The organism is Mycolicibacterium sp. P4_G11, from assembly GCF_056555145.1.
The window spans coordinates 57,672-169,320 of record NZ_JBFUJW010000015.1; the positions used below are offsets into that span (position 1 = coordinate 57,672).

Annotated in this window: 112 protein-coding genes and 1 riboswitch (2 of these 113 only partly in view); of the genes, 60 read left to right on the forward strand and 52 right to left on the reverse strand. The window is 66.8% G+C overall.

Annotated features, from left to right (window positions below):
* Positions 1 to 132 carry the beginning of an SRPBCC domain-containing protein gene (locus AC1U2B_RS26615; RefSeq protein WP_071286067.1) on the reverse strand. The gene continues 306 nt to the left of window position 1, outside the view, so only the first 132 of its 438 coding nucleotides appear in the window; its start codon is at positions 130 to 132; the stop codon falls past the left edge of the window.
* A gap of 83 nt (positions 133 to 215) precedes the next feature.
* On the opposite strand from AC1U2B_RS26615, the gene AC1U2B_RS26620 reads away from it, so the two are divergent.
* From AC1U2B_RS26620 to AC1U2B_RS26640, 5 genes are all read left to right on the forward strand, one after another.
* Positions 216 to 566: a hypothetical protein gene (locus AC1U2B_RS26620; RefSeq protein WP_480219143.1), complete on the forward strand. Its 351-nt coding sequence runs from the start codon at positions 216 to 218 to the stop codon at positions 564 to 566.
* 171 nt (positions 567 to 737) lie between these two features.
* Entirely contained in the window at positions 738 to 1,694 is a 957-nt protein-coding gene (locus tag AC1U2B_RS26625; protein WP_480219144.1) for a hypothetical protein, read from the forward strand.
* Between the two features lie 157 nt (positions 1,695 to 1,851).
* Positions 1,852 to 2,790, forward strand: a complete 939-nt coding sequence (locus AC1U2B_RS26630; protein ID WP_480219145.1) for an enoyl-CoA hydratase/isomerase family protein — start codon at positions 1,852 to 1,854, stop codon at positions 2,788 to 2,790.
* Complete coding sequence (locus tag AC1U2B_RS26635) at positions 2,774 to 3,970, forward strand: CoA transferase (RefSeq protein ID WP_480219146.1); 1,197 nt, start codon at positions 2,774 to 2,776, stop codon at positions 3,968 to 3,970. The genes AC1U2B_RS26630 and AC1U2B_RS26635 overlap by 17 nt, the downstream gene beginning before the upstream one ends.
* Positions 3,964 to 5,268, forward strand: a complete 1,305-nt coding sequence (locus AC1U2B_RS26640; RefSeq protein WP_480219147.1) for an amidohydrolase family protein — start codon at positions 3,964 to 3,966, stop codon at positions 5,266 to 5,268. The genes AC1U2B_RS26635 and AC1U2B_RS26640 overlap by 7 nt, the downstream gene beginning before the upstream one ends.
* A gap of 18 nt (positions 5,269 to 5,286) precedes the next feature.
* Here AC1U2B_RS26640 and AC1U2B_RS26645 read toward each other — a convergent pair whose 3' ends face one another.
* On the reverse strand, positions 5,287 to 6,285 hold the full coding sequence (locus AC1U2B_RS26645; RefSeq protein ID WP_480219148.1) for an NAD(P)H-dependent flavin oxidoreductase: 999 nt from the start codon (positions 6,283 to 6,285) through the stop codon (positions 5,287 to 5,289).
* Positions 6,286 to 6,581: 296 nt separating this feature from the next.
* On the opposite strand from AC1U2B_RS26645, the gene AC1U2B_RS26650 reads away from it, so the two are divergent.
* Positions 6,582 to 7,139 carry a PadR family transcriptional regulator gene (locus AC1U2B_RS26650; protein ID WP_071286073.1) on the forward strand — a complete coding sequence of 186 codons (558 nt, stop codon included), beginning with the start codon at positions 6,582 to 6,584 and terminating at the stop codon, positions 7,137 to 7,139.
* Positions 7,140 to 7,153: 14 nt separating this feature from the next.
* On the opposite strand, the gene AC1U2B_RS26655 is transcribed toward AC1U2B_RS26650, so the two are convergent.
* The 3 genes from AC1U2B_RS26655 to AC1U2B_RS26665 form a co-directional block, all read right to left on the reverse strand.
* The gene (locus AC1U2B_RS26655) at positions 7,154 to 8,032 is read right to left on the reverse strand and encodes an alpha/beta fold hydrolase (RefSeq protein WP_480219149.1); all 879 of its coding nucleotides are present in this window, start codon (positions 8,030 to 8,032) and stop codon (positions 7,154 to 7,156) included.
* Between the two features lie 118 nt (positions 8,033 to 8,150).
* Positions 8,151 to 8,783 (reverse strand): class I SAM-dependent methyltransferase, encoded by a 633-nt coding sequence (locus AC1U2B_RS26660; RefSeq protein WP_480219150.1) that lies wholly within the window; start codon positions 8,781 to 8,783, stop codon positions 8,151 to 8,153.
* A 26-nt stretch (positions 8,784 to 8,809) separates the two neighbouring features.
* Complete coding sequence (locus AC1U2B_RS26665) at positions 8,810 to 10,174, reverse strand: cytochrome P450 (RefSeq protein WP_480219151.1); 1,365 nt, start codon at positions 10,172 to 10,174, stop codon at positions 8,810 to 8,812.
* A gap of 82 nt (positions 10,175 to 10,256) precedes the next feature.
* Here AC1U2B_RS26665 and AC1U2B_RS26670 point away from each other — a divergent pair, with 82 nt between their 5' ends.
* Positions 10,257 to 10,553: a hypothetical protein gene (locus tag AC1U2B_RS26670; protein ID WP_260938422.1), complete on the forward strand. Its 297-nt coding sequence runs from the start codon at positions 10,257 to 10,259 to the stop codon at positions 10,551 to 10,553.
* A 24-nt stretch (positions 10,554 to 10,577) separates the two neighbouring features.
* Here AC1U2B_RS26670 and AC1U2B_RS26675 read toward each other — a convergent pair whose 3' ends face one another.
* Positions 10,578 to 11,774, reverse strand: a complete 1,197-nt coding sequence (locus AC1U2B_RS26675) for an acyl-CoA dehydrogenase family protein (protein ID WP_480219240.1) — start codon at positions 11,772 to 11,774, stop codon at positions 10,578 to 10,580.
* Positions 11,775 to 11,885: 111 nt separating this feature from the next.
* Between AC1U2B_RS26675 and AC1U2B_RS26680 the strand changes: the two genes are divergently transcribed.
* Positions 11,886 to 12,503: a TetR/AcrR family transcriptional regulator gene (locus AC1U2B_RS26680; protein ID WP_260938424.1), complete on the forward strand. Its 618-nt coding sequence runs from the start codon at positions 11,886 to 11,888 to the stop codon at positions 12,501 to 12,503.
* Positions 12,504 to 12,603: 100 nt separating this feature from the next.
* Positions 12,604 to 13,497: a universal stress protein gene (locus tag AC1U2B_RS26685; protein ID WP_480219152.1), complete on the forward strand. Its 894-nt coding sequence runs from the start codon at positions 12,604 to 12,606 to the stop codon at positions 13,495 to 13,497.
* Positions 13,498 to 13,543: 46 nt separating this feature from the next.
* On the opposite strand, the gene AC1U2B_RS26690 is transcribed toward AC1U2B_RS26685, so the two are convergent.
* Entirely contained in the window at positions 13,544 to 14,341 is a 798-nt protein-coding gene (locus AC1U2B_RS26690; protein ID WP_480219153.1) for a universal stress protein, read from the reverse strand.
* Between the two features lie 295 nt (positions 14,342 to 14,636).
* On the opposite strand from AC1U2B_RS26690, the gene AC1U2B_RS26695 reads away from it, so the two are divergent.
* The 3 genes from AC1U2B_RS26695 (at position 14,637) to AC1U2B_RS26705 (ending at position 18,451) form a co-directional block, all read left to right on the forward strand.
* The gene (locus AC1U2B_RS26695) at positions 14,637 to 15,542 is read left to right on the forward strand and encodes a universal stress protein (protein ID WP_480219154.1); all 906 of its coding nucleotides are present in this window, start codon (positions 14,637 to 14,639) and stop codon (positions 15,540 to 15,542) included.
* Positions 15,539 to 17,935 carry a phosphoketolase family protein gene (locus AC1U2B_RS26700; protein ID WP_480219155.1) on the forward strand — a complete coding sequence of 799 codons (2,397 nt, stop codon included), beginning with the start codon at positions 15,539 to 15,541 and terminating at the stop codon, positions 17,933 to 17,935. The genes AC1U2B_RS26695 and AC1U2B_RS26700 overlap by 4 nt, the downstream gene beginning before the upstream one ends.
* A gap of 87 nt (positions 17,936 to 18,022) precedes the next feature.
* Positions 18,023 to 18,451 (forward strand): hemophore-related protein, encoded by a 429-nt coding sequence (locus tag AC1U2B_RS26705; RefSeq protein WP_480219156.1) that lies wholly within the window; start codon positions 18,023 to 18,025, stop codon positions 18,449 to 18,451.
* Positions 18,452 to 18,490: 39 nt separating this feature from the next.
* On the opposite strand, the gene AC1U2B_RS26710 is transcribed toward AC1U2B_RS26705, so the two are convergent.
* The 4 genes from AC1U2B_RS26710 to AC1U2B_RS26725 all read right to left on the reverse strand — a co-directional run bounded on the left by AC1U2B_RS26710 (position 18,491) and on the right by AC1U2B_RS26725 (position 21,790).
* Positions 18,491 to 19,192 (reverse strand): DUF998 domain-containing protein, encoded by a 702-nt coding sequence (locus AC1U2B_RS26710; protein ID WP_480219241.1) that lies wholly within the window; start codon positions 19,190 to 19,192, stop codon positions 18,491 to 18,493.
* A gap of 74 nt (positions 19,193 to 19,266) precedes the next feature.
* A complete protein-coding gene (locus AC1U2B_RS26715) occupies positions 19,267 to 19,926 on the reverse strand; it encodes an SRPBCC family protein (protein ID WP_480219157.1) in 660 nt (219 codons plus the stop codon).
* Between the two features lie 32 nt (positions 19,927 to 19,958).
* On the reverse strand, positions 19,959 to 20,348 hold the full coding sequence (locus AC1U2B_RS26720) for a SpoIIAA family protein (protein ID WP_260938431.1): 390 nt from the start codon (positions 20,346 to 20,348) through the stop codon (positions 19,959 to 19,961).
* A 44-nt stretch (positions 20,349 to 20,392) separates the two neighbouring features.
* Entirely contained in the window at positions 20,393 to 21,790 is a 1,398-nt protein-coding gene (locus tag AC1U2B_RS26725; RefSeq protein WP_480219158.1) for a wax ester/triacylglycerol synthase family O-acyltransferase, read from the reverse strand.
* Between the two features lie 286 nt (positions 21,791 to 22,076).
* Here AC1U2B_RS26725 and AC1U2B_RS26730 point away from each other — a divergent pair, with 286 nt between their 5' ends.
* Entirely contained in the window at positions 22,077 to 22,718 is a 642-nt protein-coding gene (locus AC1U2B_RS26730; RefSeq protein ID WP_480219159.1) for a hypothetical protein, read from the forward strand.
* 34 nt (positions 22,719 to 22,752) lie between these two features.
* Here AC1U2B_RS26730 and AC1U2B_RS26735 read toward each other — a convergent pair whose 3' ends face one another.
* The 6 genes from AC1U2B_RS26735 to AC1U2B_RS26760 all read right to left on the reverse strand — a co-directional run bounded on the left by AC1U2B_RS26735 (position 22,753) and on the right by AC1U2B_RS26760 (position 29,204).
* Positions 22,753 to 23,202: a hypothetical protein gene (locus AC1U2B_RS26735; protein WP_480219160.1), complete on the reverse strand. Its 450-nt coding sequence runs from the start codon at positions 23,200 to 23,202 to the stop codon at positions 22,753 to 22,755.
* A gap of 64 nt (positions 23,203 to 23,266) precedes the next feature.
* Positions 23,267 to 24,262 (reverse strand): Acg family FMN-binding oxidoreductase, encoded by a 996-nt coding sequence (locus tag AC1U2B_RS26740; protein WP_260938435.1) that lies wholly within the window; start codon positions 24,260 to 24,262, stop codon positions 23,267 to 23,269.
* A 308-nt stretch (positions 24,263 to 24,570) separates the two neighbouring features.
* Positions 24,571 to 26,274: a GAF domain-containing sensor histidine kinase gene (locus AC1U2B_RS26745; protein WP_480219161.1), complete on the reverse strand. Its 1,704-nt coding sequence runs from the start codon at positions 26,272 to 26,274 to the stop codon at positions 24,571 to 24,573.
* 57 nt (positions 26,275 to 26,331) lie between these two features.
* Positions 26,332 to 26,979, reverse strand: a complete 648-nt coding sequence (gene dosR / locus AC1U2B_RS26750) for a hypoxia response regulator transcription factor DosR/DevR (protein ID WP_260938437.1) — start codon at positions 26,977 to 26,979, stop codon at positions 26,332 to 26,334.
* 75 nt (positions 26,980 to 27,054) lie between these two features.
* Positions 27,055 to 27,912 (reverse strand): universal stress protein, encoded by an 858-nt coding sequence (locus AC1U2B_RS26755; protein ID WP_260938438.1) that lies wholly within the window; start codon positions 27,910 to 27,912, stop codon positions 27,055 to 27,057.
* A 293-nt stretch (positions 27,913 to 28,205) separates the two neighbouring features.
* Positions 28,206 to 29,204 (reverse strand): Acg family FMN-binding oxidoreductase, encoded by a 999-nt coding sequence (locus AC1U2B_RS26760; RefSeq protein ID WP_480219162.1) that lies wholly within the window; start codon positions 29,202 to 29,204, stop codon positions 28,206 to 28,208.
* 241 nt (positions 29,205 to 29,445) lie between these two features.
* Here AC1U2B_RS26760 and AC1U2B_RS26765 point away from each other — a divergent pair, with 241 nt between their 5' ends.
* Both AC1U2B_RS26765 and AC1U2B_RS26770 read left to right on the forward strand, forming a co-directional pair.
* Positions 29,446 to 30,348 carry a universal stress protein gene (locus tag AC1U2B_RS26765; RefSeq protein WP_480219163.1) on the forward strand — a complete coding sequence of 301 codons (903 nt, stop codon included), beginning with the start codon at positions 29,446 to 29,448 and terminating at the stop codon, positions 30,346 to 30,348.
* Positions 30,349 to 30,467: 119 nt separating this feature from the next.
* Positions 30,468 to 30,650 (forward strand): three-helix bundle dimerization domain-containing protein, encoded by a 183-nt coding sequence (locus AC1U2B_RS26770; RefSeq protein ID WP_480219242.1) that lies wholly within the window; start codon positions 30,468 to 30,470, stop codon positions 30,648 to 30,650.
* On the opposite strand, the gene AC1U2B_RS26775 is transcribed toward AC1U2B_RS26770, so the two are convergent.
* The 3 genes from AC1U2B_RS26775 to AC1U2B_RS26785 are packed head-to-tail and all read right to left on the reverse strand — an operon-like array spanning position 30,601 to position 32,676.
* Entirely contained in the window at positions 30,601 to 31,215 is a 615-nt protein-coding gene (locus AC1U2B_RS26775) for a phosphatase PAP2 family protein (protein ID WP_480219164.1), read from the reverse strand. The genes AC1U2B_RS26770 and AC1U2B_RS26775 overlap by 50 nt on opposite strands.
* 19 nt (positions 31,216 to 31,234) lie before the next feature.
* A complete protein-coding gene (locus AC1U2B_RS26780) occupies positions 31,235 to 32,230 on the reverse strand; it encodes an NAD(P)H-quinone oxidoreductase (RefSeq protein ID WP_480219165.1) in 996 nt (331 codons plus the stop codon).
* Between the two features lie 56 nt (positions 32,231 to 32,286).
* Positions 32,287 to 32,676: a PPOX class F420-dependent oxidoreductase gene (locus AC1U2B_RS26785; protein ID WP_480219166.1), complete on the reverse strand. Its 390-nt coding sequence runs from the start codon at positions 32,674 to 32,676 to the stop codon at positions 32,287 to 32,289.
* A 45-nt stretch (positions 32,677 to 32,721) separates the two neighbouring features.
* Between AC1U2B_RS26785 and AC1U2B_RS26790 the strand changes: the two genes are divergently transcribed.
* The 3 genes from AC1U2B_RS26790 to AC1U2B_RS26800 all read left to right on the forward strand — a co-directional run bounded on the left by AC1U2B_RS26790 (position 32,722) and on the right by AC1U2B_RS26800 (position 35,258).
* Positions 32,722 to 33,693: an NAD(P)-dependent alcohol dehydrogenase gene (locus AC1U2B_RS26790; RefSeq protein ID WP_480219167.1), complete on the forward strand. Its 972-nt coding sequence runs from the start codon at positions 32,722 to 32,724 to the stop codon at positions 33,691 to 33,693.
* Between the two features lie 200 nt (positions 33,694 to 33,893).
* On the forward strand, positions 33,894 to 34,121 hold the full coding sequence (locus tag AC1U2B_RS26795; RefSeq protein WP_260938445.1) for an Rv1893 family protein: 228 nt from the start codon (positions 33,894 to 33,896) through the stop codon (positions 34,119 to 34,121).
* A gap of 123 nt (positions 34,122 to 34,244) precedes the next feature.
* Positions 34,245 to 35,258, forward strand: coding sequence for an NAD-dependent epimerase/dehydratase family protein (locus tag AC1U2B_RS26800; protein WP_480219168.1), 1,014 nt, complete (start codon positions 34,245 to 34,247; stop codon positions 35,256 to 35,258).
* A gap of 1 nt (position 35,259) precedes the next feature.
* Here the strand turns inward: AC1U2B_RS26800 and AC1U2B_RS26805 are convergent, their stop codons facing one another.
* From AC1U2B_RS26805 to AC1U2B_RS26815, 3 genes are read right to left on the reverse strand one after another with little or no spacing between them, the layout of a single operon-like run.
* Positions 35,260 to 36,546 (reverse strand): H(+)/Cl(-) exchange transporter ClcA, encoded by a 1,287-nt coding sequence (locus tag AC1U2B_RS26805; RefSeq protein ID WP_260972377.1) that lies wholly within the window; start codon positions 36,544 to 36,546, stop codon positions 35,260 to 35,262.
* A 9-nt stretch (positions 36,547 to 36,555) separates the two neighbouring features.
* The gene (locus AC1U2B_RS26810; RefSeq protein ID WP_480219169.1) at positions 36,556 to 37,710 is read right to left on the reverse strand and encodes an acyl-CoA dehydrogenase family protein; all 1,155 of its coding nucleotides are present in this window, start codon (positions 37,708 to 37,710) and stop codon (positions 36,556 to 36,558) included.
* A gap of 46 nt (positions 37,711 to 37,756) precedes the next feature.
* On the reverse strand, positions 37,757 to 38,191 hold the full coding sequence (locus AC1U2B_RS26815) for a three-helix bundle dimerization domain-containing protein (RefSeq protein ID WP_480219170.1): 435 nt from the start codon (positions 38,189 to 38,191) through the stop codon (positions 37,757 to 37,759).
* Positions 38,192 to 38,332: 141 nt separating this feature from the next.
* Here AC1U2B_RS26815 and AC1U2B_RS26820 point away from each other — a divergent pair, with 141 nt between their 5' ends.
* The gene (locus AC1U2B_RS26820) at positions 38,333 to 38,608 is read left to right on the forward strand and encodes a hypothetical protein (RefSeq protein ID WP_480219171.1); all 276 of its coding nucleotides are present in this window, start codon (positions 38,333 to 38,335) and stop codon (positions 38,606 to 38,608) included.
* On the opposite strand, the gene AC1U2B_RS26825 is transcribed toward AC1U2B_RS26820, so the two are convergent.
* A complete protein-coding gene (locus AC1U2B_RS26825) occupies positions 38,583 to 39,950 on the reverse strand; it encodes an FAD-binding oxidoreductase (RefSeq protein WP_480219172.1) in 1,368 nt (455 codons plus the stop codon). The two genes, AC1U2B_RS26820 and AC1U2B_RS26825, sit on opposite strands and share 26 nt — an antisense overlap.
* 105 nt (positions 39,951 to 40,055) lie before the next feature.
* On the opposite strand from AC1U2B_RS26825, the gene AC1U2B_RS26830 reads away from it, so the two are divergent.
* From AC1U2B_RS26830 to AC1U2B_RS26845, 4 genes are all read left to right on the forward strand, one after another.
* Positions 40,056 to 41,999 carry a serine/threonine-protein kinase gene (locus tag AC1U2B_RS26830; RefSeq protein WP_480219173.1) on the forward strand — a complete coding sequence of 648 codons (1,944 nt, stop codon included), beginning with the start codon at positions 40,056 to 40,058 and terminating at the stop codon, positions 41,997 to 41,999.
* Between the two features lie 109 nt (positions 42,000 to 42,108).
* Positions 42,109 to 42,261 carry a hypothetical protein gene (locus AC1U2B_RS26835; RefSeq protein WP_480219174.1) on the forward strand — a complete coding sequence of 51 codons (153 nt, stop codon included), beginning with the start codon at positions 42,109 to 42,111 and terminating at the stop codon, positions 42,259 to 42,261.
* Between the two features lie 3 nt (positions 42,262 to 42,264).
* On the forward strand, positions 42,265 to 43,509 hold the full coding sequence (locus tag AC1U2B_RS26840; protein ID WP_480219175.1) for an HNH endonuclease signature motif containing protein: 1,245 nt from the start codon (positions 42,265 to 42,267) through the stop codon (positions 43,507 to 43,509).
* 230 nt (positions 43,510 to 43,739) lie between these two features.
* Entirely contained in the window at positions 43,740 to 46,844 is a 3,105-nt protein-coding gene (locus AC1U2B_RS26845) for an FAD-dependent oxidoreductase (RefSeq protein WP_480219176.1), read from the forward strand.
* On the opposite strand, the gene AC1U2B_RS26850 is transcribed toward AC1U2B_RS26845, so the two are convergent.
* Entirely contained in the window at positions 46,838 to 47,671 is an 834-nt protein-coding gene (locus AC1U2B_RS26850) for an FHA domain-containing protein (protein ID WP_480219177.1), read from the reverse strand. The genes AC1U2B_RS26845 and AC1U2B_RS26850 overlap by 7 nt on opposite strands.
* A gap of 130 nt (positions 47,672 to 47,801) precedes the next feature.
* Between AC1U2B_RS26850 and AC1U2B_RS26855 the strand changes: the two genes are divergently transcribed.
* Together AC1U2B_RS26855 and AC1U2B_RS26860 are read left to right on the forward strand one after the other, a co-directional pair.
* A complete protein-coding gene (locus AC1U2B_RS26855) occupies positions 47,802 to 49,181 on the forward strand; it encodes a cytochrome P450 (protein WP_480219178.1) in 1,380 nt (459 codons plus the stop codon).
* Between the two features lie 136 nt (positions 49,182 to 49,317).
* Positions 49,318 to 49,461, forward strand: coding sequence for a hypothetical protein (locus AC1U2B_RS26860; protein ID WP_480219179.1), 144 nt, complete (start codon positions 49,318 to 49,320; stop codon positions 49,459 to 49,461).
* A 100-nt stretch (positions 49,462 to 49,561) separates the two neighbouring features.
* Here AC1U2B_RS26860 and AC1U2B_RS26865 read toward each other — a convergent pair whose 3' ends face one another.
* The 4 genes from AC1U2B_RS26865 to AC1U2B_RS26880 all read right to left on the reverse strand — a co-directional run bounded on the left by AC1U2B_RS26865 (position 49,562) and on the right by AC1U2B_RS26880 (position 52,100).
* Complete coding sequence (locus AC1U2B_RS26865; protein ID WP_052506392.1) at positions 49,562 to 49,933, reverse strand: LytR/AlgR family response regulator transcription factor; 372 nt, start codon at positions 49,931 to 49,933, stop codon at positions 49,562 to 49,564.
* A gap of 41 nt (positions 49,934 to 49,974) precedes the next feature.
* A complete protein-coding gene (locus tag AC1U2B_RS26870) occupies positions 49,975 to 51,525 on the reverse strand; it encodes a GAF domain-containing sensor histidine kinase (RefSeq protein ID WP_480219180.1) in 1,551 nt (516 codons plus the stop codon).
* 84 nt (positions 51,526 to 51,609) lie between these two features.
* Positions 51,610 to 51,801, reverse strand: a complete 192-nt coding sequence (locus AC1U2B_RS26875) for a hypothetical protein (protein WP_480219181.1) — start codon at positions 51,799 to 51,801, stop codon at positions 51,610 to 51,612.
* 65 nt (positions 51,802 to 51,866) lie between these two features.
* A complete protein-coding gene (locus AC1U2B_RS26880) occupies positions 51,867 to 52,100 on the reverse strand; it encodes a hypothetical protein (protein ID WP_480219182.1) in 234 nt (77 codons plus the stop codon).
* A gap of 273 nt (positions 52,101 to 52,373) precedes the next feature.
* Here AC1U2B_RS26880 and AC1U2B_RS26885 point away from each other — a divergent pair, with 273 nt between their 5' ends.
* Positions 52,374 to 53,045, forward strand: coding sequence for a response regulator (locus tag AC1U2B_RS26885; protein ID WP_480219183.1), 672 nt, complete (start codon positions 52,374 to 52,376; stop codon positions 53,043 to 53,045).
* Here AC1U2B_RS26885 and AC1U2B_RS26890 read toward each other — a convergent pair.
* Positions 53,023 to 53,676 carry a DUF1361 domain-containing protein gene (locus tag AC1U2B_RS26890; protein WP_043400716.1) on the reverse strand — a complete coding sequence of 218 codons (654 nt, stop codon included), beginning with the start codon at positions 53,674 to 53,676 and terminating at the stop codon, positions 53,023 to 53,025. The genes AC1U2B_RS26885 and AC1U2B_RS26890 overlap by 23 nt on opposite strands.
* A gap of 445 nt (positions 53,677 to 54,121) precedes the next feature.
* On the opposite strand from AC1U2B_RS26890, the gene AC1U2B_RS26895 reads away from it, so the two are divergent.
* The 4 genes from AC1U2B_RS26895 to AC1U2B_RS26910 all read left to right on the forward strand — a co-directional run bounded on the left by AC1U2B_RS26895 (position 54,122) and on the right by AC1U2B_RS26910 (position 59,345).
* Positions 54,122 to 55,924, forward strand: coding sequence for an N-acetylglutaminylglutamine amidotransferase (locus AC1U2B_RS26895; protein WP_480219184.1), 1,803 nt, complete (start codon positions 54,122 to 54,124; stop codon positions 55,922 to 55,924).
* A complete protein-coding gene (gene ngg, locus AC1U2B_RS26900) occupies positions 55,924 to 57,642 on the forward strand; it encodes an N-acetylglutaminylglutamine synthetase (RefSeq protein ID WP_480219243.1) in 1,719 nt (572 codons plus the stop codon). The genes AC1U2B_RS26895 and ngg overlap by 1 nt, the downstream gene beginning before the upstream one ends.
* Positions 57,642 to 58,889 (forward strand): osmoprotectant NAGGN system M42 family peptidase, encoded by a 1,248-nt coding sequence (locus AC1U2B_RS26905; RefSeq protein WP_480219185.1) that lies wholly within the window; start codon positions 57,642 to 57,644, stop codon positions 58,887 to 58,889. The genes ngg and AC1U2B_RS26905 overlap by 1 nt, the downstream gene beginning before the upstream one ends.
* A 72-nt stretch (positions 58,890 to 58,961) precedes the next feature.
* Positions 58,962 to 59,345, forward strand: a complete 384-nt coding sequence (locus AC1U2B_RS26910) for a hemerythrin domain-containing protein (protein ID WP_480219186.1) — start codon at positions 58,962 to 58,964, stop codon at positions 59,343 to 59,345.
* Here AC1U2B_RS26910 and AC1U2B_RS26915 read toward each other — a convergent pair whose 3' ends face one another.
* Complete coding sequence (locus AC1U2B_RS26915; protein WP_480219187.1) at positions 59,346 to 60,071, reverse strand: cutinase family protein; 726 nt, start codon at positions 60,069 to 60,071, stop codon at positions 59,346 to 59,348. It lies immediately after the preceding gene.
* A gap of 103 nt (positions 60,072 to 60,174) precedes the next feature.
* Positions 60,175 to 60,366 carry a hypothetical protein gene (locus tag AC1U2B_RS26920; protein ID WP_480219188.1) on the reverse strand — a complete coding sequence of 64 codons (192 nt, stop codon included), beginning with the start codon at positions 60,364 to 60,366 and terminating at the stop codon, positions 60,175 to 60,177.
* Positions 60,367 to 60,880: 514 nt separating this feature from the next.
* Here AC1U2B_RS26920 and AC1U2B_RS26925 point away from each other — a divergent pair.
* A complete protein-coding gene (locus AC1U2B_RS26925; RefSeq protein ID WP_480219189.1) occupies positions 60,881 to 61,687 on the forward strand; it encodes a SigB/SigF/SigG family RNA polymerase sigma factor in 807 nt (268 codons plus the stop codon).
* Between the two features lie 107 nt (positions 61,688 to 61,794).
* Positions 61,795 to 62,454, forward strand: coding sequence for a PAS and ANTAR domain-containing protein (locus AC1U2B_RS26930; RefSeq protein ID WP_480219190.1), 660 nt, complete (start codon positions 61,795 to 61,797; stop codon positions 62,452 to 62,454).
* Here AC1U2B_RS26930 and AC1U2B_RS26935 read toward each other — a convergent pair.
* A complete protein-coding gene (locus AC1U2B_RS26935) occupies positions 62,451 to 62,810 on the reverse strand; it encodes a PE-PGRS family protein (protein WP_260938467.1) in 360 nt (119 codons plus the stop codon). The two genes, AC1U2B_RS26930 and AC1U2B_RS26935, sit on opposite strands and share 4 nt — an antisense overlap.
* Positions 62,811 to 63,048: 238 nt before the next feature.
* Between AC1U2B_RS26935 and AC1U2B_RS26940 the strand changes: the two genes are divergently transcribed.
* Genes AC1U2B_RS26940 through AC1U2B_RS26950 form a run of 3 tightly spaced genes read left to right on the forward strand, consistent with a single transcriptional unit; the run spans position 63,049 to position 65,132 of the window.
* The gene (locus AC1U2B_RS26940) at positions 63,049 to 64,239 is read left to right on the forward strand and encodes a globin domain-containing protein (RefSeq protein WP_480219191.1); all 1,191 of its coding nucleotides are present in this window, start codon (positions 63,049 to 63,051) and stop codon (positions 64,237 to 64,239) included.
* An 11-nt stretch (positions 64,240 to 64,250) separates the two neighbouring features.
* Positions 64,251 to 64,670 (forward strand): hypothetical protein, encoded by a 420-nt coding sequence (locus AC1U2B_RS26945; RefSeq protein ID WP_480219192.1) that lies wholly within the window; start codon positions 64,251 to 64,253, stop codon positions 64,668 to 64,670.
* Positions 64,671 to 64,703: 33 nt separating this feature from the next.
* Positions 64,704 to 65,132, forward strand: coding sequence for a VOC family protein (locus AC1U2B_RS26950; protein WP_043985713.1), 429 nt, complete (start codon positions 64,704 to 64,706; stop codon positions 65,130 to 65,132).
* Between the two features lie 7 nt (positions 65,133 to 65,139).
* On the opposite strand, the gene AC1U2B_RS26955 is transcribed toward AC1U2B_RS26950, so the two are convergent.
* A complete protein-coding gene (locus AC1U2B_RS26955; protein WP_480219193.1) occupies positions 65,140 to 67,098 on the reverse strand; it encodes a YhgE/Pip family protein in 1,959 nt (652 codons plus the stop codon).
* A gap of 2 nt (positions 67,099 to 67,100) precedes the next feature.
* Positions 67,101 to 67,793, reverse strand: a complete 693-nt coding sequence (locus AC1U2B_RS26960) for a hypothetical protein (protein WP_480219194.1) — start codon at positions 67,791 to 67,793, stop codon at positions 67,101 to 67,103.
* A gap of 267 nt (positions 67,794 to 68,060) precedes the next feature.
* Here AC1U2B_RS26960 and AC1U2B_RS26965 point away from each other — a divergent pair, with 267 nt between their 5' ends.
* Positions 68,061 to 69,347: a lipase family protein gene (locus AC1U2B_RS26965; RefSeq protein ID WP_480219195.1), complete on the forward strand. Its 1,287-nt coding sequence runs from the start codon at positions 68,061 to 68,063 to the stop codon at positions 69,345 to 69,347.
* A 9-nt stretch (positions 69,348 to 69,356) separates the two neighbouring features.
* Here AC1U2B_RS26965 and AC1U2B_RS26970 read toward each other — a convergent pair whose 3' ends face one another.
* Complete coding sequence (locus AC1U2B_RS26970) at positions 69,357 to 70,526, reverse strand: GGDEF domain-containing protein (RefSeq protein WP_480219196.1); 1,170 nt, start codon at positions 70,524 to 70,526, stop codon at positions 69,357 to 69,359.
* A gap of 112 nt (positions 70,527 to 70,638) precedes the next feature.
* Between AC1U2B_RS26970 and AC1U2B_RS26975 the strand changes: the two genes are divergently transcribed.
* Positions 70,639 to 73,092 carry a Tex family protein gene (locus AC1U2B_RS26975; RefSeq protein WP_480219197.1) on the forward strand — a complete coding sequence of 818 codons (2,454 nt, stop codon included), beginning with the start codon at positions 70,639 to 70,641 and terminating at the stop codon, positions 73,090 to 73,092.
* 164 nt (positions 73,093 to 73,256) lie between these two features.
* The gene (locus tag AC1U2B_RS26980) at positions 73,257 to 75,632 is read left to right on the forward strand and encodes an ATP-binding cassette domain-containing protein (protein WP_480219198.1); all 2,376 of its coding nucleotides are present in this window, start codon (positions 73,257 to 73,259) and stop codon (positions 75,630 to 75,632) included.
* Here AC1U2B_RS26980 and AC1U2B_RS26985 read toward each other — a convergent pair.
* Positions 75,625 to 76,182, reverse strand: a complete 558-nt coding sequence (locus tag AC1U2B_RS26985) for a peptidoglycan endopeptidase (protein ID WP_480219199.1) — start codon at positions 76,180 to 76,182, stop codon at positions 75,625 to 75,627. The genes AC1U2B_RS26980 and AC1U2B_RS26985 overlap by 8 nt on opposite strands.
* A gap of 509 nt (positions 76,183 to 76,691) precedes the next feature.
* On the opposite strand from AC1U2B_RS26985, the gene AC1U2B_RS26990 reads away from it, so the two are divergent.
* The gene (locus tag AC1U2B_RS26990) at positions 76,692 to 77,153 is read left to right on the forward strand and encodes an SRPBCC family protein (RefSeq protein WP_480219200.1); all 462 of its coding nucleotides are present in this window, start codon (positions 76,692 to 76,694) and stop codon (positions 77,151 to 77,153) included.
* Between the two features lie 52 nt (positions 77,154 to 77,205).
* On the opposite strand, the gene AC1U2B_RS26995 is transcribed toward AC1U2B_RS26990, so the two are convergent.
* A complete protein-coding gene (locus AC1U2B_RS26995) occupies positions 77,206 to 77,628 on the reverse strand; it encodes a hypothetical protein (protein ID WP_043399808.1) in 423 nt (140 codons plus the stop codon).
* Between the two features lie 94 nt (positions 77,629 to 77,722).
* Positions 77,723 to 78,142 (reverse strand): Rv0313 family protein, encoded by a 420-nt coding sequence (locus tag AC1U2B_RS27000; RefSeq protein WP_480219201.1) that lies wholly within the window; start codon positions 78,140 to 78,142, stop codon positions 77,723 to 77,725.
* 83 nt (positions 78,143 to 78,225) lie between these two features.
* On the opposite strand from AC1U2B_RS27000, the gene AC1U2B_RS27005 reads away from it, so the two are divergent.
* The 3 genes from AC1U2B_RS27005 to AC1U2B_RS27015 all read left to right on the forward strand — a co-directional run bounded on the left by AC1U2B_RS27005 (position 78,226) and on the right by AC1U2B_RS27015 (position 80,079).
* Positions 78,226 to 79,038: a nuclear transport factor 2 family protein gene (locus AC1U2B_RS27005; protein ID WP_480219202.1), complete on the forward strand. Its 813-nt coding sequence runs from the start codon at positions 78,226 to 78,228 to the stop codon at positions 79,036 to 79,038.
* A gap of 78 nt (positions 79,039 to 79,116) precedes the next feature.
* Entirely contained in the window at positions 79,117 to 79,653 is a 537-nt protein-coding gene (locus AC1U2B_RS27010) for a hypothetical protein (protein ID WP_231575656.1), read from the forward strand.
* Positions 79,654 to 79,704: 51 nt separating this feature from the next.
* Positions 79,705 to 80,079 (forward strand): DUF732 domain-containing protein, encoded by a 375-nt coding sequence (locus AC1U2B_RS27015; RefSeq protein ID WP_260938479.1) that lies wholly within the window; start codon positions 79,705 to 79,707, stop codon positions 80,077 to 80,079.
* On the opposite strand, the gene AC1U2B_RS27020 is transcribed toward AC1U2B_RS27015, so the two are convergent.
* Together AC1U2B_RS27020 and AC1U2B_RS27025 are read right to left on the reverse strand one after the other, a co-directional pair.
* Complete coding sequence (locus tag AC1U2B_RS27020; RefSeq protein ID WP_480219203.1) at positions 80,062 to 80,859, reverse strand: SGNH/GDSL hydrolase family protein; 798 nt, start codon at positions 80,857 to 80,859, stop codon at positions 80,062 to 80,064. The genes AC1U2B_RS27015 and AC1U2B_RS27020 overlap by 18 nt on opposite strands.
* Before the next feature lie 46 nt (positions 80,860 to 80,905).
* Complete coding sequence (locus AC1U2B_RS27025; protein ID WP_480219204.1) at positions 80,906 to 81,700, reverse strand: LmeA family phospholipid-binding protein; 795 nt, start codon at positions 81,698 to 81,700, stop codon at positions 80,906 to 80,908.
* A 103-nt stretch (positions 81,701 to 81,803) separates the two neighbouring features.
* Between AC1U2B_RS27025 and AC1U2B_RS27030 the strand changes: the two genes are divergently transcribed.
* Positions 81,804 to 82,562: a class I SAM-dependent methyltransferase gene (locus tag AC1U2B_RS27030; protein ID WP_480219244.1), complete on the forward strand. Its 759-nt coding sequence runs from the start codon at positions 81,804 to 81,806 to the stop codon at positions 82,560 to 82,562.
* Here AC1U2B_RS27030 and AC1U2B_RS27035 read toward each other — a convergent pair.
* The 8 genes from AC1U2B_RS27035 to malQ all read right to left on the reverse strand — a co-directional run bounded on the left by AC1U2B_RS27035 (position 82,559) and on the right by malQ (position 90,467).
* A complete protein-coding gene (locus AC1U2B_RS27035; RefSeq protein ID WP_480219205.1) occupies positions 82,559 to 82,843 on the reverse strand; it encodes an NIPSNAP family protein in 285 nt (94 codons plus the stop codon). The two genes, AC1U2B_RS27030 and AC1U2B_RS27035, sit on opposite strands and share 4 nt — an antisense overlap.
* Positions 82,844 to 82,937: 94 nt before the next feature.
* A complete protein-coding gene (locus AC1U2B_RS27040; protein ID WP_480219206.1) occupies positions 82,938 to 83,405 on the reverse strand; it encodes a nuclear transport factor 2 family protein in 468 nt (155 codons plus the stop codon).
* Positions 83,396 to 84,283 carry an LLM class F420-dependent oxidoreductase gene (locus AC1U2B_RS27045; RefSeq protein WP_480219207.1) on the reverse strand — a complete coding sequence of 296 codons (888 nt, stop codon included), beginning with the start codon at positions 84,281 to 84,283 and terminating at the stop codon, positions 83,396 to 83,398. The genes AC1U2B_RS27040 and AC1U2B_RS27045 overlap by 10 nt, the downstream gene beginning before the upstream one ends.
* Positions 84,283 to 85,614: a serine/threonine-protein kinase gene (locus AC1U2B_RS27050; protein WP_480219208.1), complete on the reverse strand. Its 1,332-nt coding sequence runs from the start codon at positions 85,612 to 85,614 to the stop codon at positions 84,283 to 84,285. The genes AC1U2B_RS27045 and AC1U2B_RS27050 overlap by 1 nt, the downstream gene beginning before the upstream one ends.
* A 31-nt stretch (positions 85,615 to 85,645) precedes the next feature.
* Positions 85,646 to 86,707, reverse strand: coding sequence for a PDR/VanB family oxidoreductase (locus tag AC1U2B_RS27055; protein ID WP_480219245.1), 1,062 nt, complete (start codon positions 86,705 to 86,707; stop codon positions 85,646 to 85,648).
* A 41-nt stretch (positions 86,708 to 86,748) separates the two neighbouring features.
* The gene (locus tag AC1U2B_RS27060) at positions 86,749 to 87,648 is read right to left on the reverse strand and encodes a metal-dependent hydrolase (protein WP_071288355.1); all 900 of its coding nucleotides are present in this window, start codon (positions 87,646 to 87,648) and stop codon (positions 86,749 to 86,751) included.
* Between the two features lie 162 nt (positions 87,649 to 87,810).
* Entirely contained in the window at positions 87,811 to 88,263 is a 453-nt protein-coding gene (locus tag AC1U2B_RS27065) for a hypothetical protein (RefSeq protein ID WP_071288356.1), read from the reverse strand.
* 56 nt (positions 88,264 to 88,319) lie between these two features.
* Complete coding sequence (gene malQ / locus AC1U2B_RS27070; protein WP_480219209.1) at positions 88,320 to 90,467, reverse strand: 4-alpha-glucanotransferase; 2,148 nt, start codon at positions 90,465 to 90,467, stop codon at positions 88,320 to 88,322.
* Positions 90,468 to 90,591: 124 nt separating this feature from the next.
* Here malQ and AC1U2B_RS27075 point away from each other — a divergent pair, with 124 nt between their 5' ends.
* From AC1U2B_RS27075 to AC1U2B_RS27100, 6 genes are all read left to right on the forward strand, one after another.
* Positions 90,592 to 91,461, forward strand: coding sequence for a sterol desaturase family protein (locus AC1U2B_RS27075; protein WP_480219246.1), 870 nt, complete (start codon positions 90,592 to 90,594; stop codon positions 91,459 to 91,461).
* Positions 91,462 to 91,622: 161 nt separating this feature from the next.
* Positions 91,623 to 92,231 (forward strand): LysM peptidoglycan-binding domain-containing protein, encoded by a 609-nt coding sequence (locus AC1U2B_RS27080; RefSeq protein ID WP_480219210.1) that lies wholly within the window; start codon positions 91,623 to 91,625, stop codon positions 92,229 to 92,231.
* 77 nt (positions 92,232 to 92,308) lie between these two features.
* Positions 92,309 to 92,986 (forward strand): Rv1815 family serine proteinase, encoded by a 678-nt coding sequence (locus AC1U2B_RS27085; protein ID WP_480219211.1) that lies wholly within the window; start codon positions 92,309 to 92,311, stop codon positions 92,984 to 92,986.
* A 90-nt stretch (positions 92,987 to 93,076) separates the two neighbouring features.
* The gene (locus AC1U2B_RS27090; RefSeq protein ID WP_480219212.1) at positions 93,077 to 93,412 is read left to right on the forward strand and encodes an ArsR/SmtB family transcription factor; all 336 of its coding nucleotides are present in this window, start codon (positions 93,077 to 93,079) and stop codon (positions 93,410 to 93,412) included.
* Positions 93,412 to 94,053: an SRPBCC family protein gene (locus AC1U2B_RS27095; protein WP_480219213.1), complete on the forward strand. Its 642-nt coding sequence runs from the start codon at positions 93,412 to 93,414 to the stop codon at positions 94,051 to 94,053. The genes AC1U2B_RS27090 and AC1U2B_RS27095 overlap by 1 nt, the downstream gene beginning before the upstream one ends.
* A gap of 120 nt (positions 94,054 to 94,173) precedes the next feature.
* On the forward strand, positions 94,174 to 95,652 hold the full coding sequence (locus AC1U2B_RS27100) for an FAD-binding protein (protein ID WP_260972394.1): 1,479 nt from the start codon (positions 94,174 to 94,176) through the stop codon (positions 95,650 to 95,652).
* Between the two features lie 4 nt (positions 95,653 to 95,656).
* Here the strand turns inward: AC1U2B_RS27100 and AC1U2B_RS27105 are convergent, their stop codons facing one another.
* The gene (locus AC1U2B_RS27105; RefSeq protein WP_480219214.1) at positions 95,657 to 97,579 is read right to left on the reverse strand and encodes an ABC transporter ATP-binding protein/permease; all 1,923 of its coding nucleotides are present in this window, start codon (positions 97,577 to 97,579) and stop codon (positions 95,657 to 95,659) included.
* 112 nt (positions 97,580 to 97,691) lie between these two features.
* Here AC1U2B_RS27105 and secA2 point away from each other — a divergent pair, with 112 nt between their 5' ends.
* From secA2 to gcvP, 11 genes are all read left to right on the forward strand, one after another.
* Positions 97,692 to 100,037 carry an accessory Sec system translocase SecA2 gene (secA2, locus tag AC1U2B_RS27110; protein WP_480219215.1) on the forward strand — a complete coding sequence of 782 codons (2,346 nt, stop codon included), beginning with the start codon at positions 97,692 to 97,694 and terminating at the stop codon, positions 100,035 to 100,037.
* 9 nt (positions 100,038 to 100,046) lie between these two features.
* A complete protein-coding gene (locus tag AC1U2B_RS27115; protein ID WP_480219216.1) occupies positions 100,047 to 100,658 on the forward strand; it encodes a CDP-alcohol phosphatidyltransferase family protein in 612 nt (203 codons plus the stop codon).
* Entirely contained in the window at positions 100,655 to 101,596 is a 942-nt protein-coding gene (locus tag AC1U2B_RS27120) for a DUF881 domain-containing protein (protein ID WP_480219217.1), read from the forward strand. The genes AC1U2B_RS27115 and AC1U2B_RS27120 overlap by 4 nt, the downstream gene beginning before the upstream one ends.
* Positions 101,597 to 101,627: 31 nt before the next feature.
* A complete protein-coding gene (locus tag AC1U2B_RS27125; RefSeq protein WP_043399850.1) occupies positions 101,628 to 101,960 on the forward strand; it encodes a small basic family protein in 333 nt (110 codons plus the stop codon).
* Between the two features lie 39 nt (positions 101,961 to 101,999).
* The gene (locus AC1U2B_RS27130) at positions 102,000 to 102,803 is read left to right on the forward strand and encodes a DUF881 domain-containing protein (RefSeq protein WP_480219247.1); all 804 of its coding nucleotides are present in this window, start codon (positions 102,000 to 102,002) and stop codon (positions 102,801 to 102,803) included.
* Positions 102,804 to 102,863: 60 nt separating this feature from the next.
* On the forward strand, positions 102,864 to 103,259 hold the full coding sequence (gene gcvH / locus AC1U2B_RS27135) for a glycine cleavage system protein GcvH (protein ID WP_043399855.1): 396 nt from the start codon (positions 102,864 to 102,866) through the stop codon (positions 103,257 to 103,259).
* A gap of 199 nt (positions 103,260 to 103,458) precedes the next feature.
* Positions 103,459 to 103,935 (forward strand): glycogen accumulation regulator GarA, encoded by a 477-nt coding sequence (gene garA, locus AC1U2B_RS27140; RefSeq protein ID WP_480219218.1) that lies wholly within the window; start codon positions 103,459 to 103,461, stop codon positions 103,933 to 103,935.
* A 16-nt stretch (positions 103,936 to 103,951) separates the two neighbouring features.
* The gene (ftsR, locus tag AC1U2B_RS27145; protein WP_082067919.1) at positions 103,952 to 104,686 is read left to right on the forward strand and encodes a transcriptional regulator FtsR; all 735 of its coding nucleotides are present in this window, start codon (positions 103,952 to 103,954) and stop codon (positions 104,684 to 104,686) included.
* Between the two features lie 52 nt (positions 104,687 to 104,738).
* A complete protein-coding gene (locus AC1U2B_RS27150) occupies positions 104,739 to 105,233 on the forward strand; it encodes a bifunctional nuclease family protein (RefSeq protein WP_043399863.1) in 495 nt (164 codons plus the stop codon).
* A gap of 271 nt (positions 105,234 to 105,504) precedes the next feature.
* Positions 105,505 to 106,131 (forward strand): MerR family transcriptional regulator, encoded by a 627-nt coding sequence (locus tag AC1U2B_RS27155; RefSeq protein ID WP_043985690.1) that lies wholly within the window; start codon positions 105,505 to 105,507, stop codon positions 106,129 to 106,131.
* A 124-nt stretch (positions 106,132 to 106,255) separates the two neighbouring features.
* A riboswitch (glycine riboswitch) is annotated at positions 106,256 to 106,353 on the forward strand.
* Between the two features lie 160 nt (positions 106,354 to 106,513).
* Entirely contained in the window at positions 106,514 to 109,384 is a 2,871-nt protein-coding gene (gene gcvP / locus AC1U2B_RS27160) for an aminomethyl-transferring glycine dehydrogenase (RefSeq protein WP_480219219.1), read from the forward strand.
* A 55-nt stretch (positions 109,385 to 109,439) separates the two neighbouring features.
* Here gcvP and AC1U2B_RS27165 read toward each other — a convergent pair whose 3' ends face one another.
* Both AC1U2B_RS27165 and AC1U2B_RS27170 read right to left on the reverse strand, forming a co-directional pair.
* Positions 109,440 to 111,536, reverse strand: coding sequence for a VWA domain-containing protein (locus AC1U2B_RS27165; protein ID WP_480219220.1), 2,097 nt, complete (start codon positions 111,534 to 111,536; stop codon positions 109,440 to 109,442).
* A 98-nt stretch (positions 111,537 to 111,634) separates the two neighbouring features.
* Positions 111,635 to 111,649 carry the 3' end of a malate synthase G gene (locus AC1U2B_RS27170; RefSeq protein WP_480219221.1) on the reverse strand. 2,199 nt of this gene lie beyond the right edge of the window, so the window shows 15 of its 2,214 coding nt (coding positions 2,200-2,214); its start codon lies off the right edge, out of view — the gene reads right to left on this strand; the stop codon is at positions 111,635 to 111,637.

The following is a 111,649-nucleotide window of genomic DNA, read 5'->3' on the forward strand; positions in this document are numbered from 1 at the left end:
GGGCTCGAACGTCGACGAGCACTCGGTGACGAACGGATTCCACTCGCCGTAGCTGGCGCCGTCGGTGAGCACCTGCCAGACCACGTCGGCGGGCGCGTCGATCTCTACTGACCTGTCAATCGTGAAACTCACAGACACACCGTACGGGAGAGGGTGTACAGCTGCCGACAAATGTCCACTGATCGGCCAACGCCACCCGGGCTAGCCTGGCGAGCATGTCCAACAGCATCTTCGACAACCCGGTCGCCCACGCCCTCAACAAGGCGGCGGTGGGTCTGACCACTGTCCCCGTTCTCGGCGGAATCGTCAGCCGCAACCTGGTCGAAATCCGCTACACGGGTCGCAAATCGGGGCGCAGCTTCCAGACCCCGGTGAACTACCGGCTCTCTGGTGACGTTGTCGTCATCAGCGTGATGGCGCCGGATTCCAAGAGTTGGTGGCGCAACTACCTTGGCGACGGCGGACCGATCACGCTGCTCAACTTTCGTGGCGCCGACCGTGCCGGCCATGCCATCGCCACGCGCGACGACAAGGGCCGGGTCACGGTGCGGGTCGCCCTGGCTTAGATGCGAGTCAGTCCTCGCAGGGTAGAGCGGACCGCTCGGCTCAATGTCGAGTGCTGCATCGTCGACGAAGATTCTCGGCGTGCCGTAGGCGGTGATGTTCCGGTTTCGCCCGCGATAGGCAACACGCAGATAGTCTGAGCGCATTTGTCGCTCAACTGCTACGGGGGACGTATGGTTCACGCTAGTGCGGGCTTTTTGCCCAGCCTTGGTTTGATACCGGCGCTCGTCCTTGGCATGTGCGCATTGTGTGCCGGCGCTTTTATTATCGGTCGACAGTCATTGACTCTAGCGTACCAATCGGTAGGAGTTGGCGCGGCAACATTCGCTGCTAGTTTTGCCGTGCTAAATGTTGCACTGCAGTTGGACCAGATTGACCGGCAATTTTGGGCCGACGAAATTGCACACGGCAGGCTCGCGCTACGAGTGACCTCCGTCGTCTTCTTGGTTCCGTTTATTCAGATACTGCGAGACATGCTGAAAGACACGGCACTCCCGCCGCCAGATCATCCATACCCGACTGTTCGGAAATATGATTGGGAAGAGAGGCACAAGGGCTGGCCCCTGACAAGCGTTGCAGAACATGCCAACGTATTTGCAATCGCACTCGCGATGATCTGGTCATTTACGCTAAACGGCAAGACGACCCTCGTTATCGCGCTATTGAACTGGATATTCGCTTTTATAAGTGACGATTTCCTTATCGCCGCCAGCTACCGGAGAAAGCTTGGTGTCACACCGCCGTCCTTCGACGCTTGGCGGATTAATCTGGGTTCGCTAGGCTTGGTTGTGCTAATGGTCGTTGCGTCGACCATGGAGTACCCAAGGTGGGCTACCTGGGCAATGGTCTCTGTCATTCTTATATTTCGCATAATTGCGCCAAATTTTCATCGAATTCGAGAAACTGGGGCGGAGACGATGGAGCTATGGGGAGTTTACGTGGGGGACGAGCTCTACATTCTCAACAGCGAACTTCTCAGGCGTGCAGTTATTGATCGCGATAGCGAGATCGTGCGGCGAATTCGTGACGCGCACGAAGCTGGAGTCGAAGTTGACGAGCTGTCGGCGATTAGTGGCTACAGCGCCGATCGCGTGACCGAGATCGTTCAATCGGACAAAGAGGACTGTTAGCGCCGATCTGTGGCTGCCATCTACGACCGCGGAGACGCCCGGCTACCACCGTCACGCCGACTGGGCCACGGCAGAAATGGCATGATCCGGATGTCGATATCCGCAGGAGGCGCGAACATGCCGGTGGCCCACCGTGAGGCGAAGGACTGGGTGTCCGTTGCCTGACGAACTGAGGGTCGTCGACCTCGCCTCCGGCCCCGGCGCCGCCGGCTTGGTGATCGGGGTCGGGGATCCCGCGGGCGACGACGCCGAGTTCTGGTTGCGGGAAGCGACTTTCACGCTGGTCGACCGCCCGTGTGCGGACCCGAGGACCGTGCAGGTGCCCGACGTCGGCGAGGCGCTGGCGCAGATCACCGACCGCGTAGCAACCTGGCCCCAGACCGCCGCGGTGTGCGACGACGTACTCCGCGTTTTCGATCCCACGGCGCCGACGTTCGCCGGGGTGATCACCGAATCGCTGGCGTATTCGACGCTGCAGTCCGGCCGTGAGTTCGCCCGTTGGCTGGCTGAGCGCGGCCCGAAAACCGTTCCGCTGCTGCCAGACCCGGTGGTGTCGCACCGCGACGGCGACACCTTGCACGTGGCGTTCAACCGTCCGCAGCGCCACAACGCGTTCTCCACGGATGCCCGGGCGGCGCTGCTGGAGGCGCTGGAGGTGGCCCGCCTGGACACCTCTGTCACGGGTTTGGTGCTCACCGGGAACGGCCCGTCCTTCTGCAGCGGCGGCGATCTTGCCGAATTCGGGACCTTCGACGATCCGGCGTCGGCGCATCTGGCCCGCACGCGCTTCAGTCCGGCCCTGGTGCTCGACGAGATCACCGGAAGATTGGGCACAGCATGCCAGGCCGTCGTGCACGGTCAGGTGCTCGGCAGCGGGCTGGAGATGGCGGCGTTCTGCGGGCAGGTGACCTGCCATCCGGATGCGACGCTCGGCCTGCCGGAATTGTCGCTGGGGCTGATCCCCGGTGCGGGCGGCACGGTGAGCATCACCCGGCGGATCGGTCGTTGGCGCACCGCATATTTGGTGCTGTCCGGCGTGACGCTCGACGCGGCGACGGCACAGGACTGGGGCTTGGTCGATGCCGTCGGTGCGTGACTGGTCGGTCAGCGGGCTGGCCGCGCTGACCGGCACGTCCGACGGCCCGCCGGATGTCAGTCGCGCCGCGGTGTTGGGCCAGGCGCGCGGGGTCGCGTCCGAGTTGTCCGGTGCCTTCGGCGTCACGGTCGACGCCGCGGAACTCCTGGCGGGTCGCGCCGCGCTGTTGGGGCTGCGCCGGCAGGGCCGGATTAGCGCGGGCGGGGCCACGCGACTGCTCGGCGGCCGGGACGGGTGGTTCGCCCTGACTTTGGCGCGGCCCGATGACGTCGCTGCGGTGCCGGCGCTGCTCGAATCCGATGTGCCGGTGGACTACGCGTGGTCGGCGATCACCGAGTGGGCCGGTCGCCGCCAGGTCGCCGACGTCGCCGAGCGCGCCCGACTGCTCGGGCTGCCCGTCGGCGTACTGGGGGAGACCGCTGCCGCCGCGCCGGTGGTGCGGCGGCACGGCAACCGAAATCCGTTTCGGGACTACGCCCGCCTACTGGTGGTCGACCTGTCCTCGATGTGGGCCGGACCGTTGTGTGGGCAGCTACTGGCGCGGGCCGGCGCGACGGTGGTCAAGGTGGAAAGCCCATCTCGGCCCGACGGCACCCGACGGGGCGAGCGACGATTCTTCGACTGGACGAATGCCGGAAAGCTCTGTTATGCAACCGATTTCGGCCAGCCAGACGACCTGCGGCAGCTGTTGGCGGTGGCCGACGTGGTGATCGAATCGTCGCGTCCCGATGCGCTGGTGAACCGGGGTCTTGGGCCGACCGACGTCCCGGGACGCGATGGTCGGGTGTGGCTGCGGGTCACCGGTCACGGCACCGACGGCGAGCGCGCCCACTGGGTGGGGTTCGGTGACGACGCCGCGGTATCCGGTGGTCTGGTCGGCCACGATCCGGCGGGCACCGGGCCGGTGTTCTGCGGTGACGCGATCGCCGATCCGCTGACGGGCATGCACGCGGCGCTCGCGTTGGCAGAGTCGCAGCAACGCGGAGGTGGCGAGATTATCGAGATCGCTCTCGCGGCCGTGGCAGCCGAGTACGCCGCGCTGCCGCTCGCCAGCGGCGACAACGTCGATCCAGTCGGGGAACCGGCGGCGCCCGTGCTGTCGTCGCGCGCCGCAGAGTTGGGCGCCGACAACGCGCAGGTGCAGGCAATCATTCGAGAGAGGATCACGGCGCAATGCTGATTCGACGAGCCGTGCTGCTCGACGGCCGGACCGTAGATATCCGGCTGGGCCGGCGGCTCGAGGCCGTCGCCGAACGTCTCGAGCCCATCCACGGGGAAGATGTTCTCGACGCCGCCGGCGGGACCGTCGTCCCCGGGCTGCACGACCATCACGTCCACTTGCGTTCGGCGGCAGCGGCATTGACGTCGGTGCGCGTCGGCCCGGGGGAGGTGCGCAGCCGCGATGCGCTGCGAGCGGTCCTGGCGCAGGCTGCTGTCGGAGAAGACGGCTGGATTCGGGCTGTCGGCTACCACGAGGCGGTCGCCGGTCCACTGGATCGCACCGTGCTCGATGAGGTTTCACCGAATGTGCCGGTGCGGGTGCAGCACCGCAGTGGAGTGTTGTGGACGCTGAACTCCGCGGGGTTGACGGCCGTCGGCTTGCCCGCCCACCCCGACGGCAGGCTGCGCAGCGCCGACCCCAGCTGGACACATTCGTTGCAACGCAGCGACGCCGGGCTCGGCGAGGTCAGCAGGCGACTGTCGGCCTTCGGCGTCACCGGCGTCACCGACGCGACACCCAACCTGACCGTCGAGGACGTGATGGACTTCGCCGAGGCCCGTCGGCACGGCGAACTGCAGCAGCGCGTCGAAATCCTGGCCCCGGCCAAACGCATCCTCCACGACGACGATCTCAATCTTGACGCGCTGGCCGACTGGATCGCGGCACGGCACCGTCAGGGCGGAATCGTTGCGCTGCACTGTGTTACGGCCATGCAGCTCGTCGTCGCGATCGCGGCGCTGCGGCAGGCGGGGTCGTGCGCCGGGGACCGGATCGAGCATGGCGCCGTCATCCCTGACGACTGTCTGAGTGACCTGCGCGACCTCGGCGTGCTGGTGGTGACTCAGCCGAACTTCGTGGCCGAGCGCGGCGACCAATACTTCACCGACGTGCCCGCGGACGAACACTGCCAGCTGTGGCGCGTGGCGTCGCTGTGCGGCGCGCAGGTTCCCGTCGCGCTGTCCACCGACATGCCGTTCGGGGACGCCGATCCGTGGGCGGCGATGCGTGCGGCGGTACACCGCCGCACGCCCGCGGGCCAAGTGCTCGGCGCGGAGGAAAGCATCGACGCCGCAACGGCATTGGGCATGTTCCTGGGAACACCGCAAAATCCGGACACGCCCCGGGAACTGACGGTGGGGACGCCGGCGGATCTGTGCGTGTTATCGGTCCCGCCGCGCGACGCACTGGCGGCATTGGATGCCTCGCTGGTGGCCGCGACCGTCTACGACGGTGCGATGGTGTACGAAAAGCTTTGAGCGCCAGGCGGCGTAGCGCTAGTGCGCCGGCTCGAGAACGTCGTCGGCGAGTACTCGGCCCAGCAGGTCCTGGCTGGCCTCGACGTACTGCGTCTTCAAGGTTTGTACGAGCTGCGCGACGGTCAGGCGTTCCTTGATGCTGCCCACACCCTGACCGGCACCCCAGATGTCCTTCCACGCCTTCGCGTCCGTGTTCCCACCGGAACCGAAATTCATTGCGGAGGCGTCGGATTCGGGCAGGCTGTCCGGGTCGAGTCCCTGGGCGACGATGCTGCCGCGGAGATAGTTGCCGTGCACACCGGTGAACAGGTTGCTGTAGACGATCTCTGAGGCGCTGGAGTCGACGATCATCTGCTTGTACTCGGGAACCGCATTGGCCTCGTCGGTCGACAGGAAAGCCGAACCGACATAGGCGAAGTCGGCGCCGGCGGCCAGCGCGGCAAGCACAGACCGTCCGTGGGCGATGGCGCCGGACAGCAGCAGTGGACCGTCGAACCACTCTCGGATCTCGCGGACCAGTGCGAACGGGGACTGGGTCCCGGCATGGCCGCCGGCACCGGCCGCGACGGCGATGATGCCGTCGGCGCCCTTGTCGATGGCCTTGTGCGCGAACTCATTGTTGATGATGTCGTGCAGGACGATGCCGCCGTACGAGTGCACGGCATCGTTGATCTCGGGTCGTGCGCCGAGCGAGGTGATGACGATCGGGACCTTGTGTTCGACGATGACGTTCATGTCGTGTTCGAGGCGGTCGTTGGAGCGGTGCACGATCTGGTTGACGGCGAACGGCGCGACGATGGCGTCGGGGTTGGCGAGCGCGTAGGCGGCGTTCGACTCCTCGATCTCGTCCAGCCAATCGCTGAGCAGGCTGGAGGGACGGGCGTTGAGCGCGGGAAACGACCCGACGACACCTGCCTGGCACTCCGCCTTCACCAGTTCGGGTCCCGAGCAAAGGAACAACGGCGATGCGACGACCGGCAAGGACAGGCGCTGTGCGAGGACGGGAGGCAGACCCATTGTGGTGATAGCCCTTCGAATCGGGAACCGTGGTTGGACTGGACTTTAATCTCGCTTCGGCGATTATGCAACTAGTGGCATAATCGCGGTTGGCTTCAAGCTTGCACGTCGCGGGCGGTGCCCGAATGCGTTGGCAATTGACCGGGTTTGGGGACTGTTGGATGACGGGCCCGGCTGCCGTCGTGGCTTTATGCAACAGATTGGATAATTGTGGTGGCAGGACTCTTGAGCACGCAGAACCGCACAAACCGCCTGCGTTCCGCCGGGCGAAGCCCCACTGGACCTACGATCGCGCCATGTCGCTGCAATTCGCCATATTGACCGCGCTCACGGAGCGGGCATCGACCGGCATTGAACTCACCCGCCGGTTCGATCGGTCATTCGGCTACTTCTGGCCGGCGACCCACCAGCAGATCTATCGGGAGCTCGACCGGCTCAAGAACGCCGGACTGGCCGAGTCCTCGACTCCGGATCGCCCCGAGCGCGGCCAGCCCAAGCGGTTCAGCATCACGCCGGCCGGACACGTGGCACTGAGCGAATGGCTTTGTGGCATCGATGATCCCGCGCCGGAGCGGATGTCTATCGCTGTACGCGTGCGCGCTGCGGCAGCGCTGGGCGAAACCGGGGCCGTGCGTGCGGTGATCGCCCACCACCTCACTGTGCACGAAGCGATGTTGGCCAACTACCGCGAGATCGACGCGCGTGATTTCGCGGCTCCGGTCGCCGACGCCGATGTGCTACGCCACCTCGTGTTGAAGGCAGGGCTGCGTACCGAACAGGCCTGGGTTGACTGGTGTCGCGAGGCCCTGGACGTGCTGGACAGGCTCACTTCGTCGGGCAACCGCGAGCCTTGAGAGCCGGCCGACCATCAGGTCGGCGGTAGCAATCTCTGGAAGATGTCCCGGTAGTACAGGTGCGCCAGGAAGTGGCCGCCCGGTCCCATGTGCAGTGTTGCGCCTGGGATACGGCGAGCCAGTTCTCCCGGCCACGACGGATCGATGAGTTGATCGTCGGTGCCGCCCCAGATATCCACCGGCACTTGAATATCCTCGGGCCGGAAGCCCCACGGGCGGACCATGACGAGGTACTCCTCGACGACGCCCTGGGGTTGCCGGAGGGCCTCTCGCGACAGGTGCGCGAACGTTGCGAAACCCTCGGCCTTCAGCACCGCGGCGTCCGCTGGCCCGAGGTCGCGCGCGGCAAGCCGGCCGTAGAGATCGGGGGCACAGGTCGCGGCGAGCGTCATCGCGCGAAAGCCCAGCCGGGCCGCCCACGGTCTGCGTTGCGACAGCCGGATGTAGCTACGGTCGATCGGTGGCAGACCGTCGAACGCGCCTGGTTCGGTCAGGGGTATGGCGCCGGCGATGATGGCTGCCCGGGTCACGCGCGGCGGCAGCGCGTAGCCGACTGCGGCCGCGTACTGGCCGCCGAGTGACCAGCCCATGACGGCGAAGCTGTCGATCTCGAGTTGGTCGAGCAGTTCGGTGAGGTCGCGGGTCCAGTCGAGGATGGTGCGGTCCGGCTGCGGATCCGACCTGCCGACGCCAGGTCGGTCGGGGGAGATGAGCCGAACCCCGCACGACTCGGCGATCGACGCGGCGGCGGCGACATCGAGTCGGCAGGCCAGCCCACCGTGGTTGTTGAGTATCGGGAAACCGTCCGGGTCGCCGTATTGCGCGTAGCTCAACTGGCGCCCGTCCCGCAGTCGGATCATGTGGCAGGCCTCGGCGGGACGGTGCTCGGGCATGGCCGGCCTCCGCGACTGGTGAGCGGACTTGCTTACCGGGTCATCGTTGCACCGACAGCGGGGCCCAATGGCGGAATTGACGTTCTTGCCGATTTGTCGGGTCGGGACACTCTGTCGGCTACGCGGCCGGCTTCTGCCAGACCAGGAGGTATCGCCAGAAGACCAGGCGCCGCACGTGGGCGCCGGGAAGCAGGGCCGCGGCTTGCGCGGCGACTTCGCGAGTGGTCAATGGTGGGTCCAGGACCATCGGCATGGCGTCGTGATCCGGCGTCTTCGCGAACCCAGGACCAGCCCCCAGCGATCGTGCCGCGAGAAAGCGGAGGCCGAGCGCCCGATGCCCGACTCCGGCGGCGAGTTCATGAGCCCATTCGTGCCGCAGGTCGGTCCGAGGCAGCGCTATCGCCGCCAGGACACCGCCGGGCCGTAGGGCGTCGGCCAGCCGAGGGAGCGCCGCATCGAGCGGCATGTGGTGCAGTGCGCAGATGGACACGATCGCGTCATAGTCGGTTGCCGGTAGCGCGTCGGTCAGTACATCGCCCTCGATGCAGTTCACGTTGACCGGGGTTCGTCGCCTCGCTTCGGCGACCATCACGGCAGAGCGGTCGACGGCGTCGACGTGGTCGCTGCGTTGGGCGAGTTCGACCGCAAAACCACCGGCGCCGCAGCCGACGTCCAACACCCGTTGGCACCGCGGCGGCAAGTACCCGAGCAGCACACGGTGGTAGTAGGCGTTGTGGTCCCAGTCGAGCATGCTCCGAGCCGTGGCCAACGCCGACGTCACACCCGCGCGGCGACTCGAACCGGGATGGGCCCCTTCGCGACCGTCGTGTACGGGGACTCGAGCGGGAAGTCGGCGACCAGAGACTCGATGCGGTTCGACCGCACGATGGTGGCGAGCGCCAGCGTGGTCACCAGCATCGCGAAGTGCTCACCGATGCACGACCGCGGACCGGCGGCGAACGGGATGAACTGCCAGCGGTCGCGGTTCTTGGAGTTCTCGGGGCTGAACCGGTCGGGGTTGAACGCCAGCGGGTGGTCCCACAACGTCGGGTCCCGGTGCACGGCGCTGATCCCGATGGCCACGATGCTGCCGGCTTCCACGCGGTAGCCGTCGACCACGATGTCCTGCGTCGCCGTCCGGCCGACACCGGCCGCCGGCGGGCACAGCCGCAGCGACTCGTTGAGCACCTGGGCGGTGTACGGGAGGCGGGAAACGTCGTCGGGTGTCAGCTCCCGATCGCCGATCGCGGCGACTTCGGCGGCAACCCGGTCCTGCATGTCGGGGTTGTGTCCGAGCTGCCACAAGGCGTACGTCAGCGTCGTCGCTGTCGTGTCGTGGCCGGCCAGCATGAAGATGAGCAGGTCGTTGCAGATGTCGTCGTCGGACAACTTCTGGCCGGTCTCGGGATCGGCGGCCGCGAGCAGCGCCTTGACCAGGGGTGCATCGCGGTCCGGATTCGCGCGGCAGTCCTGCAGGACGTTCATGGTCATCTGGCGCATCCGGGCCACCGCGGCACGCGCGCGACGGCGTCCCGGCGTCGGCAGCCACTTGGGTGCCTTGATCGGTCGTAGGGCGCGATCGGCCGTGTAGCGCGAGGCCACATGCATGTTCTCGGCGATGGTGTTGCTGTGCTCGTTGATGTCGAGACCGAGAATCGAGTAGCCGAGCGACCGCATCGCGAGCCGCCGGCACTCGGTGTCCAGGTCGACGTCACGGGCGTCGCGCCAGCGATCAGCACTGGTCTGCGCCGCCTGGGTCATGTGCCCGCCGAAGCGGTCCACGTGTTGCTTGGTGAACACCGGCTGCAAGGCGCGTCGGCGCGGCGGCCAGGCGTTGTTGGGCAACACGAAGAGGTTGTCGCCGACCACGTTGCGCACTTCCTCATGGATCGTGGAGCGCTCGGCGAGGTTGTCGGTGCGGCCCAGCACATCGCGGATCCCGCTGGGGGAGGTGACCAGCACGACGGGCGGGGCGACGCGCTTGGGCGCGACGGCGATGCGGCTGACGGGTCCGCCGACTTCGCTCAGCAGCACCAGTCCGGTGTGCAATTGCCGCGTGGTAACCAACTGCCGCAAGGGCAGCGGGTTCTTCGGCGCGAGCGGCAGGGCGCGCACCCCAGGGGCGTCGATTGTTGTGGCCATCACAGAGAATTATGCCGCGCCCGGCCGAAGTGGTCGAGTGATTCGTCAAGCGCGCGTCAATTTCACGGGCTATTAATCAATCATGAGCATCCACGTGAACCTGACCCCGCAGGAAAACTCGCTGATCGCCGAGAGCCACCCCGACGCGCTGGCTCGCTTGGACGCGAAGGCGCTGAAGGAACTGCAGAGCAGGCTCAGGCAAGCGCGCGAGAAGAACTTCAGCCTGCTGCGACGCCAGGGTGCGGCCCGCGTGGAGGCCGAAGGCGGCCGCGGCGCCGCACAACCGGCCAACGAAAAGCGTGGTGAGAAGGTCGACGTGTTCGACGAGGCGCTGGCTCGGGTGGGCGAGCGCCTCGAAGAGGTTGGCGAAGGCGAGTAGCACCGCCTCGGCCGCCGCACCGCACTAGCCGGTGATGTCGCGGCCGATCAGCCGGCGCGCCACGATCCACTGCTGTAGTTCGTTGGCGCCCTCGAAGATCTCGAGGATCTTGGCGTCCCGGTACATCTCTTCGAGACGCACCGATTCGCCCGTTTCGCCGACCTGCCGAGCGAAACCCAGCGCACCGTGAATCTGGATGGCTTCGCGCACCAGGTCGTTCGCGAGGCGGGTGCCGTAGGCCTTCGCCATCGCTGCCTCGGGCTCGGCCGTGGCGTCACCGGTGTCGAGTAGCGTCGCGGCTTTCTGGTACAGGTTGCGGGCGCATTCGATTTCGGTTGCGCGCTGGGCCATCTGGAACTGCCAGTGCTGCATGGCGCCCAGTGGGCTGCCGAAGACGTGGCGGGTCTGTAACCGGTGTACCGCGAGGTCGAGCGCGGCCTGCGCCACGCCGACGCCGGCCGCACCGATGCCGATCCGGCCGCGCACCAATGCCGACAGCGCGACGGCCATGCCACGCCCGGGTTCGCCGAGCAGGTTGTCCCGCGGCACCCGTACGTCGTCGAGGATGATGTCGGCGGTGATCTGCCCGCGATGGCCCATCTTCAGATCGGGGCGGCCGATCCGAATTCCGGGGCTGTTCAGGTCGATGAGCAGCATGTGCGCGCGATTGCCGTCGCGCCCGGCCCGCACCAGCATGGAGACCCAGCCGGCCACGATGCTGTTGGTGATCCAGCGTTTGCGGCCGGTGACGACGAACTCGTCACCGTCCTCTTCGGCGTAGGTGCCGAGCCGTTCGGCGGTCAGGTCCGAGCTGGTGTCCGGTTCGGTGGTGGCGAAGGCGAAGGCCTGCTTGCCGGAGACGAGGTCGGGAATCAGTGCGTCGCGCAACCGAGGGCTCGCATGACGCAGCGTCGCCGGGACCAGAATGCACTGACCGTCGTAGACGCCTGCCATCGAGGACGATTCGTAGGCGATCTCCTCGGTGACGGTGCACGTGCCCAGCATCGGATGGGCCAGCCCGGCGCCGTGCGCCGATTCGAAGGGCACGCCGAACAACCCGTCGGCGGCGAGTCCGCGGAATGCCTCCCACGGAAAACTGTCGGCCGACTCCTCTCGGGAGCCGATGTCGCGGGCAACGGGTGCCAGGTGCTGGGCGACCGACGCACGCGCGCGGGTCCGGAGCTCGACGATCTCGGGCGGGAGAAAGACGTCATGCCACATGTGGTCCTGGGTACGGCGAACTGAGGCGGTCACGGGCGGAACTCCTAAGGAATCGAACGATCGTCCGAATTACTATAACCAAACGATCGTCCGATTCGATAGGGTGACGTGATGGAGGTTCTCGACAGCAAGGCTGCCCGGACCCGGCGCCGCATCCTGGATGTCTCTGCCGCCGAGTTCGCCGAGCACGGCTACGGCGGGGCCAGTCTGCGGCGGATCGCGGCCGCGGCCGGCCTGCAGGTCGGGAGCCTGTACTTCCATTTCCCGACCAAGGACGAACTGGTCGCGGCCACGCTGGTCGACGGCGTCGAATCTGCAAGGGCAGCACTGGAACACGCCATCGACTCGGTGCCGGAGGCAGCTTCCCCTCGTGACCGGCTAGGGGCGGCGATCAGTGGGCATCTCGAAGCCCTGCATGCCAGCGACGACCGGGCCGCTGCGGTCGTCCGGATGGTCGAGACGCTGCCGCCGCATCTGCGTGCCGCGCATGTGCCACACGAGCGTCGGTTCGCCCGGGTCTGGCAGGGCGTACTCGAATCTGGCCGGCGAGCCGGCGTGGTCCGCACCGACATCGACCCACGAATACTGCGGGACTTGGTCATTGGCGCGCTCAACAGCACCTCGACCAACAACCCTGCCGCGAAAAAGGACCTCGACGCAGTCACCGATGCTGTGTTGACGTTGATGCAGCCCCCGTTCGAAGGGGCCACGAAGTCTTCAAAAAAGTGACCCACATCAGCCATAGGTGACTTTTGGCCGTAGCGCCGGTCAGTCGGCGTCCGTACCGTTGGAGGTGTCGGATTTCGCACTTTCGTCTGGAGCGGGCACCATGACCGAATTATCTCCTCGTCCTTACATTTTGATTGGTATCGACGGGTCAAGATCGTCGTTGGAGGCCTTGCTGTGGGCCATTGGTGAGGCGCAGCTGCGTAACTTGCCGCTGCGGCTGGTTCACGCCGTCGACTACGGCAATTTCGTGATGGGATTCAATCCGGGTGCCTCGGAGAGTTTCTTCAAGCATGTGGAGACGGCGGGTCAGAACTTCCTCAACGAAGCCAAGGAGCGTGTGCAGGCGCTCGCGCCCGAGGTGGAGGTGTCGGTGCACAACCTCACGGGCCGTCCCGCACAGCTCCTGGAGGAGCAGTCGAAGGACGCCTATCTCACCGTCGTCGGCTCGAGCGGACTGCACGGATTTACCGGGCTGCTCGCGGGGTCGGTGGCGGTGTCGCTGACCGCGCACGGTCACAGTCCCGTGGTTGTGGTCCGCGCGCCCGGCGCACACGCCGGTGGACCGGTGGTCGTTGGCATCAGCGGTGCGCCCGACAGTGAGGAAGCGATCGGCTGGGCCTTCCAGGAAGCGTCGCTGCGCGGCGCGAAATTGCTCGCCGTCCTGGTATCCAGTTATGTACCCGCCTATTTCGACTACATCGAACCGACATGGGAAGAGCTGCCGGGTCCGGCGCGCGAGGACCAGCAGGCAATGCTGTTGTCAGAACGGTTGGCCGGCTGGCAGGAGAAGTTCCCCGAGGTCGCCGTCCGCCGCGTCATCGCCGCCGGCCACCCCGGGCACGTCCTGTTGGGCTATGCCCAGCGCGCGCAGCTGATCGTCACCGGGACCCGCGGACACGGAAACGTCGCCGGATGGTTCCTCGGTTCGACGAGCCACCGGCTGATTCAGCACGCGGAATGCCCGGTGCTGGTCGCTCGGCCGCAGGCTCGGTAGTCAGACCGCCGAGGTAAGGGGTAGCCGCATGGCGGCTACCCCTTACTCATGCCCGCGCAATCAAGACTGACGGATTGTCGCAGTTGCGGTCGGCATGCGACCCGATGATGCTCGAAAGGTCCGGCGCGTCATGGGCTCCGACCACGACGAGGCTGATCGGTTCGGTTGTGGTTGCGAGGTATCGGACGAAGCTGGTCGTGACGGCTGCCGGGGTGATGTAGACGTCGGGACAGAGGTCCTGCCACACCGCAATGCGGCGCAGTAACTCCTGACGTGCGCTCTTGCCCGTCTCGGCCGGACACTCGCCGACCGCAAGAACGGGCCGTCCACGCAGTTGCGCTTCGGCGACCGCCGCGGCGATCACGTCGTGATTCTCATCCCAGTCATTCACCTCGACAACGATCGAGCCGACGGGGGTCCGCCGGTGCGGAGAGTAACTGCGGATCACGGCGACCGGACACGACGCACGCTCAGCCACACCCACGGCTGTAGAGCCCAGCAATGCCTTTGCGAAGCGACCGATTCCGACCGACCCGACACACACCATGGCCGCCTGGCGGGATTCTTCGATCAATGCGGCGGTCGGGTCACCAACCACTACGGCGGTCTCGATCTTTACTTGAGCCGCAGTGTCGTCGATGGCTGCGTGAGCTGCCCGCAGACAGGTCGTGACGTATTCGATGGCCATCTGATCCGAGCACTGCGGGCGTTGGATGCAACTCACCAGCCGCAGTGGTACGTCGCGGGCAATTGCTTCGGCGACAGCCCAGTGAGCGGCGTACACGGCAGCTGTCGAACCGTCGATACCGACCACGACGGAATCGCCGGTGTGAGTTTCGATCATCTTGTCTCCCTGTGTGTTTCGCGACCTCCGCGGCAGTGCGCAGGCCGGACCGGTAACGCCGACCCGCTGCCATCGCGTACGAGAGCGCTGGATGTGTCATCGCATCGTCGCCCGGGTATGTATTTGGGTCGAGGGCACAAAGGCCTTGGGAGTTCCCCAGGAGTCACCGCGGGGCCGACGGTCTTCAACGGTGGCTACTGGTCACTCAACGAGTGACTTTCGGCCATAGCACCCCGAGGGGCCGCGCTCGTAGCGTCGTGGACACACCGGATCGGCAGAATCATCGGAGGACATTGTGACCGAATTATCGCCCCGCCCTTATATTTTGGTCGGAATCGACGGATCGAGCTCGTCGCTACTTGCCTTGACCTGGGCTGTCAACGAAGCGCAGTTGCGCAACCTGCCACTGCGACTGGTGCACGCCGTCGACTTCGAGAGTTTTGCGCTGGGATTCAACCCCGGTGCGTCGGAGAGCTTCTTCAAGTATCTGGAAACGACTGGCCAACGCTTTCTTGACGAAGCAATGGATCACGTCCAGGTGCTGGACCCTGATCTAGAGGTGGCTCTGACCAGAAAGGCCGGTCGCCCAGCCCGGGTGCTGATCGACCTGTCGAGGGACGCGTTCCTGACCGTCTTGGGTTCCAGCGGACTCAATGCGTTCACCGGACTGCTCGCCGGGTCGGTGGCGGTGGCGCTGACAGCGCACGGGCACAGCCCGGTGGTCGTGGTCCGTGCGCCCGGGGTGCCCGTTACGGGTTCTGTCGTGGTCGGGATCAGCGGCGGTGCAGACAGCGAAGATGCGATCGCCTGGGCGTTCGAGGAAGCTTCGATGCGTGGCGCGGAACTGAATGCGGTTCTGGTGTGGAGCTACGTGCCGGCCTACTTCTACTACTCCGAACCGCCTTGGAACGACCTGACCGGCCGGGCCCGCGAGGAACAGCAGGAGATGCTGTTGGCTGAGCGATTGGCGGGGTGGCAGGAGAAATACCCCGATGTCACCGTCCGTCGCATCACCGCAGTCGGCCATCCGGCGGAGGCCCTACTGGGCCATGCTCAGCACGCCCAGTTGATCGTCACCGGAAGCCATGGGCGCGGTGACGCAACCGGGCTGTTCCTCGGCTCTACCAGTCACAAGCTGATCCATCACGCGAATTGCCCCGTGTTCGTTGCTCGGCCCCATGCCCGAGAGTCCACCCGATGACCAGCGCAACACGTGAGTTGAGCGAGCCGTTGCCGGCGGCGCGACTGCGATCGGTTGATGCGTACTGGCGGGCCGCAAACTATCTCACCGCCGGCCAGATCTATCTGATGGACAACCCGCTGCTGCGAACGCCGTTGGAGCGTCAACACATCAAGCCGCGCCCGTTGGGACACTGGGGCACCTCCCCGGGACTGAACTTCATCTACGCGCACTTGAATCGCGCCATCATCGATCACGATCTCGATGCGATGTACGTCATCGGTCCCGGGCACGGCGGGCCGGCACTGTTTGCGAACGCCTGGCTCGAGGGCAACTACACCCGAACACGTCCAGATATCGCACGTGATGGCCACGGCATGGCTACGTTGTTTCGCGAATTTTCTTTTCCCGGTGGCGTTCCCAGTCACGTGGCACCGGAAGTTCCCGGCTCGATCCACGAGGGCGGCGAGCTCGGGTATTCGCTCGCACATGCCTACGGGGCTGCGCTGGACAACCCGAATCTGTTGGTAGCGTGCGTCATCGGCGACGGTGAAGCAGAGACCGGGCCACTGGCGGCCAGTTGGCATTCAAACAAGTTCATCAACGCGGCGACAGACGGCGCAGTGCTACCCATCCTGCACCTCAACGGGTACAAGATCGCCAATCCGGCTGTGCTGGCTCGGATCACTGACGGCGAACTGGACTGCCTGCTGCGCGGATACGGCCATCACCCGATCTACGTCGGCGGCGACGATCCACAACAGTTGCATCAGGACATGGCTGCGGCGTTGAACCGTGCCGTGGCGATGATCAGCGAAATCCAGAATGCTGCCCGCACTGCCTCCTCACCACTACCGCGCCCGCAGTGGCCGATGATCGTCCTACGGACACCGAAAGGCTGGACCGGACCTCGGCGGGTCGACGGTCTGCCTGTCGAGGGGACTTGGCGTGCGCATCAGGTCCCGATCGCCGACGTCCGCACCGACCCACAACATCGCAGGCAGTTCGTCGAATGGCTGTACTCCTATCGTCCCGATGAGCTTTTCGACGAGATGGGTTGCCCGACAACGCTGGTCACCGACAACATTCCGGCGCCCGAACGTCAGATGGGCGCGAACCCCAACGCTAACGGCGGCCTCTTGCTGACGCCGTTGCACCTGCCTGCCTTCAAGGAATTTGCGGTCTCCACCGTGAGGCCCGGCGACGCCACCGCAGAGCCGACCCGAACACTCGGTCAGTATCTGCGTGAGGTCACGGTCCGCAACGCCTGCTACCGCAACTTCAGGTTGTTCGGACCCGATGAGACCGCGTCGAACCGACTTGGCGATGTGTACGACGTCACCGGGAAGCAGTGGAACGCTGCGGTTCTGCCGACCGACGAGCATCTTGCCCATGACGGGCGCGTGCTGGAGGTCCTTTCCGAACATCTGTGTCAGGGGTGGCTCGAGGGCTACCTGCTGACCGGCCGACATGGCCTGCTGAACAGCTATGAGGCTTTCGCCCACGTCGTGGACTCGATGGTGAACCAGCATGCCAAGTGGCTCAAGGTAAGTCGGCAGCTGCCGTGGCGTGAACCGATCGCGTCGCTGAATTACTTGATCACCTCGCACGTGTGGCGCCAGGACCACAACGGCTTCTCGCACCAGGATCCCGGCTTCATCGACCATGTCGCCAACAAGCGTGCCGAAATTGCCCGCATCTACTTGCCGCCGGATGCCAACACCTTGCTGTCGGTGGCGGCGCACTGTCTTGCCAGCCGGGACTACATCAACGTGATCGTCGCGGGAAAGAACGACGCTCCGGTGTGGCTGACCGCGGAGCAAGCCGCGGTGCACTGCGCACGCGGCGCGGACATCTTCGAATGGGCCAGCACCGATGCGGGTTCAGTGCCCGATGTGGTACTCGCCTGTGCCGGCGACGTGCCAACGACTGAAGTGCTTGCCGCGGTGTCGATCCTGCGAAACCGTCTGCCGAAGCTGAAGATTCGTGTCGTCAATGTTGTCGACTTGTTCCGGCTGCAGTCCGACACCCAGCATTCGCACGGCATGACCGATGCGGAGTACGACACGTTGTTCACCACTGACCGGCCGGTGATCTTTGCCTATCATGGCTACCCGTCGTTGATTCACCGGCTGACCTACCGCCGACGCAACCATCAACACCTGCATGTGCGCGGATATCTGGAAGAGGGCGCGACGACGACGCCTTTCGACATGCTGGTGCTGAACAGGATGGATCGTTTCCAGCTGGTGATCGACACGATCGACCTGACGCCCGGACTGGAGGGGGCGGCTGCGAGCGCACTGCGCGCCGACATGATCGCGGCTCAGGATCGGCATCGTGACTGGATCCGGACGTACGGCGAGGATATGCCGGAGGTGACGGACTGGCGCTGGGATCCAAACACTGAATGACAGTGTGTCCGTCACGATGAATGTTGTTGTCAGGTAACGCTTCTACCGGATAGTGGCGAATTAGACAACCAGAAGGGACTTTTCGTCATGAGTAACTGTGTCAATGGTGGTAATGGTTACCGAGGCGTCCTTAAGGCTGTTGTCGCCGGGGCTGCCACCTGGGCGTTCGCGCTGACCGTGGCGGGTGCAGCCGGTGCCCAACCATGGGATCCGTGTTCGCCCTCGGAGATGATGCGTAGTCACGCCGCGGTGATGGATCAGATGGCCGACTACCTCGACGCGCACCCCGACGTGGAGCAGGTGTTCCGGCAGGCAATGCAGACGGGTAGTCCGCACGAGCGGCATATGGCGATGCAGGGTTACCTGGACGCGCATCCAGATGTCGCCGCCGACATCAAGAACATCCGTCAGCCGATGATGGATCGCCGGGCGAATTGTGGTCTGCCGCCGAATGAAATGCCCATGCAGGCCGGCATGATGCCGGGTATGGGCATGCCCGGCATGATGGGTCATTGATCGCGCGAGGCCGTCGTAGGGAACCTTGCGACTCGCCATTCAGTCCGGAGCGGAACTGAGCACGGATCGTCCATAGGTCGAGTTCGTTGTGCGTGCGACTACGAGAGTCAGCGCCAGGAGATACGCGCTGACGACGGCAACATGGATGCGCTCGAAGAGCCCTGTCCAATCTGTATCCGCGAGCGCAGTCGCGATTTCGATGCAACCGAGTGCCGCGCCGGTCGCCGCGACGATGAGCCCGACCCAACCCAGCTGGCGCGTGCGTGGCTGGCTGCCCAGTGCGGCGCCATAGGCCGCCATCGCGATGACGACCGCGGTGAAACCGACTACCCCGGAGATGGTGTGCAATTGAGACAGCTGGGTCGGTAAGGAAGCGTGGTCGGCAGCCCAGCATTGGGGGTCAACCGATGGGGCGCAGCGCATGGGCGAGAGGGCGTCGACGATCGAAGTGGCGGCACCGACCGCCAGCGCAGCGCTCCCAATCCGCATCAATGATGATGGGCGCCAGATCGCCAGGACGCCGGCGAGTACCGCGAGGCCCATGCCGGCGCCGAGATCGCCGATCCTGAAAATCAGATAATACGGTTGGCCGGCGACCGCCAGTTCACTGATGTAGGACCATGTCGGGCTGAGGGGAGAGCCGATCACCCACTGAAGTGGGAAGGCGCAGTAGCCGATAAGTCCGACGAGTACTGCGACTATCCAGGGTCGTAGTGCCAGGCGGAACCTGGTGTAGGTCACCAAAAGGGCCATACCCTGAGCCTGATCTCCAGAAACATCTGCTGCTAAGACATTTGGCCGCTGGACGCCTGTTGTCAAGCCGCGGGTTGCGGGGTGCGCGCCGTCATCACAGTCGCCTCCGTTCGCTCCTTGATCCCGAGCAGCATTCCGCGCACGGCGAGCGATACCACTGGACTGGCTGCTTCGGTGACGAAGACCTGGCCGGGGTGGCGGAGCCCGGCCCGGGTGCGCACCAGCAGGCGGCACTGGTCATCCCAATGGGGCTCGAGATGGAACGACCAGACTGCGTCCCAGGGAAATTCAGGAGGTGTCCCGCGAAGCACGATCGATTTCTTGTCGACGACATGCGCAACGCGGAGCAACACATCGCCGCGACCGCCGAGCCGGCCCGGCGGCACGAGGCGTATCGGGTCGCCCGGTCCGAGTCGCTGCCATTCCGGACGGATCGCCTGGTCGCCGTGGTAATCGCGACTGAGCAGGCTCTCGAGCGTTTGATAGGTGTAGAAACCGGCGCGGTCTTGGCCGAGCTGCACCAGCCAGGGCCAGACCGCGTCCACCGGTGCGTCGATCAAGATGCCCTCGGTCGACTGCAGCGCCGGCGAGCGCACGAGCCCGTCACCCGGCAACTGCCTTTCGCATTCCTGCTTCGTCGTACCCCAATTGCGGTAGTACCGTCGCGCCGCGTAGAGGAGTGCGGCACCCACCGCGGCTTCGACGATCTGTGTCCCAGTCATATGACGACTGTGCGCGCAGGCGGCCGCGGTGACTAGGGTCTTGGGTCCTCAGACTGCCCTGCACCCGTGATCCACTCCTTGGCGTGGTCAACCTGGCCGGTGGGAAACGGCCGGATCTCCGCCGCGATGAAATGCGACACCAGGTGCTGTGCGACACCCGCCATCGGCGAATCGGTCACGATAGCAATCTTTTTCACGTGCTTGTGATGATCGTGGACGAACCTCATGTGGGTAACCATCGCGCCGAAGCTATCCCACCCAGGAAAGTGTGGCGCATCGATGATCAGGCCGCCGAGGTCACTGCCTTGCTCGATCTTTGGGTCGACGGTTTGGGCGAGCGCGGCGAAATCGCTGGTACTCAAAGGTGATTCGGGACGAATGGTGAGGATCGAGTTGTCCGCGTCCCATTGCTGATCGATCATGGTTACTCCGTTCGTAGTCGATAGGCTGGCTCGTTGGCGGTGCGCTAGCCGCTGAGTAGCATCAGGTTGCCCAGTCGGCGAGTGTGTGTCGCGGCGGACGCCACGGCGACCAGGTGAGCGATCCCGTGCTCGATGCCGCGGGCGAGATCGTCCGCGGCGAGCTCGGCGTCGTAGTCTCCGATGACGCCGAAGGCCAGGCGGTCGGCGTAACTCATGATGGCGATGCCGGTGCGCATGCCCATCGCAATGGGCGGTACTGGCACAAGCTCGGCGATCCGACGGCCCATCAGGCGCAGCCGCTGTGTGGGGCCGGGGACGTTGGTCGTCACCGCAACCACGCCGTGTTGCGGAAGCCGGCCCAGCAGACGCACCGCCGATGCCATTATCGGAAACGGAATCAGGTTGGCTGCGGCCACCACCAAGGAGCCGGCTTGGCGCTGCCCACTGCCTTTTGCGGTCGTCAGCCTCTTGTGGACCAGTCGAAGCTGCTCAAGCGGATCCGGCCGATCGACGGGTAGGTCCGGCAGCAACACCGAAACGCGGTTGTCGGGCACATGGAGTAGTTCGGCCGGCCGGACGGAGACCGGCACCACGGTGCGGATCGGCCCAGCCGAAGGTTGCAGGTCGTGCTGCAGCATCGCTGACCGGAAACCGTCGGTGATGGCGGCCAGGGCTACGTCGTTGACGGTGACGCCGAACCGTTTGGCGACCAACTGGACGTCACCTAGCGAGACCTCGACAGCGCTGAATCGGCGCATGTCGCTGAGTTGACCGTTGAGGGGCTGTGTGGATGTGGTGAGCACGCCGGCGACGAGTTGAGCAGCCCCGAATGCCATGCGCACACCACTGCGCGCGGTCGATCTCATCATCCGCCATGCATCGGTGCCGAAGGTGATCGGATTGAAACCGCGGAGCGGAAGTCGGCCCGATCGTGAAGGGAGGCTGGGTATTTCATCGCGGGTTTCCCATTGGGTGTCGCAGATTCCAGCGAGCATCGCTGTCGCCGCAACGCCGTCGGCGATGCAGTGGTGCAGCTTCATCACGATCGCCCAACGACCATCAGCCAGACCATCCAGCATCCACGCTTCCCACAAGGGACGGGACCTGTCGAGCCTGCGCTCCATCAGATTCGCCACCGCGCGATGGACCGCGGTGCCATCACCTGGAGCTGTCACGGTGAGTCTGCGGACATGGTGGGAGATATCGAAATTGTGTGCGGGCACCCATTCTGGAGCGCTGAGGTCGAGCGGAAATGAATGCAGCACCTGGCGGCAGCGTGGCAGGGTTGCCGACCGCTCATCGAGTACAGCCTGCAGTTCCGCGAAGTCCGGCGCGGGACCTTCCATGATGGCCAGCACGGCGACAGCAAGATTGGCATGACTGTCGGAATCCTCGGCCTGCAGGAAACCGGCGTCGAGTGCGGTGAGCTGGTTATCGTTCATCGATGTCCTTTACGCGCCGGCCCGCCAATGGTGGGGTATTCGTGAATGATGTTGCGCTCATCTGCGGTTCAACGGCAGGGCTGATGGGCAGCGGTCATAGGGACCTTCGGCACCTACTGCGGTGAGGTCTGCGAGGCAGCGCGTTTGGAGGTTGCTCTCGACGTGAGGCGGTCTGGAGCCTTCCGGCTATGTGCCGGAGGACTTTTGGCCCGAGCCGTGGTCACCTGAATGGAGCACCATCGAGTGGCTGCCCGCTGAGGCCTTGATTAGTAGGGAGGATTCTCCGATGGTCGTTTCCGCCTGTGAAGACCGCGATGTGCGTCTTGTTGCCGATGGCGACGTGCACTCGCTCGGTAGTTCCGCGAAAAGCGACCGCCAGGGCCGCCTCCTCGTCTTGAGCACGGCGGCGTTGATCACGGCCGCGGTGGCCGTTGGCTGGATGTTCGGCGGTTTCTCGCTCGTCCGCCTGGTGCTACCGGATGATGCCGTGGCGCCGGCGAGAGTTGCCACGGCACAACAGCAAGCGCCGTCCATGCCGCAACAACTGCACGCATGGCTTGCCGAACTTGAATCACCACTCGACGCATTGCTGACGCAGCGAGACAACATTGCCACCGCGGCAGCCAACGCTGACATGGCCGGAATGCAGCGGGCCTGCGAAGCCGGCCAGGCAGTCCTGCCGCAACTACACACGTTGTTGCCGAGCCCGGATCCGACGTTGACTGCCGCCCTGCAACAGACGCTCGACGATTTCGGTTTCGGATTCAGCGCGTGCCTGACGGGACTTCGGAATCAGAACGCCGCCGACATCGAGATGGCCTCGGTCTATCTGTACCGCGCAAACAACGATCTTCGAACGGTGATGGCGCTGATCGCACGTGCGCTGAATGACGCCGACTCCGGGAATCTGGATGTCGTAACAATCTGACGTCGTCAGTTGGGTCGAATATCGCTGGAATTCATCAAGATTCGGGCGTCGAGGTGACGGATGGGACTGATTGACTATTCGGGTACCACCCGACCGCTGTGAGATACAGCCCGGCCAGTCCTGTGACGACCACACTGATCTGCCACCACGGTGCGGCGGCCATGACGTCTTGTCCCATCGACAGGTACGCCCGAGGGAAGGTCATCAAGGCCACTCCCTTGAGTACCGTCGACCATCCCAACACGGACACCGTAGCTGCGGCAATGCCACGCCAATGCGGATGCAGTGTGACTACGACCAGTCCCATCGGCAAGACGAATGCGCCTGTGATCCAGGGCCATACAGAGTTGTCACCGAATGCGTGCATCAGAGTCTTGACGTACGCGGCCCGGGTGACGAGCGAGGCAGCTGCGATGACGAGGTAGGGTCCGAGCACCCGAGCGAACATCCGGGTGCGGTGCTGGATGTGAGGTTGTGCGCTCATTGTCCGAACTCCGTTTCATCGAATAGATCGTGCCGGTCGTCGATCCCGTTGCAGGACAGGGCTATCAATTCGCTGGATCGTCGTCATGAAGGCGCGAAACAACATCGGTCAGTGGGCGGCGAGGGGTTGCCGGTAGTGGGTCGGCATTGAGTGGCGCCCAGCCGACACGGATGAGCATTTGCGGGAACAACTCTTCGCCGAATACGTCAGTTCGGACGATGGCTCGGCACTCAGGATTCTCCAGCGCTTCGGTCACGGGGCAGGTGGACAGCCCCTGTGCGGTAGCCGTCAGCAGCACTGCGCTCGTTGCTTCGCCGGCCCGCAACCGATCAATCGGAGCGTCGGTTGTCGTGCCGAGCGCCAACAGTGATCCGTTGTCATCGGTGGCCGTGGTACCCGCGGGCTGGCCGAGCGCGGGGCCGGCGAAGATGCGGCTGGGCAGGGCGGCACTGCGGTCAGGCGGTGGTGTACTTCGAGCCGGTACCCCGGCGACTGATGCATAGCGCCCGCTCCAGATCGTCAGTTCTGTGAGGTAGTCCAGGTCCTGCACGTGTTGGGAAACCGCCTGGCGCAGTGCGGTTGTGAGGACGTCGTTCAGCTTTACCCGGCGCAGTCCGATACCCAGGCGGGCTGCACGGGCGGTCATCAGAGCGATGTCTCCCAGTGGCACGGGCCAGCCGCTGTAGTAACGCCGGTCGGTCCGGCGCCGCGGAATCGCTGCGGCGAGGGCGATGTCAGGCTGTTCCGGAGTACAGGGGGTGAGTTCGATCGCGGCGAGATGATCGGGCTCGGCCGGATTGGGGAACCGGCGTACGGTTGGCTGCCAGCCCAGCGCGTAGAAAGCGACGGTCGCGTGGTGCAGTGCCGCACCGCAACTGATCAGCAGGTCGCGCCCGTCGGGATCGGTGTGGACCAAGTGCAGTGACGACTCGGCGTACAGGTGCACACTGTGCGAGCCGATCCGCCACCGCCACGGTTGCGTGTTGTGGACCGAGGGCGCGCGGGTTGCGAGCGCCATGGCCGCGCAAACCGTCTGATGATCGGGGAACGTCTTGGACATCTGATTCACCTCGCAGAACAAATGGTCGAGATCGATGCGGTGCGGCCTGGATTACGCACACTGCTCTTTCTCATGCATCGATCCTGCAGCCGATCCGACCTGATCGACAGAGCATTACGTCACTTACTGAACGGTTTCGTCCGATGACCACCTGCCGGCAGAACCGGTGCCCATCGGCATTGCCGGCCAAGGACATTGGTCCCTCGTGTCGAGCTGCTACCGAGCGCAGTCTGAGGGTCGATGACGCGCCACGTGGCGCGAGGCCGACCAAGGAGTCCGCAGGTGGCCGGCCGTCCACGCATCACCGATCAGGGTAGAGGCGCCCACCACCGCAGGACAGTGCCGGCGTCGACGCCGGGTACCACGGTCATGTCACCGCCATTGTCTCGCGCCCGCCCGCGCAGGTTCGCCAGACCGCTCTCGGTGATGCTGTCCGACAACCCATGGCCGTTGTCGGCCACTTCGATACGCAAGTCGTTGTCGACGTTCACGGTGACGCTGACCGCGCTGGCCTTGCCGTGCCGGACGGCGTTGCTCACCGCTTCCCGCACAACGGCCTCGGCATCATCGGCCAGGTCCGGCTCGATGACGGACAGCGGGCCGTCGTAGCGGACCGTGGTGTGCAATTCATGGCTGGAGAACGAGGCGACAGCCGCATCGAGCCGCTGTCGCAATCGGGTGGTGGAGGCGGTGCTGCCGTGTAGATCGAAGATCGCCGTGCGGATTTCGGTGATGACTTCCTGAAGGTCGTCGACGCAGTCAGTGATGCGACGCTGCACATCGCTGGACTTGGCACGCGGAATCGCGCCCTGGAGCGTCAGACCAACCGCGAACAGTCGTTGGATGACGTGATCATGCAAGTCGCGGGCGATTCGGTCACGATCGGCCAGCACATCAAGCTCGCGCTTCTGGCGCTGGCTGGCGGCCAGCTGCCAGGCCAGGGCGGCCTGGTCGGCGAACGCGGCCATCGAGTCCAGCTGATCCGCGGTGAAATCCTGCCGGCCCGTGCGCCGCAACACGATCAGGACTCCGATGACGCTCCCTGTGGTGCGCAGCGGGAGCACCAGTGCCGATGCCATGTCGACCGCCAGCGCCTCGGGTAGGTCCGCCGCCCGACAGATCACGGGCGTCCGCTGGTGAAAGGCATGGCCGATGGGCCCGTCGGCGACCGGCGCCTCCAGCGAGGATGCCCGGACATCGCCGACGACATCGATGACCTGCAGTTCGGTGATCTCGTTGCTCGGCGCATCGTCGTCGTCGGGAACCGCTATCAGCGTCGCGTCCGCGTCGGTCAGGGCACGTGCTTCCTCTGCGATCTGACGGAACACCTGAGACGGCTCGGTGCCCGACAACAGGGCGGTACCGATATCGCGCGTGGCCTCGATCCAGGCCTGGCGTTGCTGCGACTGGCGATAGAGACGCGCGTTGTCGATGGCAATGCCGGCCGCCGCGGCCAGCGCTTGTGCGAGCACTTCGTCGTCCTCGCTGAATGGCTGCCCGGATGCCTTTTCGGTCAGATACAAGTTGCCGAAAACTTCGTCGCGGATGCGCACCGGCACACCGAGGAAAGTTCGCATGGGAGGGTGGTGGTCAGGAAACCCCACCGAGGCAGGATGGGTGCGAATGTCTTCCAGCCGAATGGGTTTCGGTTCATCGATCAACGCGCCGAGCACCCCTCGGCCCTGGGGGAGCGGGCCGATCTTGCACCGGGTCTCCTCGTCGATGCCCTCGTAGACGAATTCGACGAGCTCGTGGTCGGTGCCACGCACTCCGAGGGCGCCGTACCGTGCGTCGATCAGCTCGATCGCGGTGTGCACGATGGTTCGCAGCGTCTCGTCCAGTTCGAGACCGGACGTGACGGTGAGCATCGCCTCGACAAGACCGTCGAGGCGGTCGCGGCCCTCGATGATCTGCTCCACGCGGTCCTGAACTTCACTGAGAAGTTCACGCAACCGCAGTCCGGATAGCGGCGCTCGCAGCGGATGCTCGGCACTGCTGTCGTGGCGTGTCACATGGGTGATTCTGCCATCACGGCCGAGGTGCGCCGGGAATATGACGCCGAGTGCGTATCAGTAGTCCGAGCGCTGCGGTCGGTCCAATTTGGATACAAATACCGCTGCCTGGGTTCGCCGTTCCATGCCGAGTTTGGCGAGCAGACGTGAGACGTAGTTCTTCACCGTCTTTTCCGCAAGGAACATCCGTGCAGCAATCTGCTTGTTGGTCAATCCTTCACCGAGCAGGTCCAGCAGCACTCGCTCCTGATCGGTCAGTCCCGAAAGCGGGTCCGACCGCTCGGCTGCGTTGCGGAGCTTGGCCATCAACGCGGCCGCGGCACGATTGTCGAGTAGCGACCGTCCGGCGCCGACGGCCTTGATCGCCTCGGCCAGTTCCATGCCTTTGATGTCCTTGATGACATAGCCGCTGGCCCCTGCCAGGACTGCGTCGAGCATGGCTTCATCGGAGGTGAACGACGTCAACATCAGGCAGCGTAGGTCGGGCAGGCGTGACAGCAGGTCCCGGCATAGTTCGATGCCGTTGCCGTCCGGTAGACGGACGTCGAGGACAGCGACATCGGGCTTGAGTGCGGGAATCTGAGCCAGCGCATGCGCCACGGTTCCGGCTTCGCCGATGACCTGCAGATCAGAGTCCGCGCTCAACAGGTCGATGAGTCCGCGCCGTACGACCTCATGGTCATCGACGAGAAATACTGTGACCATTCCTTGCCCTTCTGAACGCCGCCGGCGTGCTTGTCCGTGTTGAAGTCCTGCTCATGACGATAGGCCAGGCTGCGGCTACAAGCGCTGGTTATGTTGGCAAATCAGTGCCGTGCAGTTCACCTGGGCGGAGCCTGAGCGCGCCGACCCTACGATCTCGCCCATCCCCGGCCTCCGACGTCTGCCGATTACCAGCAGTTGAATCGAATCTGACTGGCGATCAAGATAATTCATGGTGGACCCGTGGATGGCGACGGGGTTGAACTCGATGTCCGGGTTGGCTGTGCGGTGACGGGCGAGGCGTTTGTCCAGACGCGCACAGGCCCCTTCGTCCTTGATCTTCTGCCGATCGTCCGGGTGTGAGTTCTGCCGCGTTGCGAGCACTGTCAGAGGCGCGCCGCGGAGCCGAGCTTCGCTGATCCCGGCATCGAGGACAACGGTGCTGTCCGGGCCTTCGTCGACTTCGACAACGACGTGCCGGGGCCGCGTCGTCGCGTGCTGGCTGCCGCTCCGAACGATGGCTACCGGACACGGCGCAGCCGTGGCCAAAGTCGCCGCGGTGGAACCGAGGCGGTGCCCCGTCGCGTGCGCGATGCCGAGCGAGCCCAGACACAGCAGATCAGCTGATCGGCTTGCGTCCAGCAGAACCTGTGACGGATGGCCTTGCAGGACTTCCCATTCCACTTTGACCGGCTTGTCGGTGGACTCGACGGCGACCAACGCCCGCCGCACGGAAACGTCGGCGCACGCCAAGTCTTGAGCTTCCTGCTGCGGATCGACAGCGCCATTGCCCCGTGGCTCGACCACGTAGAGCAGGCGCAGGGGCACATCGCGACTGACGGCTTCGTCGACCGCCCACAGAGCAGCGTCCACCGACCAGCGTGAGCCGTCTATGCCGACTACGACGGCCGACGACGGAGAAGCTGATTTGTACATCTCCACACTCTCCTGACATCACCGAACTGACTATTCGTCGACGGTAGGTGTGATGACGCTGCCGGCGGCAGGGGAATTGGTCCCTAGTGCCATGCCACAGTGACCCGTCGTGCCAGGCCGGTTGTCCGCGACCATGGGTCCATGTGCTCTAGCGCGCAGCCGGGTGGCTTGCCATCGTCGAACCCATGAAGAAGCAGCTGGCAACCGGCGTCGCACTTGCAGCCGCGCTGTGTGTAACCGCGCGGTTGAGGCGAAAGTGGCGGGCCGGCAGAAGGGAATCGAGCGCTCCGCCGTCAATTCCGATTGTGCGAGCGATCTGGCCGGAAACGGAAGACATCCGACAACTGGCGTCGCGGTGTCGGTGGTGGGACGTCATCCAGGGCTGGAGCGGTGCCGATGCGGACCAACACCTGTGGCAGCGGGTGACCGGTGAGCGTGCTGACGATGTCGCAGGTGGCCGGGTGCTCGGTGATGTGGGTGAGCGTGCAACTCGCTAGGCCCGCGACGGTGGCCTCCAGCAGGATTGCCGACAGGGTCTCGCCGCACGCAAGAATGTCCCCGCGGGTGTCGCCGAGCGCGGAGATCACCACCACAGTGGCCTGGTCATCTCCGGCGTGTTGGCGTCGCTCGCGGGTATTGGTGACCGGGAACGACCGTCCGATGTCAACCCGGTCACTTTCTGCGGCCGACACCAGCGCACTGTGTGGGATGCCCGTCGTGGCGCCGAATGACCCAGTCCACCAGTCCAATTCGGCGTGATAGGCGGCGTCGTACATTCTGAGGACTTCGGCAAGATGCGAGGCCTCTGCAAGATTGGTGCACTGTTGGGCGCTCAAGACGTCGACGTGGGTCGGACGATTGCCCACGGCCAGCCGCAGCAGTTCGTCGAATGCCGACCGATCGTCGACCGCGCCGAACGGAAGTCGGTCGGTGCGTCGGCACAATATTGCGTCTGCGGCACGCCGTTGTGCGGCAGTGACACCGCTGGCCGGCCGGAAGCCGATGTCGGCGAGATGGTGGTGATCGTCCGGGTTGGGAAATCGGTCGACGTTGGTGGTCCAGCCGGCTGCGGCCATCGCCACGCGGAGATGATCCAGTGCTGCGCCGCAACTCAACAGAGCCTGGCGCCCAGAACTGTCGGTGGTGACCAGCCGGTCGGTATCGAGATACAGCTTCAGCGTGGCGGATTCGAGAACCCACTTCCACGGCTGACTGTTGTGGAATGACGGCGCCCGGCAGGCCAGCAGGACCGCGTCTTTGACTTCCTGAAGTGGAATCGAGGTTCTCGTCATGAGATGCCCTTCTCGGCAGCGCGACGTGCATTGTGAAGCCTGCCCCGGTTTGGACGCCTCTCCCAGGGTCGGAAGTCATCAGTACCTCAGCAGCCGGCAGACGGGCCGCCATCCCTCTCACCGCAGGGCATTTTTCGGATCTCGCCAGGGACCTTTGACACTATGCCCGGTTCGTGCGGCGAGGTCAGATGTGACCGGAGGTCAAGCGATCTCAGGGTGGCCGGAATGGAGGATTGCCGCCATGGCACACGGATATCCGATGAACATCCCAGCTTCAGCCGAACCGGTCGTGGTCGGTATCGACGGCTCCAAACACGCGCTGCGTGCGGCGCGGTGGGCTGCGCTCGAAGCGGCGAGTCAGAACACCACTTTGCGGCTGGTCTACGTCATCGATGCAGACGATGCTGAGCGGCAGACCAACATCGACCGAGCACAGCACGCGCTACACAAGGCATGGAAAGCGTTGGCCGATACGCGCATCGACGTCAAACTCGAATCGGAGATTCTTTCCGGCAGCCCGGTTGAATGCCTCGCCGAAGAGTCTCGTCGCGCGTCGATGGTCTGTGTCGGCGACCGCGGAACACATGACACGCCTGATGCCGCCCGTGGATCCACGGCTGCACAGGTCGCCCGGAACGCGCCGGGCACTGTCGCGATCATCCGCCGGACTCACCGTGACTTCGACCATCGCAAGTGGATCGTGGCGGTGTTGGACGAGTCAGTCTCTGCCACCGCCGTATTGAAGGCCGCCGAGGCCGACTCGACATGGCGCAACGCGCCAATTCTGATGTTGGAGCCCTGGTCGCATTCGAGTGAGCCGGTCCATGTCAAGCATCCGGTGCATGCGGCCCTGGAACGGTACTTGAAAGGTACGGAAAGCAGTCACATCCGGTCGGTCACCCTGGCGATGCCAGGGCACCTGAGCGACCTGCTGCGGCAGAGCGCGTGCATCGACCAGCTGGTCATCGTGCCGGGAGACCGCCGCGAGTTGGTGGAGGAGCTGACCAGCCGTCAGATGCGCAAGACTCTGAAGCATTCGGACTGCACGCTGTTGTTCGTCCGGCCTTCTGCCCATGCATCGACTGGCAATGGAGTTGCCTGCCAACAGAGTTCGATCGAGCCATTGACGGTAGGGCAGCGGTGACCCAGGTACTGCACGAGCAGACCCGGTCCACCCGATCGGCAACAGATTGGATTGGCGAGGTTGCCGGGAAACTCGCCCGTCGCGAGGGACGCAACGATGCTGCGCGGGACGTGGAGATCATGGGCTGGTGCCGGGAGGCTGCGACTCAGTTCGTGGACGCTCGCATTCAAGCGTTCGTTCCACTGCTGGTCGAGCGCATCGTCGGCGACCGCATCCGGCGTGATCGTGGCGAACGGGGTTGCCCTCCGGCGGCTATGGCCCGTGCCCATCCCGATGTGTCGAATCTCGAGCCGTCGTGGTGACCAGGCCGCGTAGCGACGTTCTGTCGATCAGTTCGAGTAATCGCCGCAGAAGCGGTCGGAACAGGAAGTATCCGGCCAGGCTGACAACGATGCCGAGTGCCAAGCCCGCAAGGACATCGCTCGGATAGTGGGCACCGACGTAGACGCGCGCAAACGCCATCACCGCCGCGGCCACGGCGGCCACCAGGCCGAGGCGGCGGTTCACCAGCCACAGTCCTGCCGCGACCGCCGCCGCGATGACGGCGTGGATGCTGGGGAATCCGCCGTCGGTATTGCAGTGCAGCACAACGATGTTGCGCGGTGCGTTGCACGGGCGGGTTTCGTTGACGTACACAGCGATCGGGTCATAAACCAACAGGGCGGCCAGCACTCCCAGCGGTGTCCACAGCGCGGCCGCCATCGCCATCGGATTTCCGCCCGTGCGGGCGAGCCACCACCCGCCCAGCCACAAGGCGATGAAAAGGAGCACGCCGTCGTTGGCGTACGCGGTCATCAACGGATGCAGCCACGGGGTGTCGCGGGCGAAATCGTTGATGACGTAGAAGATTCGTACATCGAGGTTCACGGCGGGTGCTCTCGGATCGCTAGTCGGTACCCGGAACGGTGAGCAGGACCTTTCCCACTGTCTTGTCGGAGTCGAGCAGCCGGTGCGCTTCCTGCGCATCGGTGATCGGTACCTCGGCCGCGACGACCGGTGCCACCGCACCGTCAGCGATCAGCGGCCATAGCTGTTGCCGCAGTGCGCTGATGATCTCGGCCTTCGACCCGGGTCCGTCCTCGGGCCGACGACGCAGGTTGGTCACATGCACCGAGCCCCGTTTGAACAGCAGCGCACCGAGATTGAGTTCGGCGACCGCGCCACCCTGCAACCCGATGATGGTCAGGTGGCCGTTCTCGGCCAGGGCTTCCACGTTCTTACCCAGGTAACTACCGCCCATGATGTCGAGAATGACGTTGGCGCCCGAGTACTCCGTGTTGACCACGGCCGGGAAGTCCTGTTCGCGGTAGTTGATCAGGGTCTGCGCGCCGAGCTCGCGGCAGGCATCCAGCTTGAACTGCGTGCCGGCCGTCACCGCCACGTTGGCCCCCAACGCACGGCCCACTTGTATTGCGTGCGTGCCGATTCCGCTGCCGCCGCCATGGATCAGCAGCGTCTGCCCGCTCTGCAGGCCACCGGTCATCACCACGTTCGACCACACGGTGGCCGCGGTCTCGGGCAGCGCGGCAGCGGCAGTGACGCTGACGCCCTGCGGCACCGGGAGCACCTGGGTGGCGGCCACGTTGACGCGTTCGGCGTAGCCGCCGCCGGCCAGCAGTGCGCACACCGCGTCGCCGGGTGCCCAATCCTGCACGCCGGCACCGACTTCGGCGATGTAGCCGGAAACTTCGAGGCCCGGGATATCGCTGGCCCCGGGCGGCGGCGGGTAGAAGCCCATGCGCTGCATGACGTCGGCGCGATTGACCCCCGCCGCCACCACGTCGATGGCGACCTGGCCAGGGCCCGGTGCGGGTAGGTCGTCGACCTCGGCCCACTCCATCACCTCGGGGCCACCATGACCATTGAGTGTTATCGCATACATGCTATTTGCCTCCAGGGACGGGGAATCGCGTCGCGTACCTCTTTCGCGGTCGTTGGTTACCCTCGGGGCGATACCTCTATCGCGAACGATGCCTGCTGACGGCGGGTCAGCCAGACCGCGAATTCGCTCAGCGGCCCCAGCAGCCAATACTTGCGATTGACGATCTTGCGGACCCTCGGGTTGTCGTCGAATCCCAATGCCCGCGCAGTGCCCTCGACAATGGGCGAGCCCGGACGGATCTTCCCGCGAATATCACAGGGCTGCAGGGTGACTGCCGCATTCCGGCGGATGCGTTTGACCTTGTACGCGTCGACCTCCGAGAAGAAATACAGCTTGCCGTCGGCTGGGGCGATCCACACGGGGGTGGACACCGGCGTGCCGTCCTTGCGGTAGCTGGTGAACGACACGTAGTTCGCTCGGCCGACGACATCCCAATCCGGTGTCATGGCGCTCTCCTTTTCGCTCATCCCAACCGAATAGAGTTTTGCGTCATGAGGGCGATGGCGCAACGCAGCTGGAACACCGGGGAGCCGCTCGAGCTGATCGAGCTGCCGACACCGGAACCGCGTGCGGAGGAGGTCCGGGTCAGAGTGCAGAGCATCGGACTCAACCCCGCGGACTGCCAGATGCTCATCGCGCCACCGATGCGGCTGCTGGCAAGAGTGCTCGGACCCAAACCGCCGGTGGTGCTGGGCCTGGACTTCGCCGGAACCGTCGACGCGGTCGGCCCGAAGGTGCGCGACGTCCGGCCCGGCGACCGGGTGGTCGGTAGCACCGACTTCTCGCGCGGACAGCGCGGCTGTTTCTCAGAAGCTGCCGTGGTGCGTGCAGACCAGGTCTGTCATGTCCCCGATGCGGTCGATCTCGATACCGCAGTCGCCCTGGCCATTCCGGGTGTCACCGCCCACCGCACTGTGGTGGACATCGGCCACATCCGCCGCGTCGAGCCATCGCAACGTCGGGTTCTAGTGCTCGGCGCCTCCGGTGCCGTCGGTCAACTCACCGTGCAGATCGCCAAACACGAAGGCGCCGTCGTCGTCGGCGTCTGTTCGACCAAGAACGTCGAACTGGTCAAGGAACTGGGCGCCGACATCGTGCTGGACTACACCCGCGGCGACGTCCTCGAACAAGCCCGGCAGTACGGGCCGTTCCAGATCGTCGCCGACTGCGCCGATGCCTACTCCCGCCGAAAGTGCCTGTCGCTGCTGTCCGCGCAGGGCCGGTACGTGATGGTGTCGATGCACAATGTCGCCGACGCCGTCTACACCCTCATCCCGCCGTTTCAGGCGCGGACGATCCTCGGGCGACCGACCCGCGACCGGCTCGCACCGCTGATGGCGGCAGCCGACGCCGGCCAACTCACGGTGAACATCGCCCAGCACCTGCCGCTGACCAGCCTGCAGGAGGCCGTCGACCTCAGCGAAAGCCACCGGATGACCGGAAAGCTCATCCTGCATCCGTGATTGAGATACGTTGGGCGCCTGGGTATTCAGTGACTGCCGGGCTCTAGTGTGAAAGTGAGCTTGTGTGCCAGTTCCATTCGAAATTTGGCACACAAGCTCATTCTCGACGCAAGAGGCGGGCGCGCAGTCGGTACGTTCCCGGATATCGGGAAGGTTCGGGGTCTACCGTTTTGGCTAACTGTCAACCGGAGGAGATCGCGATGCCGCTCAACCCCAAGGACTCGTTCGACGCGGTCCGTGACGTAGTCGCTCATTCCGTCGAGAAGGCGTCGGACATCGTCGACAACGCGGCTGACATCATCAGAGGTGATGTGGCCGAAGGGATTTCCGGGATCGTCCACAACTCGGTCGACATCGGCACCCATGCGGTCGACAAGCTCAAGGAGATCGTCACCGGAAATGATGGTGATAGTGACGCCGAAGCGTGACACGTTTTTCCAGCGAATAGTTGCTGATCAGGGATAGGGTGCGGGCGGCGATGCTGCCCAGCGACCTTGTCAGGGTCGTCGCCAGACCAACGCTGGCCGACGAGTCCCTGGGAAGGACGGAAGATGAAGGTTCTGGTGACCGGAGGGACCGGCTACGTTGGTGCGCATATCGTCGCGGCGCTGATCCGCGATGGACACGACGTGCGAATGCTGGTCCGCCGTGCCGAGCAGGTACCGATATCGCTTGAACCGCTGGATGTTTCGGTCGATGACATCGTGGTCGGGGACGTACTGGATGCCGATGTCGTGGCGGCGGCTCTCGACGGCGCGGACGCGGTGGTGCACGCGGCCGCCGTGTTCAGTCTCGACGCGCGCCGGGCGACGGAGATCACCCGGACCAATCTGCGCGCCACCGAACTGGTGGTGGGCGGGGCAGTGGAGCGCGGTCTCGATCCCATCGTGCACATCTCGTCGACGGTGGCACTGACCTGTCGCGATGGCGGCGGACCCGATCTGCCGCTGGGTGACGTGGATCTGCCGTACGCCAAGTCGAAACGTGAGTCAGAAGTACAAGTTCGGGCGCTCCAGTCGATCGGGGCGCCGGTGGTGTCGGTGTATCCCGGCGGGGTGTTCGGGCCGCACGATCCGTACCTGGGGACGCAGGCTGAGCTGTTCATGTGGATCATCAAGGGGCGCTTGCCCGTATGGCCGACCGGCGGCGCCCACTATGTCGACGTCCGCGACGTCGCCAACGTCGTCGCCGCCTGCATGGTGGCGGGTCAAGGGCCGCGGCGTTACGTGGTGCCCGGTCATCACCTCGACGGTGACCTGATGCACGGGACCCTGCACAAGATCACCGGGCGGTGGCTGCCATTCGTCAGTACACCCACCATGGTGGCCAAGCCGTTCACTCAGCTCGCCGAACTGCTCAACAAAGTGCTGCCGGATAGCATCCACCTGCCCGCGGACGTCGAGACCGTCGAACTGGCCGAGCGGGACACCCGATTCGACACGACGGTGACCACCGAGGAATTGGGCATCGTGGCCCGACCGTTCGAAGAGACCGCGCGAGACACCCTGCTGTGGCTGATCGACATCGGTGCGCTGGCAAGCAGATACGCCGGCAACCTCCGCTGAGCTATGGCGTAGCAGCCGCTGTGGCAGCCCGGTCGGTGAGCAGGTCGTAGATCGGGCGTGAGCCGAGAGCGATGGCGACCAGCAGCGCCGTCGCGCAGGCACCGAGCATCGGGGGCAGCTGGTTGGTGCTGCCGGTGAGTTCGGTGGCGAGGATGAGGCCCGTCACGGGCGCCTGGACGCTGGCGGTGAAGAACGCAGCCATCCCGATGAGGGCGAGTGCGGCCGGGCTGGGCGCGGAATGCGGCGCCAGGTGGGCCGCGATCAGGCCGACGATCAATCCGACGTCGGCGCCGAGCACGAGCATCGGGGCGAACAGACCGCCCGGTGTGCCCGCGGCATACGACACCACACCGAGGACGAACCGCAGCACCAGCACCGCGGTGACGGCACCGATGGCGCCGTGGCCGAGTAGTGCTTCCTGCGTGAGTTGGTCGCCGCCGCCGGCCAGATGGGGGGAGTACCAGACCAGGACCCCGACGCCGGCACCGATGAGTGCGGCGCGGACCTCGACCGGCCAGCGGCTGGTATCGGCGGTGCGGAGGCCGAACATGATGGCCTTGTTGTAGAGGACTCCCAGGACGCCGGTGAGCACGCCCACGGCCAGCACCCAACCGGAGCCGGCCAGCTGCGGATCGGCCAGCGCCGGCACCTGGAACTCGCTGCCCGAGCGGACGAACGGGTAGGCCGCCATGAATCCGGACGCGGAGGCGACCAGCGTGGCGACCGTGGTGCGCGGATCGAAGCGTTTGACGAGCTCCTCCAGCACGAACACCCCGCCGGCGATCGGGGCGTTGAACGCGGTCGCCAAACCGGCGGCCGCTCCGGCGGCGGCGAGAATGCGCAGGTCAGCTTGGGAACGGCGCGTCGCCGACGCCACGATGATCGCGATGGAGCCACCCATCTGCACTGACGGCCCTTCGCGCCCGAGGGCGAGGCCCGACCCGAGGGACAGCAGCCCACCGACGTACTTGATGGGCAGGATTCTGAACCGGCCCGGCTCGGCGCGGCCGGCGACGACGGCCTCGACGCGGGGGATGCCACTGCCCTCGGCGTTCGGTTCGACGCGGCGAACCAGCGAGGCGGCAGCCGCGGTGCAGACGGCGCAGATGGCCACGACGACGATGGGACCCCACCAACTTTCGTGGGACCAGTGCGAAAGGGAGGCGCGCCACTGCGTCGCGTAGTCGAGCAGCACCCGGAAGCTGCCCGCCGCCAAACCCGTCAACGCCCCGACCACGGCCGCGGCGAGGACGAAACCGAGTGTGTCGGCGGCGCGTACCCTACGCATCACAATCCATCACAGCCCACCGCGGGCGACCAACTGCGCTGCGATCACGTTGCGCTGGATTTCGTTGGTGCCCTCTCCGACGATCATCAACGGGGCGTCGCGGAAGTAGCGTTCGACGTCATATTCGGTGGAATAGCCGTAGCCACCGTGGATTCGGACAGCGTTGAGCGCGATCTCCATGGCGATCTCGGATGCGAACAGCTTGGCCATACCGGCTTCCATGTCGCAGCGTTCGCCGCTGTCGTAGCGCTCGGCGGCGTACCGGGTCAGTTGACGGGCGGCCGTCAGTTTGGTGGCCATGTCCGCCAGGTAGTTGCCGACCGACTGATGCTGCCAGATCGGCTGACCGAAGCTCTCGCGCTCCTGCGCGTACTTGAGCGCGTCCTCCAGCGCCGCGGTGGCGACGCCGAGAGCCCGTGAGGCGACCTGAATCCGGCCCGTCTCAAGGCCTTTCATCATCTGCCCGAAGCCCTTACCGGGTTCGCCGCCGAGGATCGCCGATGCAGGTATGCGGTAGCCGTCGAATGTCAGCTCACAGGATTCGACGCCCTTGTAGCCCAGCTTGGGCAGATCGCGGGACACCGTCAGGCCGGGACCGTGTTCGACGAGCACCACCGAAATGCCTTTGTGCCGTGGCTCTGCGGTCGGATCGGTCTTGCACAGCAGCGCGATGAGGCCTGACCTGCGCGCGTTGCTGATCCACGTCTTGGCGCCGTTGATCACCAGGTCGGGGCCGTCCAGGCGCGCGGTGGTCGACATGTTCTGCAGATCCGAGCCGCCGCCGGGCTCGGTGAGGGCCATGGTCGCGCGCAGCTCGCCCGTGGCCAGGCTCGGCAGATACGCCTCCTTCTGCGCCTCGGTGCCGAACAAACCGATGAGCTTGGCCACCACGGTGTGGCCGCCCATGGCTCCGGCGAGGCTCATCCAGCCGCGTGAGAGTTCTTGTGTCACTTCGACATAACACGGCATCGACACCGGTGAACCGCCGTACGCCTCGGGGATGGCCAGCCCGTAGATGCCGATCTGCTTCATCTGCTCGATCCACGCCTCGGGATAGGTGTTGGCGTGTTCGACGTCACGCACCGTGGGCTTGACGTCGCGGTCGACGAACGCGCGCACGGTCTCGACGAGCATGGCCTCTTCGGCCGTCAGATGAGTGGACACGGGCACTACCTTGCCAGGGTGCCGCCGCTTCTGGATGCCGGTCGAGCTAGGCGAGTTTCCGGTGTGCGGCCTGCTCGACGAACAGCGGGATGAAGTCCCGCACAGCGTGATCGTGGAAATCGGCGTGAATGCGGCGCACGACGGCCGTCACAGTTCTGGGGTCGATGTTCGGGTAAGTGATGCTCAGCTGGGCCACCAGCGCATCGATGGCGGCGTATTCGGCCACCCGCGCGGTGACCGGGTCAACGTCGGCCGGGGACTCGGTCCGGTCGATTTCCAGGTGCTCGATGGCGAACGCGTCGAACGCGGCGACCACCCGTTCGGGGGTGGCATCCGGGTGCTCGCGGGCGAGCACGTCGATCGCAATCCAGCAGGTCGGGCCCAGGATGGTGGTGGGTGGCGGCCGTTGTCCCCGCGTGATGGCCGCGGTGAGCAGATCCCGGAAGGTCTGCTCGGTGAGGCTCATGGGTGCTTCGGACATGAGAGCGACTGTACGGATCGTTGGTTACCTCCAGGCGACGCGCACGTGAGATCGACTTTTCGGGCCACGCTGTGGGACAACCGGGGTCGACCGACGCCGTCCGCCCGCAGAATCTGAGCAATTCTCAGCGAAGGAGCACGGATGTACCTGCATATCGACCCCGCCCAGGTCCCACCGGTCGTCGAGGTGCGGGAACCAGACGATTTCACGGCCTTCAAGGTGGTCATCGAGGTGCCCGAACACGCGTGGATCGCGCCGGACGTGCTGACCGAGCTGGCCGGCCGCGGCGATGACGACGAGTGGCGGCAGCACCTGGGCGGAATGCTGGCGTACGCAGCGGGCAAGGGCTGGTGCGACGACGCCGGACGGGTCCGGGCCCACGTCGAGGTGACTACCGCAGTACCGCACCAGGGTTGAGGATGCCCTGCGGGTCCAGCGCATCCTTGATGCGCCGGGTCAACGCCATGACGTCGTCGCCGAGCTGACTGGGCAGCCAGTCCCGTTTCAGGCGTCCGACGCCGTGCTCGCCGGTGATGGTGCCGCCGAGCCCGATGGCCAGCTCCATGATGCGCGCGAACGCGCGCTCGGCGCGGTCAGTGGCATCGGGGTCGGTGGGGTCGTACACGATGATCGGATGGGTGTTGCCGTCCCCGGCGTGCGCCACCATGTAGATCTGCACGTCGCACGTACCGGCGATGTCCTCGACCCCGGTGACCATCGCGGGCAGTTGGGGTATCGGCACGCCCACGTCCTCCAGCAGCAGGCTGCCGAGTTTCTCGACCGCGCCGAACATGCCGCGGCGGGCCGCGGTGAACGCCGCCCCTTCGGCCGGGTCGTCGGTGGCGAAAACTTCTGTGGCACCGCACTTCTCGCAGTTGGCGATGATGGTCGCCACTTCCTCGGCGGCGGCCCCCGGCGCGTCGGACTGCATCAGCAGCATGGCTCGGGCAGACCGGTCGAGGCCCATTCGCAGGTGGTCCTCGACGGCGTTGATACTCGCGTGGTCCATGAATTCCAGCATCGCCGGGCGGATTTCGGCAGTGATCGCGACGACGGCGTTCGCGGCGGCGGCGACGGAGTCGAACACGGCAACCACCGTCGAGGCGGGTGGCTGGGCCGGGATCAACCGCAGCGTGAGCTCGGTGATGACACCGAGAATGCCCTCCGATCCGATGAACAGCTTCGTCAAGGACAGTCCCGCAACGTCTTTCAGTAGCGGCCCGCCGAGCCGCAGCGCCGTGCCGTCGGCCAGCACGACCTCCATGCCGAGCACGTAATCACCCGTGACGCCGTACTTCACGCAACACAGGCCGCCCGCGTTGGTCGCGGCATTGCCGCCGATCGAGGAGATGTCGATGGACGACGGGTCCGGCGGGTACCACAAGCCGTGTCCGGCGGCCGCGCGCTTGACTTCGGTGTTGGTCAGGCCCGGCTGAACCACCGCGGTCCGGGTGGCCGGATCGATCCGGATGTCCCGCATGCGTTCGGTACTCAGCACCACCGAGCCATCGACGGCGTCGGCGCCGCCGGACAGGCCCGACCCCGCGCCGCGCGGCACCACGGCGATGTGGTTTTCGGAGGCCCACCGCAGCACGTGTTGCACGTCGGCAGTGCTGGCGGGGCGCACCACGGCGAGCGGAGTGCCGGCGTTCGGGTCGGCCGCTGAATCCCGGCGGTAGCGCTCGATGATGTCGGGGTCGGTGATCAGCGCGCCGACCGGCAGGGCATCGGCGAGACGGTTCAGCGCGGCGGCGTGCATCGTCGGACTGTATCGACAGCGGGACTGCGATGGGCCGAACTGGTCCGCTGGGCGGATTTGTCCGCGTTGCCTGCGTAGGCACCACGGCGGGCCTACGATTTGCCCGTGTTGCTCACCGAGGGTCAGGTTTTCGCCGGTTACACGATCCGGCGGAAATTGGGTGCGGGCGGCATGGGCAGTGTGTATCTCGCTTCGCATCCGCGGCTGCCGCGCCTGGACGCGGTGAAGGTGCTGTCGGCCGAACTGACCGTGGACCCGGAGTACGGACCGCGGTTCCTGCGCGAAGCGGACCTGGTGTCCACGTTGTCGCACCCCAACATCCTCGGCGTCCACGACCGGGGGGAGTGCGACGGCCAGCTCTGGATCTCGATGGACTACGTGGCCGGGACCGATGCCGCGCAGCTGCTGCGCGACCACTATCCCGCTGGGATGCCGCCCGAGGTGGCGCTGCCGATCATCACGGCCGTGGCCTCGGCGCTCGACCACGCGCACCGGCGTGAGCTGCTGCACCGAGATGTGAAGCCGGCCAACATCTTGCTGGACGCCGAGACGTCACGCATCTTCCTCGCCGACTTCGGGATCGCTCGGCCCATGAACGACGCGTCCGGTCTGACTGCGACGAACATGGCGGTCGGGACGGTGGCGTACGCCGCGCCCGAGCAGCTCCGGGGTGAGGGGATGGACGGCCGCACCGATCAATATGCCTTGGCGTGCACGGCATTCCAGCTGCTGACCGGGAACCCGCCGTATGCGGACAGTAATCCGGCGGTCGTCATCACCAAACACGTCACCGCCCCGGCGCCCTCGTTGGGGGAGCACCGCCCAGAACTGCGTGGCCTGGATCCGGTGCTGGCCCGGGCGATGTCGAAGACGCCTGCCGCCCGATTCGCCAGTTGCGGGGAGTTCGCGCAGGCTCTTCAACAACAGGCATTGCGGCCGATGCCGCTGGCGTCCAACGATTTTCGCAACCAGCCGACGATGGCCACGCCTGCGCCGCCACCGCTGAACCCGCCGCCGCTGAATCCACCGACACAACTGAACCCGTCCCAACCGTTCGGCCCGCCGCAGACCCGCTCGTCACGCTCGGGCGTGCTCGTCGCGGTCCTGGCGGTGGTCGCCCTGCTGGTCGTCGCCGGCGGGGTGTTCGCCGGGGTGCGGCTACTCGGACGGCCCGACCGTCCCGGCGGGAAGCCGGCCGCGCCCAGCCCGACCGCGACCGCGGCCGGCACCGGTTTCAGCGGTAGTTACCGCGCCGACTACGGGCCGGCCACCGATCTGGAAGGAACGGTGATCCCCGGCGGGCCGGCAATGACGGGTGAGTGGGGCGTGCGCTCGTCGTGCGGGTCCAACGGGTGCATCGCCAACGTGTCGTACACCGGCAAGAGCTCCGTTCCCGTGGTGTCGAACATGACGTTCGACCAGATTTCCGGTGATTGGGTCGCTGTCGCGACTGGGGCAGTGAAGTGCACTGACGCCCCGGGCGAGCCGCCCACCGAAGTGTGGGTGGTCTTCACCTTGACGCCCAAGCCCGACGGCACCCTGGCCGGGGAGACCACCCGAAGCGCTGTCAACGGGTGCAGCAGCGTCAAGCGGACGGTCACCTTCACCCGCGTCGGCGACGGCGAGCTGAGCGGTGTGCCCGACCCCGCCGGCCTGCCGCCGCGCACCACGTCACCGGCCTCGACACTGCACGGCCGTTACCACGAGAACGTCGTCTATTCGAGCGGCGGCTTCGGCCCGGGTGCGCCGGATCTACAGGTCCGCACGCAATGCCTGCGGACCGGAGATCGGTGCATCAGCGCGTTCCATGCGATGGATGGTGTGGTCACGTTGGTCTTCGCCGCCGGCAAGTGGACGCGCACGGAGGAAGGGACTGTCCCGTGCGCGCTCGGCGGGACCACGCACGTCAAGATCGCCGCCGAATATCCGCTGCCGACTGATCTGCAGGATCCGATCCGGACCCTGGAAGGCCGCGGTACCAATACCTCGACCGGCGGGGAGTGCAAAGGCGGTGACTTCACCGACAAGTTCGTCCGGACCGGTGACTGAGTTCAATTTTCGAAAAACTTTGGTCACTTTGTTTTCGCTGGTCACAGTAGGTAACTAGCGTCACATTTCCCGCGGCTACTTGTCGGTGCTTCGAACTAGTGTTCGAAGCATGGGATTGACCGATGCGGCCGTGATCGAGGAGGCGTACGCCGAGTACGCCGCCGCCGCGGCCCGGATCGCAGCCCTGGACTACACCGGCCTGGACGTGCGGACCCTGCTGGAACTGATGTCCCGCCGCGAAACGTTGAAATGCGCCGCTTAGGCGGTGGATCACCAGCTCCTCGCTGCTGCGCAGACTCAGGCCACCGCCAAGGAGATCGGGGCCAAAGGCTGGCCTGAGGTGCTGCATGTCCGGCACCGCATCAGCCGCGAGGAAGCCCGTCGCCGGGTCCGTGATACCGACAATCTCGGGCCGCGGTCGGCGATCACCGGTGAGGCGTTGGGTCCGGTGTGGGAACTGGTCGCCGCCGCCCAAGCTGAGGGCGCCATCAACGTCGAGCACGTCGCAGTGATCACGAACTTCTTTGCGACGGTCCCGCTGTGGGTGGACCCCACCACCTTGTCGCAGTGCGAGGCCGATCTGGTGGCCGCAGCCCGCTACCAGACCCCTGAAGAGCTCCGGAAAGCCGCAGCCGACATGTTGTACCGGCTCGATCAAGACGGTCCCGAACCCGACGATGACGAGCCCGATCCCAAACGCGGCATCACCACCGGCAAGCAAAAGCCGGATGGGACGTCCGAGATCACCGGCACCCTGGACGCAGAAACCCGGGCCTATTGGGACGCAATCTACGACAAACTCGCCGCACCCGGCATGTGCAACCCCGCCGACCCAGTGCCCTGCATCGCCGGCACCCCCACCCAGGAACAAATCGACAACGACACCCGCACCCTGGCCCAGCGCCAACACGACGCTCACAAAATCGTCGGCCGCATGATCCTCGCCTCGGGCATGCTCGGCGAACACAACGGCCTGCCCGTCTCTGTCGTCGCCACCTGCACCGTCCAGGAGCTCGAAAAAGGCGCGGGGGTGGCCGTCACCCACACCGGCAGCCGCCTGCCGATCCCGGACCTCATCCGCATGGCCGGACAAGGCGCCCACCACTACCTGGCCGTCTTCGACCACCACACCAACGTGCCCTTGTATCTGGGCCGTACCCGCCGCACCGCATCACCTGGGCAGCGCATCATGCTGTTCGCTCGCGACCGCGGCTGCACCAAACCCAACTGCACCCAACCGGCATCCCGCTCCCAGGCTCACCACGTGAACACCGACTGGCGCGCAGGCGGACCCACCGACATCACCAACCTGGCCCTGGCCTGCGGCCCCGACAACCGAGCCGCAGACACCGGCGGCTGGACCACCACCATGAAAAGCGGTCGCGCCCACTGGACCCCACCACCGCTGCTGGACGTCGGACAACCACGAACGAACCAGTACCACCACCCCACGCTGTATCCACCGGATGGCGATGCGGATGACGGCGAAAGTGACAGTCCCGCAAACTGATACGGCGCGATGAGCTAGTCGCGCCGAGGTGGCGGCTGCCAGTGCAGCGGAGGCCGCTCCCGTAGCGTGAGCCGCTTCGCTCAGGCCCTGTACCGGTATTTCAGTGAAACCAGCGTGCCAACAAGCGCGGATTGGACGGCGAACCGTTCGTGACGGACCTAAGCTGACCACGAGGATTTCGCCCAGATCATCCGGGCGCTGCGTGGTGACGACTTCTCGGGGAGCTGACCATGGCTGAGCCGCCGGTGATCGAGGTCCGCGAATGGGGCAGGCCGGCTCGCCGGTTGACGCTCAGCAGGCCGCTGCTGTTCGGCCGCGAGTGCGACGGCGTCAACCTCGCCGACGGTGAGGTGTCCCGCCGACATCTGCGCCTGGTGCCGAGCCCGACGGCGCTGTCGGTCGTCGACCTCGGCAGCAGCAACGGCAGCACCGTCAACGGCGTGGCACTGACCGGGCGCGGCACGTTGTCGACCGGTGACGTGATCCGGTTGGGGCGCACCGAGATCATCGTGCTGCACGCCCCCAAACCGCTGGCCGCGGATCAACCGCCGGCCGCCGCGGTCGCCCATGACCCGACGCGGACCATGCAGATGGTGAAACTCCTCGAGGTCCCGGTCCCAGCAGCCGCAGGGACCCCCGTGCGGCCGGCGGGCCTGCGGCTGGCGGAGCGGGCGCTGGGTATCGATCCCACCGGCACCAAGGACCTGTTTCCGCCGTACACCGAACTGCCGCATACGATTTCGCGCCGGGTGTGGCAGGCGGTCCGCGTCGGCAGCGTGCTGGCGTACCTCGCGGTGGTGGTCATGATGTTCGTGCGGCCCGCGGCCGGGCTGTTCGCCTTCTTCCATGTCATCGTGCCGCTGTGGCCGGCGCTGTTCTTCATCGCACCGGGCGTGTGGCGCAACATCTGCCCGCTGTCGGCGTCGAATCAATTGCCGCGGGTGGCCGGTTTCAGCCGGGCCGCCACCGCGCCGGGGTGGTGGACGCGCAACGGGTTCCTGATCGCTGCGGGCCTCTTTTTCGGCATCGCCGGGGCACGGCTGGTCGGCCTGGACCGCAACGGCCCGGCGATGGGTGCGGTGCTGGCGGTGATCATCGCCTCGGCTTTCGCCGGGGGTCTGGCGTTCAAGGGCAAGAGCGGTTGGTGCTCCAGCATCTGCCCGCTGCTGCCGCTGCAGCGCACCTACGGCCAGACGCCGTACGTCACGTCGCCGAACAGTCACTGCGAGTCCTGCGTCGGATGTGCGAAGAACTGTTACGACTTCAAACCCCGGGCGGCCTGGCAGGCCGACATGGCGGACCCCGAACCCCGGTGGAGCGCGCCGCGCGTCCTGTTCGCAGCGGCCCTACCGGGATTCATCATCGGCTTCTTCACGGTGCATGCCCAGCAGGGTGGGACGGCGGCCGAAAAGTACGGTGTGCTGGCGCTTTTCGTGTTGGTGAGCGTCGGACTCTGCTACGTGCTGCAGGCCGTCACACCGCTCAGTCAGGCGATGCTGACGGCGGGTTTCGCGGCAGTGGCGATCAACGCCTACTACTGGTTCTCCGGCCCCATCCTCACCGACTCCCTGCGACAGATCACCGGCGTCGACGCGCCCTGGTTGCGGTGGCCCATCACCGTGGTGATCGCGGTCCTGACCCTGTGGTGGCTGGCCCGCACCCGGGTCAGCGAACTGCAGTTCGCCTATCTCACCGGTGCCCGTGCAGAGCCGGTGCTGCTGAACACGCCGACGATGCCGGCCGCCGCGGCCGGCCCTGCCGCCGAAAGCGGTGCTGTGCGAGTGCGTTTCGAATCTGGATCGGACCCCGTCGGGGCCGACATCGGGATGAGTCTGCTCGATGTCGCGGAAAGCAGTGGGCAGCCGATCGAGGCGGGCTGCCGGATGGGTGTGTGCGGCGCCGACCCGGTATCGATCGTCGAAGGGATGGGTTGTCTGTCACCAGCCGAGGCCGACGAGCTCAAGACCCTGAACCGACTGGGGCTCGGCAAGTCCAGCCGAATGGCATGCTGCGCCCGGATTCAGGGCGGGGACGTGACGGTGTCGCTGACGCCCGAACGCGCCGACACCACCGCGAGCAGGCCGGTCGGCTACGACCGCTCGATCGTCAGCGTCGTGGTGATCGGCAACGGCATCGCGGGAGTGACAGCCGCGGATTTCCTGCGCCGCGGGCACCCCGACTGCGAAATCCATGTGGTGGGAGCCGAACCCCACGGTCTGTACAACCGGATGGGCATCTCCCGGCTGGTGTACGGCAGGTCCGCGATGCAAGGGCTATACCTGCTGCCCGAGCAGTGGTACGACGAGCACGGCGTCACCGCATGGCTGAACACCTGGGCCACCGGCATCCATCTGCGGTCGCAGCTGGTGCGGTTGGGCACCGGTGAGAAGCTGCCCTACGACAGGTTGGTCCTGGCGATGGGATCCAGCGCCGCGGTGCCCGACATCCCTGGCTTGAACCGGCCCGGCAGCGTCGTGCTGCGGTCGGCGGCCGATGCCATGCGGATCCGCTCCTACGTGCAGGAGCGTCGGGCCCGCCATGCGGTGGTGGCAGGTGGTGGTCTGCTGGGGCTGGAGGCGGCCTACTGCCTGCATCAGCTCGGGCTGCGCGTGACGGTGCTGGAACGCGGGACCCGGTTGCTGAGCAAGCAGATCGACGCGCGCTGCTCGCAGCTCGTGGCCGAGCACTTCGCCAGGGCGGGAATCACCATCACGCACAAGGCGGAAACCGCGGAAGTGCGGGGCGACCCCGCCGTCACCGGAGTGCGGTTCAAGGACGGCCGGATCCTGTCGTGCGAGGTGTTCCTGGCCGCTACCGGCATCCGGCCCAACATCGAATTGGCCAGGGACGCCGGCCTTCCCGTCGGCAAAGGGGTACTGGTCGACGACCGGATGCAGACCCGGGTGCCCGGCGTCTACGCGGCCGGCGACGTGGCCGAGCACGGCGGCCGGGTGCTCGGCTTATGGCCGGTGGCCACGGAACAAGCCGAGGCAGCTGCCGTCAATGCGCTCGGCGGTGACCGGACCGTCCCGGTCGAGACGCCACCGACCATCCTCAAAGGCGTTGAATTGGAGCTGTTTTCGATCGGTCCGGTGGACCCCGGCCCGGGCGACGAGGTGGTGGTCATCGATCGGCCTGCGGCGCCGTCCTATCGCCGGCTGGTGGTGTCACGCGGCCGTGCGGTCGGTGCCACGGTGCTTGGGCACCATCCGGCCGACCTCGCGGCTGTGCAGAAAGCGGTCCGCGAGCAGCGACGAGTCGGGCCGGTGGCGCTGGGGGTGCTGCGGACCGGCGCCTGGGACATCCTCTCCGACTCCGACAGACTTGCCTACTGACCCTGGGCGGACACGTCGTAGGTCAGGATCTTCTGGCCGATCCGCAGGTAGCAGCCGGGTAGCAGCTCGAAGGGCTGGTCGCCGATCTGCGTCCAGACGTGGTCTCCCGGCGCCGCGATGTGGGTGCCGGCGGCGGTTCCCGCGTCGCGGATCAACACCATGCCGCCGTTGACCGTGACATACGCGTGGACCCGGGACACCTGCGGGTCGTCGGGCAGGCTGATGGGTGTCGCCGCCCCGCTGGTCACCGCGGGGTCGACCATCGGGTTGCGGCCGATGATGTACGTGCGGTCCAAGGGATACGCGGCCCCGTCGTCAGCGGTCAGCGCTCCGGTGACGGGACGGGCCCGGGTGGTCGCGGGTGCTTGCGGTGGTGACTGCTGGGCGGCCGACCGCGCCCGACTCGACTGCAATACGAAGCCGGCACCGGGCACCACCCCGGCGACCAGATCGGTCTCCGCGCAGGGCACGAATGTCGTTGTGGCGGTGCAGATCGTGATCCGGTCGAACCACGGCGCGACGATCTCGTCGACCAACGGCCGGCCGCCGGCGCTGACCCGCCGGTGACCGCCGCCCGCCTCGACGTCGGCGATCACCTCGCCCCGCACGATGAGGTGCAGCCCGTCGCCTGCCGGCACGAGCGCGCCGAAGGGCGGCACAGTGTCGGACTCCGGCCCGGACGCCAACGTGGCGAGCGCGTGGGGCAATGCCGGCGGCGGGGCGGTCGTGAGCACCTGGAGGAGAGGACGGGCCCTGGCGCCGTCGGCGATGTACGCCAGCACGTCACCGAATCGGGCGACCAGACCTTCGCCGCGGCCGATAGCCACGTAGTGCCGCTTCTGTTCCACCTTGTCGCCGCCTCGGTAGTGTGCCGCAGATGCTGATGATAAGTCAGCGTCCGACCCCGTGCCATGCGGCGAATGGGTAGAGTCGGCTTACCGATGGGGGTGAGCGAACATGCGTCATCGAGGAACCGATCTGCCTCCGGGGCCGCGGCTGCCGGCGGCGGCTCAGGCCGCACTCTTGCTGCGGGACTGGCCGGGTTTCGTCGCCAAATGCGAGCGGCGATACGGTGCCATGTTCACCCTGCGGATCGTCTCGTTGGGGACCTTCGTCTACTTGACCGATCCCGACCACATCAAGCAGGTATTCGCCGGCGATCCGCACATTTTCCATGCGGGCGAGGCGAATTCGATGCTCAAGGGGCTGGTGGGCGAGCACTCGGTCCTGGTCGTCGACGACGAGGTGCACGCCGACCGGCGGCGGTTGATGCTCAAACCGTTCACGCGCGGCGCCGTCGACCGGCAGACGGGCGCGATGGCCGCCATCGCCGTGGAGTCCATCGAGAACTGGCCGGTGAGAACAGAATTCGCGGTGGCGCCGCACATGTCGGCGCTCACGCTCGAAGTGATCCTGCAGACGGTGATCGGCGCGACCGATCCGGACCGTCTCGCCGCGCTACGCACCGCGCTGCCGAAGCTCCTTGATCTGAACGGCGTTGCGGCACTGTCGATCGCACGCCCGCAGCTGTACCGCGTGTGGCCATGGACCGTCGTGAAGAAGCGGCTGGTGGCAGCAGACGCGCTGCTCTACGCCGAGATCGCCGAACGGCGGGCCGACCCGGAACTCGCCCAGCGCACCGACGTCCTGGCGATGCTGATCCGGGCCGCCGACGAGGACGGCCGGCATATCACCGACCGCGAGCTGCGCGACCAATTGATGACGCTGTTGGCCGCCGGCCACGACACCACCGCGACCGCCCTGTCCTGGACTCTGGAACGCCTGACGCGGCACCCGGATGCGCTGGAGAAGGCCGTGGCAGCCGCCCACGCGAGTGCGGCCGGGGATCCGGCCGGCGACGAGTACCTCGACGCGATCGTGCGCGAAGTGCTGCGTATTCGCCCCGTGGTCTACGACGTCGGCCGGGTGCTGACCGAGCCGGTGGAGATCGGCGGCTACCGGCTGCCCAAGGGCGTCATGGTCGTGCCGGGCGTCGGTCTGGTGCATGCCAGCGCCGAGCAGTACGTCGACCCCGAGCGCTTCGACCCGGACCGGATGGTCGGCACCGTCCCCGGCCCGACCACATGGCTGCCGTTCGGCGGCGGCAACCGGCGCTGTCTCGGCGCGACGTTTGCACTGGTCGAGATGCGCGTCGTGCTGCGGGAGGTGCTGCGCCGCACGGAGCTGGAAATCACCGCCGCGGCCGGCGAGGACCAGCGGCTCAAGCACGTCACGCTGATCCCCGACCAGGGCGCCCGCATCACCGTTCGCGCACGTCATGAGGTTCCGGTGGCGGGTGAGACCGCGCAGCCGAGGTGCCCGGTAGCCCCGCGCTGACAGCTGGCCGCAGGTGGTGCCTTCCGGCTAGCTGCTAGCCGGAACGGGTGCCTGCAGGAGCGACAAACGTGCAGGTCAAACAGGACGATGGAAGCACTCCGGAACACCGGCCATCGACCTGAGAGCGAGCACCGAGATGAAGCTCACCGCCAAGCACTTTGCCCCCTGGTTGGCCGCCGTCGCCGCTGTCGGGGCCGTCACCCTGGCACCCGTCGCCGGCGCGGACACCGACCACGACGAGGCCAACCAGACCGCCGGCGCGCTGGATCAGCCTTTCTGATCGCGCGCCCGCCGACCGGCCCGGCTCCACAGACCCAGTGTTTCTCGAGGGGTGACGCTGGCAGGGAGCCGGGTCGATTCGTCTGTGCGGTGCTGTGCGGTCAGCCGATGAGGGCGCGGATCGCGTCACCCGACAGATCGAGTTTCGGCAGAAATCTCGGGGGCGCGTCGGCGGTCGTGAGATCCGCGACAGGCAGCTCGGTGAACGTCGAGGTCAGAATGGCCATGACGTCGGCGGTGCCGGAGTGGGAGTTCAGTTGAGCGACCAGGTCGAATCCGTTTTCCTCGCCGAGGTTCACATCCACCAGCGCGACGTCGGGTCGGAGGCGTTCGACGGTGTGCATCCCGTCCGAGATCGACTGCGCGGTACCGACGACCTCGATGTCGCCCTGCTGCAGGAGCGCCGTTGCAGCGGCCAGGTAGTCGGCGTTGTCGTCGACGATGACGCATCGCAGGGATTGGCGGTTCGTCATGTATTGCATTGTCGCGCAGGGATGCTGGTTGGGCATTCCTGCTAGCCGGTATCTGTGCCGGCGGACAGCGGCTCGTCCGCCAGCGGCATCTCCGCGACCATGGTGGTGCCGGCGCCCGCGGTGCTGGTCAGGCGCAACTTGCCGCCGAGCGCGGCCACCCGGTCCTCGAGACCGAGCAATCCGCTGCCCGCATCGAGGGACGCCCCGCCGACTCCGTCGTCAGCGACCGAGATACGCAACGATGTGGCGTCGGTATCGACGTTCACGGTGACCACGGACGCCTGGGCGTGCTTGGCGGCATTGGTGAGGGCTTCGGCGACGGTGTAGTAGGCGGCGATCTCAACGGCTTGCGGCAGCCGCACCGGGACGTCGACGTGCACCTCGACCGGCAACGGCGCCCGGCGGCCGAGGTCGCGCAGAGCCGGACGCAGCCCGCCGCGGGACAGGATCGCGGGATGCACCCCGTGCGCGAGCTCGCGCAGCTCGTCGCTGGCGGTACGCAGCCCGTCGCCGATGCCCGCGATGCGAGATTTGAGTTCGGCCGGGTCCTGTGGGATCGCCATCTGCAGGGTGCGAACCTGCAGCGCCAGCGTGACGAGCCGCTGCTGGGCACCGTCGTGCAGGTCGCGTTCGATGCCGCGGCGGGCGTTGTCGGAGGCGGTGACGATGCGGGCGCGGGACGCGACGAGCTCGGCACGCGCATGGGCGTTGGCGATGGCCGTGGCGATGAGTTCGGCGAAATCCGTCAGGCAGGCTTCGGTGTCGGCGGGCAGGGCGTCCGGACCGGACGTGCCGACAATCATTGCGCCCCACAGTTGTCCGTCGACCGTGATGGGTACGCCGACGCACGCGTGCAGGCCGAGGTCGCGGACGAGCGCCGCCGTCGAACTGTCGGCGTGGGTGTCCATCCGCGCGGGGCGACCCGTCGTCCGGACCATTGCGATGACGTCGTCGCCGTCGAGGGGAAAGGTGGTCCCGACGGAGACTGTCGTGAGGCCCGGCTCGTCGTGTGCGGCAACAAGAGTCGCGGTGCCGCCGGGCTCGTAGCGGACCAGCCCGGCGTTGCGGACGTGCAGCACCGCGGCGACTTCGTCGGCCACGCTCGACAGGACGTCGGCCGGTGATCTGCCCTCGGCGATCTGGGTCGCGACACGTCGCAGCGCACCCTGCTGGTCGGCGAGTTCGCTCACCCGCTCGGTTGCCTCGGTGGCGACCTGCCAACTCTGGTGCGCGTCGCGGGCACGGGTACGCAGTTGCCAGCCAAGGACATTCGCGATTCCGGCGATCGGCAGGAACACGGAGAGGGTCAGGACATCGATCGGCTTGAGGGGTAGCAGCGGGCCGCCGTCCAGATGCACCTGCAGGTAGGCGATGGCGCTGGCGACGGTGGTCAGTACGGACAGGCCCAGGCCCCAGCCCGCGCTCATCACCAGCACCCCGAACATGAAGACGATGGCATAGGTGCTGTGCGGCGGGGGATCGCGCAGCAGCCGCACCACCCCGACCTCGGCGGCGATCAGGCCGGCGGCGACGAGCAGCCCGACGTACCACGGCGGGGTGGAGACAGCCGGATTCCATCGTGCCGGATTCATTCGCCGCCTCCCGCCTGGTCGCCTGATCTCGTCACCGACCCTAACCGCGGTCAGGGCGGCGCCGACGGCGACTGGACCGAAGCGTCAGAACGACTGATCGATGTGGCCGGCCGGGGCATTCGTGTTGTGCTCGCCGTTCTGATACTGGCTGTAGGTATCGGTGCCATTGGGGACTGTCGGGTTGGTGTCTGCGGCGGCGACAGGTGCCACCACAAGTGCCCCGCCGACCGCGGCGATGGACAACCACACGGTGACGCGCTTCAGGGTGTTCTTCATGATCGGTGCTCGCTTTCGGATCGGACGGGTGGGTTCGGGATCAGGTCAGTGGTTGTCAGTGGTTGTCAGTGGTTGCGGAACAGCAGGAAGCCGTAGTCGCCGCCGAACGGCTGCTGCAGCTGCCCGGCCTCCTGGGCGGCCGGGCCCGGGGTCGCCACGATCTGGGCGTTCCCGTTGCTCTGCGTGACGGTGGCATCGGTGGGCAGGGKGGCGGCGGCCGCGGTCGGCGCGACGACGATGGCCAGGGCCGCGGCTGCCGTCGCGGCCAGCGGGATGATCCGGGTGCGGTTGATTTGCATTGTCCTCTACCAGCTTTCGGTGTTCTGATGACTTCGGTTGGCCGTGTCCGGCTGTCCTTTACATTGCTCCGGAACGTCGCTGGTGTCGTCCTGGCCAGCGCCCAAATGGGGGGTAGGGCTAGCTGCAATAGGAGCCCCCGGTCAGCGGGTCGGGGGCTGATTCACAGGACTGTCCGCGATGGGGCGCGGTGGACAGGCAAGATGAATGCAATGAGCGGCACGTCCGGCGTCTGACGGCACGGCGGCTATGGGGTCGAGACGAACAGGACATACGTGGACGCAGTAGGCGCTAACGAGGGGACGCGTGTCGTCATCGCCGACGACGACGTGCTGCTTCGGGAAGGTGTGGCGAGTCTGCTGACCGGCGCTGGTTTCAGCGTCGTCGGGCAGGCCGGTGACAGCGGTGAACTGCTCACCTTGGTCCGGGCGAGCGTCCCTGACCTGGTGGTGACCGATATCCGGATGCCGCCGACGCACACGACCGAGGGCCTGGACGCCGCCAAGGTGATCCGCGGCGAGCTACCGAAGGTGGCGATCCTGGTGCTGTCGGCGCACGTCGACGTCGAGCATGCGATGGAACTGCTCGGCGGCGGCCAGCGCATCGGTTACCTGCTCAAGAGCCGCGTCATCGATGTGAGCGACTTCCTCGAGACGCTGCACCGCATCACGGGCGGCGCTTCGGTGGTGGACCCCGCCCTCGTGCAGGAACTGTTCGCGGCGCAGCGACGTGAAGACCCGCTGGCCGTGTTGACCGAACGTGAGCACGAGGTGCTGGCCCTGATGGCGGAGGGCCGGTCGAACGCCGGTATCGCTCATCAGCTCTGGGTGACCGAAGGCACCGTCGAGAAGCACGTGCGCAGCATTCTCAGCAAGTTGAACCTGCCCGACACGGGTGAGGATCACCGCCGGGTGCTGGCGGTCATCACCTTCCTGGATTCGCGCTGAACCGCAGGCCGCCCAGCGCCCACACGGTCACGTAGGCCAACCCGAAGAACGCGGCGACCGCCAGCCCGACCCCGGTGGATTGCACGTAGGACAGCGGCGAGCGCACCCACTCGAACGTGGCCGCCACGACAGCGTGCGGCCGGGTGACCAGGTCCCAGGAATTCCACCGCTGAAACCGGCCGATGACCACGCCGATCGCACACAGACCCACGGACACGACCACGGTGAGCCAACCCCAGATCGGACCGAATTCGCGATCGATGCGCTTGTGCACCAGTAACAGCGACACGGTGCCCAGCAAGATGCCGGTCCACGCGGCGAACCCGTATTGCAGGACGTGGCGCCACAGCTCGTCCTGCTCGCCCAGATGCACCAGGTCGGTGACGAGATACGGCGCGTTCGGCAGGAACGCCAGCCAGCCCAGCCCCAGCGGCAGCAGCCACCGGCGCCGGGATACCGCGGCGAAGGCGCCGGCGAAGAGCATCGGAATCCAGGCCAGGAACATGTTCCAGACCAGGAACCACGTCGGGTAGGACAGCGGCGCTGCCGGATCGGTGATCCCGAGGACGAGTGTCAGGGCGGTCGTGGCGAGCAGAGCGGCGACCAGCAGGTACCCGCGGAAATCGATCACCTGACCAGTGTGCCTGCAATTTTGTCGGCGCTTCGTGGGTTGAGGTTTAGCCGCGCCGGTTGCGGGTATGCCAATCGCAGCGGGCAGTACGCGTGCCCCAGTTGACCGAGCGATGCCACGGAGGGGAGTAGTCCTTGACGGACTCGAGGTACAACTCAATACGGCGGATTCGGCGCCTCGCGGCGATCGGCGCGGGCGCGAACATCGTGGTGGTCCCACTGTGTGAGCGCTGCGCGAACACACTTGCCAATCGGGCGGTGGCACAGACATTTTGACGACGTTGGTCGGCTACCGCGCAACGCGGTAGCCGGCCGTCAATCAGATCGCTGCAGGCTCGGCGAGCAAACACAGTGCAGCAGAGCATATTTGACCGATCCTTACGTCGACGGTGATCATCGGGTACGGTGAAATCGGAGACGTCCACCAAGGGAGCTGACTTTCCACCATGTGCGGCATTGCCGGCGAAATCGCCTGGGGCCGTGGTGCTGATCTGGCGGCAGTTGCCGCCATGACCGACCGTTTGGCATCGCGGGGCCCGGACAGTAGCGGACTGTGGGTGCGGGACGGGGTGGCACTCGGCCACCGGCGCCTGGCCATCATCGATCTGTCCAGTCACGGACATCAACCCATGCACGATCCGGAGCTCGGCCTCACCGTCGTGTTCAACGGGTGCATCTACAACTATCCCCAACTGCGCCAGGAACTTTCGGGCAAGGGATACCGCTTCTTCTCGCACAGTGACACCGAGGTGGTGCTGAAGGGATATCAGGAGTGGGGTGAGCGGGTCGTCGAGCACCTCTACGGGATGTTCGCGTTCGCCGTCGCGGAGATCGAGTCGGGCCGGGTGCTGCTGGCGCGCGACCGCCTCGGGGTCAAACCCCTGTACTGGTGTGAGGCGGCCGGGGGAGCGCTGCGTTTCGCGTCGTCCCTGCCTGCCCTGGTGGCTGCAGGCGGAGTCGATACCGAACTCGATTCCGTTGCGCTGCAACACTATCTGAGTTTTCACTCGGTTGTGCCGGCGCCGCGCACCATCCTGCGTGGTGTGCAGAAGCTGCCGCCGGGCACCATCATGCGCATCGAACCCGATGGGAAGCGCACTGAAACGACCTACTGGGAACCCATTTTCGAGCGGTCGCTCGAGCGGGCCGACTGGACCGCGGACGACTGGCGGGACGCCGTGCTGGCGTCACTTCGCACCGCGGTAGAACGCCGCCTGGTCGCCGACGTGCCGGTGGGTTGCCTGTTGTCCGGCGGCCTGGATTCCAGCTTGATCGTCGGTCTGCTCGCCGAGGCCGGCCAACACGGGCTGGCCACGTTCTCCATCGGATTCGAGGCCGCGGGCGGCGAGGAAGGCGACGAGTTCAAGTACTCGGACGTCATCGCCCGCCAATTCGACACCGACCACCACCAGATTCGGGTCGACTCGTCACGCATGCTGCCCGCCCTCTCCGGTGCGATCGACGCCATGAGCGAGCCAATGATGAGCCACGACTGCGTGGCGTTCTACCTGCTGTCGCAGGAAGTGAGCCAGCACGTGAAGGTCGTGCAGTCCGGGCAGGGCGCCGACGAGATCTTCGCCGGCTATCACTGGTACCCGCCGATGGCGAGCGCGGCCGACAACGATCCAGCTGACGCGTTGCGTCGCTACCGCAGCGCATTCTTCGACCGCAGTCATGAGGCGGTCAACCGGCTGCTGCAGCCGCAGTGGCAACTCGAGCACGATTCCGCGGCGGCGTTCGTCCTGCAGAATTTCACCCACCCGGGCGCGGCCACCGCCACCGACCGGGCGCTGCGACTGGATACCACCGTCATGCTCGTCGACGACCCGGTCAAGCGGGTCGACAACATGACCATGGCCTGGGGCCTGGAAGGCCGCGTGCCGTTCCTCGACCACGAGCTCGTCGAGCTGGCGGCGGCCTGCCCGCCGGAGTTCAAGACCGCGCAGGGCGGCAAGGGCGTGCTGAAAGAGGCTGCGCGCAAGGTCATTCCGGCCGAGGTCATCGACCGCCCCAAAGGCTATTTCCCGGTGCCCGCGCTCAAGCATCTGGCCGGGCCGTACCTGGACCTCGTGCGTGACGCGCTGCACAGCCGGGCCGCGCGCGACCGGGGTCTGTTTGCCCCCGGCGTGGTCACCGAGATGTTCGCCGATCCCAACGGCAATCTCACGCCGCTGCGCGGGAATCCGTTGTGGCAGATCGGTTTGCTGGAATTGTGGCTCGCCACACACGTCGACGGAGTGGGCCGATGATGACAACGCACACCGGCGACATGGCCGAGGGTGTCATACAGGACATGGGTTGGGGGCGGCTGGTTTTCGGTCAGACCTTCCACGACCCTGACGAGTTCGGTACGGCCCTGCGGGAGGAGGGCAGTGGCCGTCGTGACATCGGTATGTATCTCGACGCACCCCATGTCTTCGTGGCGCTGCACGCCCACGAATTCTTCATCGACCCGAGTTTCACGTACCGGCTCGACCTGACCAAGCCGATGCAGTTCCGGCCACCCGATGTGCCGGGATTGTCGGTCCGCCAGGTGAATTCGATCGACGACTGTGTCGCGATCAACCACATCTACGTACGGTGTCACATGGTGCCGGCCGACAGCGACCTGATGTGGACCAACAGCCAGTCCGCGCCGCAGGTGGTGTACCTGGTCGCGGTCGACGACCAGACCGGTCAGGTTGTCGGCACGGTGACCGGTATCGATCACAGCCAGCTGTTCGGCGATGAGGAGAACGGTTCCAGCCTGTGGTGCCTGGCGGTCGAGCCGACTGCCACCCGGCCCGGCACCGGCGGCCTGCTGGTGCGCTCGCTGATCGAGGAGTTCATCCGGCGGGGACGGGCCCAGATGGATCTGTCGGTGCTGCACAACAACGACGGTGCGATCGCGCTGTACGAGCGCATCGGTTTCACGCGGGTGCCCGCCGCGCTCGGAATCAAACGCAAGAACGCGATCAACGAGCCGCTGTTCGCTCCGGTGAAGCCGGAAGAGCAACTGGCACACCTGAACCCGTATGCGCGCATCATCGCCGACGAGGCGATCCTGCGGGGCATCGCGGTGGACGTGCTCGATGCGCAGGGCGGCTACCTGCGGCTCACCCACGGCGGCACCAGCGTCGTCACCCGCGAGTCGCTGTCCGAGCTGACCAGCGCCGTGGCGATGAGCCGGTGTGACGACAAGCGCGTCGCGCGGTCGGTCGTCGCGGATGCGGGTATCCGCGTACCGGAAGGCTGCACAGCGACTTTCACCGACGAAGACTGCCGCTTCCTGGAGAAGGTGGGGTCCGCCGTCGTCAAACCGGCCCGCGGCGAACAGGGCGCGGGCATCACCGTCGGGGTCACCGGAGCCGACGACCTGAACCGCGCCATCGGGCTCGCCATGCAGCACTGCCCCGATGTTCTCATCGAAGAGCGTTGCGAGGGTGAGGATTTGCGCGTCGTCGTCATCGACGGCAAGGTGATCGCCGCGGCCATCCGCCGGCCACCCGAGGTGATCGGCACCGGTACGCACACCATCCGCCAGCTGATCGAAGCGCAGAGCCGGCGCCGCTCGGTGGCCACGCACGGGGAATCGGTGATCCCGTTGGACACCATCACCGACGACACCGTGCACAAGGAAGGCTGGCAGCTGGAGGATGTGCTGCCCGCGAACGAACGACTGGTTGTGCGCCACACGGCGAACCTGCACACCGGCGGGACCATTCACGACGTCACCGACGATCTCAATCCCATGCTGGCGAAAGTGGCGGTGGACGCGGCGGAGGCCATCGAGATTCCGGTGACCGGAATCGATCTGATCGTGCCGACGGTGCGGGGCGAGGAGTACGTGTTCATCGAAGCGAACGAGCGACCGGGTCTGGCCAATCACGAGCCCCGACCGACCGCGCAGGCGTTCATCGATCTGCTGTTCCCGCGTACCGCGGCCACGCCGTGGGCCTGGCATCCCGACCCGATCGAGCAGTGCTGATGGCTGAGTTCGACGCAGCAAGCATCCGGATGTCGGTGGACGACCGGGGCTGGATGGTCGACACGCTCTTGGCGCTGCTGCAGACGCCGAGCCCGTCGGGACGTACCGACGCGGTGATGCAACTGATCGGCCAGATCCTGACCAAACTCGGTGTGCCGTTCACGCTGACCCGCCGCGGCGCGCTCATCGCCGAACTGCCGGGACGGTCGCAGACCACCGACCGCGCCATCGTGGTGCATTCGGACACCATCGGCTGCATGGTGCGCGAACTCAAGGACAACGGCCGGCTGGCGCTCGTGCCCGTCGGCACCTTCTCGGCACGTTTCGCCACCGGCGCCCGGGTCCGGATCTTGCCCGACGACGCCGACCGGTTCTTCACCGGAACAGTGATGCCGCTCAAGGCAAGTGGCCATGCGTTCGGTGACGAGATCGACACCCAGCCGACCAGCTGGGACGACGTCGAAGTCCGGGTCGACCGCAATGTGACATCGCGTGCGGACCTCGAGCAGTTGGGCCTGAACGTCGGGGACTTCGTCGCACTGGTGGCCAGCCCGGAGCTGACCGAAGACGGCTTCGTCGTCTCCCGGCACCTCGACGGCAAGGCCGGCGTGGCCATTGCCCTGACGCTGGCCAAGGTCATCGCCGAGCGCAACATCGTGCTGCCGCATCGGACGACGCTCATGGTGACCATCACCGAGGAAGTCGGCCACGGTGCCAGCCACGGACTGCCACCCGACGTAGCGGAACTGGTGTCCGTCGACAACGCGGTGTGCGCGCCCGGCCAGCAGTCGCTCGAACATGGCGTCACCATTCCGATGGCCGACATGCACGGACCGTTCGACTACTACCTGACCCGCAAGTTGTGCCGGTTGGCCCAGGAGAAGGGAATCACCTACGCCCGCGACATCTTTCGGTACTACCGGTCGGATGTCGCGGCCGCCATCGAGGCCGGCGCCGCCACCCGCGCGGCGCTCGTGGGATTCGGGCTCGACGGCAGTCACGGCTGGGAACGCACGCATCTCGATTCGCTCGAAGCCACATATCTGCTGCTGTACGGCTGGCTCCAGACGCCATTGACGTTCGAGATGTGGGACGCACAGCCGTTCGGTGACCTGGAAGATTTTCCCGCCGAACAGGCCGTGGCCAGCGAGCAATGGGTACCGCTGTCGCGCGGCGACTTCGCGGACCCCGGGGCGGCGTCACAGGGGCATCACTGGCCACCCGAGGACGGCACCGGGGACGGGTAGCCGGCGTTTACTTCGGCGCGCACTGGGCAGTAGTACCGGGATACACCCGAGCCAGCCAAAAGGGGGGATCGCATGACACCTGTGTCGACGACTGCCAAAGATGACGTCATCGACTACGTCAAGGCTCAGCACCTGACCACGCGCCGCCTGTTCGACAAGACGTTGCACGCGCAGGACGCCACCGAGCATCAGCAGTATTTCGCGGAACTGCGCGCGGCACTGACCGCGCAGGAAGTGACCGAGGAGCTGCTGGTGCACCCGCGGGTACGGCGCGGGCGCGTGGTCGAGTCGCTGCGCGGCGAAGCGGACGACACCAAGGAGCAGCTGGACCACGTGAAGCAGCTGGACCTGACATCCGCGGAATTCGAGACCGCACTGACCGACCTGCAGCAGGCCACCGAGGACCACACGCAACGCGTCGAAGCCGAAGAATTTCCGCTGCTGACGGGTCGGTGATCACCGCGGCGCGGACTGCTCAACGCGTGGTTGCGCGCTGATCGTGCCCAGCTTGCCGACCACGAATTGTGCTGCCTGATCGGCCATTCCATTGTCGGCGTACGCCACGTGGGCGTTGTTGTCGCCGCCCGTCGTGGAGCACACCGGATCATCGGCGATGCACAAGTCGAGGGTCTTCGACACGTAGCGCGAGCCCACGGTGATCGGGGGCGCACCGGTGTACACCATCTGCAGGAAGCCCGACGACGGCTTGCCGAACAGCACGACCGCCGCGATATGGTCGGCGACGAACGCAGGCAGCGGCCCGGTGATGCCCAACGGCAGGGTGACGCCGGCCGGGACGGCGTCCTCGGTGATGTATGCGGCCACCGCGGCGCCCTGCGAGTATCCGCCGAGGACGATCTTGGTGGTGGGGCAGATCGACGCGGTGCTCTGGACCCTGTTCGCCACGTCGACGACACCGTCGGCGGCGGTGGCGAAGTCGAGCGAGGCCGGGTAGTTCACGGGTGCCACGTCGACACTTCGCCCCGCGGTCCGAGCGGTGAGCGCATCAACGAAAGCCTGTCCAGCTCTGCCCACGCCCGGTGGCTCCATGGTCCCGCGCGCGAACACCACCTGCACGTCGGGACAGGGTTGCGCAGATGCGGGCGCCGTGATGGCCGGCGCGGCCAGCATCAGTGAGGTCAGGGGCATCGTTGCGGCAATGCAGCTCGTGATGGTCTTCATGGCGGAATCCACCGATCCTCGTCTCACAAGTCGGATCGCTCCATTGCGGTCGACGAATACGGCGTGGTTACCCGGCGCGATTACGGTCTAAACCGCCAGCGCGTCAATCACCCGGCACCGGCGCGATCGACCGCAAACCGAACTGCCAACGCTCGGTGTTTGCCGATGGCTTGGCGCCGTCGTCGGCGGCCTGGATGCAATGATCGCAGCAGTACGGGATGCCGTCGATTCGCAACGCGTGGCCGAGGATTCGACATCCGCAGTGCCGGCACGTCGGGGCCACCATGGTGGCCATACATTCGATGCAGTCAAAGCTGGCGCTGCGGCCGTTCCAATTGACGGTGAACGACTGATCGCAATCTGTTCCGCAGGTAATACACACCGCCATCGAAAATTGCGCTTCCTGTCAGTGTTTTTCCGGATGTTGCTATCGCCGGTTCGGTGGATACCCGGGGCCATTGCCGGCCAAACCTGTTCTGGCAGAAAAGTTTCTTCGGTCTGACCTGCCGTTATCGACGGTCGGCGGTGAGTAGCGGTGGTGCCACGCTCTGATCAGCGGTATGGTCGAATACAGCGCCCACGTGGCGCAGTCGCTTAGACCAAAGCGACACCAGCTGAGCGCTACCTGACGGTGTGCGGCCGGGGTCCAGATCAGGGCACGGCTGAGAGAATACCGGGGTGGCGGTCGACTACGGCAGATTGCCGGTCCACCTTGACTGGTGGAAACAATGCGCATGCCACGTCTCCGAGCAGATGCTCGGAGAGCCGATTCTTCTAATGCGTGTTGTGGGCCTGTGGAAGGCACGTTCATGTCAACCTTGTTGCTGGAGAAGCGCTTACCTGAAAAAGCCCGGTATTCCGATGAGTACGCGGATGTACCGGATATGGTGGCGAAGCTGCGCACACTCCCGGCGGAATCCGACGCATTCCTGAGGCAGCGCGATCGCATCGTGATGCGGTGCTGCCCGCTGGCGGACCGGCTGGCCCGCCACTTCGACGGCAAGGGCGAAAACCTCGATGATCTGATCCAGGTTGCCCGAGTTGGTTTGATCCAGGCGGTCAACCGCTTCGACCCCAACAATGGGGCAGCCTTCGTCGCGTTTGCCGTCCCGACGATCATGGGGGAGTTGCGCCGTCACTTCCGGGACTATGGCTGGAAAGTCCACGTGCCGAGGAGCATCCGAGATATCCGTCAGCAAATCAAAGGCGTGACAACAGAATTGACGCAGCGGCTGGGCCGTACGCCCAACGCCGGCGAACTGGCCGAGGCGTTGGGCGTTGCGCCGGAACAGATCACAGAAGGACTCTTGGCGGCCAATGCCTATCAGCCGCAGTCCCTCGACACGCCCGTCGTCGACAACGATGACAATCCGCAGTCACTCGCCGACGTGCTCGGTGATGTCGACGACGGGTTCGAGCGGGTCACCGAGCGCGAATCGGTCAAGCCGGTGCTGGAAGCGCTGCCGGCTCGTGAGCAACGGATCCTCTACCTGCGATTCTTCGCATCGAAGACGCAGCGCCAGATCGCCGACACGATCGGCGTCTCGCAGATGCACGTTTCGCGGATCCTCGATCGGACCCTGCGGGAAATTCGGGAGCAGGTTGTGCACGCCTGACAGTGCGTGGCGCACAGCTGACGGCGCTCGGGCATAACGGGTTACGATGAACCAGGCCCGGAATTCACGGGCTGGATACGACTATGCCCGAGCGCCGAGTGACGGATATGACCGATACGGATATCGACAGTCGTGAGTCGTGGGAGGTGGCCGCTGTCTTCAGCGGCGGGGAAAACCAGCGTGTCGGCAAGTTTCATTACTTCGTCGCCGATCAGCGCTGGGTGTGGTCGGACCAGGTGGCCCGCATGCACGGATATGAGCCGGGGGCGGCCCAACCCACGACCGAATTGTTGTTGAGTCATCAGCATCCTGACGATCGGGCGAAGGTCGCGGAGGTGCTGGATCGGGTCAAGCGGGGCGGCCAGTTCAGCAGCCGGCACCGGATCATCGATGCCTCCGGCTGCACACGGTGGTTGGTCGTCGTCGGTGACCGGATGACGGACGAGTCCGGTCATGTGATCGGGACCGAAGGGTTCTACGTCGACGTCACCGAGAGTGTGCAGTCGGACGTCACCAAGGCCATGTCGCGCGTCGTGGAATCACGTGCGCTGATCGAGCAAGCCAAGGGTGTGCTCATGGTGACCTATGGCGTCGACGCCGACCGCGCGTTCGACATCCTGAGATGGCGGTCGCAGGCGACGCAGGTGAAGCTCAAGACCGTGGCCGCCGAGTTCCTCGATGCGCTGATGCGCCAGGGACTTTCGCCCGAGAGCACCAGCGCTGTCGACCGGCTGCTGGTCGCCGATACGGGGCTCGCCGATGACTAGCCGTGGCCGCCGCCGCAGCCGACTCCGGGAATGCAGCCGCTGCCACCGGGAATGCCGCCCGGGCCGGCGTTGACACCACCGGAACCGCAGGCCGGGCCGTACTGGGTGGGTATACAGCCGGCACCTCCCGGGCCGCCTCCAGGACCACCGTTCACGCCGCCGGAACCGCACTGGCCGTTGACGCAGCCGCTGCCGCCCGGGCCGTCATCGTCGGCCGGTTGTAGCGGATAGCTGGTCAAGACCGGGTTGTTGCCGACGGTGCTCGACACGATATCGGCTGATACGAATGGGGCGGCCACGCCAGCCGATGCGAACGCGCCGGCCGCCAGGAACGGAATCACCTTGTTACTGAACATGTCTAGTGCATAACCGCCATCCGGCGCGGTCAAACGTCGGGTTGGCGGATGGATTCGCAAATCGGTGTTCTCGGCGCCCGTCGAAGCTATTACTACGTTGTGTCGTAGCTCACCTTCAGTAATACTTGCATCGATCATGCTTATTTAAATAGCCTGGTTGACAGGTGGAGGACGGGTATCGGGGCATCTTCGATCCAGGTCCCGCCAGCGCATTCACGACGAAGTGAGAGGTTCTGCCATGTTGTCTACAGCCCAGTTGTCGCCGGCCCACGCCGAGGTCGTCAAGGCCACGCTGCCGGTGGTCGGCGGTGCGATCGGCGAGATCACGCCGGTCTTCTACCGCCGGTTGTTCGCGGCGCATCCCGAGTTGGAGCGGGATCTGTTCAACCGCGGCAATCAGGCAAATGGGTCGCAGCAGAAGGCGCTGGCCGGATCGGTCGCGATGTACGCCACGCTGCTCGTCGATCCTGACGCTCCCGGTGCGGACGTCATCGAGCGGATCGCGCACAAGCACGCGTCCCTGGGCGTGGCGCCCGAGCAATACCCGGTGGTCTATGAGCACCTGTTCGCGGCGATCGTCGAGGTACTCGGCGCGGACGTCGTCACCGCCGATGTCGCCGAGGCGTGGACTGCGGTCTACTGGTCGATGGCCGACACGCTGATCGGCCGTGAACGCGAACTGTACGAGGCGGCGGGAACCGACCCGGAACATGTCTGGATGCCGGTCCGGGTGGTCGAACGAGTACAGCAGTCGCCGCTCACCGTGGCGTTCGGGCTCGCCGCCGCCGATGGGGCCGAACTCCCTGATTTCGCTCCGGGACAATACATTTCGGTGGCGGTCCAGCTGCCCGACGGGGCCCGCCAGATTCGCCAGTACAGCCTGTCGCACGCCGGCGCCGACGACCGGTGGCGCATCTCGGTGCGTCGGGAGGGCGCGGTGTCGTCATACCTGCACGAGTACGTGTTCGAAGGCGACGTGCTGCAGGTGTCACACCCGTTCGGTGACATCGCCCTCGACAGTCCCGCGGACACCCCGCTGCTGCTGATCTCGGCGGGCATCGGCATCACCCCCGTGCTGGGCATGCTCTATTTCATCGCGGCCGAGCAGCCGGGACGCTCCGTGACCGTGGTGCACTGCGACCGCACCCGTGCCAGTCACGCGCACCGCGCGGAACTGGCCGACCTGGTCGCGCAGATTCCGGGCGCGACGCTGCACACGTGGTACGACGGGCTGCCCGACGGTTATCCGCTGACCGAACCCGACCGGCGCGGCCGAATCGACCTGAACGCCATCGACTTCCGCTCCGATGCCAACGTCTACATCTGCGGTCCGACACCGTTCATGGCAGCGGCGGTCCGGCAGCTCGCGGACGCCGGCGTGCCGCGTGACCGCATCTGGTTCGAAGCGTTCAGCCCGCTGGCCGCATAGCCTCGCTTCCGATGAGTACTGCCACAGCGGTCCAGGTTGCCATCAGCTTCGTCTGGTTGGGGATGGTGCTGGCCATCTCCTTCCTGGAGGCGCCGCTCAAATTCCGGGCACCGAACGTCACCCTGCCGATCGGGCTCGGCATCGGGCGGCTGGTGTTCCGGGCGCTCAACACCGTCGAGCTGGTGTTCGCGGCGGGAATTGTGCTGGCGGCCTTGGTGAGTCGGCCTTCGGTGGCCGTCACCACAGCGTTCGCCGTAGCCGTCGGAGCGTTGGCCGTGCAGCTGGTCGCCGTGCGACCCGGGCTGAATCGCCGGTCGGATGAGGTGCTGGCGGGCCGCGTCGGCCCCCGCTCCCATGGTCACCATGTCTACGTGGCACTGGAGTTGATCAAGGTCGTCGCACTCCTGGTCGCCGGCGTCTGTTTGCTCTGACAGCATGTCGGTGGGGCTACGTAGCCTGGGGTCATGAAGCAGCAAGTGCACTTCTTCACGTTGGCCACCGTGGATCTGGATGCGACCCGGCAGTTCTACACCGCGCTCGGCTGGACGCCGACGCTCGATGTGCCGGGGGAGATCATCTTCTATCAGACTGCGCCGGGCCAGCTACTCGGCTTCTTCCTCGCGGAGAAGTTCAACGCCGACCTCGCGCAGGCCGCCGACCACTCACAGGTCAGCGGAATCACGTTGGCGCACAACGTCGACAGCCAGGACGAGGTCATCGAGCTGGCGGCGGCCATGACCGGCGCGGGCGGCACCACTCTCAAGCCGCCGCAGCCCGGGCAGTTCGGCGGGGTGTTCCACGCGCACATCCAGGATCCGAACGGCGTGATCTGGGAGATCGCGCACAACCCGGGGTGGCGCATCAATGCCGACGGCACCGTCAGCCTGGGCTAGCCCCGGGCTACATCTTGATGGCGGGCAAGAGCCGGATCAGGTTCCAGGTCCGGTTACGGCGGGCGCACAGGCTCGAAATACCCAGTGCGCCAAGCCAAATACACACCAGCACGATGATCGCGTGCCACAGGCGGCCGTCGATGCCGCCCAGGATCAACTGACGAAGTCCGTTGACGCCGAACGTCATCGGATCGAACGAGTGCAGCACCTGGAAGGGTCTGGCCGTCGTCTCGACCGGGTACATGCCGCCGGCGCTGACCATCTGCAGCATCAGCAGCGCCATGATCAGCACCCGTCCCACCGCCGGTCCGACCAGGGCGTTGATGGCCTGTGTCGCGGCCACGAAGGCCAGCGAGATCAGCATCATGAAGCCCAGCATCGCCACCGGATGCGACACCTGCATGCCGAGACCGAATCGCACCACGCAGTACAGGATGATCGACTGCCCCACGGCGAGCGCCGCGGCCGGCAGGTAGCTCGCCAGCACCACCCGGATTGCCAGCACCTCGGCCGCGATCGGGCGGTTCTGCAAGGGCCGCAACACCATCCACAGCACGAGCGCGCCGAAGAACAGCGCCAGCGTCAGGAAGAACGGGGCCATGCCGGTGGCGAAGTTGGGTGCGCCGTTCTCGTGTGAGGACTCCAGGTGCACCGGGCCGCCGATGGTGTCGGCGATGGCCTCTTTCTGCTGCTCGGTCCAGGTCGGCACCTGCTTGGCGCCGTCACCGAGCTTGGTGGCCAGTTCGTGCGAACCGTCCTTGAGTTGGGTGGTGCCGGACTTCAACTGGCGCGCCCCGTCATCGAGTTGCACGATGCCGCTGGCCAATTGCGCATTGCCGGTGGCCAGTTGCTGGGCGCCGTTGCGCAGCTGGTTGAGCTTGTCGGTCAGCTGCTGACCGCTGCCGCCCACCTGATCGAGCGCCGTCCGCAGCGGGCTGCCGGGGGCGCGCAGCGTCTCGGTCATCGAGATCGCCGCATTGCGCCCATCGGTGATCTGCTGACGGATCTGTGGCGTGAACTGATGGCCGTTCAACTGGTCCTGGACGCCGCGCAGGGTGTTCACGGCGCCGATCGACACCGGATCCTGATTCACCGAAAGTTGTTGGATCACCGAGCCGATCGCCGCGGCCGCCGTGTCCTGCGCGGTGGCCAGCGCGCCGGCCTGATCGGCCGCCTGCTCCAGTGCCGTCGCGCTCTGCTGCAGCTGGTCGGTGCTGCCGCCGACCTGCGACAGGGCCTTGGTCACCTTCAACAACGGATCGGTGGCCTGGTTGATGCCGGTGGAGAGCTGTTTGGCGCCCGCGGAGAGCTTGGCCGAGCCGGAGCGCGCGTCGCTCAGGCCGCTCGACAATTTGCCCGCGCCGGTATCGACCTGCGCCGCGCCGTCGGCCAGCTTCTGCGCCCCGTCGGCGGCCTGCTTGATGCCGGTGCCGGACGAAACCACCACGGACAGAATCTGATTGACCGCCTGTCCGGAGATGCGGGTGGACACCGCGTTGAGTACCTGGCTGGTGGCGGTCCGCCCGATGGTCGACGAGATGTAGTTGTTGGCGTCGTTGTACACCGCGATCAGCTGTGCTTTTTCGGGATCGCCGGTGACCGGTGAGGCGATGGCCTCGCTGAAGTTCTCCGGCAGCTCCAGCATGAAGTAGTACTTGCCGTGCTCGACGCCGTCGCGTGCCTCCTGATCGCTCACCACGTGCCAGTCCAGGCTGCGGTCGTCGGTCAGGCTCTTGGCGATCTGCTCGCCCGCGTTGACGTGAACGCCCTCGACGACGGCGCCGCGGTCGGCGTTCACCAGCGCCACCGGCATCTTGTTGACCTGGCCGAACGGATCCCAGAACGCCCACAGGTACAGCGCGCCGTACACCAGCGGCAGCAGCATCAGCACCACGATCGCGGCGCGCGTCATGCGGCTGCGGCCGAATCGTTTGATCTCCGAGCCGAATGCGAGTCCAGCGAGCATGGTCAGGCCTTTCCGGTCAGCATGCGGCGGTCATGCAGAACGTGGTGGGGTGCGTCGTCGCCCAGTGGGTTGGTCACCCCGACGACGACGGTGCGGTGTTCGGCGAGGGCGCCGAGTCGCTGCACGGCGAGGGCCCGGCGTTCGTTGTCGCGTACCTGCTCGAGGTCTCCGACGATCAAAACGGGCCGGTCGGACATGAGCGCCAAGGTGATGCGCAGCAGGAAGAGCTCCAGATCGGACAACTCGATGATGAAGGTCTTCGGCGACAGCAGGGGAAGGTCGTCCCCGAACACCGCCGTCATCTCCGGTGTGTCGGACTGGACCGGCACCCACGCCGGAAACGGCGACACCCAACGGCGCTGCTCGGTGAGCACCGTCTGCACCGTGACCATGTCCTCCAGGTCGTCGATATCGGCGAACGCGGCGATGGCGCAGTGTTTCCGGATGGCACGTGGCCCCGTCGCGCCGTTGACGGTGACAGTGCCCTTGGTCGGCTTGAGCCGGCCGGCGAGCGACAGCAGCAGGGTGTGCTGAGCCGGGCCGCCGGGCATCTGGATGGCGTGGAACCCGGGCCGCAGTTCCAGGTCGACGTCCGAGAAGAGCGCCCCGTGCTCACCGATGACGCTGAGGCCCCGCGCGGTGATCACCGGCGGGCTGTCCGCTGCGTCTGGGGCGGCCGTCGTCTCGTCGTCCATTGCTGCTCATCTCCGGGGTCGAAGTAACGATGGCCAGTAAATCAGCGTGGCAAGGGAAATCTGCCCTTAGCGGGCTTCCGGGGGTTGTGATGTCACGCCGAATCCGGCGCGAGATGACATGGCAGGCACAGGCAGGTCCGCAGACCTCGCGGATCGCTTCCAGGTAGGGTCTGTGCCGCTCGCCACTCGACGTCTGTCAAGAACATGGTTCTTTGATTCAGATATTGGCGATTTCGTGTACGAGAGTCTCATTGTTATCGTCCCGTTATGCATCGCTTCGGGGGCGTCCTAGCCGCGTGTCTACTCATCGCTTCTGTGCTGGCGGGACTGCCCGTAGCCCACGCGGACGGCGACGAGCCGCAATACGCCGAGTTCTATCTGCCGCCCGATCCGCTGCCGCCGGGCCGGCCCGGTGATCTGATCCGGACCGAACCATCGCGGCTGGTGCTCGAACCGTCGGGCCAGCTCGGCGCGATCATGGCCACCGGGACCCGGATCATGTACCGCAGCACCGATGCCCGCGGAAACCCGGTCGCGGTCACCGGCACCTACTTCGAGCCCTACAACGACTGGCCGGGCAAGGGACCCCGGCCGCTGATCAGTTACGCGGTGGGGACCCAGGGCCAGGGCAACCAGTGCGCGCCGTCGCGGCAGTTCAACCAGGGCATCCACTACTCGGGTGGCTGGGACATCATGGTCAACTACGAAGAGGCGTTCATCGCCACGATGGTGGCCCGCGGTTTCGCGATCGTGATGACCGATTACGAGGGCCTCGGCACCCCCGGGATGCACACGTACGTCAACCGCGTCGCCGAGGCCGCGGCGGTTCTCGACGCTGCCCGGGCCGCGAAGAAACTCCCGGGCACCTCGCTGGATCCCAATGGGCCGGTTGCCTTCTGGGGCTATTCCCAAGGCGGCGGCGCCGCGGCATCGGCGGCGGAGTTGGCGTCCTCCTATGCACCTGACCTGCACGTCGTCGGCACATACGCCGGGGCTCCGGTGGCCGACCTCAAGGAGCTGTTCCCGTACACCGACGGCAGCGCGCTGGTCGGCGTGGTCGGCTACGCGCTCAACGGTGAGATCTACGCGTACCCGGAGTTCGCCGACCTGATCCGTTCCAAGCTCACCCAGCGGGGCAAGGACATGCTCGAGAGTGTCTCGCGGCAATGTGTGGGGCAGACCATCGTCGACTTCATGTTCCGGCACCTGCAGCCGTACTTCACCGAAGACATCAACGTGCTGATCGAGGAAGAGCCCTTCAAGACACTGTTCGAGATGCAGAAGCTGGGCAAGTACCAGCCCAACGCCCCGGTGCTGATCAACAGCAACCGCTACGACCCGCTCGTGCCGTGGACCGCGGCCAATCAGCTGGGGCGCGACTGGTGCGACAAGGGCGCCGACGTCGAGTTCCGCACCAACGAGGAACCGCCGTTCCTGAACAAGCTGGTGATCAACCATGCCCTGCCGATGCTGGTGGACGGGGAGCCGGCGATGCAGTGGATCGCCGCGCGGTTCAACGGTGAGCCCACGTCGCCGAACTGCGGGACGTACTGAGCCGGAGGCTCAGTCGCTCTCGCCTGCCGCCGATGCGCGGATCACGCGGTCGCGGCCGCGGTTCTTCGCCTCGTACATCGCCACGTCGGCGCGGTGGATCGCCGAGCGCAACCCGGCCTTGTGCCCGAGCTGGGAGACCCCGATGCTCACCGTTCCGGCGAGCACAACGTCGTTGTGGCTGAACGTGGCGGCGGCGAACGCCACCCGGAGCCGGTCGGCGATGACCGCCGCCTGACTTTCGTCGACGCCCGGCAGCATGGCGCAGAATTCTTCGCCGCCGATCCGGGCCAGCAGGTCGCCGCTGCGCAGATTCGACCGTGCCACGGACGCGAATTCGGCCAGTAGCCGATCGCCGGCCTCGTGCCCGAAGACGTCGTTGACGGCCTTGAATTCGTCGAGGTCCATCACGATGACCGAGCACCGGAGCTGCCGCGCGACGCATTCCTCGGCGAGCCGCTGCGCCTGGATCATGAACCCGGCCCGGTTGAGGGTGCAGGTGAGGGAGTCGAGCATGGCCGCGTCGGCCAACTGGTCCTCGAGCCGTTCCCACCCCATCAGCGACAGACACAGGTTGATGGACATGACGGAAAAGGCGAAGAGCAGCATTGGCAGCGACACGAGCGGGGTGGTCGTGGCGAACTGCACGGCGCCGGCATCGAGATGCAGGCTGACCGCGCGCCCGACCGCCGCCGCGGCCGCGACGACGTACAGGCCGATCAGGATGCGTCGCGAAGCCAGGCGCTCGACGCGCTGGGCCTTGATGCCGTCGATGACGCTCAGCGCGAAATACCCGGCCAGCACCAGAGCCGTGAGCGACACGCGGGCCGGGATGCTGGTGGTGAACGGCGGTATCAATTGCAATGCGACCAGTACCGCCAGCGGCCCGGCCGCCATCGCCCGGCCGCGGATGGGCTGTCCGTTGAAAGCGCACAGGCCGCCCCAGATCAACGACCAACAGGTGACGAGCAGGATATTGGCGACCGTCACCGACAACACCTCGGGTACCAACCCGCGGAAGCTCAGGAGTCCGGCGCCGAGGGCACCGGCGAAGTTGCCCGCGCCCCAGAGCTGGACCGCGGGGTGTCTCCGCTTACCGGCCCCCACCCAGACATGCAGCAACCCGAAAACCAGGGCGGTCATCGAGACGACCATCCACAGGGTGCGCACGTCGGGGTTCATGTCGCGCTATCGCCTGCGCCCGGGGCATGCGGCGTCGGGAGCGGCTGGGGCATAGCGCAAACTTACTCGCCGCTGCCGACGACTGTCGCCGGCATTGGGTAGGGTCCAGCCCGTGAATTTGAGCGTCAAGTCTGTCGTCAAGTCCGTGAACGCCCGTCTCGCCGAAGAGCTGGCCGTCGCCGAGGGGCAGGTCGACGCCGCGGTACGGCTGCTGGACGAAGGTGCGACGGTGCCGTTCATCGCCCGGTACCGCAAGGAAGTCACCGGCAGCCTGGACGACGGCCAGCTCCGCACCCTCGAGGAGCGGCTGCGCTACCTGCGCGAACTGGATCAGCGGCGCGACGCGGTGCTGGCCTCGATCGAGGAACAGGGCAAGCTGACCGACGAGCTGAAGGCGGCGCTGCTGGCCGCGGAGACGAAGGCTCGGGTCGAGGACATCTACCTGCCGTACAAGCCCAAGCGGCGGACCAAGGCGCAGATCGCCCGCGAGGCCGGCCTGGAGCCGTTGGCGGACCGGCTGCTCGCCGACCCGACGCTCAACCCCGACGAAGTCGCCGCCGAATTCCTGGCCGAGGAGGTGGCCGACGTCGCCGCCGCGCTCGACGGAGCCCGCCACATCCTGGTGGAACGGGTGTCCGAGGACGCCGAGCTGGTCGGTGCGGTGCGCGAGAAGTTCTGGGCCGACGGCGCGCTGAGCACCAAGCCGTGGTCCGAGGAAGCGGCGAAAAGCCCTGCCGCGCAGAAGTTCCGCGACTACTTCGAGTACTCCGAGCCGTTGGAGGCCATGCCCTCGCACCGCGTTCTGGCGGTGTTGCGCGGTGAGAAGGAAGAAGCGCTGTCGCTCAACTTCGACGGCGGCGACGACGCGCTGTACCAGGCCATGATCGCCCAGTCGCTCGGAGTCGACATGGGTGCCGGCGGCGCGGCCACGCCGTGGCTGACCGCGACGGTCGGCTGGGCCTGGCGCACCAAGCTGATGTTCTCGGCGGCCGTCGACGCCCGGATCCGGCTGCGGCAGCGCGCCGAGGAGGACGCCGTCGCGGTGTTCGCCAAGAACCTCAAGGACCTGCTGCTGGCCGCGCCCGCTGGGACCCGCGCCACGCTGGGTCTCGATCCGGGATTCCGCACCGGCGTCAAGGTGGCGGTGGTGGACGGCACCGGCAAGGTCGTCGACACCTGCGCCATCTTTCCGCATCAGCCGCAGAACAAGTGGGACGCTGCCAAGGCGACGCTGGCGGCCCTGGTCGCGCGGCACAACGTCGAGCTGATCGCCATCGGCAACGGCACCGCGTCGCGCGAAACCGACGCGCTGGCAACCGAACTCATCGCGGATCTCAAGGCGGCCGGGGCTGCAGGTCCTACGCGGCTGCCGACCAAGGCGATGGTCAGCGAGGCCGGGGCGTCGGTGTACTCGGCATCGGCCTATGCCGCCCACGAGCTGCCCGAGCTGGACGTCACGCTGCGCGGTGCGGTGTCGATCGCCCGTCGTCTCCAGGACCCACTCGCCGAACTGGTCAAGATCGAACCGAAGTCCATCGGCGTCGGGCAGTACCAGCACGACGTGACGCCCGGGACCCTGGCCCGCAGCCTGGACGCGGTGGTCGAGGATGCCGTGAACGCGGTCGGTGTCGACCTCAACACGGCCTCCGTGCCGCTGCTGGCCAAGGTGTCCGGCGTGACCGAGTCGCTGGCCGAGTCGATCGTGTCGCACCGTGACAACACCGGGCCGTTCCGTAGCCGCAGCGGCCTGCTGGACGTTCCGCGCCTGGGGCCCAAGGCTTTTGAGCAGTGCGCCGGCTTCCTGCGGATCCGCGAAGGCGACGACCCGCTGGACGCCTCGGGTGTGCACCCTGAGGCCTACCCGGTGGTGCGCCGGATCCTGGACCGCGCAGGCGTCACCCTTGCCGAGCTGATCGGCGACGAGCGCAAGCTCCGGGCGCTCAAGCCGGGCGACTTCGCCGACGACCGATTCGGCATCCCCACCGTGACCGACATCCTGGGCGAGCTGGAGAAGCCCGGCCGTGACCCGCGGCCCGCGTTCTCCACCGCGACCTTCGCCGCCGGCGTCGAGAAGGTGTCCGACCTCAAGGTCGGCATGGTGCTGGAGGGCGTGGTGACGAACGTGGCCGCGTTCGGTGCTTTCGTGGACGTGGGTGTGCACCAGGACGGTCTGGTGCACGTCTCGGCGATGGCCGACCGCTTCGTCTCCGACCCGCACGAAGTGGTCAAGTCCGGTCAGGTCGTCAAGGTCAAGGTGCTCGAGGTCGATGTCGAGCGGCAGCGGATCGGGCTGACCCTGCGGTTGAACGACGATCCGCAGCGCCCCCGCGACGGCAAGCGGCCCGAGCAGGGCAGCGGACCCCGGCGCGAGGGCGGCGGTCAGCCGCGCGGCCGCGATGGCGGCAACCGTGGCGGCAATGGCGGTGGCAGTGGCGGTGGCCAGAACCGCGGTCAGAACCAGGATCGCGGACGTAATCCGCAGCGCGGCAACGCCGGTGGCCGCCGCGAGGCCGCGCCGTCGGGTTCGATGGCCGAAGCCCTGCGCAAGGCGGGCTTCGGCAAGTAGCCCGGGCTTGCTTCTGCGTTGACATTGCGTTGGCGCACAAGAAGTTCGAGTAGCGATGACCCTGTTCGCAGGGTCATCGCTTGGCCGCAGGATCAGCGCGCCGACGCGGTAGCTGATCAGGAATCGAGAAGCGCGGCTGATCGACGCCCGGTTAGCGTGTGGGTATGCCGAGCAGAACACATGCCGCTGACAACCACGACCTGATCCGAGTGGTCGGTGCCCGGGAGAACAACCTCAAGGACATCAGCGTCGAGATCCCGAAACGGCGCCTGACGGTGTTCACCGGGGTGTCCGGGTCCGGCAAGAGCTCGCTGGTCTTCGACACCATCGCCGCCGAATCGCAGCGGCTGATCAACGAGACCTACAGCGCGTTCGTCCAAGGATTCATGCCGTCGCAGGCCCGCCCCGACGTCGACGTGCTCGAGGGATTGACCACCGCGATCATCGTCGACCAGGAGCGGATGGGTTCGGACCCGCGCTCCACGGTCGGCACCGCCACCGACACCGGCGCCCTGCTGCGCATCCTGTTCAGCCGCATCGGGGAACCGAACATCGGCTCCCCGCAGGCATTTTCGTTCAACGTCGCCTCGATCAGTGGTGCCGGCGCGGTGACCATGGAACGCGCCGGACGCACCGTCAAGGAGCGTCGTGATTTCAACATCGTGGGCGGCATGTGCCTGCGGTGCGAGGGCCGTGGCTCGGTCAATGACATCGACCTCACCGCGCTCTACGACGACAGCAAGACGATCAACGAGGGCGCGATCACCATTCCCGGCTTCAGTATCGAGGGCTGGTACGGCCGAATCTTCAACGGCTGCGGCTTCTTCGACCCCGACAAGCCGATTCGCAAGTTCACCAAGAAGGAACTGGATGCCCTCCTGCACAAGGAAGCGACCAAGATCAAGGTCGACGGCGTCAACCTCACCTACCTGGGCCTCATCCCGCAGATCAAGAAGTCGTTCCTGAGCAAGGACGTCGAAGCGATGCAGCCGCATATCCGGGCGTTCGTCGAGCGGGCGGTGACCTTCACGACCTGCCCCGAGTGCGAGGGGACCCGACTCTCGGAGTTGGCTCGCTCGTCAAAGATCAAGGGCGTCAACATCGCTGAGGCATGCGCCATGCAGATCACCGACCTGGCCGAGTGGGTCGGGGCACTGGCCGACGACAAGCGCCTGGGCGCCGGGGTGGCGCCGCTGGTGGCGGCGCTGCGGCACACGCTCGATTCGTTCGTCGGGATCGGTCTGGGGTACCTGTCCCTCGCCCGGCCCGCCGGCACCCTGTCCGGTGGAGAAGCGCAGCGAGTCAAGATGATTCGTCATCTCGGCTCGGCGCTGACCGACGTCACCTACGTGTTCGACGAGCCGACCATCGGACTGCACCCGCACGACATCACCCGCATGAATGAACTGCTGATCCAGTTGCGGGACAAGGGAAATACCGTGCTGGTCGTCGAACACAAGCCGGAAGTGATCGGCATCGCCGACCATGTGGTGGATCTCGGCCCCGAGGCCGGCTCCGGCGGCGGCCAAGTGGTCTACGAAGGCACGGTGAAGGGCCTGCGCAGCAGCGGCAGCATCACCGGCCGGCACCTGGACGACCGGGCATCGCTGAAGGAGACGGTCCGGGAAGCCAACGGGGCCTTGGAAATTCGCGGTGCAGACACGAACAATCTGCAGGACGTCGAAGTGGACATTCCGCTCGGCGTGCTCGCCGTGATCACGGGCGTGGCAGGTTCGGGCAAGAGCTCCCTGATCGACGGTTCGGTGGCCGGCCGCGACGGCATCGTCACCATCGATCAGGCACCGATCCGGGGATCGCGACGGAGCAATCCGGCCACCTACACCGGACTGCTCGACCACATCCGCAAGGCGTTCGCGAAAGCCAACAACGTCAAACCCGCACTGTTCAGCTCGAATTCGGAGGGCGCCTGCCCGGCCTGCAACGGAGCCGGGGTCATCTACACCGACCTGGGGGTGATGGCGACCGTCGAGTCCCGCTGTGAAGAGTGCGAAGGCCGACGGTTCGGGGCTTCGGTGCTCGAATACACCCTCGGCGGCCAGAACATCGCCGAAGTGCTGGCCATGCCGGTCGCCGACGCGGAGAAGTTCTTCTCCGACGGCGACGCACAGGTGCCCGCGGCGCAGAAAATCCTGGCGCGGATGGTCGACGTCGGGCTGGGCTACCTGACGCTGGGGCAGCCACTGACCACGCTGTCCGGTGGAGAACGGCAACGGCTCAAGCTCGCGACGCAAATGGGGGAGAAGGGCGACGTCTACATCCTGGACGAGCCCACCACCGGCCTGCACCTCGCGGATGTCGAGCAACTGCTGGCGCTGCTGGACCGGATCGTCGACGGCGGCAAGTCCGTCATCGTCATCGAGCATCACCAGGCCGTCATGGCGCACGCCGACTGGATCGTCGACCTGGGTCCCGGCGCAGGTCATGACGGTGGCCGGGTGATCTTCGAGGGTTCTCCGGCGGACCTGGTGGCCGCCGGCAACACGCTGACCGGGTCGCACCTGGCCGAGTACGTCAAATAGCAGTCAGGGCTGCGACCGCTGAGCGGGGAGCCGGCGCGGGGGCCTCAGGGGCCGGCGCGAAGTTGGCGGCCTGGATGATCTCCGGAGCCGGGATGTCGGCCGGACCGGCCGGGGGCGCCAGCGGCGCGTCCAGCGGGCCATCCAGGGGCAGGTCGGCGGGGATGTCCTCACCCGGGGCCAGGGGCAGGTGCATGTGGTGGGTGAACTGGCGCTGGAAGGCGCCGCCGCCACCGATGCGGACGCCACCGCCCTCACCGCTGGACACCGGGGTGCCGTCGGGCAGGGTCACGGCCGTGTGGCCGCCGTTCCAGCCGATGTTCAGGGCGCCGGGCGCGGAGCCGGGCAGGAAGCCACGGGCACGCAGGGCGGCCTCTTCGTTGCCGGTGTTGAACCGGTTGCCGTAGACGGGACGGCCGGTGGCGGCGTTGGCCACCCAAGACGCCAATCCGGAGCAGTCGGTGCCGCGTGCCGAGTCTCCGCCGGAGATGTACGGCGTACCCGAAACCTGGTTGACCAAAGCCAACAGCGATGCGGTCGCAATAGCAAACATGACGATGAACGCTAGCAACGAAAAATCGCGATGGTCAAAATACTGTGTCTGCCATCACGTTTCGCGAATCGTGTGGTGTGCGTTACATGTATGTTTATTCGCATCTTCTTGGGGCAGAGGCGATTTCATGTATTCGCAGGTGAATACGCAAAACATACTGCCATACACAGCTTTTCCGCAAATGCAAGGTCGCGAGGCACGTTGCGGAGCCGTAACCAGCTAATTCTGGATGCGGCTCTCGGGGCCTCGACACGGTTTTTGCGCCGGATTCGGGTGTGGACCGATGGAACCGCGCCGACATCTGCCGTTCATCTGGACCGGTCAAGTGGCGCCGCCTTATGACGCCCCTGTGGCGCATGTGACTTGGGGTGTCGGCCCTCAGTTCAGAGTCGGCTCAGGCCGTTGACCCTGCGTCTATGGCGCGAAAGTTCGAGTGGCCTGCGCCCTCAGTTCAGGGTCAACGCCGATACCGGCGCCCAAGTCATTCACCCTGCGCCTACGGTGGATCGATGTGGATGTCCCGGTCCCGGTTCGAGCTGAGCGAAGAGGTGCCGGGGACGCCTGACGACGTCCGTACCTTCTATACAGATCTCAACAACATGAAGCTGGTGCACCCGCTCGTAGTGGCAGTGGACCGGGTGGGCGATCGGCAGGACGCCCGGGGCCACCATCGTGACTACCGAGTGCGAGACCGCATCCCGTTCGGCCCGCTCAGCCTGGCGGTGACCTATCGCGCCACAGTGCTGATCGCGCCCGACGGCGTCGTGCACACCGAGGCGCGCCAGTTTCCGAAAGTGCGGCTCACCGGCACCGTCACCTTCGTGCCTGCCGGCGCGGGCACCACGGTCACCGAGACAGTCGATATAGCAGCGCCCCGGCCGCTCGCGGCCTTCACTGCTGAGCAGGCCGAAAAAGCGCACGCGGCGATGCTGGCGGCCATTCGGCGCCACTTCGAGAAAAGCCGGACGTGAACCGTCCGTGGAATCGGCTGACGGCGCCTAGTTGCGCTGCGTCAACCGCGCGTCAGCTGGGGAAGAACCCGTCACCGGTCTTGAAGCCGGGCTGCCAGCCCTGCGCGCCAAGGCACAGCAGGGGGCGGCCGTCCGGAGCCTGCGCCGCGGTCTGCGGTCCCGGGCACGGAGAACCGATGTCCTTCACACCCTGGATCGCATAGGAGTAGCCCCAGAAACCGGTGTCGACCGGCGGCCACTGGTTCGGGATCCAGTGGCAGGCCATCGATGCGCCGCCCGGCCCACGGCCGAAGATGAAGATGTCGTGGCTGTCGCACGGTGCGCCGTTGACCGCCTGGTAGTTCATGCCAGGGACGTCGGTGGGGTACCGGCCGGGATCGTCGTTGCCGCCCAGCGCCGGATCGGCGCTCGCGAACGGTGCCAGCCCGATGGCGGTTCCGGCGATCGCTGCGGCCACCGTCAGTACCCGAAACATCCTGGTCATCTCCCCTCGCACTGCTGCCACACGACAATGTGGCAAAGCGTAGCGTGTCAGCCGCGTCGCCGGGGATATTGTCGGCAGGTCAATATCAGTGCGGTTCGTGCCGCGGTGTTTGGTCGTCCTGCGGCGGCGCCGCCGTCTGCCCTGCCTGCTCGGGCGCATCCAACACACTCACCCCTATCCCGTACGGCAGGAACCTGACCTTGCGGGAGGGATCGGTGTTGTTCTTGTTGGCCCGCAGGGCCTCCAGCTCGGAGGGATAGACCTCCTCGACGTGGGCCCCGCCGTCCGTGGCCACGGTGTACACCACCCACACCCCATCGCCGGTGTCGCCGGTGGTCTCGGGTTGTGTGGCGTGCCGCGGCGTCCGGGTCAGGTCGTTGACCACATTGGCCCAGGCGGCGCCGCGGCCGAGGCGGTCGAATACGCCACGGATGCCCTCGCCCGTCTCGCGCAGGACACGATCGAACTCTTCGGGATCGATGCCGAACGGACCGCTGTTACTCATACCGACAAGTGTGCGCGACATCGGCGACATCTGCCACGACCATCCCCTCGCAGCCGAACTCGGCGGTGGTGGACGATGGAGGTATGCCCGTACCGCAATCGCCGACCCGCGACGACCTCCTGGCCACAGTCGAGCGCTCGCCCGCGGCAACGGCCGCGCATGACAAGGCTGCCTGGGTTGGTCTGTTCAGCACCGACGGACGCGTCGAGGATCCGGTCGGCTCCCGGCCGCACGTCGGGCACCGCGCCATCGGGCAGTTCTACGACACCTTCATCGGGCCACGCACCATCGTCTTCCACCGCGACGCCGACATCGTCATCGGCAACACCGTCGTGCGCGACCTGGAGCTCGAAGTGCACATGGGCGCCAAGGTGCAGCTGCGGATTCCGGTCTATCTGCAGTACGACGTGGTCACCGAGGGGCCCGATCCGTCGCTGAAAATTGCTCGGCTGCAAGCATTCTGGGAACTGCCGGGAATGGTGGCGCAGTTCCTGCGCTGCGGCGCCGCGGCGTTGCCTGCCGGATTGGGGCTGTCGGGGGCGCTGCTACGCAATCAGGGACCCGGGGGCGCGATGGGTTTCCTTGCTGGTCTGCGCACCGGCGGCACCCGGGCAAAGCGGTCGCTCACCGCGCTGCTGGCCGACGCGGCGACCGGCGACGCGCTGGCCGTCAAGCGGCGGCTCAGCGAGCCGGCGCAGATCACCCGCGGCCCTGATGCCCGGCTGAGTGTCTCCGAACTGGTCGACGAGCTGGCCGGAACCCGGGTGGAGAAGGTCATCGCCGCGGGCCGGTACGTGCTGGCCGGGGTCCGGCGGGACGGCTACCGCGCGGTGGTCATCGCGGAGCTGGCACCCGGCGGTCGGGGTATCAACGGCCTGCGACTCTTTGCCGAATGAAGGCGCCAGTTGCCGAGGCTTCGGCCCCAGACATGAGAACGTAGTCACACCATGGCAGTTCAACCCCAACATGAATACATGTCCTACGAGGAATTCGGCCGACGATTCTTCGAGGTCGCCGTCAGCGAGGAACGCGTCGCGGACGCGATCGGCGGCATCGCCGGCGAAGCCTTCGACATGGGCCCCATCGCCCAGGGGCCCGGCGGGCTCGCGAAGGTCACCGCACGCGTCCAGATCAAACACCCCGTGGTGGCCCGGACGCTCGGTGAAGAGATCACCTTTGCGATCCGCATCCCGCTGGAAATCGACATGACGCTCGACCTGCGCATCGACCGACCCCGGTTCATGGTGTTCGGCGAGATCAATCTGACCGCGACCGCGCGGGCTGCGCACCCGCTGCTGCTCGTCATCGACGTGAAGACGCCACGCTCGTCGGACATCGCCATCCACGTCACGTCGTCGTCGATCCGCGCGGAGCTGTTGCGCATCGTCGCCAACGTCGACGGCGAGATCCGGCGCTTCATCGCCCATCATGTGGCAGGCGAGATCAACGGCGCAGATGCCAAGGTCATCGACATCGGAACCCGGATCGCGAGCGCCTGGACCGGCGTCTGACCCTGCCGCGCGGCGGCATCGGCAACCGGCTTCCCCTATGATGCAGGGATCATGAAGAGCACATTCGGTACCGCCATCGCCATCGCAGCTACCGCCGCCGGCATCGCCGGCAGCCTGGTCACGGCTGGTCCGGCGAGCGCGGACCCAGGTGTCGACGCCTTCAACAACGCGCTCGGCAACGCCGACATGATGCTGCCGAACGGCTCTGATCCGGTCGCGCTGGGCCAGTCCGTGTGCCCGATGCTGGCGCAGCCCGGCCAGACCCTGGCCGACGCCGCTGGGAAGGTGGCCGACGCGTCCGGCATGTCGCTGGGACCGGCCACCATGTTCACCGGCTTCGCGATCTCGTCGTTCTGCCCGGGGGTCGTCGGTGCGCTCGGACGTGGCGAGTCGCCGCTGCCGCTGGGGCTACTCGGCCTCGGATAACGCCGGTCGGACGTCGAGCGGCGCCATGACAGGGCGTTTCGGCTCGAGTCCCGTACCCCGGGAACTGCCCAGCGTGTGTCGCCACACCCAGGGCATCAGCATGTTCTGGGCCCACATCAGCTGCGAATACATCCGCTCGCGCAGTCGCGGCAGCACGAGTTCGCCCTCGACCTCCGCCCAGCGGTGATCGCTGCCCGGCAAAGCCAGCGCCTCGGCAGCGGCGTCGGCGAACAGTTGATGGCCGTGCGGGGAGCCGTGCACCCGATCGATGGCCCAGGTCGCGGGATTCAACATGGACGTGGCCGCCGACAGATCGACCAGGCGGAAGCCGAAGTGTTTCGAATCGGTCCGGATCAGCTCGTTGATCCGACGCAGCCGGCCGCTGAGCACCCGGCCGACCGGCAGGATGCGGGCGATATCGGGAAACGTCGTGGTGACCACCGTCGCGCCGGTGGCCGCGAGTTCGGTGTGTACGCGCCGCATGTCCGCCAGCGCCCGGTCGAAGCTGCGAACCGGGCGCGTGACGTCGTTCATCCCGATGCAGCTGGTGATCAGGTCGGGGTTCATCGCCCGGGCCATGGGCAGTTGCCGGTCCAGCACGTCGGTGATGCGCCGGCCCCGCACAGCCAGGTTCGCGTACTGCAGTCCAGGCTGTAATGCGTTGAGTCGCCAGGCCAGGCGGTCGGCGAAACCGTGGATACCCGTGGTGTCGTCGCCGTCCAACAGGCCCTCGGTCTGACTGTCGCCGAGCGCGACATATCGGGAATAGCCGATGGTCACGTCCGTGACTGTAATGAACGACCGGCAGATCTTCAGCGCAGCGCGCTCAGCCGGGCCAGATGACGTCGAGGGGACGGCCCACCACACTCAGCTGGTTGATCAGCTCGTCGAGCACGGCGCGCGGTACGTCGAACTGCCATTGCGGCAGCGTCGCACTGACGCGCACGACACCCGGGCCGAGCTCCACCGAGGTCAGGGTGAGGCCATAGGGCAGCTCGGGCAGCCGGACCGGGTACGCCGGGGCGAGCCCGGGCACCGGAACCCGGGTGGAGCCCAGCGTCAGGCCGCGGGGCTTGAGCCACAGCGTGTTGCCGTGCAGCTGAGGATCCACCTCGACGAATCCGGACCGGAAGCGCGACAGCCGGATTCGGGCGACGCCGTCGTCGCCGATCTCGGTGCTGACGCGCGGTTCGGCGGCCCGGATGAGTTCATCGAGCGAACCGGACGGAATCTCGACCGTCAACTCCACCGGCGCGGCAGCCAGCATCGGCGGCACCGACGGCCGCACATGCAGGTTGTTCAGCTTCGCCGCGATCGAATTCAGTTCGGTACCAGCCCATTTCACCTTGTTGGCGGTGACGTTGACGGTGCCGATGTGGCCGACGGCGAAGATGCTGGCATCCCACCGCGAGTCGAACTCGGCCACGGTGAGGGCCAGGTCACTGGTGCTCAGCCGGACCGTGATCCGCCGCCCGATCACCAGCGGCCGCACCGTCAGCAGCGCGGTCCGGTACGCCGCGGCCGCCCCGGTGCTCATCGGCAGCACCGCAGCGGTCGACACCACCGAGGTGAACAGATCGAACGGTCGGAGCGGGTCCCACCGGCGCGGCGGACGCGTCATGGGCTCCAGCATGCCTGGCGCCGGTACCCGCGCACCAGTCGGCGTCGGTGAACAACCGGGAGCGGGCGCCCGGTAGCGTCGAGTCGTGGCTGAGTCTGATGAGCTGTACCGGCAACGCGACCGCGCTGATTCTTTCGGCGGCGCCGCCCGGTCATATGACCAACACCGGCCCCGGTATCCGGAGCCCATGCTCGACGAACTGGTCGGTGCGGGTTCGGTCCGGGTCCTCGACGTCGGCGCCGGGACCGGGATCGCGTCCCGCCAGCTGATCTCGCGCGGAGCGGAACTTGTTGCACTGGAACCAGATCCGAGGATGGCCGAGATCGCCGCCGAGCACGGGGTGCCGGTCGAGGTGGCCACATTCGAGGACTGGGACGACGCCGGCCGGACGTTCGACGTGGTCCTGTTCGCCCAGTCGTTCCACTGGGTCGACCCGGCGGCGGCGCTGCCGAAGATTCGCCGCCTGCTCGCCCCGGGCGGGAGGCTGGCACTGGCGTGGAACCGGCTGTTCCCGGTCCAGCCCTCGCGTGCGGACTTCGCGGAAGTGTACCGCGACTTCCTCGATGCCGCTTCGCCTTTGGTGACCGCGACACCCACCGGTGGGACGGGCTCGGGCATGGACAGCGACGACGTGGTGACAGACCTGGAGGCCGCCGGATTCGCGGTGCAGCAGCTGACCTACCAGCGCGGTGAGCAGTACAGCCGCGACCAGTGGCTGGATCTGGTGTTCACCTACTCCAACCACCTGGTGCTGCCCGCCGACCGGGCCGCCGAGTTGCGTGCCCGGCTGGGTGCGGTGATCGGCGACGGCGGGGTGCAGGTCGGCGGGGACACCCTGCTGATCGTCGCGCGGCCTGCTTAGAAGTTGACCTCGGTCAGAATCTCCGTGCGCGGCGTCCCGGCGAGTGCCGGCGACGCCTCTGGGGACTTCCACACCACCTCCATCAGGAACGTGCGGAACTGGAGCGCGGCGTCGGCGGTCGCGAAGTGCAGGTTCACCCAGACGTAGTTCGGGTCGGTGGCGGGCTGGTACACGTCAGCGCTGAGCACCCCGGCCTGTTCGCGGGCCGGCGCGAACTTGCGGAACGCCGTCAGCCACGTGCCGAGATCGGTGATGGAGTGCTCAATGTGCAGGATTGGCATCGGATGCTCCTGTGGGCCAGATCGTGCCGGTGGAACTACTTGGGGCTGAAGGGAAGACGCTGCCTACGAGTGTGGCATTCGGCGACGTGGCGGTCTAGATGCCCTGGTCCCGCAGCCGGCGCACGGGCCGGGTCTCGATGGCATTGAGAGTCAGGACGCGGCGTCGGATGCGCCAACCGCCATCGGTCTGGACATATTCGTCGTCGTACCGCAGGTGCCACACCAGATCGGTGACGTCCGTGGGGTCGGCGCCGCGGGTCCAGTGGTGAGCGACGCACGCGATGCGGCCGCGGGCGTGGTCCGTGGCGCCGGTGTAGACCTCGCCGACGATCTCGTGCTGGGTACGGGCGACGCCGGACAATGCGGCCATCGCGGCGCGCACGCCGTCGTGCCCGTGCTCGGGCCGTACCGGCTCCAATGACCCGGGTGGGTCAGGCAGGACCAATTCCGCTGTGCTGGTGAACAGTTCGACCACATCGTCGAAACGACGATCATCGACGGCGGCGGCGTAGCGATGCACCAGGTCCGCCAGATCCAGCCGATCGGCGACGGTCAGGGGCACGGCGTGAGCCCGAGTCGCTCGGCGCACGCCGACAACATGTCCTTGGCCTCGTCGATGTCGGTGACCGGCGGCATGGCCAACACGACACGGTCGGCGCCGAGGTCCGCGAGCCGGCCCGCGCGGTCGGCGTCGACCTTGGTCACCAGGTGCCCGAGAGAAAGTTCGAGGGCGTCGGGATCCCGGTCGGCCCGCTCGGCCGACTCCCGCATCAAGGCGATCAGCCCCGTCAGTTCCGCTCCGGCGACGCCCAGCGGCTGCAAGCCGTCGCCGCGTCGGCCGGCCCGGCGGGCCGCGGCCCGGCTGTGTCCGCCGATGTGGATCGGTATCGGCGACACCGGCTTGGGATAGCAAGCGGCATGGGCGAACTCGAAGAACTCACCCGAGTGGTCGGCGCCGTCCGGCTGGTCCGACCACAGCAGCCGCAGAATGTCGATCTGCTCGTCGGCTCGTCGGGCGCGCGCGTCGAATGGGGCCCCACAGGCTTCGATCTCCTCGCGCAGCCAGCCCATGCCGACAGCCAGGCGAATCCGTCCGCCGGACAACACATTCAGCGTGGCGACACGTTTGGCCAACACCACCGGATGGTGGTTGGGCAGCACCAGCACCCCGGTTGCCAGGCCCAACGTGCTGGTCTGCCCGGCGAGAAACGCCAGCAGGTCCAGCGGATCCGGGACCGCGCAGTCGGCCGGGATGTCGACCCGGCCCGATGCGTCGTACGGATACACGCTGGAGTATTCGGTCAGCAGTACCGTATGTTCCACGGCCACAAGGGATTCGAAGCCGCAGCTCTCCAAGTGCCGGGCGAACTGCGTCATCCAGACCGGGTCGGCGGTGACGCCCGCGGCCACCGGCGCGACCACGGCGAACTTGGGTGACATCAGCGCCTCCGCTCGCTACGGCGAATCTCTTCCCAGCACTGCAGCCGCGTCATGCCGGTCCGGGCCATGCATTCGCGGATCGGCGTTTCCTGTTCTGGCGCAGGCGCGTCGGTGGTGGTGGCGGTGGTCGTCGGTGTGGCGGTGGTGGTCTCGACCGTGACAGTGCTGGTGACAGTGGCCTCGGTCGGTGCGGCGGGAGATTCGGTGGGCGCGGGCGCCATTGTCGACGACGAGCTCGGCGCGGCTTCGGTGCTCGACGGCGTCGTGGTCGTCGGGGGAGCCGTGGTGGAGGTCGCGGCGGGGCGCGGCGGTGTCTGCTGCTCGTCCTTGGCGCGCGTGAATTCGACGGCTGCGAAGACCAGCGCGGCGATCAACAGCAGAGTCAGCACGACGGGCAGGATCAGCGACCGACGTGACCTCAGCAGGTTGGCCGGCTGCAGGATCTCGGTAGCGCCGGTCTGGGCAATCGGAGCCAGCGTGGTGGCATCGACGCCCGCCACGCCCAGTCCGTGCTGCAGGGCACGGGCGAAGTCGGTGCATTTGTCGAACCGGTCCTTGGGATCCTTCGCCAATGCCTTGGCGAACACCGGGTCCAAGGCCGCGAGATCGGGCCGGCGCTGCGAGAGCGCCGGCGGGGGAGTGCTGAGGTGCTTGCCGATGACCACCGCGGCATTGGAGTTCTCGAACGGTGGTGCGCCGGTGAAGAGCTGAAAGGCGGTGGCCGCCAGGGCATATTGGTCGGCGCGACCATCGATGGCGCTGCCCGTCAGCTGTTCCGGAGCGGCGTAGAACACCGTGCCGACCGTCATGTTCGTCGCCGTCAGCCCCGCGGAGTCGTCGGCGCACCGGGCAATACCGAAGTCTGCCAACTTGATTCGTTTGTTCGCCGGATCGGTATCACTGATCAGGATGTTGGCCGGCTTGACGTCGCGGTGCAGGAGGTCGTGCTGATGGGCGTAGTCGAGCGCGCGGCCCACCGCGCTGATGATCTCCGCCGCTTGATCGTCAGACACGCCGCCGCTGCTGCGGAGCAGACGGCTGACATCGGTGCCGTCCACGTACTCCATCGAGATCCACAACTGGCCGTCGAACTCGCCGCGGTCGTAGACGCCCACGATGTTCGGATGGGACAGCGCGGCAGTCAGATCGGCCTCGCGCAGGAACCGCTCGCGGAACTCCTGGTTGGTCGACGTCTCGGGCCGCAGCACCTTGACCGCATCCTGGCGGGGCAGCCGCGGGTGCTGGGCGACGTAGACCTCACCCATTCCGCCGGACCCCAGGCACCGGATGATGGTGTACCCGGCGAAGTCGGTTCCCTCGGCCATTGGCATTGGGGCATCGTAAACCGAGCCCGCTCGGCGGCTAGAGGTCCAGGGTCAGCGGGCCGTCGCCCTGGGCGCGGGACACACAGATCAGCGCCTGCCCGGCATCGCGTTCGGTCTCGGTCAGCAATCCGTCACGGTGGTCGACCGCACCCGCGAGCACCTTCACACGGCACGTGCCGCAGAAGCCCTGCTGACACGAATACGGTGCGTGCACACCGGCTTTGATCAGGGCTGTGAGCAAGGTTTCGTCAGCCGCGACGGCGACGGTCTGACCCGTCGAGGCGAGCTCGACCTTGAACTCATGGCCATCGGTCACCGGGGGTGCGGCGAAGCGTTCGAAGTGCAGCTCGATGTCGTCCGCCCCGACCAGCCGGGCGCGGATCGCGTTCAGCATGGGCGCCGGCCCGCAGGTGTAGACGGAGGTGCCAGGCCGGCAGTCACCCAGCAGGTCGTCGGCCGTCGGCAGGCCGTCGACGTCGTCGGTGCGGATCTGTACCCGGTCGCCGAACCGGGTCAGCTCGTCCAGGAACGGCAGGCTGTCGCGGCTGCGGCCGACGTACAGCATCGACCAGTCGATGCCGAACTGCTCGGCGCGCGCCAGCATGGGCAGGATCGGGGTGATGCCGATGCCGCCGGCGACGAACCGCAGCGTGCGGGTCGGCGACCCGAAGCCGGGCACCGCCAGCGGGAAGGCGTTGCGCGGGCCGTTGGTGGTGATCACGTCGCCGATGCCGAGCTGGTGCGCCTCGATCGAGCCACCGCCGCCATCGGGTATGCGCCGCACGGCAATTCGGTACGAGCCCTGCTCGTCGGGATCGCCGCACAGCGAGTACTGACGGACCAGACCGCTTGGCAGGTGGATGTCCAGATGCGAACCGGGGTGCCAGCGGGGCAGCTCGGTACCGTCGGCACTGACGAACGTCAACGCCACCACGTCCTGATCGTGCGCGACCACCTGGCGGTCGGCGATCCGCAACCGGATGGTGCGTTCGACGACCTCGGGTACCGGCGGCTTCCGCAGTCGCGTCGACACCCAGAACGTGCTGCTGACGACGGCGTCGGCCACCGTCACGAGCAGGTCGTGCGGCAACAGACCCATCACGCTGGGCGGCGCCAGACGTGACCGGAAGCGGCGCGTCCTCACAGGTGTGCGGCGCGGGCAGCGGGCGAGGCGGCCAGATACGCCACGGCCTGCGCGGTCGAGCCCATGTCTTCCGGGCTGTAGTTCGGCTTGAAGTACACCAGCGTCTGGGTGAGCAGCAGCTTCCGGTACTTCGGCAGGAGCCCCAGCTTGGAGTCGCGCATGCGCAGGCGCTGCGACTTCCACCAGCCGAGCTTGAGTTGCGGGTCGCTCTTGACCAGGAACCGCATGCCGCGCTGGAAGAACACGTACATCAGGACCGCCACCACGCTCATCGCGCGGATGCGGTCGAAGTAGCTGTTCCGGAAGTACATGGCGACCTCGTGGGCCACCGAACGGTGCTCCACTTCCTCGGCGCCGTGCCAGCGGAACAGGTCGACCATCACCGGGTCGGCGTCGTAGTTGTCCCAGGTGCAGTTCAAGACGAAGTCACCGAGGACCGCGGTGTAGTGCTCGACGGCCGCGATGAACCACAACCGTTCGATGAGGTTGTTCATCTTGCGGCGCGGGTCGGTCGTCTTGGCCGGCGCCAGGATTTCCTCGAAGACGAACTCGACCTGATCCAGCATCGGCGTGACGTTCATGCCGCTGCGCACCAGGTAGTCGTTCATGACGGTGTCGTGGGCCTCGGCGTGCATGGCCTCCTGGCCGATGAAGCCGCGGACGTCCTCGGCGAGCTTCGGATCCTTGATCAGCGGGAGCGCTTCGTTGAAGGTCTCGATGAACCAGCGCTCACCGGCCGGAAGCAGGATGTTCAACAGGTTCACCACGTGCGAGGCGACAGGGTGGCCGGGAATCCAGGACATCGGCTTGTCCGCGGTCTCGAAAGCCACGTTTCGGGCCTGGATTTGCACCGGACCCGGGTCGACCTCATGGGTGAAACGTTGTGGTCGCAGCATGGAACAGCTACCTCCGGATCCTCAAGCGTCGTTGCGAGTGGATTCAGTGTAAGCGTTTTATGTGGGAACGGCGGTACTGGGTTTTGCTGAAATACGCCGAAACGGCATTCCAGCAGTCAAAAACCGAGTGATGACCTGCTGGAATGCCGTTTCGGCGGAAAGTTACATACCGGGGATCGACATGCCCGGCTGCGGGCCGACAGGCGTCGCCTGCACCGTCGTCACACCGTTGGAGCCGACGTGCGGACCCTGCGGGGCGCCCGGAGCGCCCGCTGCGCCGCCACCGGAGGCGGGCGCACCGGCAGAGGCGTTCTCGACAGCCTTCGTGGTGCAGTTCAGCATCAAGATGACGCGGCCATGGCTGCCCATCTTCTCCTGATCGACGATGCACTGCGCCTGCGGCACGTCGCTGCCCACCGAGCCACCGAAGGTGGCCTTCACGCCCTGGCTCTTGAGAATCGACACAGCGCGCGCGTACGACTCACCCACCACGTTCATGGAGTTCGAGCCTCCAGGATCGGATGCGGCCACGGACGAGCCGAACACCGCGGTGGCACCTACCGCCACTGCACCTGCTGCCACGGCACCTGCCGTCAGCATCTTCAGCTTGTTCACCTGACCTCCTCGAGTACAGCGAAGATAGCGCAGATCACGGGGTGGAGAAACTCGAATCAACCCAATCCCGGTGTGACCGCGTCGCCCATCACCTGCGCCAACACCGCTGCGCGCGGGTCGGAAAACAGATCTTCGAGGAGGATTTTGCGGCCGTCGGGACCGGCGAGCGGCACCCGCCAGTTCGGATATTCGTCACTGGTGCCCGGCTGATTCTGGGTCCGCACGTCGCCGACGGCGTCGGGCAGGGCCAGCGCCAGCAGCCGCGACGGGGTGCGGGTCAGGTACCGGTACAGGGCCAGGACGGTCTGGTCGGCATCGATCGCGTCGGGGGCGTTCGGCGGCAGCAGCCCCGCCGCCCGCAGCACGTCCAGCCAGCGCTGCTGGTCGGCGTGATCGGCCGCGACCTCTTCTTTGTAAGGACGGGTCAGCAGACCGAGGTCGCGGCGCAGTCGCAGATGCGCGCCCGCCAGATAGCCGGCCGTCGGCGGCAGGTCGTGCGTGGTCACCGCCGACAGGCAGTACTCGCGCCAGCGCGGCGCGGGCAGCGGGCCGCCGTCCCGATCGGCTTCGAACCACAAGATCGACGTGCCCAGCAGGCCGCGGTCACGCAGGTAGTCGCGAACCCATGGCTCGACGGTGCCCAGATCCTCGCCGACCACCACCGTGCCGGCCCGGTGCGCCTCCAGCGCCAGGACGCCGATCATCGCCTCGTGGTCGTAATGGACATAGGTGCCGTCGACCGGCGTCGCGCCCTCGGGGATCCACCACAGCCGGAAGAGGCCGATGATGTGGTCGATGCGGACCCCGCCGGCGTGCCGCAGCACCGCCCGGACCACGGCGCGGAACGGCTCATAGGCTCGCTCGACGAGTTCGTCGGGGCGCCACGGCGGCTGGGACCAGTCCTGTCCGAGCTGATTGAACTCGTCCGGCGGCGCCCCGGCCGACACCCCGGTGGCCAGCACGTCCTGCAACGCCCAGGCGTCGGCGCCGCCCGGATGCACGCCCACCGCCAGATCATGGACGATGCCCAACGACATCCCGGCCTGGACCGTGGTGGCCTGCGCCGCGGTCAGCTGATCGTCGAGCTGCCATTGCAGCCAGCGGTGGAAATCGATACGGCTGTCGTGCTTTTCGGCGAAAGCCCGCACCGCGGGATGGTCGGGGTGCTGAAACTCCGCGGGCCAGTCGCGCCAGTCGGCGCCGTGCTTTTCGGCCAGCACGCACCACGTCGCGAAGTCGTCGAGCGTGCGGCCGGTGCGTCGTCGGTACCCGTCGTAGGCCACCGCGCGGCCGGCCGATCGGTTGGCTCGGTACACCTCTTTGAGCGCATTGCGCTTGGACTTCCAGGCCGCGTCCCGATCGATGAACTCGTTCTTGTCGGCCCGGGACTGGGCGTCGACCCGGGCCTTGCGCAGCGTCGCCGGCGTGCGGATCGCGGTGTACTCCGGGATGGCCTGCACCCGCAGATACAGCGGGTTGGCGAACTGGCGCGAGGTCGGCAGGTACGGCGACGGCTCCATCGGGGCCACCGGGCCCGCCGCGTGCAGGGGGTTGACCAGGATGAAATCCGCGTGGTGCCGGGTGGCAGACCAGACCGCCAGGTCCGTGAGGTCGGTGAGATCGCCTGTGCCCCAGGAGTTTTGCGAACGCACGCTGTAGAGCTGGGTGGCCATGCCCCAGGCCCGGCCGTTGCCCAGCCGGCTCGGCAGCGCCAAGGCGTCGGGGGTGACGATCAGGACGGCGTCGGCGTCCGCGACGGTGCCGGCCTGGACGTGCAGTCGGTGATAGCCCAGCGGGAGATCAGCGGGCAGCTCGAAAGTCGCCTCGCCGATCAAGCGGCCATCGAGATTGAACGGCGGCCGGTTGTTCTCCAGCTGGCGCAGCCCCGCCCGCACCGAACCGTCCTCCAATCGGATCCACACGCCGACGGGCGCGCCGTGGGTGACGTGCACCCAGAAGCTCGACGGCTGGCCCGACCGGGCGACGATCGTGGGGGACAAGGTGCGCTGCCAATACGCGCGTTCGTGATCGGCCAGGGCCGCCGCGCAGGCGTCGTCCGAGTCGGCCGGTATGCCCAGGGCACCGAGGACTGCAACCAGCGTCGCGGCGGCGACGGCGTGCTGCGCACCGCTCCAGTCGACGTACTCGGTGGCCACACCGTGGCGTCGGGCGAGCTCGACGAGCGACGCGGTGCGATCAGTCATGCGCGCCATCTTGCCGCGATTCGGAGCACCATGGGAGCTGAGGCGCGGACAGAACGTGGCGGGATACGCTGCGCACGGAGGTGTCGACGTGAGTTCCGATCTGCTGTCCGACGTGCTGCCGACCATGTTGCACGACCCGGTCTCGTACGCCATTCCGTTCTTCGTTGTCGCGCTGCTGCTGGAGTGGGGCGCGGCCCGCAAGCTCGCGTACGACGAACAGCAGCGGCCGCCGTCCGGCGCCTACCTGCGCGCCGATGCCTGGGCCAGCATCTGGATGGGTGCGGTATCGCTGTTCACCAGCGGAGTACTGAATTTCCTTGCGCTGGTCGGCTATGCGGCCCTCTATGTATATGTCGCGCCGTGGCACCTGCCCGGGAACGCCTGGTACACGTGGGTCATCGCGATCCTCGGCGTCGACCTGATCTACTACACGTACCACCGGATGGCGCATCGGGTGCGGCTGTTCTGGGCCACGCATCAGGCGCACCATTCCAGCGAGTATTTCAACCTGTCCACCGCGTTGCGGCAGAAATGGAACCCGTCCGGGGACCTGTTGATGAAGGCGGTGCTGCCGGCGCTCGGGGTGCCGCCGTGGATAGTGTTCGCCAGTTTCTCGGTGAATCTGGTGTACCAGTACTGGATTCACACCGAGCGCATCGGGAAGCTCTGGCGCCCAATCGAATACGTCTTCAACACGCCGTCGCACCATCGGGTGCACCACGGCCGGGACCAGCAGTACCTCGATAAGAACTACGGCGGGATTCTGATCATCTGGGACCGGATGTTCGGCAGCTTCACGCCCGAGACCGCGCGGCCGAACTACGGCTTGACCAAACCTGTTGGTACGTACGATATCTGGAAGTTGCAGACCCACGAGTACCTCACCATGGTGCGAGATGTGCGCGAGGCCAACGGATTCGGTGATCGGCTGGGCTATGTGTTCGGCCCGCCGGGGTGGCAGCCGACCGGTCCGGGGTCCGCTGCGGTTCGCTGACCTCGGCGTAAATGCTGTCAGCGCGCTGTGATTCCTCCGCGATAACTCATTGTTTGCGAACTGTTTTGATTTTTGCGAGCGCAAACCCTGACGTGTGGCGGAACCGTCGGTACTGTCGGTGAGCGACAGGGGTGAATCCAAACCAAAGGAGCTGGACTTTCATGGGTGACACACTTCAGAAGGGCGAGAAGCTCGAGGTCGGCCAGTCGCTGACGTCGAACAACGGTGCCTACCGTCTGGTCCTGCAGGACGACGGCAATCTGGTGCTGTACACGGGGGAGCAGTCTGTGTGGGCCACCGGCACCAACGGCCAGGGCGTCCAGCGTGCCGAGGTGCAGGACGACGGCAACTTCGTGCTGTACACGGCGGACAAGCCGGTGTGGGCCAGTGACACCAAGGGCGCGGACAACGTCCGGCTGGTGCTGCAGGACGACCGCAACCTGGTGCTGTACAGCGGCGACGACGCCAAGTGGTCGTCGGACACGCACACCGACGAGGTGCCCGCGGCGCCGGTCGAGGCTGCTCCCGAGCCGGTGGTGGTCGAGGCCGTTGCCGAGCCGGTCGCCGTCGAGGTCGTTGCCGAGCCCGAGCCCGCCCCGGCGCCCGMGGCGCCGGCGGCACGCACCTACACGGTGCAGTCGGGTGACACCCTCTGGGCCATCTCCGAGCAGTTCTACGGCGACGGCAGCCGTTACCCGGAGATTGCCAGTGCCAGCGGGATCGACAACCCGGACCTCATCCAGCCCGGTCAGCTCCTGACCATTCCCTGACCTGGACGGACCCTGGCGGGCCCGGACGTGCGGGGTAGGCTGGCGCGACGTCCGTCCCGAGGTGATGGGAGAAGGTCATGTTTGTGGGGGGTTTGCGGGCCGCGGTAATCGCGGCGGCCGCGGTGCCGATGTTCGCTGTCGGCGGCCCGACGCCGGTCGCGGCGGCGGATCCCGGAGTGCTGGTGTACCCGGGAATGGAGATCCACCAGGGCACCACGCGCTGCACGCTGGGCTATGTGGACCCGGCCGCGCGGACCGGCTACACCGCTGGTCACTGCCGGGGCAACGGCCCGGTGACCGACAAGGACGGCCGTTTCATCGGCACCATGATCACCTTCCGGGACAACACGCCCGACGGCGCCACGATCGCGACCGACCACCAGATCTCCGACTGGGAGTCCATCACCATCGCCGGCGACGTCATGGTCAACAACATCCTGCCGGGCGGGCGGATGCTGGTCACCGACCCCGCGGTGAATCCGCAGCGCGGCGCGCCGGTCTGCCACTTCGGCGTCGTCACCGGCGAGACCTGCGGCACCGTCGACGCGGTCAACAACGGCTGGTTCACCATGTCCAACGGCATCGTCAGCCAGAAGGGCGACTCGGGCGGCCCGGTGTACACGATCACCCCGGACAACCGGGCGGTGCTGGTGGGCGTCTTCAACAGCACCTGGGGACATTTCCCCGCGGCGGTCTCGTGGAGCGCGACCGACCAGCAGACCAATGATGCCGTCGTGCAGCAGGCCGGCGGCTAGCCGAAGGCCTGCCCTCCGTTGATCGGGCGCCGGTCGACGCTCAGATATGTAATTCTTGACTTATATAAGTCACGGCTATAGCTTGGCATCGTGCACGCCTTCGATGTCCTGGGGGACCCGGTTCGCCGACGGATCCTGGAATTGCTGGCCCATGGCGAACTGACCGCCGGTGCCATCGGCGCGACGATTCAATCCGAGTTCTCGATCAGTCAACCGGCGGTGTCGCAGCATTTGAAGGTCTTGCGCGACAACGGTTTTGCCAGCGTGCGCCCGGACGGTCAGCGGCGGCTGTATGCCGTGGACGGGCGGGGTATGCAGGACATCGACAACTGGCTGGCCGGGTTCCGCCAGTTCTGGCGACCGCATCTGGACGCGCTGGCCACCGAGGTGGCGCGCGGAAAACGCAACAAGAACAAGGGGGAGTGATGATCGACGTCACCACACAGATCAATGCCGTGCAGCGCACGGTCGGCACGCGGACGTGGCAGGCAGGCGAGGTTCGCGTCGTCACGATCAGTCAGTCGTATCCGACCGACGCCGCCGACCTCTGGGACGCCTGTACCGACAAGGAGCGGATTCCCCGGTGGTTCCTGCCGATCACCGGCGACCTCACGGTCGGCGGCACGTTCCAACTGGAAGGCAACGCCGGCGGCACCGTGCAGACCTGCGAGCCCCCGCACACCTTCACCGCCACCTGGGAGTGCAACGGGCAGGTCAGCTGGATCGAGCTGCGCATCGTCGACGAGGGGGCCGGATCGGCGCGTCTGGAACTCGACCACATCGCCCCGACCGACGACGACGAGTTCTGGGCGCAGTACGGACCCAGTGCGGTGGGGATGGGCTGGGACGGGGCGCTGCTCGGGCTGGCCATCCACACCGTGACGGGGCAGGCCATCGACCCGTCGTTCGGTCCGCAATGGACCGTGAGCGACGAGGGCCGCCGGTTCACCCGCGAATCCGGTGCGGCCTGGTGCGCGGCGGACATCGCCGGCGGAACCGACCCCGAGCAGGCGCGCGCCGCGTCGGCCCGGTGTATCGCGGCGTACCTGGGTGAGGAAGGAAACTAGAACACGTTCTAGCCATGGCCCCGTCTCGACGTTATTGTCTAGTCGATCATTGATCAGACACGTGTCCAGGTTGCCCGAATGACCGCGCCGGACACCACTGAGACCGGCCCAGGAGAGACGATGCAAACAGTTCCCGAGACCGTCAACGCCGCCGACGTCACCGATTGGTCCGACGAGGCCGACGTCGTGGTGATCGGCTTCGGTATCGCCGGTGGCTGTGCCGCGGTCAGTGCTGCCGCCGCCGGCGCCAAGGTCCTGGTGCTGGAGAAGGCGGCCGCCGCGGGCGGCACCACGTCCATGGCCGGCGGCCACTTCTACCTCGGCGGCGGCACCGCCGTACAGCAGGCGACCGGCCACGACGATAGCGCCGACGAGATGTACAAGTACCTCGTCGCGGTCGCCCACGACCCTGAGCACGACAAGATCCGCGCCTACTGCGACGGCAGCGTCGAACACTTCAATTGGTTGGAAGACTTGGGTTTTCAGTTCGAACGCAGCTACTACCCGGGCAAGGTGGTGGTGCCGCCGGGCACCGAGGGCCTGTCCTACACCGGCAACGAGAAGGTGTGGCCGTTCTGCGAGCAGGCCAAGGCCGCGCCCCGCGGGCACTCGGTCCCGGTGCCGGGCGAATTGGGCGGCGCGGACATGGTCATCAAGCTGCTGCTGAAAAGGGCCGACGAACTCGGCGTCGAGATGCGCTACGAAACCGGCGCGACCAACCTCGTGGTGGACGAGCAGGGCCGTGCGGTCGGCGTCCGCTGGAAGAACTTCGGGGTGACGGGCGCGGTCAAGGCCGGCGCCGTCATCATCGCCGCCGGCGGCTTCGCGATGAACCCGGAGATGGTGGCCGAACACACGCCGGCGCTGGGTCAGAAGCGAAAGACCAAGCACCACGGCGAAGTTGAGCCCTACATCCTCGGCAACCCGAACGACGACGGGCTGGGCATCAAGCTCGGCGTGTCCGCCGGCGGCGTCGCCAGGAATCTGGACCAGCTGTTCATCACGGCCGCCGCCTACCCGCCGGAGGTTCTGCTCACCGGCGTCATCGTCAACCAGAATGGCCAGCGCTTCGTCAACGAGGACTCATACCATTCGCGCACTTCGGCTTTCGTGCTCGAGCAGCCCGACCAGGTGGCCTACCTGATCGTGGACGAAGCGCACACCGAGATGCCGGCGATGCCGTTGATCCGGTTCATCGACGGCTGGGAGACCGTCGCGGAAATGGAAGCGGCGCTGGGCATTCCGGCCGGGAACCTGGCCGCGACGCTGGAGCGCTACAACGCCAACGCCGCGGCAGGTGGCGACCCCGACTTCCACAAGCAGCCGGATTACGTTGCCGCCCAGGACAATGGGCCGTGGGCGGCATTCGACCTGTCGCTCGGGCGGGCCCTGTACTCCGGGTTCACCATGGGTGGCCTGTCGGTCAGCATCGACGGCGAAGTGCTCCGCGAGGACGGCAGCGCCGTGCCGGGCCTGTACGCGGCGGGTGCGTGCGCCTCGAACATCGCGCAGGACGGCAAGGGCTACGCCAGTGGCACCCAGCTGGGTGAAGGGTCGTTCTTCGGCCGCCGGGCCGGAGCCCACGCCGCGGCAAGGTGATCGGCTAGACGGGGGCGGGTGCGCCGTCCTCGTCTTCGATCCGCGTGAGCCGCCACTCGCCGTTGCCCAGCAGTTCCAGCTCCTGCTGGTGGTGCTGTTCGACGGTGCTGCGGTGGCTGACGCTGACCACGGTGGTGTCCGGCAGTTCGGTCCGAACCAGTTGGTACAGCATCATTTCCAGGCCCTCGTCGAGGGCCGAGGTGGACTCGTCGAAGAACACGGCCTTGGGTCGGGTCAGCAGCACCCGGGCGAAGGCGACGCGCTGCTGCTCGCCGGGGGAGAGCACCTTGGCCCAGTCGTCGACCTCGTCGAGGCGGTTCGCCAGATGCGGCAGCGCGACCTTGTTCAGGACCTCGTGCAGTTCGGCATCGGTGTGCGAACCCACCTTGCCCGGGTAGGACACCACGGCGCGCAGATCACCCAGTGGCACATACGGCAGCTGGGACAGGAACAGCGTCTCGTTCTCGTCCATCGGGAAGTGCATGGCGCCCTGGCAGAAGGGCCACAGCTTGGCCAGGCTGCGCAGCAGGGTCGTCTTGCCGCTGCCGGACGGGCCGGTGACCACCAGCGCTTCGCCGGGGTACAGGCACAGATCCAGCGGGGCGATGAGTTCGCGGCCGTCCGGTGTGCTCACCGTGACCTTCTCCAGCGTGATGGTGTCGTCGGGGCAGTCCTCGGTGGCCAGCGCGGGCAGGTGCCGCGCCGCGTCGTTGGCCGTCACCAGGCCGTGCAGACGGATGATGGCGGCGCGATACCCGGCGAACTGGTCGTACACGTTGCGGAAGAACGACAATCCGTCCTGGATGCTGCCGAACGCCGACGCCGTCTGGTTCATGTCGCCGAGCTTGATCTCACCGGCGAGGAATCGCGGGAACTGCAGGACATATGGCAGCGGCACGATGATCTGGCTCATCGACAGGTTCCAGCCGTTGAGGCCGATCATCCGGTTGACGTACCGCTTGTAGTTGTCCACGACCGGGGCGAACAGCCGCCGCAGACCCGTCCGCTCGGCGATCTCACCGTGGTAGAACGCGACGGCCTCTGCCGCGTCGCGCATCCGGACGAGCGCGTAACGGAACGCCGCGTTGAAGCGTTCGTTGTCGAACGACAGCCAGATGATCGGCCGGCCGATCCAGAAGGCCACCACCGACGCGATCAGGACATAACCCAGTCCGATCCAGAACATCGCCTTGGGGATGGTGAGCCCGGCGATGGTCAGGGTGCCGGACAGGTTCCACAGAATCGCGGTGAACGACAGCATCGACGCGATGGCGTTGATGGCGCCGAACAGCAGCGTCGAGGTGGTCATGTTGTTGGGCGTGTTGGGCAGTGGGCCCACGCCTGCGGTGAAGATGTCGATGTCGCTCTGGATGCGCTGGTCCGGGTTGTCGATGGTGTCGTCGATGAACCGCGACCGGTAGTACGCCTTGCCGTCCAGCCAGTCGCCCGTGAGCCGGTCGGTCAGCCACGCGCGCCACCGCAGGATGAACCGCTGCGTCATGAACAGGTCGAGCATGATGCGGCTGACATGCAACACGGCCAGCAGCGAGAAGATGCCGATCGACATCCAGAATCCGTGCGCCCCGGAGTCCTTCACCGCCTGGTCATGACCGGCCAGGCCGGAGGCCACCACCTGGAAGCTGGTCATCAGATCGTTGCTCTGATAGCTGAACAGCACCGTGAGCCGAACGCCGGTGATCACCGACAGCAGCATCGCCGCCAGCCACAGCCACACCTTGAGGCTCTCGCGGCCGATGAAGTAGCCGCCGCTGATGCGCCAGAACTGCCTGCCCCAGACCGTGAACCGGCCGATGGCGGTCACCACCACCAGCGTCGATACCGCTGCGATCAGCCAGGCTTTGACGATCCACCACAGCGAGGTGGTGAGCTCATGGCCCCATTCGAGCGTCGGGGTGAACAAATCCATCCCCGCAAGGTACCCGTGCTCTATTGACGCGCGCGCCGCGACAGGCGCGGACAGCGCCCAAGAGGTGGATGGTTGAAGAAGTGCCGGCGGACCGGCCCGGTACCTTTGACCTGTGGCGAAAACCAGCACCGCGAAATCCGGCCGGCTGAGCAGCAAGTTCTGGAAGCTGCTCGGTGCTTCCACCGACAAGAACCAGAACCGGTCGATGAATCAGGTCCGGGCGTCGGCGGAATTCGACGACAAGGCCGCGGGGCTGGACGACGAGCAGATCACCAAGGCAGCCAAGCTGCTGGAACTGTCCGAGCTCGCCGATGCCGCCGACATCCCGCAGTTCCTGGCCATCGCCCGCGAGGCGGCGGACCGGACGACGGGCCTGCGCCCGTTCGACGTGCAGCTGCTCGGTGCGCTGCGCATGATGGCCGGCGACGTCGTCGAGATGGCCACCGGTGAGGGCAAGACCCTGGCCGGCGCGATCGCCGCGGCCGGCTACGCGCTGGCCGGACGGCACGTGCACGTCATCTCGGTCAACGACTACCTGGCTCGCCGCGACGCCGAGTGGATGGGACCGCTGCTGGCGGCCATGGGCCTGACGGTCGGCTGGATCACCGCCGAGTCGACGGCCGACGAACGGCGCGCCGCCTACGAATGCGACGTCACCTACGCCTCGGTCAACGAGATCGGGTTCGACGTGCTGCGCGACCAGCTGGTCACCCACGTCGACGACCTGGTGTCACCGCGGCCCGACGTCGCACTGATCGACGAGGCCGACTCCGTGCTGGTCGACGAAGCGCTGGTGCCGCTGGTACTCGCCGGCACCACCCACCGCGAGACACCGCGCATGGAGATCATCCGGCTGGTCGGGGAGATGACCTCCGAGAACCGCGTGGACGACTCGCTGCAGTACTACGACACCGACGCCGACCGGCGCAACGTGCACCTGACCGACGCGGGCGCGCGCAAGCTCGAGAAGGCCCTCGGCGGCATCGACCTGTATGCCGAGGAGCACATCGGCACCACACTGACCGAGGTCAACGTGGCTCTGCACGCGCATGTGCTGCTGCAGCGCGACGTGCATTACATCGTGCGGGACAACGCCGTTCACCTCATCAACGCCTCCCGCGGCCGCATCGCATCGCTGCAGCGCTGGCCCGACGGATTGCAGGCCGCGGTCGAGGCCAAGGAAGGCATCGAGACCACCGAGACCGGCGAGGTCCTCGACACCATCACCGTCCAGGCCCTCATCGGCCGCTACCCGACGGTGTGCGGCATGACCGGTACCGCGCTGGCCGCCGGTGAGCAGCTGCGCCAGTTCTACCGGCTCGGGGTGTCGCCGATCCCGCCGAACACGCCGAACATCCGCGAAGACGAGGCCGACCGCGTCTACATCACCGCGGCCGCCAAGAACCAGGCCGTCATCGAGCACATCCAGCAGATCCACGAGACCGGCCAGCCGGTGCTCGTCGGCACCCGCGATGTCGCCGAATCCGAAGAGCTGCACGCGAAACTGGTCAAGGCCGGGGTACCCGCCGTCGTGCTGAACGCCAAGAACGACGAGGAAGAAGCCGCCGTCATCGCCGAGGCGGGCAAGCTCGCCACCGTCACCGTCTCCACCCAGATGGCCGGCCGTGGCACCGACATCCGCCTCGGTGGATCGGACGAAGCCGACCACGACGCCGTCGCCGAACTCGGTGGCCTGCACGTCATCGGCACCGGCCGGCACCACACCGAACGCCTCGACAACCAGCTGCGCGGCCGCGCCGGCCGCCAGGGCGACCCCGGCTCGTCGGTGTTCTTCTCCAGCTGGGAGGACGACGTCGTCGTCTCGCACCTGGAGCCCGAGAAACTGCCGACGCAGACCGACGAGGACGGCCGGATCGTCAGCGACCGCGCCGGCCAGATGCTCGAGCACGCCCAGCGCGTCGCCGAGGGCCGGCTGCTGGACGTGCACGCCAACACCTGGCGCTACAACCAGCTCACCGCGCAGCAGCGCGCGATCATCGTCGAACGCCGAGAGACGCTGCTGCGCACCACGACCGCGCGCGACGAGCTCAAGGAGCTGACGCCGGACCGGTACCAGGAACTGGCCGACGAGGTCGGCGAGGACGAACTCGAGCGCATCTGCCGGATGATCATGCTGTACCACCTGGACCGCGGCTGGGCCGACCACCTGGCCTACCTGTCCGACATCCGCGAGAGCATCCACCTGCGGGCGCTGGGACGTCAGGACCCGCTCGACGAGTTCCACCGCATGGCGGTCGACGCGTTCGCATCGCTGGCGGCCGACGCCATCGAGGCCGCGCAGCAGACCTTCGAGACCGCCAACGTGCTGGAGGACGAGCCCGGCCTGGATCTGTCGAAGCTGGCCCGCCCGACATCGACGTGGACGTACATGATTCACGACAACCCGCTGGCCGACGACACGATGGCAGCGCTGAGCCTGCCCGGGGTGTTCCGTTAGGTTTAGCCCATGAGCACCAGTGGCCCGGAAGCCGATTCGAGCGACCGGGTGCTGACGATTCCCAACGCGCTGAGCGCGTTGCGATTGCTGCTGGTCCCAGTGTTCCTCTACCTGCTGTTGTCGGCGCACGCCAATGGCTGGTCCGTCGCGATCCTGATGTTCAGCGGCTTCTCGGACTGGGCGGACGGCAAGATCGCGCGCCTGGTGCCGAACCAGTCGTCGCGGCTGGGCGAACTGCTGGACCCGCTGGTCGACCGGATCTACATGCTGGTCGTGCCGGTCGCGCTGGCGATCGCGCGCGTCGTCCCGTGGTGGATCGTGCTGACCCTGATCGGCCGCGACCTGGTGCTGGCGGCCACCCTGCCGCTGGTACGTAGCCGAGGTTTGACCGCGCTGCCGGTGACCTACATCGGCAAGGCCGCGACGTTCGCGCTGATGTCCGGATTCCCGCTGGTACTGCTCGGACAGTGGCCGGACGCCTGGAGCCGGGTGGTGCTGGCCTGCGGCTGGGCGTTCCTCGTCTGGGGCATGGCCATGTATCTGTGGTCCGCCGCGCTGTACCTGATCCAGGTGACGATGGTGCTGCGGGAACTGCCGCCGGTCGCGAGGTCTGCGGCGTGACGGAAGCCGGGACACCCCGGGACCGGGCGCTGGGCGGCTACCGGCCGGAAGCCGGCCGCAACAGTCACGTCGCCGACGAGCCGGTCCGGATTCCGGTGCCGTCGCTGCTGCGCTCACTGCTCACCGACCATCTGGACCCCGGTTATGTCGCCGCGGCGGAGCGCCGCCAGGCGTCCGGCGACAGTGCCCGACGGACACGCTCCCGCCTCGCCGACGGCGCCTGGCTGCTGGTCGGCGTCGCCGCGGTGTCGGTGGTGTTCGGAACGGCGGCGCAGCACGCGGTATCCATGGCGCCGGCCACCACCCAGACCCAACATGTGTTGTCCGCCAACGCGCGCACCGCCGAAGAGCGGACCCGCGACAGCACCGCCACCCGCGACGCCCTGGCCGGCCAGGTGGAGGCCGCGCGTCGCAGCCGCTTGGCCGGCGACGCGCAGGGCCGCGAACTGCTGGCCGCCCTGGAGCAGGCCGAGTTCGGTGCCGGCGTGACCGCGGTGACCGGCCCGGGCCTGACCGTCACCGTCACCGAACCCCCGCCGAGCCCGAACCTGTCCGACGTATCGAAACAGCGGGTTGCCGGCAGCCCGCAGACCATCCTGGACCGCGACCTGCAACTGACCGTCAACTCGTTGTGGGCGGCCGGTGCCGAGGCGGTGTCCGTCGGCGGCGTGCGGATCGGGCCGAACGTGACCATGCGGCAAGCCGGCGGCGGCATCCTCGTCGACAACCAGCCGGTGGCCAGCCCCTATGTGGTCGTCGCCATCGGGCCGCCCCACGCCATGCAGGAGGTGTTCGAGCACACTCCCGCCATGCAGCGGCTGACGCTGCTCGCCGCGTCGTACGGGGTGGGCATCAGCGTGCAGACTCGGGACCGGCTGACGGTGTCGGCCGCATCAGTACGAGATGTCAACTTCGCCAGGCAAAGTGGGCCAAAGTGATTGGGGCCGAATTGAGATTGGGTATGCGCACATGATCGGGATCGCGGCACTGGTGGTCGGCATCGTGCTGGGGTTGATCTTCCACCCCAGCGTGCCCGAAGCGGTCCAGCCGTACCTGCCGATCGCCGTCGTCGCGGCGCTGGACGCGGTGTTCGGGGGACTGCGGGCCTACCTCGAGAACATCTTCGATGCCAAGGTCTTCGTCATCTCGTTCGTCTTCAACGTCCTGGTCGCCGCGGTGATCGTCTACGTCGGTGACCAACTGGGTGTGGGCACGCAGCTGACCACCGCGATCATCGTGGTGCTCGGTATCCGGATCTTCGGGAACGCGGCGGCGCTGCGCCGCCGGTTGTTCGGGGCGTGACGGTGGAGCGGCATGGCTGACGACGAACAGCACCACGGCATGGCTGACGACGAACAGCACCACGGCGACGCCGAACCCGCGGCCGAACATCACGGCCGGCACGAGCTGCCCGACGGTGTCCCCGCTCGGCTGCCGCGCACCCGGTCCCAGTTGATGTTCGGTGCGCTGGCCGTTCTGCTCTGCGTATTGCTCGGCGTGGCGATAGCGACGCAGGTGCGCCAGACCGAATCGGGTGACGCGCTGGACACCGCCCGGCCGGCCGACCTGCTGGTGCTGCTCGACTCGCTGCAACAGCGCGAGGCGGCCCTGGGCACCGAGGTGGCCGACCTGCAGAAGACGCTGTCGGCGCTGCAGGCGTCGGGCAACAGCGACCAGGCCGCCATCGAGAACGCGCAGGCCCGGTTGCGTGCCCTGTCGATCCTGATCGGGACGGTTGCGGCCACCGGTCCCGGCGTCACCATCACCATCGAGGACATCGCTCCCGGCGTCTCGCCGGAGACCTTGCTCGACGTGATCAATGAGCTGCGCGCGGCCGGCGCCGAGGCCATGGAGATCCGGTCCGGACGGGGCGATCAGCAGACCGCGGTTCGGGTCGGGGTCGATACCTGGGTGACCGGCGCCGCAGGCGCGCTGGTGGTCGACAACGTGACCATGAACCCGCCCTATTCGATTCTCGCCATTGGTGATCCGCCGACCCTGGCGGCCGCGATGAACATCCCCGGCGGGGCGATGGACAGTGTCAAGCGGGTTGGCGGCACAATGACCGTGCAACAGGCCGACACGATTGACGTCACTGCCTTGCGGCAGGCAAAACCGCGTCAATACGCTCAGCCGGTCAAGTAGCCGCCGGGCCCCGGTAATCGAGCCGTATCCTATGTACCCCACCAACACTCAAGGAGCGTCGTGAGCGAAACGCCAGCCGATCTGCTGTACACCACCGAGCACGAATGGGTGCGCCGCACCGGCGAGGGCACCGTGCGCGTCGGAATCACCGATTTCGCGCAGGGCGCGCTGGGTGACGTGGTCTATGTCGATCTGCCCGAGGTCGGTACCACCTTGGCCTCCGGCGACGTGTTCGGTGAGGTCGAATCGCCCAAGACGACCTCGGAGCTGTACGCCCCGATCGCCGCGAAAATCGTTGCGGTCAACGGTGATCTGGAAGGCTCGCCCGACCTGGTCAACTCCGATCCCTACGACGCCGGCTGGCTGATCGAACTGCAGGCCGACGCGGCCGAACTGGACAGCCAGCTCGCGGGTCTGCTCGACGCTGACGGCTACCGGGCGACCCTGGACGAGTAACGCCTTTGTTAGGGTGCTGCGGTCCGGTTCGGCCGCGGCGACACCAAAGTCGGCTCGGCGGATCCGGCGGTGGCGGGCACACTCGCCCGCGCCGCGCGGTACGGTCAATAGTGGGACGTATGCGACATCGATGACTGCTGGCAGGACTGCCGGCTGGTCGTGCAAGAGAGCGCCACAGCAGCCAGTAGAGGAGCAGCGCGTGACGGATAACGACAGCGGTTCGGGGACTGATTTCGGGTCCGAGGAGGCAACGGTGGAGACCACATCGGTCTTCCGTGCGGACTTCCTCAGTGAGCTCGATGCCCCGGCTTCGACGAGCGGCACCAGTGCCGTCTCCGGAGTTGAAGGACTGCCGGTGGGCTCGGCCCTCCTGGTGGTCAAGCGCGGGCCGAATGCCGGCTCGCGGTTCCTGCTGGATCAGCCGAGTACCTCGGCGGGACGTCACCCGGACAGCGACATCTTCCTCGACGACGTGACGGTGAGCCGCCGGCACGCCGAGTTCCGGCTCGAGTCCGGTGAATTCCAGGTGGTCGACGTCGGCAGCCTCAACGGCACCTACGTCAACCGCGAGCCCGTCGACTCGGCGGTGCTGGCCAACGGGGACGAGGTCCAGATCGGCAAGTTCCGCCTGGTGTTCCTGACCGGCCCCAAGACCGACGACAGCTCGGCTGGTTAGAGCCGGCGGTCAGTCCATGACGCAGCCCGACCGCAGTGCAGTGGCCGGGATGTCGATCGGAGCAGTGTTCGATCTGCTCCGACCAGACTTCCCGGACGTGACGATTTCCAAGATCCGGTTCCTGGAGGAACAAGGTCTGGTCACGCCTGAACGCACTGGGTCGGGCTACCGTCGTTTCACGGCCTATGACTGCGCGCGGCTGCGGTTCATCCTGTCCGCGCAGCGCGATCAGTACCTGCCGCTGAAAGTCATCAAGGCCCAGCTGGATGCCCAGGCCGACGGCGCGCTGCCGTCGAACGGATCCGCTTACGGCGTACCGAAATTGGTGCCCGATCTCGACAGCGACCAAGACGGTGGCCCAGCTGATGTCGCGCCTGCCCAGGTCCGGCTCAGCCGCGAGGATCTGCTGCAGCGCTCCGGCATCAAGTCGGAGCTGCTCTCCGCGCTCGTCAAGAGCGGCGTGATCATCCCCGGCCCGGCGGGGTTCTTCGACGAACACGCCGTGGTCATCGCTCAATGCGCCCACGCGCTGGGCGAATACGGCGTCGAGCCGCGGCACCTGCGGGCCTTCCGGTCCGCGGCCGACCGGCAGTCGGACCTCATCGCCCAGATCGCCGGGCCCATCGGCAAAGCCGGCAACGCCGGGGCCCGCGACCGGGCCGACGAACTGGCCCGCGAGGTCGCGGCGCTCGCCATCACGCTGCACACCTCGCTGATCAAGTCTGCGGTGCGCGACGTTCTCGATCGCTGAGGACTAGACTCGAATTCGTTGATGGCACACGGATTGCGGAGGGCAGACGCAGATGGGCGAGGTTCGTGTGGTCGGCATTCGGGTGGAGCAGCCACAGAACCAACCCGTGCTGTTGCTCCGCGAATCAGACGGTGATCGGTACCTGCCGATCTGGATCGGGCAGTCCGAGGCTGCGGCCATCGCGCTGGAACAGCAGGGCGTCTCGCCGGCTCGTCCCCTCACGCACGACCTGATCCGGGATTTGATTGCCGCGCTTGGGCATTCACTGCGCGAGGTGCGCATCGTGGATCTGCAGGAAGGCACTTTCTACGCCGACCTGGTGTTCGACCGCGACATCACGGTGTCGGCGCGGCCGTCGGACTCGGTGGCCATCGCGCTGCGGATGGGCGTGCCGATCTACGTCGAGGAAGCGGTGCTGGCCGAAGCCGGTCTGTTGATCCCGGACGAGAGCGACGAGGAGCCGTCGGGGGCTGTGCGCGAGGACGAGGTCGAGAAGTTCAAGGAGTTCCTCGACAGCATTTCGCCGGACGATTTCAAGGCCACCTGACCGGTCCGGGGGAACGTCCGCCGGGGCGTTGTCACGGATGCGTCTCAGTTAGGTCAGCAGGCGTCGACACGCGGTGCGCCGTTTGCAGATTCGACGAATCCGCGCCACATACTTTCCTCGTTCTGGCAACAGTCTGATCGGCGGCTCGCCGCCGATGGGCTGAAGTGGCCCGGCGGGAAGCGTATGCTCGACACATTCGAGCAGCGGACATGCCCGCCGAGCAGCAATGGCCGCCAGGCAGGGTTAGTTCGATCGGCGAGAGGATCAGGCAGTGGGCGACGAGACGCCACGTCAAGAGCAGTTGGACCTGACGACCAACGGCGCGCCTGAGCAGGCCGCCCCGACGCCGGCTCCGATGCCGGTGCAGGCAGGCCTGTTCCCTGATGAATCCGTACCCGACGAACTGGTCGGCTACCGCGGGCCGAGCGCCTGCCAGATCGCCGGCATCACCTACCGCCAGCTGGACTACTGGGCGCGCACCTCGCTGGTCGTCCCGTCGATCCGCGGCGCGGCCGGCTCCGGCAGCCAGCGCCTGTACTCGTTCAAGGACATCCTGGTCCTCAAGATCGTCAAGCGCCTGCTCGACACCGGCATCTCGCTGCACAACATCCGTGTCGCGGTCGATCACCTGCGCCAGCGCGGGGTTCACGACCTGGCCAACATCACGCTGTTCTCCGACGGCACCACGGTCTACGAGTGCACGTCCGCCGAAGAGGTCGTCGACCTGCTGCAGGGCGGTCAGGGTGTGTTCGGCATCGCGGTCTCGGGTGCCATGCGCGAGCTGACCGGCGCCATCGCCGACTTCCCGGGCGAGCGGGCCGACGGCGGCGAGTCCATCGCCGCACCCGAGGACGAACTGGCATCCCGGCGCAAGCAGCGCGACCGCAAGATCGGCTGAGGCCACTCACCAGCAGACAGCAAACTGCCCCTTTCCCATGGAGAGGGGCAGTTTGCTTGGGGGCACCCCCTCTGGGGGACTATGAGCGGCCCGTGGCGAACCACCGGTAGACTGGCGCGCGCATCGTCCCGACGCGGGAGAGTTCTGTGGCCGCCAGCCATGGACGCCGAAGGAGCAATACCTCTCCATCAACCTCTCAGGCCCCCGGACCGCGCCGGAGCCCGATGCCTCTGGAAAGCGGCGAGCTGTGCCTCGCCCGCCCATGGGGAAAGGCCGACCATCGTCGGGCCGAATCTCTCAGGCACCGACGACAGAGGGGGAGGAACCGCAAGCGGTTCGCCTGGCACGCCTGCCCCGAGCCTGAACGTCTGGAGAGGCCGTCATGACCGACAGCACGTCTCGTTCCTCTGCTGAGCACCACCAGCTTCGCTTCGTCGACCGGCACATCGGTCCGGACGCCGACGCGGTGGCCACCATGCTCGGGGTCATCGGCGTCGACTCCCTGGAAGAGCTCGCCGCCAAGGCGCTGCCCGCGGGCATTCTCGACGCGCTGTCCAGCGCCGGACTGGCTCCCGGCCTCGACGAACTGAAGGCTCCGGCGACCGAAGAGCAGTCGCTGGCCGAGTTGCGTGCACTGGCCGACACCAACACCGTCGCGGTGTCGATGATCGGCCAGGGCTACTTCGACACCCTGACCCCGGCGGTGCTGCGCCGCAACATTCTCGAGAACCCGGCCTGGTACACGGCCTACACGCCGTACCAGCCGGAGATCAGCCAGGGCCGCCTCGAGGCCCTGCTCAACTTCCAGACCATGGTCACCGACCTGACCGGCATGGAGATCGCCAACGCGTCGATGCTCGACGAGGCCACCGCCGCGGCCGAGGCGATGACGCTGATGCACCGCGCCGTCAAGGGCGACTGCCGCCGCCTGGCCGTCGACGTCGACGTCTATCCGCAGACCGCCGCCGTGCTGGCCACCCGCGCCGAGCCGCTGAACATCGAGATCGTCACCGCCGACCTGCGCGACGGCCTGCCCGAGGGCGAGTTCTTCGGCGTCATCGCCCAGGTGCCGGGTGCCAGCGGTGCGGTCAACGATTGGTCCGCACTGATCGCGCAGGCCCATGAGCGCGGCGCGCTGGTCGCCCTCGGCGCGGACCTGCTGGCGATGACGCTCGTCACCCCGCCCGGTGAGATCGGGGCCGACGTGGCCTTCGGCACCACGCAACGTTTCGGTGTGCCAATGGGATTCGGTGGGCCGCACGCCGGTTACCTGGCCGTGCACGGCAAGCACGCCCGTCAGCTGCCGGGCCGTCTGGTCGGCGTCTCGGTCGACGCCGACGGTGCCAAGGCCTATCGGTTGAGCCTGCAGACCCGCGAACAGCACATCCGCCGGGACCGGGCCACCAGCAACATCTGTACCGCCCAGGTGCTGCTCGCGGTGATCGCCGCGATGTACGCCAGCTACCACGGCCCGCGCGGGCTGACCGCCATCGCGCACCGGGTGCACGGCCACGCGCTGGCTGTGGCGATGGGCCTGAAGGAGGCCGGCGTCGAGGTGGTGCACGGCGCCTTCTTCGACACCGTCCTGGCCAAGGTGCCGGGCCGGGCCGAGCAGGTGCAGGCGGCCGCCAAGGAGCGCGGCATCAACGTCTGGCTGGTGGACGCCGACCACATCTCGGTGTCCTGCGATGAGGCGACCACTGCCGATCACGTCGACGCGGTGCTCGCCGCGTTCGGTGCGACCCGCGGCGGCCACCACTGGGCCGGCCCCGAAATCCACACCCGCACTTCGGAATTCCTCACCCACCCGGCGTTCTCACGGTACCGCACCGAGACCGAGATGATGCGCTACCTGCGCTCGCTGGCCGACAAGGACATCGCGCTGGACCGCAGCATGATCCCGCTGGGCTCGTGCACCATGAAGCTCAACGCGGCCGCCGAGATGGAGCCCATCACCTGGACCGAGTTCGCCCAGCAGCATCCGTTCGCCCCGGCGTCGGACACGCCGGGCCTGCGCAAGCTGATCGCCGATGTGGAGTCCTGGCTGGTGAGCATCACCGGCTATGACTCTGTCTCGCTGCAGCCCAACGCCGGATCGCAGGGGGAGTACGCCGGGCTGCTGGCCATCCGCGCCTACCACGAGGCCCGCGGGGAGGCCGGGCGCAACATCTGCCTCATCCCGTCCAGCGCGCACGGCACCAACGCCGCGTCGGCCGCCATGGTCGGCATGAAGGTCGTGGTCGTGGCGTGCCGCGAGAACGGCGACGTCGATCTGGACGACCTGCGCGCCAAGGTTGCCGAGCACGCCGGTGACCTGGCCGCGCTGATGATCACCTACCCGTCCACGCACGGCGTGTACGAGCACGACGTCGCCGACATCTGCGCCGCGGTGCACGACGCCGGCGGTCAGGTCTACGTCGACGGCGCCAACCTCAACGCGATCGTCGGCCTGGCCCGTCCCGGCAAGTTCGGCGGCGACGTCAGCCACCTGAACCTGCACAAGACCTTCTGCATCCCGCACGGCGGCGGCGGTCCGGGTGTCGGCCCGGTGGCGGTCCGCTCGCACCTCGCGCCGTACCTGCCCGGTCACCCGCTGGCCGCCGAGCTCGCCGACGACCACACCGTGTCGGCGGCCCCGTACGGCTCGGCGTCCATCCTGCCGATCACCTGGGCGTACATCCGGATGATGGGCGCGGCCGGTCTGCGGGCCGCGACGCTGACGGCGATCGCGTCGGCCAACTACATCGCCCGCCGCCTCGACGAGCACTACCCGGTGCTGTACACCGGCGAGAACGGCATGGTCGCGCACGAGTGCATCCTGGACCTGCGGGCCATCACCAAGGCCACCGGCGTCACCGTCGACGATGTGGCAAAGCGCTTGGCGGACTACGGTTTCCACGCGCCGACCATGAGCTTCCCGGTGGCCGGCACGTTGATGGTCGAGCCCACCGAGAGCGAGAGCCTCACCGAGGTCGACGCCTTCATCGCCGCGATGATCGCGATCAAGGCCGAGATCGACCAGGTCGGCTCCGGTGAGTGGCCGGCGGACGACAACCCGCTGCACAACGCGCCGCACACCGCCGAGTGCCTGCTGGTCGACGAGTGGAAGCACCCGTACACCCGCGAACATGCCGCCTACCCGCTGGGCAAGGGTTTCCGTCCCAAGGTGTGGCCGCCCGTCCGTCGCATCGACGGTGCGTTCGGCGACCGCAACCTGGTGTGCTCCTGCCCGCCGATCGAGGCGTTTGCCTGATCGCGCAACGTAAAAGGGCCGGGTCTGTGCAGACCCGGCCCTTTTGCGTCGGAAACTACGGCAGGGCAGCGGCGACCGCGTTGGCCAGTTCGGGAGCCGCGGAGGTGGGCACGCCGGTGTACGTGCCGCCGGTGATCTGCGAGACGGCCTGCCAGGTCGAGCCGTCCGAGTCGGTGCCGATGTCGATGACGTTGATCGCCACCGGGCGGCCCGCGTCGAACGCCGACTTGATGTAGTCCTGCAGGCCCTGACCGTCCAGCGACTGGTCGGTGTGCGGGCCGGAGGTGATCACCAGGATCGAATTGGGCTGTCCCTCGACATATTTCGACATCGCGTCGCCGTAGAGCATGCGCAGCGTCGTGAACGAGACGTGACCGCCGCCCGAGGAGCTCTGGTTGTTCAGGTTCGAGATCAGCTGAGCCGCGTGTGCCTGCTCGCTGAGCGGGGCCACCGGAATCTCGTTGCGGCCCGCCACGCCGTCGAACGTCCACAGACCCACCGAGCTGTTCGGCGACATCGCCTTGAGCCGGTCCATCAGCGCGGTGGTCACGTTGCCCAACCGCGTCTTGGCGCCGTCGCTGATCGGCATCGACTGATCCAGCAAGATCGTCACGGCGGCGCTCTTCGACGTGCCACCGACAGCGTTGGCCAGCGTGGCGCGCGTGTTGGTGTCGCCGATCGCGAGGGCGTCGGGCAGTGCGCCGACGTTGACCACGTCGTTCTTCGGGGGATTGCCACCGTCGACGCGGAAGCCGGCCTTCGACAGCTCGGCGAGCTGCTCGGGCTTGCGCAGGAAGCGTTCGAATTCGCTCGCCGCGGTGACCTCTTCGTGCGACAGACCCTCGCCGGCGAGCAGCACGGCCGGGTAGTCGGCGACGGCCGGTGCGCCGGGCGGCAGCCAGGCCGCCAGCTTGCCCTTGGCATTGTCGGTGTGTTGCGACCGCTGGTAGAGCTGCTGTTCGGTGGTGACGACCGCGTGCACCGGCGCGGTGGCCGGGTCGCTCGCGGAGATCAGCGCGTCCAGCGCCGTCGAGACCTTGGGATCGGAGAGCTTCGGCTGCGCGGCCATCAACCGGTGCACGGCGCCCGCACCGGCATTCGCCGGGCCGCCATTGGCTGCGGCAGAGGCGACGGCCTCGGCCGCCAGGTAGGCCGCGTCACTGTTGTCGACGGTCGGCAGGGCCAGCCGCAGCGAGCCCCAGCCCGGCAGGCTCAGGCCGTCCAACGCCGTCGGCGTCGTCTGCAGCGTGGGCAGGGTGCCCCAGTTCTGTTGGGCCAGCGCATCTTTGAGCTGCGGCCGGACGGCCACCAGCACTGGTGACGTCGCCAGCGACTTCGCCTCACCGCTGATCGCCTGGTCACCGGCACCGGCAACCAGCCGGGCCGCCGACACCGAACTGGCCGGAACCCACAGGGCCGGGCGCGGTCCCAGGTTCGACGGCCACTTGTTGACCACACCGTCGACGACCGCGGTCGGATCGGTCGCCTTGACCTCGACCTTGACGCACTTGTCGCCGACGGGTGCGGCGGACTGGTTGTACTTGCCGGCCAGGGAGTTGAGCTGATCGGAGATCGACGAGTCGGCCATGACGGGCACGCTGACCGAGCCGGACACGCACCGCGCCGAAGCCTCCCTGCTGCGGTCGGACAGCACGCTGCCGAAGAAACGCCAGAGGATCACCGCGGCGACCACGACCACGACGGTCACCAGGGCGGCGATGACGCCGACGCTGACCCCGCGGCGCTTGGTGGCGATGGCCCGGTGGCTGCCGGTCCACTCACCACCCTCCCAGTCGCCGCTGTGCGCACGGACCGAGGCCCGGCGAGGGACGGCCGGGAACGCCTGGGTGACGCTCTCGGATCCGGTGAGGTCGGGTTGGTCCGAATAGTCGGTGTCGCCGTAGTCGGCGTCGGGCTCGTCGGTCTCGTACCGGTCGGCGGGACCGGCGGGCGGGGTGGGCACAGCCGGGGTGGCAGCAGGTCCGGTGGCAGCAGGCGGCATCCCGTGCATCTCGGCCCAGTCGTCCGGCACCCGGAACCCCGGAGCGCCGGTGGCGGATTCGTCGGCTTCCGGGATGTCCGGCGACAACGCGTCGTAGTCGGAGACTTCGTCGTCGGGTGACTCGTCGTCGGGAGCTCTGTGCCTACCCATTGGTGTCTGCTCCTGGTGTCGGCGTGCAATCGGCGGACCCGCGTCGCAAGACGTGGGCCCGCCGAATTTTAATCAACGATGATGGGGGAGTTAACCGTTCACGAACCGGCGTG

Bases quoted from the DNA above. Each gene is read 5' to 3' on its own strand.
- AC1U2B_RS26795 (WP_260938445.1), top strand. From the start codon at position 33,894: ATGCCGCTCAACCCCAAGGACTCGTTCGACGCGGTCCGTGACGTAGTC.
- AC1U2B_RS26970 (WP_480219196.1), bottom strand. From the start codon at position 70,526: ATGAACCCCGACGTGCGCACCCTGTGGATGGTCGTCTCGATGACCGCC.
- AC1U2B_RS26740 (WP_260938435.1), bottom strand. From the start codon at position 24,262: ATGTCCAAGACGTTCCCCGATCATCAGACGGTTTGCGCGGCCATGGCG.
- AC1U2B_RS26650 (WP_071286073.1), top strand. From the start codon at position 6,582: ATGTCGCTGCAATTCGCCATATTGACCGCGCTCACGGAGCGGGCATCG.
- AC1U2B_RS26825 (WP_480219172.1), bottom strand. From the start codon at position 39,950: ATGCACGCCGCCGCGCTGAACCGTCTCGCCGATGCCCTGCCGGTCGGC.
- AC1U2B_RS27050 (WP_480219208.1), bottom strand. From the start codon at position 85,614: ATGCCAATGGCCGAGGGAACCGACTTCGCCGGGTACACCATCATCCGG.
- AC1U2B_RS26780 (WP_480219165.1), bottom strand. From the start codon at position 32,230: ATGTATGCGATAACACTCAATGGTCATGGTGGCCCCGAGGTGATGGAG.
- AC1U2B_RS27055 (WP_480219245.1), bottom strand. From the start codon at position 86,707: ATGGGTCTGTTGCCGCACGACCTGCTCGTGACGGTGGCCGACGCCGTC.
- AC1U2B_RS26845 (WP_480219176.1), top strand. From the start codon at position 43,740: ATGGCTGAGCCGCCGGTGATCGAGGTCCGCGAATGGGGCAGGCCGGCT.
- AC1U2B_RS27095 (WP_480219213.1), top strand. From the start codon at position 93,412: ATGATCGACGTCACCACACAGATCAATGCCGTGCAGCGCACGGTCGGC.
- AC1U2B_RS27025 (WP_480219204.1), bottom strand. From the start codon at position 81,700: ATGACGCGTCCGCCGCGCCGGTGGGACCCGCTCCGACCGTTCGATCTG.
- AC1U2B_RS26655 (WP_480219149.1), bottom strand. From the start codon at position 8,032: ATGCCCGAGCACCGTCCCGCCGAGGCCTGCCACATGATCCGACTGCGG.
- AC1U2B_RS26685 (WP_480219152.1), top strand. From the start codon at position 12,604: ATGACCGAATTATCTCCTCGTCCTTACATTTTGATTGGTATCGACGGG.
- AC1U2B_RS26925 (WP_480219189.1), top strand. From the start codon at position 60,881: ATGTCAACCTTGTTGCTGGAGAAGCGCTTACCTGAAAAAGCCCGGTAT.
- AC1U2B_RS27165 (WP_480219220.1), bottom strand. From the start codon at position 111,536: ATGGGTAGGCACAGAGCTCCCGACGACGAGTCACCCGACGACGAAGTC.
- AC1U2B_RS27100 (WP_260972394.1), top strand. From the start codon at position 94,174: ATGCAAACAGTTCCCGAGACCGTCAACGCCGCCGACGTCACCGATTGG.
- AC1U2B_RS26995 (WP_043399808.1), bottom strand. From the start codon at position 77,628: ATGTTTCGGGTACTGACGGTGGCCGCAGCGATCGCCGGAACCGCCATC.
- AC1U2B_RS26785 (WP_480219166.1), bottom strand. From the start codon at position 32,676: ATGACACCGGATTGGGATGTCGTCGGCCGAGCGAACTACGTGTCGTTC.
- AC1U2B_RS26905 (WP_480219185.1), top strand. From the start codon at position 57,642: ATGGCTGAGTTCGACGCAGCAAGCATCCGGATGTCGGTGGACGACCGG.
- AC1U2B_RS26675 (WP_480219240.1), bottom strand. From the start codon at position 11,774: ATGTGGCATGACGTCTTTCTCCCGCCCGAGATCGTCGAGCTCCGGACC.
- AC1U2B_RS26635 (WP_480219146.1), top strand. From the start codon at position 2,774: ATGCCGTCGGTGCGTGACTGGTCGGTCAGCGGGCTGGCCGCGCTGACC.
- ftsR (WP_082067919.1), top strand. From the start codon at position 103,952: ATGACGCAGCCCGACCGCAGTGCAGTGGCCGGGATGTCGATCGGAGCA.
- AC1U2B_RS26665 (WP_480219151.1), bottom strand. From the start codon at position 10,174: ATGGCCACAACAATCGACGCCCCTGGGGTGCGCGCCCTGCCGCTCGCG.
- AC1U2B_RS27015 (WP_260938479.1), top strand. From the start codon at position 79,705: ATGAAGAGCACATTCGGTACCGCCATCGCCATCGCAGCTACCGCCGCC.
- AC1U2B_RS26770 (WP_480219242.1), top strand. From the start codon at position 30,468: ATGGGCTGGTGCCGGGAGGCTGCGACTCAGTTCGTGGACGCTCGCATT.
- AC1U2B_RS26640 (WP_480219147.1), top strand. From the start codon at position 3,964: ATGCTGATTCGACGAGCCGTGCTGCTCGACGGCCGGACCGTAGATATC.
- AC1U2B_RS27075 (WP_480219246.1), top strand. From the start codon at position 90,592: ATGTTGCACGACCCGGTCTCGTACGCCATTCCGTTCTTCGTTGTCGCG.
- AC1U2B_RS26920 (WP_480219188.1), bottom strand. From the start codon at position 60,366: ATGGCCACCATGGTGGCCCCGACGTGCCGGCACTGCGGATGTCGAATC.
- dosR (WP_260938437.1), bottom strand. From the start codon at position 26,979: ATGGTCACAGTATTTCTCGTCGATGACCATGAGGTCGTACGGCGCGGA.
- AC1U2B_RS26950 (WP_043985713.1), top strand. From the start codon at position 64,704: ATGAAGCAGCAAGTGCACTTCTTCACGTTGGCCACCGTGGATCTGGAT.
- AC1U2B_RS26755 (WP_260938438.1), bottom strand. From the start codon at position 27,912: ATGTACAAATCAGCTTCTCCGTCGTCGGCCGTCGTAGTCGGCATAGAC.
- AC1U2B_RS26690 (WP_480219153.1), bottom strand. From the start codon at position 14,341: ATGATCGAAACTCACACCGGCGATTCCGTCGTGGTCGGTATCGACGGT.
- AC1U2B_RS26680 (WP_260938424.1), top strand. From the start codon at position 11,886: ATGGAGGTTCTCGACAGCAAGGCTGCCCGGACCCGGCGCCGCATCCTG.
- AC1U2B_RS26915 (WP_480219187.1), bottom strand. From the start codon at position 60,071: ATGAAGACCATCACGAGCTGCATTGCCGCAACGATGCCCCTGACCTCA.
- AC1U2B_RS26790 (WP_480219167.1), top strand. From the start codon at position 32,722: ATGAGGGCGATGGCGCAACGCAGCTGGAACACCGGGGAGCCGCTCGAG.
- AC1U2B_RS26715 (WP_480219157.1), bottom strand. From the start codon at position 19,926: ATGACTGGGACACAGATCGTCGAAGCCGCGGTGGGTGCCGCACTCCTC.
- AC1U2B_RS26700 (WP_480219155.1), top strand. From the start codon at position 15,539: ATGACCAGCGCAACACGTGAGTTGAGCGAGCCGTTGCCGGCGGCGCGA.
- AC1U2B_RS26730 (WP_480219159.1), top strand. From the start codon at position 22,077: ATGGTCGTTTCCGCCTGTGAAGACCGCGATGTGCGTCTTGTTGCCGAT.
- AC1U2B_RS26980 (WP_480219198.1), top strand. From the start codon at position 73,257: ATGCCGAGCAGAACACATGCCGCTGACAACCACGACCTGATCCGAGTG.
- AC1U2B_RS26945 (WP_480219192.1), top strand. From the start codon at position 64,251: ATGAGTACTGCCACAGCGGTCCAGGTTGCCATCAGCTTCGTCTGGTTG.
- AC1U2B_RS26645 (WP_480219148.1), bottom strand. From the start codon at position 6,285: ATGGGTCTGCCTCCCGTCCTCGCACAGCGCCTGTCCTTGCCGGTCGTC.
- AC1U2B_RS26855 (WP_480219178.1), top strand. From the start codon at position 47,802: ATGCGTCATCGAGGAACCGATCTGCCTCCGGGGCCGCGGCTGCCGGCG.
- AC1U2B_RS26670 (WP_260938422.1), top strand. From the start codon at position 10,257: ATGAGCATCCACGTGAACCTGACCCCGCAGGAAAACTCGCTGATCGCC.
- AC1U2B_RS26865 (WP_052506392.1), bottom strand. From the start codon at position 49,933: ATGACGAACCGCCAATCCCTGCGATGCGTCATCGTCGACGACAACGCC.
- AC1U2B_RS26725 (WP_480219158.1), bottom strand. From the start codon at position 21,790: ATGAACGATAACCAGCTCACCGCACTCGACGCCGGTTTCCTGCAGGCC.
- AC1U2B_RS26620 (WP_480219143.1), top strand. From the start codon at position 216: ATGTCCAACAGCATCTTCGACAACCCGGTCGCCCACGCCCTCAACAAG.
- ngg (WP_480219243.1), top strand. From the start codon at position 55,924: ATGACAACGCACACCGGCGACATGGCCGAGGGTGTCATACAGGACATG.
- AC1U2B_RS26990 (WP_480219200.1), top strand. From the start codon at position 76,692: ATGTGGATGTCCCGGTCCCGGTTCGAGCTGAGCGAAGAGGTGCCGGGG.
- AC1U2B_RS27005 (WP_480219202.1), top strand. From the start codon at position 78,226: ATGCCCGTACCGCAATCGCCGACCCGCGACGACCTCCTGGCCACAGTC.
- AC1U2B_RS26735 (WP_480219160.1), bottom strand. From the start codon at position 23,202: ATGAGCGCACAACCTCACATCCAGCACCGCACCCGGATGTTCGCTCGG.
- AC1U2B_RS27000 (WP_480219201.1), bottom strand. From the start codon at position 78,142: ATGAGTAACAGCGGTCCGTTCGGCATCGATCCCGAAGAGTTCGATCGT.
- AC1U2B_RS27150 (WP_043399863.1), top strand. From the start codon at position 104,739: ATGGGCGAGGTTCGTGTGGTCGGCATTCGGGTGGAGCAGCCACAGAAC.
- AC1U2B_RS27085 (WP_480219211.1), top strand. From the start codon at position 92,309: ATGTTTGTGGGGGGTTTGCGGGCCGCGGTAATCGCGGCGGCCGCGGTG.
- AC1U2B_RS26935 (WP_260938467.1), bottom strand. From the start codon at position 62,810: ATGTTCAGTAACAAGGTGATTCCGTTCCTGGCGGCCGGCGCGTTCGCA.
- AC1U2B_RS26895 (WP_480219184.1), top strand. From the start codon at position 54,122: ATGTGCGGCATTGCCGGCGAAATCGCCTGGGGCCGTGGTGCTGATCTG.
- AC1U2B_RS27130 (WP_480219247.1), top strand. From the start codon at position 102,000: ATGGCTGACGACGAACAGCACCACGGCGACGCCGAACCCGCGGCCGAA.
- AC1U2B_RS26760 (WP_480219162.1), bottom strand. From the start codon at position 29,204: ATGACGAGAACCTCGATTCCACTTCAGGAAGTCAAAGACGCGGTCCTG.
- AC1U2B_RS26800 (WP_480219168.1), top strand. From the start codon at position 34,245: ATGAAGGTTCTGGTGACCGGAGGGACCGGCTACGTTGGTGCGCATATC.
- AC1U2B_RS26860 (WP_480219179.1), top strand. From the start codon at position 49,318: ATGAAGCTCACCGCCAAGCACTTTGCCCCCTGGTTGGCCGCCGTCGCC.
- AC1U2B_RS27060 (WP_071288355.1), bottom strand. From the start codon at position 87,648: ATGCTGCGACCACAACGTTTCACCCATGAGGTCGACCCGGGTCCGGTG.
- AC1U2B_RS26805 (WP_260972377.1), bottom strand. From the start codon at position 36,546: ATGCGTAGGGTACGCGCCGCCGACACACTCGGTTTCGTCCTCGCCGCG.
- AC1U2B_RS26965 (WP_480219195.1), top strand. From the start codon at position 68,061: ATGCATCGCTTCGGGGGCGTCCTAGCCGCGTGTCTACTCATCGCTTCT.
- AC1U2B_RS27045 (WP_480219207.1), bottom strand. From the start codon at position 84,283: ATGTCACCCAAGTTCGCCGTGGTCGCGCCGGTGGCCGCGGGCGTCACC.
- AC1U2B_RS26940 (WP_480219191.1), top strand. From the start codon at position 63,049: ATGTTGTCTACAGCCCAGTTGTCGCCGGCCCACGCCGAGGTCGTCAAG.
- AC1U2B_RS26870 (WP_480219180.1), bottom strand. From the start codon at position 51,525: ATGAATCCGGCACGATGGAATCCGGCTGTCTCCACCCCGCCGTGGTAC.
- AC1U2B_RS26720 (WP_260938431.1), bottom strand. From the start codon at position 20,348: ATGATCGATCAGCAATGGGACGCGGACAACTCGATCCTCACCATTCGT.
- AC1U2B_RS27010 (WP_231575656.1), top strand. From the start codon at position 79,117: ATGTCCTACGAGGAATTCGGCCGACGATTCTTCGAGGTCGCCGTCAGC.
- AC1U2B_RS26765 (WP_480219163.1), top strand. From the start codon at position 29,446: ATGGCACACGGATATCCGATGAACATCCCAGCTTCAGCCGAACCGGTC.
- AC1U2B_RS26835 (WP_480219174.1), top strand. From the start codon at position 42,109: ATGGGATTGACCGATGCGGCCGTGATCGAGGAGGCGTACGCCGAGTAC.
- AC1U2B_RS26955 (WP_480219193.1), bottom strand. From the start codon at position 67,098: ATGCTCGCTGGACTCGCATTCGGCTCGGAGATCAAACGATTCGGCCGC.
- AC1U2B_RS26705 (WP_480219156.1), top strand. From the start codon at position 18,023: ATGAGTAACTGTGTCAATGGTGGTAATGGTTACCGAGGCGTCCTTAAG.
- AC1U2B_RS26960 (WP_480219194.1), bottom strand. From the start codon at position 67,793: ATGGACGACGAGACGACGGCCGCCCCAGACGCAGCGGACAGCCCGCCG.
- gcvP (WP_480219219.1), top strand. From the start codon at position 106,514: ATGACCGACAGCACGTCTCGTTCCTCTGCTGAGCACCACCAGCTTCGC.
- AC1U2B_RS26660 (WP_480219150.1), bottom strand. From the start codon at position 8,783: ATGCTCGACTGGGACCACAACGCCTACTACCACCGTGTGCTGCTCGGG.
- AC1U2B_RS26930 (WP_480219190.1), top strand. From the start codon at position 61,795: ATGACCGATACGGATATCGACAGTCGTGAGTCGTGGGAGGTGGCCGCT.
- AC1U2B_RS27035 (WP_480219205.1), bottom strand. From the start codon at position 82,843: ATGCCAATCCTGCACATTGAGCACTCCATCACCGATCTCGGCACGTGG.
- AC1U2B_RS26625 (WP_480219144.1), top strand. From the start codon at position 738: ATGGTTCACGCTAGTGCGGGCTTTTTGCCCAGCCTTGGTTTGATACCG.
- AC1U2B_RS26820 (WP_480219171.1), top strand. From the start codon at position 38,333: ATGTACCTGCATATCGACCCCGCCCAGGTCCCACCGGTCGTCGAGGTG.
- AC1U2B_RS26875 (WP_480219181.1), bottom strand. From the start codon at position 51,801: ATGAAGAACACCCTGAAGCGCGTCACCGTGTGGTTGTCCATCGCCGCG.
- AC1U2B_RS27125 (WP_043399850.1), top strand. From the start codon at position 101,628: ATGATCGGGATCGCGGCACTGGTGGTCGGCATCGTGCTGGGGTTGATC.
- AC1U2B_RS27115 (WP_480219216.1), top strand. From the start codon at position 100,047: ATGAGCACCAGTGGCCCGGAAGCCGATTCGAGCGACCGGGTGCTGACG.
- AC1U2B_RS26910 (WP_480219186.1), top strand. From the start codon at position 58,962: ATGACACCTGTGTCGACGACTGCCAAAGATGACGTCATCGACTACGTC.
- AC1U2B_RS27105 (WP_480219214.1), bottom strand. From the start codon at position 97,579: ATGGATTTGTTCACCCCGACGCTCGAATGGGGCCATGAGCTCACCACC.
- AC1U2B_RS26815 (WP_480219170.1), bottom strand. From the start codon at position 38,191: ATGTCCGAAGCACCCATGAGCCTCACCGAGCAGACCTTCCGGGATCTG.
- AC1U2B_RS26985 (WP_480219199.1), bottom strand. From the start codon at position 76,182: ATGTTTGCTATTGCGACCGCATCGCTGTTGGCTTTGGTCAACCAGGTT.
- malQ (WP_480219209.1), bottom strand. From the start codon at position 90,467: ATGACTGATCGCACCGCGTCGCTCGTCGAGCTCGCCCGACGCCACGGT.